Source organism: Paraburkholderia sp. WS6 (assembly GCF_030464835.1).
Classification (GTDB): Bacteria; Pseudomonadota; Gammaproteobacteria; order Burkholderiales; family Burkholderiaceae; genus Paraburkholderia; species Paraburkholderia madseniana.
The window spans coordinates 1-115,343 of record NZ_JALQCK010000008.1 but is presented as its reverse complement, the minus strand read 5'-3'; the positions used below and the strand labels follow the sequence as shown (position 1 = coordinate 115,343).

Annotated in this window: 91 protein-coding genes, 3 tRNA genes and 1 other RNA gene (1 of these 95 running past the window's edge); 35 read left to right on the top strand and 60 right to left on the bottom strand. The window is 62.7% G+C overall.

The features are described 5' to 3' along the window. Positions 1–1,285: the 5' portion of a PLP-dependent aminotransferase family protein gene (locus M0D64_RS12240; RefSeq protein ID WP_266257873.1), read on the bottom strand. 215 nt of this gene lie to the left of the window's left edge; only the first 1,285 of its 1,500 coding nucleotides appear in the window; its start codon is at positions 1,283–1,285; its stop codon lies beyond the left edge, outside the window. 178 nt (positions 1,286–1,463) lie between these two features. On the opposite strand from M0D64_RS12240, the gene M0D64_RS12235 reads away from it, so the two are divergent. Next, entirely contained in the window at positions 1,464–1,841 is a 378-nt protein-coding gene (locus tag M0D64_RS12235; RefSeq protein ID WP_266257872.1) for a hypothetical protein, read from the top strand. Between the two features lie 70 nt (positions 1,842–1,911). Beyond that, complete coding sequence (locus M0D64_RS12230; protein WP_154559328.1) at positions 1,912–2,430, top strand: LEA type 2 family protein; 519 nt, start codon at positions 1,912–1,914, stop codon at positions 2,428–2,430. 163 nt (positions 2,431–2,593) lie between these two features. Here the strand turns inward: M0D64_RS12230 and M0D64_RS12225 are convergent, their stop codons facing one another. From M0D64_RS12225 to M0D64_RS12215, 3 genes are all read right to left on the bottom strand, one after another. Further along, complete coding sequence (locus tag M0D64_RS12225; protein WP_154559249.1) at positions 2,594–3,772, bottom strand: acetyl-CoA C-acyltransferase; 1,179 nt, start codon at positions 3,770–3,772, stop codon at positions 2,594–2,596. A gap of 242 nt (positions 3,773–4,014) precedes the next feature. Further along, complete coding sequence (locus tag M0D64_RS12220) at positions 4,015–6,099, bottom strand: 3-hydroxyacyl-CoA dehydrogenase NAD-binding domain-containing protein (protein WP_266257871.1); 2,085 nt, start codon at positions 6,097–6,099, stop codon at positions 4,015–4,017. A gap of 142 nt (positions 6,100–6,241) precedes the next feature. Then, entirely contained in the window at positions 6,242–7,927 is a 1,686-nt protein-coding gene (locus tag M0D64_RS12215; protein ID WP_171925717.1) for a 3-(methylthio)propionyl-CoA ligase, read from the bottom strand. 259 nt (positions 7,928–8,186) lie between these two features. On the opposite strand from M0D64_RS12215, the gene M0D64_RS12210 reads away from it, so the two are divergent. The 5 genes from M0D64_RS12210 to M0D64_RS12190 all read left to right on the top strand — a co-directional run bounded on the left by M0D64_RS12210 (position 8,187) and on the right by M0D64_RS12190 (position 12,106). Continuing rightward, a complete protein-coding gene (locus M0D64_RS12210) occupies positions 8,187–9,743 on the top strand; it encodes a YdiU family protein (RefSeq protein WP_266257870.1) in 1,557 nt (518 codons plus the stop codon). Between the two features lie 38 nt (positions 9,744–9,781). Then, on the top strand, positions 9,782–10,204 hold the full coding sequence (msrB, locus tag M0D64_RS12205) for a peptide-methionine (R)-S-oxide reductase MsrB (protein WP_154559245.1): 423 nt from the start codon (positions 9,782–9,784) through the stop codon (positions 10,202–10,204). Positions 10,205–10,468: 264 nt separating this feature from the next. Beyond that, positions 10,469–10,999 (top strand): septation protein A, encoded by a 531-nt coding sequence (locus tag M0D64_RS12200; RefSeq protein WP_154559244.1) that lies wholly within the window; start codon positions 10,469–10,471, stop codon positions 10,997–10,999. Between the two features lies 1 nt (position 11,000). Further along, a complete protein-coding gene (locus M0D64_RS12195) occupies positions 11,001–11,315 on the top strand; it encodes a BolA family transcriptional regulator (RefSeq protein WP_054042675.1) in 315 nt (104 codons plus the stop codon). Positions 11,316–11,326: 11 nt separating this feature from the next. Further along, entirely contained in the window at positions 11,327–12,106 is a 780-nt protein-coding gene (locus M0D64_RS12190; RefSeq protein ID WP_266257869.1) for a peptidylprolyl isomerase, read from the top strand. Between the two features lie 68 nt (positions 12,107–12,174). Here M0D64_RS12190 and purL read toward each other — a convergent pair whose 3' ends face one another. Then, positions 12,175–16,254 carry a phosphoribosylformylglycinamidine synthase gene (gene purL, locus M0D64_RS12185; protein ID WP_266257868.1) on the bottom strand — a complete coding sequence of 1,360 codons (4,080 nt, stop codon included), beginning with the start codon at positions 16,252–16,254 and terminating at the stop codon, positions 12,175–12,177. Positions 16,255–16,534: 280 nt separating this feature from the next. On the opposite strand from purL, the gene M0D64_RS12180 reads away from it, so the two are divergent. From M0D64_RS12180 to pgi, 3 genes are all read left to right on the top strand, one after another. Then, a complete protein-coding gene (locus M0D64_RS12180) occupies positions 16,535–17,833 on the top strand; it encodes an FAD-dependent oxidoreductase (protein ID WP_266257867.1) in 1,299 nt (432 codons plus the stop codon). An 84-nt stretch (positions 17,834–17,917) separates the two neighbouring features. Continuing rightward, the gene (locus M0D64_RS12175) at positions 17,918–19,543 is read left to right on the top strand and encodes an NAD(P)H-hydrate dehydratase (RefSeq protein WP_266257866.1); all 1,626 of its coding nucleotides are present in this window, start codon (positions 17,918–17,920) and stop codon (positions 19,541–19,543) included. 328 nt (positions 19,544–19,871) lie between these two features. Then, entirely contained in the window at positions 19,872–21,494 is a 1,623-nt protein-coding gene (gene pgi / locus M0D64_RS12170; RefSeq protein WP_266257865.1) for a glucose-6-phosphate isomerase, read from the top strand. A gap of 158 nt (positions 21,495–21,652) precedes the next feature. Here pgi and M0D64_RS12165 read toward each other — a convergent pair whose 3' ends face one another. Next, the gene (locus M0D64_RS12165; RefSeq protein ID WP_266257864.1) at positions 21,653–22,339 is read right to left on the bottom strand and encodes an ABC transporter ATP-binding protein; all 687 of its coding nucleotides are present in this window, start codon (positions 22,337–22,339) and stop codon (positions 21,653–21,655) included. Here M0D64_RS12165 and M0D64_RS12160 point away from each other — a divergent pair. Both M0D64_RS12160 and M0D64_RS12155 read left to right on the top strand, forming a co-directional pair. Beyond that, positions 22,338–23,033 carry an arylesterase gene (locus M0D64_RS12160; RefSeq protein WP_154559237.1) on the top strand — a complete coding sequence of 232 codons (696 nt, stop codon included), beginning with the start codon at positions 22,338–22,340 and terminating at the stop codon, positions 23,031–23,033. The genes M0D64_RS12165 and M0D64_RS12160 overlap by 2 nt on opposite strands. A 116-nt stretch (positions 23,034–23,149) precedes the next feature. Then, the gene (locus M0D64_RS12155) at positions 23,150–23,491 is read left to right on the top strand and encodes a hypothetical protein (protein WP_168435613.1); all 342 of its coding nucleotides are present in this window, start codon (positions 23,150–23,152) and stop codon (positions 23,489–23,491) included. 136 nt (positions 23,492–23,627) lie between these two features. Here M0D64_RS12155 and M0D64_RS12150 read toward each other — a convergent pair whose 3' ends face one another. The 8 genes from M0D64_RS12150 to tig all read right to left on the bottom strand — a co-directional run bounded on the left by M0D64_RS12150 (position 23,628) and on the right by tig (position 32,915). Further along, positions 23,628–25,565: a SurA N-terminal domain-containing protein gene (locus tag M0D64_RS12150; RefSeq protein WP_266257863.1), complete on the bottom strand. Its 1,938-nt coding sequence runs from the start codon at positions 25,563–25,565 to the stop codon at positions 23,628–23,630. Between the two features lie 87 nt (positions 25,566–25,652). After that, a tRNA-Asp gene (locus M0D64_RS12145) sits at positions 25,653–25,729 on the bottom strand. 46 nt (positions 25,730–25,775) lie between these two features. Then, positions 25,776–25,851: transfer RNA gene (locus M0D64_RS12140), tRNA-Val, on the bottom strand. 144 nt (positions 25,852–25,995) lie between these two features. Then, positions 25,996–26,358 carry an HU family DNA-binding protein gene (locus tag M0D64_RS12135; RefSeq protein ID WP_266257862.1) on the bottom strand — a complete coding sequence of 121 codons (363 nt, stop codon included), beginning with the start codon at positions 26,356–26,358 and terminating at the stop codon, positions 25,996–25,998. A 252-nt stretch (positions 26,359–26,610) separates the two neighbouring features. Next, a complete protein-coding gene (gene lon, locus M0D64_RS12130) occupies positions 26,611–29,037 on the bottom strand; it encodes an endopeptidase La (protein ID WP_154563155.1) in 2,427 nt (808 codons plus the stop codon). A 202-nt stretch (positions 29,038–29,239) separates the two neighbouring features. Then, positions 29,240–30,511: an ATP-dependent Clp protease ATP-binding subunit ClpX gene (clpX, locus tag M0D64_RS12125; protein ID WP_007182009.1), complete on the bottom strand. Its 1,272-nt coding sequence runs from the start codon at positions 30,509–30,511 to the stop codon at positions 29,240–29,242. A 197-nt stretch (positions 30,512–30,708) separates the two neighbouring features. Beyond that, entirely contained in the window at positions 30,709–31,362 is a 654-nt protein-coding gene (gene clpP / locus M0D64_RS12120) for an ATP-dependent Clp endopeptidase proteolytic subunit ClpP (RefSeq protein WP_007182010.1), read from the bottom strand. A gap of 206 nt (positions 31,363–31,568) precedes the next feature. Then, positions 31,569–32,915, bottom strand: a complete 1,347-nt coding sequence (gene tig / locus M0D64_RS12115; RefSeq protein WP_266257861.1) for a trigger factor — start codon at positions 32,913–32,915, stop codon at positions 31,569–31,571. A gap of 566 nt (positions 32,916–33,481) precedes the next feature. On the opposite strand from tig, the gene M0D64_RS12110 reads away from it, so the two are divergent. Both M0D64_RS12110 and M0D64_RS12105 read left to right on the top strand, forming a co-directional pair. Then, a complete protein-coding gene (locus M0D64_RS12110; RefSeq protein ID WP_266257860.1) occupies positions 33,482–34,627 on the top strand; it encodes a glycerate kinase in 1,146 nt (381 codons plus the stop codon). A gap of 63 nt (positions 34,628–34,690) precedes the next feature. Continuing rightward, positions 34,691–35,143 (top strand): MarR family winged helix-turn-helix transcriptional regulator, encoded by a 453-nt coding sequence (locus M0D64_RS12105; protein WP_266257859.1) that lies wholly within the window; start codon positions 34,691–34,693, stop codon positions 35,141–35,143. Positions 35,144–35,305: 162 nt separating this feature from the next. Here M0D64_RS12105 and M0D64_RS12100 read toward each other — a convergent pair whose 3' ends face one another. Then, positions 35,306–36,829: a DUF3999 domain-containing protein gene (locus M0D64_RS12100; RefSeq protein WP_266257858.1), complete on the bottom strand. Its 1,524-nt coding sequence runs from the start codon at positions 36,827–36,829 to the stop codon at positions 35,306–35,308. Then, complete coding sequence (locus M0D64_RS12095; protein ID WP_266257857.1) at positions 36,826–40,263, bottom strand: DUF2339 domain-containing protein; 3,438 nt, start codon at positions 40,261–40,263, stop codon at positions 36,826–36,828. The genes M0D64_RS12100 and M0D64_RS12095 overlap by 4 nt, the downstream gene beginning before the upstream one ends. 514 nt (positions 40,264–40,777) lie before the next feature. Between M0D64_RS12095 and M0D64_RS12090 the strand changes: the two genes are divergently transcribed. Continuing rightward, positions 40,778–41,071: a hypothetical protein gene (locus tag M0D64_RS12090; protein ID WP_266257856.1), complete on the top strand. Its 294-nt coding sequence runs from the start codon at positions 40,778–40,780 to the stop codon at positions 41,069–41,071. Positions 41,072–41,183: 112 nt separating this feature from the next. On the opposite strand, the gene M0D64_RS12085 is transcribed toward M0D64_RS12090, so the two are convergent. Continuing rightward, a tRNA-Leu gene (locus M0D64_RS12085) sits at positions 41,184–41,270 on the bottom strand. Positions 41,271–41,489: 219 nt separating this feature from the next. Here M0D64_RS12085 and M0D64_RS12080 point away from each other — a divergent pair. Further along, positions 41,490–42,314: a squalene/phytoene synthase family protein gene (locus M0D64_RS12080; protein WP_266257977.1), complete on the top strand. Its 825-nt coding sequence runs from the start codon at positions 41,490–41,492 to the stop codon at positions 42,312–42,314. Between the two features lie 53 nt (positions 42,315–42,367). On the opposite strand, the gene M0D64_RS12075 is transcribed toward M0D64_RS12080, so the two are convergent. From M0D64_RS12075 to M0D64_RS12065, 3 genes are all read right to left on the bottom strand, one after another. Then, positions 42,368–43,585 (bottom strand): DUF1501 domain-containing protein, encoded by a 1,218-nt coding sequence (locus tag M0D64_RS12075; protein WP_266257855.1) that lies wholly within the window; start codon positions 43,583–43,585, stop codon positions 42,368–42,370. Between the two features lie 127 nt (positions 43,586–43,712). Further along, positions 43,713–45,347 carry a DUF1800 family protein gene (locus M0D64_RS12070; protein ID WP_266257854.1) on the bottom strand — a complete coding sequence of 545 codons (1,635 nt, stop codon included), beginning with the start codon at positions 45,345–45,347 and terminating at the stop codon, positions 43,713–43,715. A gap of 170 nt (positions 45,348–45,517) precedes the next feature. After that, positions 45,518–45,850 carry a hypothetical protein gene (locus M0D64_RS12065; RefSeq protein WP_266257853.1) on the bottom strand — a complete coding sequence of 111 codons (333 nt, stop codon included), beginning with the start codon at positions 45,848–45,850 and terminating at the stop codon, positions 45,518–45,520. A 238-nt stretch (positions 45,851–46,088) separates the two neighbouring features. Between M0D64_RS12065 and ompR the strand changes: the two genes are divergently transcribed. The 3 genes from ompR to M0D64_RS12050 all read left to right on the top strand — a co-directional run bounded on the left by ompR (position 46,089) and on the right by M0D64_RS12050 (position 49,095). Further along, on the top strand, positions 46,089–46,814 hold the full coding sequence (gene ompR, locus M0D64_RS12060) for a two-component system response regulator OmpR (RefSeq protein ID WP_033379433.1): 726 nt from the start codon (positions 46,089–46,091) through the stop codon (positions 46,812–46,814). A 193-nt stretch (positions 46,815–47,007) separates the two neighbouring features. After that, a complete protein-coding gene (locus M0D64_RS12055; RefSeq protein ID WP_054039512.1) occupies positions 47,008–48,357 on the top strand; it encodes an ATP-binding protein in 1,350 nt (449 codons plus the stop codon). Positions 48,358–48,546: 189 nt separating this feature from the next. Beyond that, positions 48,547–49,095 carry a peroxiredoxin gene (locus M0D64_RS12050; RefSeq protein WP_154563139.1) on the top strand — a complete coding sequence of 183 codons (549 nt, stop codon included), beginning with the start codon at positions 48,547–48,549 and terminating at the stop codon, positions 49,093–49,095. Positions 49,096–49,209: 114 nt separating this feature from the next. Here M0D64_RS12050 and ispF read toward each other — a convergent pair whose 3' ends face one another. Together ispF and ispD are read right to left on the bottom strand one after the other, a co-directional pair. Beyond that, the gene (gene ispF / locus M0D64_RS12045; RefSeq protein ID WP_074285992.1) at positions 49,210–49,689 is read right to left on the bottom strand and encodes a 2-C-methyl-D-erythritol 2,4-cyclodiphosphate synthase; all 480 of its coding nucleotides are present in this window, start codon (positions 49,687–49,689) and stop codon (positions 49,210–49,212) included. A 46-nt stretch (positions 49,690–49,735) separates the two neighbouring features. Beyond that, positions 49,736–50,452 carry a 2-C-methyl-D-erythritol 4-phosphate cytidylyltransferase gene (ispD, locus tag M0D64_RS12040; RefSeq protein WP_266257852.1) on the bottom strand — a complete coding sequence of 239 codons (717 nt, stop codon included), beginning with the start codon at positions 50,450–50,452 and terminating at the stop codon, positions 49,736–49,738. A gap of 121 nt (positions 50,453–50,573) precedes the next feature. Here ispD and mfd point away from each other — a divergent pair, with 121 nt between their 5' ends. The 4 genes from mfd to mscL all read left to right on the top strand — a co-directional run bounded on the left by mfd (position 50,574) and on the right by mscL (position 57,026). After that, positions 50,574–54,056, top strand: a complete 3,483-nt coding sequence (gene mfd / locus M0D64_RS12035; protein ID WP_154563135.1) for a transcription-repair coupling factor — start codon at positions 50,574–50,576, stop codon at positions 54,054–54,056. A gap of 92 nt (positions 54,057–54,148) precedes the next feature. Further along, complete coding sequence (argE, locus tag M0D64_RS12030; protein WP_266257851.1) at positions 54,149–55,399, top strand: acetylornithine deacetylase; 1,251 nt, start codon at positions 54,149–54,151, stop codon at positions 55,397–55,399. A 55-nt stretch (positions 55,400–55,454) separates the two neighbouring features. Continuing rightward, the gene (locus tag M0D64_RS12025) at positions 55,455–56,489 is read left to right on the top strand and encodes a pyridoxal-phosphate dependent enzyme (RefSeq protein ID WP_154563131.1); all 1,035 of its coding nucleotides are present in this window, start codon (positions 55,455–55,457) and stop codon (positions 56,487–56,489) included. An 87-nt stretch (positions 56,490–56,576) separates the two neighbouring features. Further along, complete coding sequence (gene mscL / locus M0D64_RS12020) at positions 56,577–57,026, top strand: large conductance mechanosensitive channel protein MscL (protein ID WP_266257850.1); 450 nt, start codon at positions 56,577–56,579, stop codon at positions 57,024–57,026. A 166-nt stretch (positions 57,027–57,192) separates the two neighbouring features. Here the strand turns inward: mscL and M0D64_RS12015 are convergent, their stop codons facing one another. From M0D64_RS12015 to M0D64_RS12005, 3 genes are all read right to left on the bottom strand, one after another. After that, positions 57,193–59,184 carry a response regulator gene (locus tag M0D64_RS12015; protein ID WP_266257849.1) on the bottom strand — a complete coding sequence of 664 codons (1,992 nt, stop codon included), beginning with the start codon at positions 59,182–59,184 and terminating at the stop codon, positions 57,193–57,195. Positions 59,185–59,263: 79 nt separating this feature from the next. Beyond that, positions 59,264–59,743 carry a response regulator gene (locus tag M0D64_RS12010; RefSeq protein WP_154563125.1) on the bottom strand — a complete coding sequence of 160 codons (480 nt, stop codon included), beginning with the start codon at positions 59,741–59,743 and terminating at the stop codon, positions 59,264–59,266. 78 nt (positions 59,744–59,821) lie between these two features. Continuing rightward, a complete protein-coding gene (locus M0D64_RS12005; RefSeq protein WP_266257848.1) occupies positions 59,822–61,432 on the bottom strand; it encodes an ATP-binding protein in 1,611 nt (536 codons plus the stop codon). A 396-nt stretch (positions 61,433–61,828) separates the two neighbouring features. Here M0D64_RS12005 and M0D64_RS12000 point away from each other — a divergent pair, with 396 nt between their 5' ends. After that, entirely contained in the window at positions 61,829–62,323 is a 495-nt protein-coding gene (locus M0D64_RS12000) for a hypothetical protein (RefSeq protein WP_028196609.1), read from the top strand. A gap of 109 nt (positions 62,324–62,432) precedes the next feature. Here the strand turns inward: M0D64_RS12000 and M0D64_RS11995 are convergent, their stop codons facing one another. Next, a complete protein-coding gene (locus M0D64_RS11995) occupies positions 62,433–64,904 on the bottom strand; it encodes an AsmA family protein (RefSeq protein ID WP_266257847.1) in 2,472 nt (823 codons plus the stop codon). Between the two features lie 186 nt (positions 64,905–65,090). On the opposite strand from M0D64_RS11995, the gene M0D64_RS11990 reads away from it, so the two are divergent. Both M0D64_RS11990 and fetB read left to right on the top strand, forming a co-directional pair. After that, entirely contained in the window at positions 65,091–65,801 is a 711-nt protein-coding gene (locus M0D64_RS11990) for an ATP-binding cassette domain-containing protein (RefSeq protein ID WP_266257846.1), read from the top strand. After that, the gene (fetB, locus tag M0D64_RS11985) at positions 65,798–66,604 is read left to right on the top strand and encodes an iron export ABC transporter permease subunit FetB (RefSeq protein WP_266257845.1); all 807 of its coding nucleotides are present in this window, start codon (positions 65,798–65,800) and stop codon (positions 66,602–66,604) included. The genes M0D64_RS11990 and fetB overlap by 4 nt, the downstream gene beginning before the upstream one ends. 113 nt (positions 66,605–66,717) lie before the next feature. Here the strand turns inward: fetB and M0D64_RS11980 are convergent, their stop codons facing one another. Together M0D64_RS11980 and M0D64_RS11975 are read right to left on the bottom strand one after the other, a co-directional pair. Then, positions 66,718–67,281: a DUF6013 family protein gene (locus M0D64_RS11980; RefSeq protein WP_154563117.1), complete on the bottom strand. Its 564-nt coding sequence runs from the start codon at positions 67,279–67,281 to the stop codon at positions 66,718–66,720. A gap of 299 nt (positions 67,282–67,580) precedes the next feature. Then, positions 67,581–68,597 carry a zinc-binding alcohol dehydrogenase family protein gene (locus M0D64_RS11975; protein WP_266257844.1) on the bottom strand — a complete coding sequence of 339 codons (1,017 nt, stop codon included), beginning with the start codon at positions 68,595–68,597 and terminating at the stop codon, positions 67,581–67,583. A gap of 162 nt (positions 68,598–68,759) precedes the next feature. Between M0D64_RS11975 and M0D64_RS11970 the strand changes: the two genes are divergently transcribed. Continuing rightward, on the top strand, positions 68,760–69,725 hold the full coding sequence (locus M0D64_RS11970) for a LysR family transcriptional regulator (RefSeq protein WP_266257843.1): 966 nt from the start codon (positions 68,760–68,762) through the stop codon (positions 69,723–69,725). 57 nt (positions 69,726–69,782) lie between these two features. Here the strand turns inward: M0D64_RS11970 and M0D64_RS11965 are convergent, their stop codons facing one another. The 4 genes from M0D64_RS11965 to M0D64_RS11950 form a co-directional block, all read right to left on the bottom strand. Then, positions 69,783–70,085 carry a hypothetical protein gene (locus M0D64_RS11965; protein WP_266257842.1) on the bottom strand — a complete coding sequence of 101 codons (303 nt, stop codon included), beginning with the start codon at positions 70,083–70,085 and terminating at the stop codon, positions 69,783–69,785. A 44-nt stretch (positions 70,086–70,129) separates the two neighbouring features. Beyond that, on the bottom strand, positions 70,130–73,120 hold the full coding sequence (gene ligD / locus M0D64_RS11960) for a DNA ligase D (RefSeq protein ID WP_266257841.1): 2,991 nt from the start codon (positions 73,118–73,120) through the stop codon (positions 70,130–70,132). 55 nt (positions 73,121–73,175) lie between these two features. Next, the gene (locus M0D64_RS11955) at positions 73,176–74,174 is read right to left on the bottom strand and encodes a Ku protein (RefSeq protein ID WP_266257840.1); all 999 of its coding nucleotides are present in this window, start codon (positions 74,172–74,174) and stop codon (positions 73,176–73,178) included. Positions 74,175–74,398: 224 nt separating this feature from the next. Further along, positions 74,399–75,655, bottom strand: a complete 1,257-nt coding sequence (locus M0D64_RS11950) for a cytochrome P450 (protein ID WP_266257839.1) — start codon at positions 75,653–75,655, stop codon at positions 74,399–74,401. A gap of 389 nt (positions 75,656–76,044) precedes the next feature. On the opposite strand from M0D64_RS11950, the gene serB reads away from it, so the two are divergent. Further along, complete coding sequence (serB, locus tag M0D64_RS11945) at positions 76,045–76,884, top strand: phosphoserine phosphatase SerB (RefSeq protein ID WP_266257838.1); 840 nt, start codon at positions 76,045–76,047, stop codon at positions 76,882–76,884. Positions 76,885–76,934: 50 nt separating this feature from the next. On the opposite strand, the gene M0D64_RS11940 is transcribed toward serB, so the two are convergent. From M0D64_RS11940 to M0D64_RS11875, 14 genes are all read right to left on the bottom strand, one after another. Next, complete coding sequence (locus M0D64_RS11940; protein ID WP_266238934.1) at positions 76,935–77,066, bottom strand: hypothetical protein; 132 nt, start codon at positions 77,064–77,066, stop codon at positions 76,935–76,937. Between the two features lie 50 nt (positions 77,067–77,116). Then, the gene (locus M0D64_RS11935; protein WP_266257837.1) at positions 77,117–77,566 is read right to left on the bottom strand and encodes a hypothetical protein; all 450 of its coding nucleotides are present in this window, start codon (positions 77,564–77,566) and stop codon (positions 77,117–77,119) included. A 184-nt stretch (positions 77,567–77,750) separates the two neighbouring features. After that, positions 77,751–78,935 carry a cystathionine beta-lyase gene (locus M0D64_RS11930; protein ID WP_266257836.1) on the bottom strand — a complete coding sequence of 395 codons (1,185 nt, stop codon included), beginning with the start codon at positions 78,933–78,935 and terminating at the stop codon, positions 77,751–77,753. 14 nt (positions 78,936–78,949) lie between these two features. Continuing rightward, entirely contained in the window at positions 78,950–79,624 is a 675-nt protein-coding gene (locus M0D64_RS11925) for a hypothetical protein (RefSeq protein ID WP_154563099.1), read from the bottom strand. A 109-nt stretch (positions 79,625–79,733) separates the two neighbouring features. Then, complete coding sequence (bktB, locus tag M0D64_RS11920; protein WP_175052260.1) at positions 79,734–80,918, bottom strand: beta-ketothiolase BktB; 1,185 nt, start codon at positions 80,916–80,918, stop codon at positions 79,734–79,736. Positions 80,919–80,993: 75 nt separating this feature from the next. Next, positions 80,994–81,989 carry a sugar kinase gene (locus M0D64_RS11915; RefSeq protein ID WP_266257835.1) on the bottom strand — a complete coding sequence of 332 codons (996 nt, stop codon included), beginning with the start codon at positions 81,987–81,989 and terminating at the stop codon, positions 80,994–80,996. Positions 81,990–81,992: 3 nt separating this feature from the next. Further along, positions 81,993–83,384: a 30S ribosomal protein S12 methylthiotransferase RimO gene (gene rimO / locus M0D64_RS11910; RefSeq protein ID WP_266257834.1), complete on the bottom strand. Its 1,392-nt coding sequence runs from the start codon at positions 83,382–83,384 to the stop codon at positions 81,993–81,995. A gap of 117 nt (positions 83,385–83,501) precedes the next feature. Continuing rightward, positions 83,502–84,560 (bottom strand): tRNA-dihydrouridine synthase, encoded by a 1,059-nt coding sequence (locus tag M0D64_RS11905; RefSeq protein WP_266257833.1) that lies wholly within the window; start codon positions 84,558–84,560, stop codon positions 83,502–83,504. 386 nt (positions 84,561–84,946) lie between these two features. Beyond that, positions 84,947–85,564 (bottom strand): polyhydroxyalkanoate synthesis repressor PhaR, encoded by a 618-nt coding sequence (phaR, locus tag M0D64_RS11900; protein ID WP_266257832.1) that lies wholly within the window; start codon positions 85,562–85,564, stop codon positions 84,947–84,949. Positions 85,565–85,697: 133 nt separating this feature from the next. Then, a complete protein-coding gene (locus M0D64_RS11895) occupies positions 85,698–86,438 on the bottom strand; it encodes a 3-ketoacyl-ACP reductase (RefSeq protein WP_054039485.1) in 741 nt (246 codons plus the stop codon). Between the two features lie 218 nt (positions 86,439–86,656). Continuing rightward, the gene (locus tag M0D64_RS11890; RefSeq protein ID WP_266257831.1) at positions 86,657–87,838 is read right to left on the bottom strand and encodes an acetyl-CoA C-acetyltransferase; all 1,182 of its coding nucleotides are present in this window, start codon (positions 87,836–87,838) and stop codon (positions 86,657–86,659) included. Positions 87,839–87,973: 135 nt separating this feature from the next. Then, complete coding sequence (phaC, locus tag M0D64_RS11885; protein ID WP_266257830.1) at positions 87,974–89,788, bottom strand: class I poly(R)-hydroxyalkanoic acid synthase; 1,815 nt, start codon at positions 89,786–89,788, stop codon at positions 87,974–87,976. A gap of 621 nt (positions 89,789–90,409) precedes the next feature. Beyond that, complete coding sequence (gene pgeF / locus M0D64_RS11880) at positions 90,410–91,258, bottom strand: peptidoglycan editing factor PgeF (protein ID WP_266257829.1); 849 nt, start codon at positions 91,256–91,258, stop codon at positions 90,410–90,412. After that, entirely contained in the window at positions 91,255–92,541 is a 1,287-nt protein-coding gene (locus M0D64_RS11875; RefSeq protein ID WP_266238932.1) for an RluA family pseudouridine synthase, read from the bottom strand. The genes pgeF and M0D64_RS11875 overlap by 4 nt, the downstream gene beginning before the upstream one ends. A 38-nt stretch (positions 92,542–92,579) precedes the next feature. Between M0D64_RS11875 and M0D64_RS11870 the strand changes: the two genes are divergently transcribed. Then, positions 92,580–93,440: an outer membrane protein assembly factor BamD gene (locus tag M0D64_RS11870; protein WP_154563081.1), complete on the top strand. Its 861-nt coding sequence runs from the start codon at positions 92,580–92,582 to the stop codon at positions 93,438–93,440. A gap of 105 nt (positions 93,441–93,545) precedes the next feature. On the opposite strand, the gene rlmD is transcribed toward M0D64_RS11870, so the two are convergent. The 6 genes from rlmD to surE all read right to left on the bottom strand — a co-directional run bounded on the left by rlmD (position 93,546) and on the right by surE (position 99,807). Next, positions 93,546–94,964, bottom strand: a complete 1,419-nt coding sequence (gene rlmD, locus M0D64_RS11865) for a 23S rRNA (uracil(1939)-C(5))-methyltransferase RlmD (RefSeq protein ID WP_266257828.1) — start codon at positions 94,962–94,964, stop codon at positions 93,546–93,548. A gap of 189 nt (positions 94,965–95,153) precedes the next feature. Beyond that, the gene (locus M0D64_RS11860; RefSeq protein ID WP_154563079.1) at positions 95,154–95,930 is read right to left on the bottom strand and encodes a 3'-5' exonuclease; all 777 of its coding nucleotides are present in this window, start codon (positions 95,928–95,930) and stop codon (positions 95,154–95,156) included. A gap of 4 nt (positions 95,931–95,934) precedes the next feature. Then, positions 95,935–97,005 carry an RNA polymerase sigma factor RpoS gene (gene rpoS, locus M0D64_RS11855; protein ID WP_054039479.1) on the bottom strand — a complete coding sequence of 357 codons (1,071 nt, stop codon included), beginning with the start codon at positions 97,003–97,005 and terminating at the stop codon, positions 95,935–95,937. 11 nt (positions 97,006–97,016) lie between these two features. Then, complete coding sequence (locus M0D64_RS11850; RefSeq protein ID WP_154563077.1) at positions 97,017–97,943, bottom strand: peptidoglycan DD-metalloendopeptidase family protein; 927 nt, start codon at positions 97,941–97,943, stop codon at positions 97,017–97,019. 5 nt (positions 97,944–97,948) lie between these two features. Beyond that, complete coding sequence (locus M0D64_RS11845; protein ID WP_171925733.1) at positions 97,949–99,052, bottom strand: protein-L-isoaspartate(D-aspartate) O-methyltransferase; 1,104 nt, start codon at positions 99,050–99,052, stop codon at positions 97,949–97,951. Continuing rightward, positions 99,049–99,807: a 5'/3'-nucleotidase SurE gene (gene surE, locus M0D64_RS11840; RefSeq protein WP_266238930.1), complete on the bottom strand. Its 759-nt coding sequence runs from the start codon at positions 99,805–99,807 to the stop codon at positions 99,049–99,051. Before surE ends, M0D64_RS11845 begins: the two co-directional genes overlap by 4 nt. A gap of 201 nt (positions 99,808–100,008) precedes the next feature. Between surE and M0D64_RS11835 the strand changes: the two genes are divergently transcribed. Further along, entirely contained in the window at positions 100,009–100,983 is a 975-nt protein-coding gene (locus M0D64_RS11835) for an NADPH:quinone oxidoreductase family protein (protein ID WP_154567868.1), read from the top strand. A 99-nt stretch (positions 100,984–101,082) separates the two neighbouring features. On the opposite strand, the gene M0D64_RS11830 is transcribed toward M0D64_RS11835, so the two are convergent. The 8 genes from M0D64_RS11830 to ffs form a co-directional block, all read right to left on the bottom strand. Beyond that, positions 101,083–101,907: an ABC transporter permease gene (locus tag M0D64_RS11830; RefSeq protein WP_093632649.1), complete on the bottom strand. Its 825-nt coding sequence runs from the start codon at positions 101,905–101,907 to the stop codon at positions 101,083–101,085. A 137-nt stretch (positions 101,908–102,044) separates the two neighbouring features. Further along, entirely contained in the window at positions 102,045–102,857 is an 813-nt protein-coding gene (locus M0D64_RS11825; protein WP_266257827.1) for an ABC transporter ATP-binding protein, read from the bottom strand. 105 nt (positions 102,858–102,962) lie between these two features. Continuing rightward, the gene (locus tag M0D64_RS11820) at positions 102,963–104,000 is read right to left on the bottom strand and encodes an ABC transporter substrate-binding protein (protein WP_266257826.1); all 1,038 of its coding nucleotides are present in this window, start codon (positions 103,998–104,000) and stop codon (positions 102,963–102,965) included. Between the two features lie 46 nt (positions 104,001–104,046). After that, a complete protein-coding gene (locus tag M0D64_RS11815) occupies positions 104,047–105,285 on the bottom strand; it encodes a CaiB/BaiF CoA-transferase family protein (RefSeq protein WP_266257825.1) in 1,239 nt (412 codons plus the stop codon). 122 nt (positions 105,286–105,407) lie between these two features. Continuing rightward, positions 105,408–106,004 carry a recombination mediator RecR gene (gene recR / locus M0D64_RS11810; RefSeq protein WP_172170184.1) on the bottom strand — a complete coding sequence of 199 codons (597 nt, stop codon included), beginning with the start codon at positions 106,002–106,004 and terminating at the stop codon, positions 105,408–105,410. Positions 106,005–106,238: 234 nt separating this feature from the next. Then, positions 106,239–106,565, bottom strand: coding sequence for a YbaB/EbfC family nucleoid-associated protein (locus M0D64_RS11805; protein ID WP_007182071.1), 327 nt, complete (start codon positions 106,563–106,565; stop codon positions 106,239–106,241). A 63-nt stretch (positions 106,566–106,628) separates the two neighbouring features. Next, the gene (gene dnaX, locus M0D64_RS11800; protein WP_266257824.1) at positions 106,629–109,421 is read right to left on the bottom strand and encodes a DNA polymerase III subunit gamma/tau; all 2,793 of its coding nucleotides are present in this window, start codon (positions 109,419–109,421) and stop codon (positions 106,629–106,631) included. 208 nt (positions 109,422–109,629) lie between these two features. Beyond that, positions 109,630–109,728, bottom strand: an RNA gene (ffs, locus tag M0D64_RS11795) — signal recognition particle sRNA small type. A 444-nt stretch (positions 109,729–110,172) separates the two neighbouring features. Between ffs and trxA the strand changes: the two genes are divergently transcribed. The 5 genes from trxA (at position 110,173) to M0D64_RS11770 (ending at position 115,165) form a co-directional block, all read left to right on the top strand. Next, entirely contained in the window at positions 110,173–110,499 is a 327-nt protein-coding gene (trxA, locus tag M0D64_RS11790; RefSeq protein ID WP_054039468.1) for a thioredoxin TrxA, read from the top strand. 236 nt (positions 110,500–110,735) lie between these two features. Next, entirely contained in the window at positions 110,736–112,004 is a 1,269-nt protein-coding gene (rho, locus tag M0D64_RS11785) for a transcription termination factor Rho (RefSeq protein ID WP_006048863.1), read from the top strand. Between the two features lie 207 nt (positions 112,005–112,211). Beyond that, positions 112,212–112,763, top strand: coding sequence for a MerR family transcriptional regulator (locus M0D64_RS11780; RefSeq protein WP_266257823.1), 552 nt, complete (start codon positions 112,212–112,214; stop codon positions 112,761–112,763). Further along, positions 112,760–114,316: an MFS transporter gene (locus tag M0D64_RS11775; RefSeq protein ID WP_266257822.1), complete on the top strand. Its 1,557-nt coding sequence runs from the start codon at positions 112,760–112,762 to the stop codon at positions 114,314–114,316. The genes M0D64_RS11780 and M0D64_RS11775 overlap by 4 nt, the downstream gene beginning before the upstream one ends. Before the next feature lie 15 nt (positions 114,317–114,331). Further along, positions 114,332–115,165 (top strand): zinc-dependent peptidase, encoded by an 834-nt coding sequence (locus M0D64_RS11770; RefSeq protein ID WP_266257821.1) that lies wholly within the window; start codon positions 114,332–114,334, stop codon positions 115,163–115,165. Positions 115,166–115,343: the final 178 nt, after the last annotated feature.

Below are 115,343 nucleotides of genomic sequence, written 5' to 3'. Positions count from 1 at the left end.
CGATCCAGAAAAACATACCCCCGCCCGGCGGCGTGAAGCGCGTGCCCTCGGGAAACGATGCGGCGATTGCTGCGGCCATCCGTTCGCGCTGAATCCGCAGACGGTCGCGCAAACGCCGCAGATGCCGTTCATACGCATTCGTTTCCAGAAATTCGGCGAGCACGACTTGCGACAACTGCTCGTTATGGCGCGATTGCGCGAACTTCAGCATGCCGATGCGCGGATGCCAGCGTCCGCCGTTGATCCAGCCGACCCGCATGCCCGGAGCGAGCGTTTTGTTGAACGACGTGCAATGGATCACCGTGCCGTCGGTATCCCAGGCCTTCAACGATCTGGGCGGCTGCCCGGTGTCGGCGAGTTCGCGGTAGGGATCGTCTTCGATCAGCGGAATGCCCGCTCGCGCGCAAAGTTCGACGAGCCGTGCTTTGTGCGCATCGGGCATCACGCTGCCGAGCGGGTTCTGCAGATTCGGCACGACCACGACCGCCTTGATGTCGGGATGCGTTTGCAGCGCGAACGCCAACGCTTCGATGGCAATGCCGGTGGTCGGACTGGCCGGAATTTCGAGCGCGCGCAGACCGAGGCTTTCAAGCACCTGCAGCAAGCCGAAGAAACACGGCGATTCCACCGCGACCGTGTCGCCCGGCTGCGTCACCGCGCGCAAGGCCAGGTTCACCGCCTCGATGCCGCCGTGGGTCATGATCACGTCGTCCGCGCCGATCTGGATGCCGGCGTCGAGCGCACGGCGCGCAATGATGGCGCGCAGTTCGGGATCGCCCTGATCGGGTCCGGCCGCGGTCAGCAAGGTCGGCCGTCGGCGCAAGGCGCGCAGCGCGGCCTTCTGCAAAGCGTCGGTGGGATAAAGATCGGGCGATGCGGTCGCGCCGCCGAGGTTCAGCGCGTCGGGATAGCGCTGGAATTTCGACACGATCGCCGAAATCGCCGAATGGATGCCGACGAACTGCGCGGCGCCGGGCACGACCGCAAGGTCGGGCTCGGTTGCCGCGGGCAGCGCCGCCGTTTGACGGGCGCGCACGAAATAACCGGCACGTGGCCGGGCGTCGATCAGCGCCGCGCGTTCCAGGGTTCGATAGCTCTCGGTCGCGGTTGCGAGGCTCACGCCGTGCCGCTGCATGAAGGCGCGCATCGACGGCATGCGATCGCCGGGACGCAGCGCACCGTTATCGATCGCGCGGCGGTATTGGTCGGCCAGTTGGCGGTAGAGGGGGCGGCCATCCGTGCACGTCGCCGCTTGTGCGTCGGGTATCGAGGTAGAAGTGCTCATGAGCCGATGGTGCGGATAGTTAGGGCGTAGGGACAGATACACATCCGCGAGATTCCAACCGATACAGCATGTTTAAACCCCGCCTTGTACCGGTTCACATTGTCCATTATTGCGTCTGTTTTCACTCGGACGGACTCAATAAGCTGTGTGGCATGAAAACGGTTTAAGGGAATCGGTCATGCCCATCACTCAACCTCGCACGGGTTTGCCTCACGATGCCGCCACCTCGCGCGTTGCCGCCGGTCAGATGGCCGTGCACGATTTGCGCGCACGAACCTCGATCGTGGCCGTCGAAGGCAATCTGCGACTCGACTTCCGCGATCATTCGCTGGCGTGGCTGGGAGACGCCGTTCCAGTCACGTCGATCACGCTGCATGAAGGCGAACGCTATATCACGCCACAGCGCGGCGTCGTGTCGATCAGCACAGCGCATGCGAAATCCGCCGCGTTCATCGTCGAGCCACGGCGCGCTGAAAACGAGCGGCACCGCTTCATCAGTCAAGCCGTGCGCAAGCTGACGAACCTCGTCAAAACGCAGCTGCAGCGCGTCACCTGAAACGTCTCTGCTGCCGCGGAACACCCCGCTACAATGCATGACCCAACCCGCTTCCTTCGAGGTGCCGGTCATGTTCTTCTTTCGCGTACTGCTGTCCCGCCGTCACGCCCGTCTGGCCGCGATCCTCGCCGTCATCACGCTGACGCTCAACGGCTGCGCCGGTCTGTTCGGCGGCGACCCTTTGCGCGTGAGCGTGGCCGGCATCGAACCGGTCGACGGTCAGGGCCTGGAGATGCGCTTCAATGTCAAACTGCGCGTACAGAATCCCAATGAATCCGCTGTCAACTTCGACGGCGTGTCGCTTGCTCTCGAACTGAACGGCAAGCCGTTCGCCAGCGGTGTCAGCGATCAGAGCGGCACCGTGCCGCGCTTCGGCGAAACGGTCGTCAATGTACCGCTGACGGTGCCCGCCTTCGCCGCGGTTCGCCAGGCGTTCGCCTTCGCAGGCGCCGTGCAAGCGGACTCCGCGCAGTCGGGACAGATTCCGTACATCCTGCGCGGCAAGCTCGCCGGCGGCTTGACAGGCACGACACGCTTCGTCGATCAAGGTACGTTAAGCCTGCCGACGCTCGGTACTGCTTTGCCCTGATGCGGCTCGGTCCGTGCCGCCAGTCGATGCCGGTGATTCTTGCCCGCGGCCGAGGCGAGCCAAACCCACCCGGATAAAAAAACGGGTGCCGTGGATTCAATGCCTGCACGTCACATCGCACCACACGACACCCGCTTTTAATCAAGCCCACTTTCGCGCCTGATCAAACCACTTCGAACAGGCCCGCCGCCCCCTGGCCGCCGCCGATGCACATCGTCACGACGACCAGCTTCGCACCGCGCCGCTTGCCTTCGATCAGCGCATGGCCGGTCAAACGCGCGCCCGACACACCATACGGGTGACCCACCGCAATCGCGCCACCGTTCACGTTCAGGCGGTCGTGCGGAATACCGAGCTTGTCGGCGCAATACAGCACCTGCACCGCGAACGCTTCGTTCAGCTCCCACAGGTCGATGTCTTCGACTTTCAGGCCTGCCTGCTTGAGCAGCTTCGGCACCGCGAACACCGGACCGATACCCATCTCGTCCGGCTCGCAACCGGCCACCGCAAAGCCGCGGAAAATGCCGAGCGGTTGCAGCCCTTCGCGCTCAGCGACCTTCGCGTTCATCACGACGCAAGCCGACGCGCCGTCCGAGAACTGGCTCGCATTGCCCGCGGTGATCACGCCGCCCGGCATCGCGGTACGAATCTTCGACACGCCTTCGAGCGTCGTGTCGGCACGAATGCCTTCGTCGGCGCTGACCGTGACTTCCTTCGTGAAGAGACGCCCGCTCGCTTTGTCGGCGACGCCGGCCAGCACCGTCAGCGGCACGATCTCGTCCTTGAACTTGCCGGCTTCGAGTGCGGCCGCGGCGCGCTGTTGCGAGCGCACGCCGTATTCGTCCTGACGTTCCTTCGAGATCGAGTAGCGCTTCGCGACGTTCTCGGCGGTCTGCAGCATCGACCAGTAGATTTCCGGCTTGTTCTTGCTGAGCCAGCCTTCGGTCAGCATGTGGTGGTTCATCTCGTTCTGCACGCACGAGATCGATTCCACGCCACCCGCGACGAACACATCGCCCTCACCGGCGATCACGCGTTGCGCGGCCAGTGCGATGGTTTGCAAACCCGACGAACAGAAGCGGTTCACCGTCATGCCCGGCACGCTAACCGGCAAACCGGCGCGCAGTGCGATCTGGCGCGCGATGTTCATGCCCGTCGCGCCCTCCGGATTCGCGCAGCCCATGATCACGTCTTCGATGCGCGCCGGGTCCAGCTTCGCGCGCTCGACAGCGGCCTGTGTCGCATGGCCGCCTAGCGTCGCGCCGTGCGTCATGTTGAAACCACCGCGCCATGATTTGGCGAGGCCCGTACGGGCGGTCGATACGATTACGGCGTCAGTCATATGTCTCTCCTATGTCGACCCGAGTTAGCGCTTTAGCGCTTACTCGGATCCCATGCAAAGCGGTCGCCCCGAGTTGGCGCTTTAGCTGTCGACCCGAGTTGGCGCTTTAGCGCTTACTCGGGTCCCACGCAAAGCTCTTACTCGGGTCCCATGCAAGTTGGCTGGTGATGGTGGGCGCGCTGGCGGATCGCTCAGTCGCCCTACTTCATTCATTTCACTCATTTCGCCTGAGCGGCGGCGCTTCAGCCGTTGAACCCACGGCCCTTTGCCGCGAGTTCCGCGATGCTCGGCGCCAATTGCCACGCGTCGCCATTCGGGCGCGACGCATAGCGGCGAATCGCGCGCTCGACGTTGTAGAGGCCGACCGTATCCGCGTACAGCATCGGACCACCGCGATAGAGCGGGAAGCCGTAGCCGGTCAGATAAACCATGTCGATGTCCGACGCCTTCGACGCAATGCCTTCCTCAAGAATCTTCGCGCCTTCGTTGACGAGCGCGAACACGAGACGCTCGACGATTTCTTCGTCGCTGATCTTGCGGCGCTCAGCGTTGGCTTCCTTCGAGAACGACGTGATCATCTCGTCGACCACTTTCGACGGATACGCAGTGCGGTCACCCGCCTTGTAGTCGTACCAGCCGCCACCGGTCTTCTGCCCGAAACGCCCCGTCTCGCACAGACGATCGGCGATCTTCGAGTAGTGCATATCAGGATGTTCCTGATAGCGGCGTTTGCGGATCGCCCAGCCGATGTCGTTACCCGCGAGGTCGCTCATGCGGAACGGGCCCATCGCGAAGCCGAACTTCTCGATCGCCTTGTCCACTTGCGCGGGCAGCGCACCTTCTTCGAGCATGAAGAGCGCCTGGCGGATGTACTGCTCGATCATCCGATTGCCAATGAAACCGTCGCACACGCCCGAGACCACCGCGGTCTTCTTGATCTTCTTCGCAAGCTTCATGACGGTGGCGAGCACGTCTTTCGCCGTGTCCTTGCCGCGCACCACTTCGAGCAGCTTCATGACGTTGGCCGGGCTGAAGAAGTGCATGCCGACCACGTCCTGTGGACGCTTCGTGAAAGCGGCGATCTTGTCGACATCCAGCGTCGACGTGTTCGAGGCCAGGATTGCGCCGGGCTTCGCCACTTCGTCGAGACGCTTGAACACCTGCTCCTTGACGCCGAGTTCCTCGAACACCGCTTCGACGATCAGGTCGGCGTTTTTCAGGTCGTCGTAGGAGAGCGTCGGCGTGATCAAGGCCATGCGCTGTTCCAGCGCTTCGGGCTTCAGCTTGCCTTTCTTGACGGTGGCTTCGTAATTCTTGCGGATCGTGGCGATGCCGCGGTCAAGCGCTTCCTGCTTCGTTTCCAGCAGCGTGACCGGAATGCCCGCGTTGATGAAGTTCATCGCGATGCCGCCGCCCATCGTGCCGGCGCCGATCACGGCCACCTGCTTGATGTCGCGCGCCGGCGTGTCTGACGGCACATCGGGAATCTTGCTCGCGGCGCGTTCGCCGAAGAACGCATGACGCAGCGCGTGGCTTTCCGGCGTCTGCACGAGCGCGATAAAGCATTCGCGTTCGAATGCAAGGCCCTTGTCGAAACCGCTCTGCACGCCCGCTTCCACGGCGTCGATGCACTTCAGCGGCGCCGGGAAATTCTTCGCCATCGCCGCGACCGTATTGCGTGTGAACTGGATGAAACCGGCGGCATTCGGATGCTCGATCTTGCGGTCGCGCACCTTCGGATGCGGGCCCGTTTTCGCGCCGACCTTGCGGGCGAACGCGAGCGCGGCTTCGGCCAGATCGCCTTCCACGACTTCGTCGAACAGACCCGAATCAGCGAGCTTCTCCGACAGCACCGGCGCACCGGAGACGATCATGTTGAGCGCGGCTTCAAGGCCGATTGCGCGCGGCAGACGCTGCGTGCCGCCCGCGCCCGGCAGGATGCCGAGCTTCACTTCCGGCAGCGCGATCTGCGCGCCGGGTGCGGCGATGCGATAGTGCGCACCGAGCGCCAGTTCCAGCCCGCCGCCCATCGCGACGCTATGAATCGCGGCGATAACCGGCTTGGCGCTGCCCTCGACGACCTTGATAACCGTATGGAGCGTCGGCTCCTGGGTCGCCTTCGGCGTGTTGAATTCGGTGATGTCGGCGCCGCCCGAGAAGGCTTTGCCGGCGCCCGTCAGCACGATCGCCTTGATGGCCGGATCGTTCTGCGCGCGCTCGATCCCTTCGACGATACCGGCTCGAGTCGAGAGGCCGAGACCGTTTACGGGGGGATTGTTCAGCGTGATGACGGCCACGCCGTCATGAGTTGTGTAGTCCACTGCCATCTGCCTGCCTCCGTGCGATGAGGCGGCGCATGACGCGCCGCCTGTCCGGTTGATCGAGTCGGCTCATTGTCCGACTTTAGCTCCGATTTCCCCGGGGTCAGCAGGCAGAATACACAAAAAAGCACGCTCGTTCAATTTATCGTTAGACGGGGTTTCCCCTGGCAAGCGGAGTCAGGGGGCAATCCTTCTCGTCTTCGAGCGCGGACGGCAGGATGTGGTCGCGGAAAATGTCGCGCAGTTTGAGTTTCTGCAGCTTGCCGGTGGCCGTATGCGGGAGTTCGTCGACGAAGACGACGTCGTCGGGAATCCACCATCTGGCCACCTTGCCGTCGTAGAACGCGAGCAGTTCCTCGCGCGTCACGTCGAAACCCGCCCGTTTGACGATCACCAGCAATGGCCGTTCGGTCCATTTCGGATGCGCGCAGGCGATGCACGCGGCTTCGGCCACCGCCGGGTGCGCGATCGCGACGTTCTCGATGTCGATCGAACTGATCCACTCGCCGCCCGACTTGATCACGTCTTTCGAGCGATCCGTGATGTGCAGGAAGCTGTCGCGGTCGATGGTGGCGACGTCGCCGGTCGGAAACCAGCCGTCCACCAGCGGCGAATCGTCCTTGCGGAAATACCGGTCGATCACCCAAGGGCCGCGCACGTGCAGATCGCCGAACGCCACACCGTCCCACGGCAGATCGCGCCCGTCTTCGCCGACGATCTTCATATCGACGCCGTACAGCACATGGCCTTGCTTTTCGAGCAATTTGCGCTGCTCCGCCAACGGCCGCTGACTCTGCTCCCACGTCAATTTCGACAAGGTGCCGAGCGGCGACATTTCCGTCATGCCCCATGCATGGATCACCTGTATGCCGTATTCATCTTCGAAAGCTCGCAGCATGGCCGGCGGACAAGCCGAGCCGCCAATCACCGTGCGATTCAGCGAAGAGAAACGCACCTTGGCTTCGCGCAGGTAGTTGAGCAAGCCGAGCCACACGGTCGGCACGCCGGCCGAATACGTGACGCGTTCGTTTTCCATCAATTCATACAGCGATTTGCCGTCGAGATCCTTGCCGGGAAAGACCAGCTTCGCCCCAGTCAGCGGCGCGGAATGCGGGATGCCCCAGGCGTTCACATGGAACATCGGCACGACCGGCAGCACGGAGTCGCGCGCGGACAGGCTCATCGCGTCGGGCAGCGCTGCACCGAACGCGTGCAGGACGGTCGAGCGGTGCGAGTACAGCGCGCCTTTCGGGTTGCCGGTGGTGCCGGACGTATAGCAAAGATAGGATGCCTGCCGTTCGTCGATGGCCGGCCAATCGTAATTCCCGTCCTGCGCTTCCACCAAGGTTTCGTAGCTCAGCACCGGCGTTTGCATTGCCGGCAGATGGTCTTCATCGGCCAGTGCGATCCAGCCGCGCACTTTGGGGCACTGCGGCGCCAGCGCATCGACGAGCGGTGCGAACGTGGTGTCGAAGAGCACGTAGGCGTCGTCGGCGTGGTTGACGATGTAGGCGATCTGATCGGGAAAGAGCCGCGGATTGATCGTATGGCACACGGCGCCGAAGCCCGTCGTGCCGTAATACGCTTCCAGATGCCGGTAGCCGTTCCAGGCCAGCGTGGCCACCCGCTCGCCGGGTTCGACGCCAAGCGCGATCAGCGCCTGCGCCAGCTGCTTCGCGCGCTTTTCGCAGTCGCGGTAGGTGTAGCGATGCACGTCGCCTTCGATGCGCCGCGACACGATTTCGGTGTCGCCGAAATGCCGCGCGGCATGCGCGAGCAACGAGGACACGGTGAGCGGCACGTCCATCATCTGGCCAAGCAGCGGCGTCGTCATAAAGAGAGGTCTCCTCGCCTTGTTTGCGTCATTGGGGTTGTAGCTCGGGGGCCGCGCGGCGCGCTCCGTTTGAGTCACGTTTGAATCGCACGAAACGCTGCGGCGAGTCCGCGCGGCGTGCGCTGAAACGGCGCCAGACGCGCTCCGGCAGAAGACGTCCGGCACGCAGGCGCGTGTCTGGCCAAACCTCGGACTAACAGCCCGCCAGCACCGCCGCGGGCGCGGACTTACAATATCGGTTAATCCAGAGGCGCTCAACATGTCGTTTTCCCCAAGCATTGCAGGGTTATCCGGGCCTTTATCGGCTCTTTCCGACGCACTGATCACCTCGCCCGAAAGCGCATTTGCGCGGCTCGGCAGCGTGTTTCTGACACGCCTGCCCGCGGCGCCGCTGAGTGCGCCCTACGTGGTTGGGTTCTCCGCAGAGACCGCCGCGTTGCTCGGTTTAGAGCCGGGGCTCCAGAATGATCCGGGGTTCGCCGAACTGTTCTCAGGCAACGCCACGCGTGAGTGGCCTTCCGAAGCGCTGCCGTATGCGTCGGTCTATTCGGGGCATCAGTTCGGCGTGTGGGCGGGCCAGCTCGGCGACGGCCGCGCGCTCGGTCTCGGCGAAGTCGAACACAATGGCCAGCGCTTCGAGCTGCAGCTCAAAGGCGCGGGCCGCACGCCCTATTCGCGTATGGGCGACGGCCGCGCCGTGCTGCGTTCGTCGATCCGCGAATATCTGTGTTCGGAAGCGATGCATCACCTCGGCATTCCGACCACCCGCGCGCTGTGCGTGATCGGCTCCGACCAGCCAGTGCGCCGCGAGGAAGTCGAAACCGCGGCGGTCGTCACGCGCGTGGCGCCGAGTTTCGTGCGCTTCGGGCACTTCGAGCATTTCTATTCGAACGATCGCGTCGATGCACTGCGCGCGCTCGCCGATCATGTGATCGAGCGCTTCTATCCGCATTGCCGCGAAGCCGACGATCCGTATCTCGCGCTGCTGAATGAAGCCGTGAATTCGACCGCCGATCTGATGGTCGAATGGCAAGCCGTGGGCTTCTGCCACGGCGTGATGAATACCGACAACATGTCGATCCTCGGTCTCACGATCGACTACGGCCCGTTCGGTTTCATGGACGGCTTCGACGCCGGCTACATCTGCAATCACTCGGACTCGCAAGGCCGCTACGCGTACAAGATGCAGCCGCAGATTGCGTACTGGAACCTCTTTTGCCTCGCACAGGGTCTGCTGCCGCTGTTGGGTGTCAAGCATGAGGAAAGCGTGCGTGGCGACAAGGCGATCGAAGACGCGCAGCGCGTGCTCGGCGGCTTCAAGGAGCGTTTCGCGCCGGCGCTGGAGAAACGCATGCGCGCCAAGCTCGGCCTCGAAAGCGAGCGCGACGGTGACGACACCTTGATCAACCGTCTATTCGAAGTAATGCACGCCAACCGTGCGGATTTCACGCTGACCTTCCGCAATCTGGCGCGCATTTCCAAACACGATGCGAGCGGCGACGCGCCGGTACGCGACCTGTTCCTCGACCGCGCCGCATTCGACGCATGGGTGAACGACTACCGCGCACGACTGTCCGAAGAAACACGCGACGACGCCGCGCGCGCCATTGCAATGAACCGTGTGAACCCCAAATTCGTACTTCGTAATCATCTGGCAGAAACGGCGATCCGCCGAGCGAAAGAGAAGGACTTCTCCGAAGTGGAACGCTTGGCAGCCGTCCTGCGCCGCCCGTTCGACGAGCAACCGGAAAACGAAGCGTATGCGGGGCTGCCGCCGGATTGGGCCAGCTCGCTGGAAGTGAGTTGCTCTTCGTAACGAGCCCCCAAAACAATCTTGAGACAGGAACCCCGACCATGAACAAGCCCGACGACCTCAACACCGGCGCCCCCGCCGTGCAGAAAGACGACGCCGAGTGGCGCGAACAGCTCTCCGACATCGAATACCAGGTGACACGCCACGCGGCCACCGAGCGCCCCTTCACCGGCCGCTATCACGACCACTGGGACCGCGGCATCTATGACTGCGTCTGCTGCGGCACGCCGCTGTTCGAATCGGACACCAAGTTCGACGCCGGCTGCGGCTGGCCGAGCTACTTCAAGCCGATCAACGGCGAAGTGATCGCCGAGAAAACCGACCGCACGCACGGCATGCTGCGCATCGAAGTGCAGTGCAAGAACTGCGGCGCGCATCTGGGCCACGTGTTCGAAGACGGACCGGCGCCGACCGGTCTGCGTTACTGCATCAATTCGGCTGCGTTACAATTCGAGCCCAAGTAACGCAGCGCGGAGTCCGGCGCCCGTTGAATGATGCGCGGCCGGCGTCTGTCATCAGGCGCGCGCCGGCCGCGACACCCTTCATCCGGCTTGCAAACCGGTCAACCCGGCGGTCGACCCGGCGCGGCAATCATGCTACGAACAGCGCAACGCGCCGTTCCCGGCTGCCGCGGCGGGTTTTAAGCAGCATCCCTGCCACCGGGCGCCCCGCGCCGCGTCCCCAATTCTCCGACTCTCCAACCCACTCTCCGAATTCCCGACCAGATAATGAAATTCCTGTTCGATCTGTTCCCGATCATCCTGTTCTTCGTCGCCTTCAAGATCTGGGGCATTTTCACGGCGACGGCAGTGGCGATCGTCGCCACGCTGGTGCAGATCGCGTGGGTGGCATTCCGCCACCGCAAGGTCGATCCGATGCTGTGGGTGAGCCTCGGCGTCGTCACCGTCTTCGGCGGCGCGACGCTCGTGCTGCACAACGACACGTTCATCAAATGGAAGCCAACCGTGCTGTACTGGGCGTTTTCGGTCGCGCTGATCATCTCGCAACTGGCCTTCAACAAGAACCTGATTGAAGCGATGATGGGCAAGCAGATCACGCTGCCGCACGCGATCTGGGGCAAGCTGAACATCGTCTGGGCGATTTTCTTCGTGCTGCTGGGGCTGGTGAACCTGTTCGTCGCGTACAACTACACGACCGACCAGTGGGTCAATTTCAAGCTGTTCGGCGCCACCGGGTGCCTGGTGGTATTCATCGTCGGACAGAGTTTGTGGTTGTCGAAGTATATGAAGGAAGAATGACATGACGAGCGATGTGTTCATGCACGCCACGACCGCCGAGCGCGCCGCGCTGATCGAGGCGCGCCTCACCGCGGCGCTCGCGCCGGTCGCCTCGATCCGGATCACGGATGACAGCGCGCAGCACGCGGGCCACGCGGGCGCCTCCGCCGGCGGTCATTTTTCTGTCACGATCGTGGCTGCCGCATTCGCCGGGAAAGCCCGCGTGGCGCGGCATCGCATGGTGTATGATGCGCTGGCCGATGCCATGCAGCGCGGCATTCACGCCCTTGCAATCACGGCGTATACGCCCGAAGAATTTGCTTTGTTGCCCCGCTAGGAAACCTTTCGATGACCTTGAAGAAAACCCGCCTTTGGGTATTGCTGGCTGCATTTGCGGCCGCACCTGCATTCGCACAGAACATCGCCGTCGTGAACGGCACGCCGATTCCGAAAGCACGCGCTGATGCGTTGATCGATCAACTGGTTCATCAAGGCCAGCAAAACACGCCGCAACTGCAAATGGCCGTGCGCGAAGAGCTGGTGAACCGCGAGATCCTGATGCAGGAAGCGCTGCGCCGCGGCCTGCCGAATCGTCCGGACATCAAGGCGCAAATCTCCGTCGCGCAACAAACCGTCGTGCTGCGCGCGCTGATCGAAGACTTCGTGAAGAACAACACGCCGACCGACGCCGAAGTCACCGCGCGTTACAACGCGCTGATCAAGGACGCGGGCGGCAAGGAATATCACCTGCACCACATCCTGGTCGACAACGAACAGCAAGCCAAGGATCTGATCGCCAAGATCAAGGCCGGCGCAAACTTCGAAGACCTTGCCAAGCAATTCTCGAAGGACCCGGGATCGGGCAAGAACGGCGGCGATCTGGACTGGTCGGATCCGAAGGCCTACGTGCCTGAATTCGCGGACGCGGCCACGCATCTGCAGAAAGGCCAGATGACGGACACGCCGGTGCATACGCAATTCGGCTGGCACATCATCCGTGTCGACGACGTGCGCAACATCGCGCCGCCGCCGCTCGAGCAAGTGCGTCCGCAGATCGTGCAGCAAATCCAGCAGGAAAAGCTGCAGGCGTTCGAAGAAGGCCTGCGTAAGAACGCGAAGATTCAGTAAGCGGTTTTTGGCTGCTGCTTCGGAATAAAAAAACCGCCCTCGGGCGGTTTTTTGTTTCTGCGTGCGCTTCAACCCAACCAGCGGCGTGCGTTCTGGAACACGCGCAGCCACGGGCTCGCGTCCGTGCTGCCCTCACCCCAACCTTCCGGATGCCAGCTCATCTGCACCGCGCGATGCACGCGCTCGGTGTGCGGCATCAGCACGCTGAAGCGGCCATCAAGCGTCGTAACCGACGTGATGCCATTTGGCGAACCGTTCGGGTTGAACGGATACTGCTCCGTTGCCTGCCCACGGTGATCGACGTAACGCATCGCCACCGCCACCTTCGACGCATCGCCTTGCTGCGAGAAGTCCGCATAACCTTCGCCGTGCGCAATCGCCACCGGAATGCGCGAGCCTTCCATGCCGGCGAAGAAGATCGACGGCGAAGCCTGCACTTCCACCAGCGAGAAGCGCGCTTCGAATTTCTCCGACTTGTTGCGCGTGAACTTCGGCCAGGCTTCAGCACCCGGGATCATCGACGCGAGGCTGCTCATCATCTGGCAGCCATTGCAGATACCCAGCGCAAACGTATCTTCGCGACCGAAGAACGCAGCGAACATGTCGGCCAGTTGCGAGTTGAAACGAATCGCCTTCGCCCAGCCTTCACCGGCGCCCAGCGTATCGCCGTACGAGAAGCCGCCGCACGCCACCGCACCGGCGAAATCCGCCAGGTTGGCGCGGCCGGCCAGCAGGTCGCTCATGTGCACGTCGTGCGCGTCGAAGCCGGCGCGGTCGAATGCATAAGCCGTTTCGAGGTGCGAGTTCACGCCCTGCTCACGCAGGATCGCGACACGCGGGCGTGCGCCCTTGCCGATGAACGGTGCGGCGACATCTTCCGAAGGATCGAACGTGAGAACCGGCGAGATGCCCGGATCGGCCGCATCGGAGAGCGCATCGTATTCAGCATCGGCACAAGCCGGGTTGTCGCGCAGACGCGAAATACGCCAGCTCACTTCGCTCCACGCGCGATGCAATTCGGTACGCGGTGCGTCGTAGATCTTCTTCGCGTCGCGATAGATTTCGATCGTATCGCGCTCGTTGGTCTTGCCGATCACGTGCGAGCATGCCGACAGACCGTGTTCGCGCAATGCGCCCAGCACCGCGTCGCGATCCGCTGCGCGCACCTGAATGACGGCGCCAAGTTCTTCGGTGAAGAGCGCGCGGATCGTGCGGTCTTCACGACGGCCACTGGTCTGCTTCGCCCAGTCTTTCGCGTCGCCGAAATCGGATTCGTGGTTCGGATCGAGTATCAGCATGTCGACGTTCAGCGACACGCCGACGTGGCCCGCAAACGCCATTTCGCAAACCGTCGCCCACAGGCCGCCGTCCGAGCGGTCGTGGTACGCGAGCAGCTTGCCGTCGCTATTGAGCGACTGGATCGCGGTGAAGAAACGCTTCAGATCTTCTGGATCGTCGACGTCCGGCACCGTGTCGCCGACCTGCTGCGTGACTTGCGCGAGAATACTGCCACCCAGACGATGCTTGGCGCGGCCAAGGTCGATCGCGATCAGCACGGAGTCGCCCACGTCGCCCGCGCTGCGCAGTTGCGGCGTGAGGTGCTTACGTACATCTTCGACCGGCGCGAATGCCGAGATGATCAGCGAGACCGGCGCGACGACTTCCTTCGCCACGCCACGATCTTCCCACTTGGTGCGCATGGACAGCGAATCCTTGCCCACCGGAATGCTGATGCCGAGCGCCGGGCACAACTCCATGCCAATGGCCTTGACCGTGTCGTACAGCGCGGCGTCTTCGCCCGCTGCGCCGCATGCGGCCATCCAGTTGGCCGACAGCTTGAGCTTATCGAGCGACGTGATCGGCGCCGCCGCGATGTTGGTGACCGCCTCACCGACCGCCATGCGACCCGACGCCGGCGCGTTGATCACGGCGAGCGGCGTACGCTCGGCCATGGTCATCGCTTCGCCGCGGAAGCCCGCGTAGTCCATCGTCGTGATGGCGACGTCGGCCACCGGCACTTGCCACGGGCCGACCATCTGGTCGCGCGCGGTCGTGCCGCCCACCGAGCGGTCGCCAATTGTGATCAGGAACGACTTGCTGGCAACCGTCGGGTGACGCAGCACGCTGACCGCCACTTCCGACAACGCGATGCCGGTGACATCCACCGGTTCGAGTTTCTGTTCGACGCGCTTCACGTCGCGATGCATGCGCGGCGCCTTGCCGAGCAGCACTTCCATCGGCATGTCGACCGGCTCGTGTGCGGCGTCCTCGTTCGATTCGGAATCGAGCACCTTCAACTGACGTTCAGCCGTAGCCGTGCCGACCACCGCGAACGGGCAACGCTCGCGCTCGCACATGGCTTCGAAGGCCGGCAGATCGGCCGGCGCAATCGCGAGCACGTAGCGCTCCTGCGCCTCGTTCGACCAGATTTCGCGCGGCGACAAACCGCTCTCTTCCAGCTGGATCTTGCGCAGATCGAAGATCGCGCCCTTGCTGGCGCCGTCCACGACTTCCGGGAACGCGTTCGACAGACCGCCCGCACCCACGTCGTGAATACTCAGAATCGGGTTCTTCTCGCCGAGCTGCCAGCACGCGTTAATCACTTCCTGCGCACGGCGCTCGATTTCCGGATTGCCACGCTGGACCGAGTCGAAGTCGAGTTCGGCCGTGTTGGTGCCCGTCGCCATCGAACTGGCGGCGCCGCCGCCCATGCCGATGCGCATACCCGGGCCGCCGATCTGGATCAGGAGCGACCCTTCCGGCAAATCGTGCTTGTGCGTGTGTTGATCCGAAATATTGCCGATGCCGCCGGCGATCATGATCGGCTTGTGATAACCGCGCACCAGACCCGCGACGTTCTGCTCGTAAGCGCGGAAATAGCCACCCAGATTCGGCCGGCCGAATTCGTTGTTGAACGCGGCGCCGCCGAGCGGGCCGTCGATCATGATTTGCAGCGGCGATGCGATGCGGTCAGGACGGCCATACGCCTCGTGCTTGTCGTCCGGGTTCCGGTGTGCCAGCGGCTGCGCGGCGTCACGGGCGTTTTCCCAGGCTTCGACGCCGTCCGGCAATTCCAGATTCGACACCGTGAAGCCCGCCAGACCCGCCTTCGGACGCGCGCCGCGGCCGGTCGCGCCTTCGTCGCGGATTTCGCCGCCCGCGCCGGTCGAAGCGCCCGGGAACGGCGAGATCGCGGTCGGGTGGTTGTGCGTTTCCACCTTCATCAAGGTGTGCGTCAGTTCGACGTTGCGGCGATAGTGCTCGGGCATCGCGCCGGGTTCAGCCGGCGTGCGCGGGAACCAGCGCTCAGCCACGCCGCCCGCCATGATCGCCGAGTTGTCCGAATAGGCAACGATGGTGCCTTGCGGGTTCAGCTTCTCCGTGTTGCGGATCATGTTGAACAGCGAGATGTCCTGCTTCTCGCCGTCGATCGTCCAGTCCGCATTGAAGATCTTGTGACGGCAGTGTTCGCTGTTGGCTTGCGCGAACATCATCAACTCGACGTCGGTCGGATTGCGGCCGAGTTTCGTGAAGGCGTCGACGAGGTAGTCGATTTCGTCGTCGGCGAGCGCGAGGCCCAGTTCCGTGTTCGCCGCTTCCAGCGCGCCACGACCGTTGCTCAACACGTCGACGGTTTGCAGCGGCTTGGCCGGCAGTTCGTCGAACAGATGCAGTGCGTGGTCACGCGAGGGCGACACGCTCTCCGTCATGCGGTCGTGCAACGCCGCGGCGACGGCCGCGCGGGCTTCGTCGGAGAGCGCCTTCTTGCCGCCCAGCAGACCGCTTTTCAGCGTGACCGTGTATTCGACACCGCGCTCGATACGGCGCACCTGCGTGAGACCGCAGAGGTGAGCAATATCGGTTGCCTTGCTGGCCCACGGCGACACCGTGCCGAAGCGCGGCACCACGAGGAAGGTTTCGGCCGCGCCGCGCTCTTTGGTTTCTTCGAGCGGATCGCCATAGTGCATCAGCGCTTCGATCTTCGCGTTGTCTTCCGCGGACAGCGGGGTTTGCGCGTTGACGAAGTGCAGATATTGCCCGCGCACGCCGGTGATGTTGGCGTCGATGCGCGTAAGCGTGTCGAGCAGGCGGGTTTGACGGAAATCGGAAAGGGCCGAAGCGCCGGGGAAACACGAGAAGTGGGCCATGGACTTGACGTTGCGTCGCTAATGATGCCGATGAGTCGCGCGTGAAGGCGACGTGAGGCGGAAAGGAAGTCCGAGATTATACCCCGGGAACGGCCTTCCAACGGGCGTCGCACCAGGGTTTTGGCGGGGTCTGCGTGGCCGGTCTGACGTTTTGACTGCTATCATTCGCCCTTTCACCAGATCGGCGCAGGCAGCCTGAGCAATCCCGGGCAGTGCGCCGCATGCCACGCTTAACGGGAACGCGGCGTTTCGGCGTCCCGCCGGCAAATCGAATCAGATCATGGATGTCATCGTCATTGGCGGCGGGATTGTGGGCGTCGCCACCGCTTATCAACTGCGCGCGGCCGGTCACCGGGTATGCGTCGTCGAGCGCCACGCAACGGTCGCGCAAGGCGCGACCTATGGGCACGGCGGCACCGTGCTGCCGACCCCGCTCGACGTCTGGTTCGGCCCGACTTTCATGGCGAGCCGTCAGGGCGCCAAAAACGGCGTGATCAGCAAGACCGGCTTCAACGGGCCGGCGCGCCAGTTCGTCAAGCAACTGGCCGCTTTGCAGGAGCCGGCGGCGTTCAGCCGCCAGTACGCGCGGCTGCGTCCGTTGATCGAAGCATCGCGCGAGGCGATGGCCGACGTCGAAGCGCGCTTCGGGCTGGAATTCGAGCAGGCGAGCGGCCTGCTCTATCTGGTGCGTTCCGAGCAGGAATGGCAGCAGACCCAGACCGCGCTCGAGCTGCTGCGCCAATACGAAGTCCCGCACCATGTGCTCACGCCGGCCGAATGCGCCGCGTTCGAGCATTCCGTGCGAACCGAGCCGGAATTCGCCGGCGGCGTGCTGTTCGACCACGAGCGCACGGCCAACTGCCCGCTTTTCGCGAAACTGATCAAGCAAACCCTCGATACCCAGGGCGGCGTGCAATTCATGCTGGGCTGCGAAGTCTCGGCGATTCGCCTCGAAGGTCAGCGTGCCGCGGTGGAACTGGCGCCACGGCCTGGCATGGCATCGCGTTCACGCGAAGTCGACGTGATCAACGCCGATGCGATTGTTGTCGCTGCAGGTTACGGCAGTCTGCCGCTGCTCGAACGGCTGGGGCTGCGGCTGCCGTTGCATCCGCTGCGCCTGCATAACCTGGTGGCGCCGATCGCGCATGAGGAATGCGCCCCGCACGTCGCGATTGTCGACGCGGTCAAGCGGATTACGGTCAGCCGCATGAATCATCGCCTGCGGGTTGCGGGCGGCGCGGTTTTGCAAAGTGCTGGGCAGATCGACAAGCCGCTCGGCGAAGCGTTGACTAAAGAAGCGCTGGCGCTGCTGGGCCAGGCGACTCACGACTGGATTCCGGGCGCTGCCCGGATCTCCGCGGCGTTGCCGTGGGAAGGCGTAAAACTGCTGTCGCCGGACGGAATGCCTGTGATCGGCAATGCGCTTCATCCGCGTCTGTTTGTGAACGCCGGCCACGGGCCGGCCGGTTGGGGTCTGGCATGCGGGGCGGGCAAGCTGATCGCCGACCTGATCTCGGACAAGACCCCCGACGTCCCCGCGGACACGCTGGCTGCACTGCGCGCGGATCGATTCCAGTAAATGGCGCGCCGGGAGCATATCGGCACTACCATAGTGGCTCCCAACGCTTCCTCACCTTGCTCAAGGTGAACTCCAAGCCTCGCCATGACAGTGCCCGAATCCACGCTCCCGACGTTAATCAGCCCGCACAACCGCGCGTTGCCGCTGCTCACGCTAACCGATCTGCGAATCCTTGAAACCCAGGCCGCGGCGGCACTGCCTCAGCACACCCTGATGTCTCGCGCCGGCAAAGCAGCCGCGAGCTACCTGCAAGAGCTGATCACCCGCGACACATCGATCGAAAAATCGAAGCACAAGGTATGGGTCGTAGCAGGCCCGGGCAACAACGGCGGCGACGCATTGATCGTGGCCGCGGAGCTACGCCGCGCAGGTATCGCCGTAGATCTTTGCATGCCGCTTGAAGTCAAGCCGGACGACGCCCGCTGGGCGCTCGACACCGCCCGGTCCGCAGGCGTAGCCATTACATCGACACCGCCGGCTTCGCTGGAAAGCTATACATGGCTGGTGGACGGCATGTTCGGCATCGGTCTGACCCGCCCTCTGGAAGGCGTCTTTGCTGCCATCGCCCGCCAGCTCTCACAACGCACGAAAGCAAAGTCCAGACGAGGCGGCGTCCTGGCGCTCGATACACCAAGCGGCCTCGACAGCGACACCGGCACGGTCGTCGGTGAAAAACAGGACCAAGGCGGGGGCCGAAGCGAAAACCAGAACGACGGCGCCGCAGTCCACGCCACCCACACGATCACCTTCATCGGTGCAAAGCCCGGCCTCTTCACGGCGCAGGGCCGCGATCTTGCCGGCACGGTAACGGTGGCGCCGATCGGCATTGACAGCACCGCCCGCACGGCCGTGCAACTCAACGCGCCGGCGCTGTTCGCCGACTTTCTTCCGCCGCGCGACTTTGCCACCAACAAGGGCACCTTCGGCAGCCTCGCCGTGGTCGGCGGCGACACCGGCATGTGCGGCGCGCCGATCCTCGCCTCGCGCGCGGCGCTCTACACCGGTGCGGGCAAAGTGCACGTTGCCTTGCTCGGCGACGGCGCCCCGCCCTACGATCCGCCGCATCCCGAACTGATGCTGCATGCGATCGACGATCTGCCGCTCGACAAAATGGACGCGCTCGCCGTCGGTTGCGGCATGGGTCTGCGCGACATCGCCACGCGTGTCATGCATGACGTGCTGACGCTTGACGTACCCAAACTGTTCGACGCCGACGCGCTCAATCTGATTTCGACGGACCCTTCGCTCGCGGCCGAAGTCACCGCGCGCGGCGTACAAGGTGATCCCTGCGTGCTCACGCCGCATCCGTTGGAAGCCGCGCGCCTGCTCGGCACGGATGCGCGAGGCGTGCAACGCGACCGCCTCGCCGCAGCGCGGGCACTGGCTGCGCGCTTTGCCGCGGTAGTCGTGCTGAAAGGCACGGGCACGGTCATCGCCGCGCCGGACGGCCGTGTCGCGATCAATCCGACCGGCAATGCCGCACTCGCGACAGGCGGCACCGGCGACGTGCTCGGCGGCATCATCGGCGCACTGCTTGCCCAGCATCTGCCGCGTTACGAAGCTGCGCTGGCAGGCGTCTACCTGCACGGCCTCGCCGCCGACACGCTCAGCGCGCAAGGCCACGGCCCAGCCGGTCTGACGGCGGGTGAACTCGCCCCGATGGTGCGAACTTTGCTCAACCGTATGTTCTATCCGGCAACGGGTGGATGAGTCAGTTGGTGAATGAAGCACCTCATGAAGCGCCTCGAACGGGGGGGCTGAACGTGACGCCTCATCCCACAGTTTGCATGGGACGCCCAAACCGCTGCCACCCGTCACACAACGCCGTTATACTGATTGACTGCGCCGCGCGTCGGGTTCATCGCGGGTTACGGCGAAATTTCGGTGGGCCGTTCGATCTCCGGGCGGACTCGCGAAGTTTCCCCGCAACCCACTACGAACCCCACCGCGCGGCATCGCTCTAACAGCATCGTTGCATCATCCTCGGCAGCGCTTCACGCGCGCGCCTTTCTTCGTGCCCCTTCGTTAGACGGACGCTATGACGCAGAACTCGCTCCCCTCCTGGTCCTCGCTGCAAACGCATTACGAGAAGATTCGCGATGCGCACATGCGCGACTGGTTCGCCCCCGAGAACGATCCCGCCCCTACCCGTGCTGAGCGCTTTGCGTTCGCGGGCGGCGGTCTCGCGGCCGATTTTTCGAAGAACCGCATCACCGACGAAACCCTGAAACTGCTGGCGGAACTCGCGCGCGAAGCCGGCGTCGAGAAGCGCCGCGACGCGATGTTCGCGGGCGAAGTCGTCAACCCGACCGAAGGCCGCGCCGCATTGCACACCGCGCTGCGCGCCACCGATCCGAAAGCACCGTTCCATGCGCAGATCCTGGCCGAACGCGCCAGGATGGCCGCGTTCGCCGACAAGGTCCGCAGCGGCGAGTGGACCGGCTATACCGGCAAGCGGATTCGCTACGTCGTGAACATCGGCATCGGCGGCTCGGACCTCGGGCCGAAGATGGTCGTGCACGCACTGCATCATCTGGCTACGCCGGAGATCACCACGCACTTCGTGTCGAACGTGGACGGCGCGGATCTGTACAACGTGATGCAAATGATCGATCCCGAAGAGACGCTTGCGATCATCGTCTCCAAGACCTTCACGACGCTCGAAACCATGACCAATGCGCGCTCGCTGCGCGACTGGTTCATCGAGAAAGGCTGCCCGGAAAGCGCGCTGGCGAAGCACTTCGTCGGCGTGTCGGCGAACCCGGCTGAGGTCGTCAAGTTCGGCATCGCGAAAGAGAATGTGTTCGAGATGTGGGACTGGGTCGGTGGGCGTTATTCGCTGTGGTCGGCAGTGGGTCTGTCGATCATGATCGCGATCGGGCCGAAACAGTTCGACGAACTGCTGGCCGGCGCCAACGAGATGGACCAGCATTTCCGCGACGCGCCGCTCGAGAAGAATCTGCCGGTGCTGCTCGGCATGATCGGCATCTGGTATCGCAACTTCTTCGGCTCGCAAAGCTATCTGGTCGCGCCATATTCGGAAGCGCTGCATTTCCTGCCGTCGTATCTGCAACAGCTCGAAATGGAGAGCAACGGCAAGTCGGCGCGTCTCGATGGCGCAATGGTCGACTATCCGACCGCCGCCGTGACCTGGGGCGAACCGGGCACGAACGGTCAGCATGCGTTTTTCCAGATGCTGCATCAGGGCCCGACGATCGTGCCGATCGATTTCATCGCCGTGTTGACGCCGGAGCATCCGCTCGTCAGTCATCATCCGAAGCTGCTGGCGAACTGTTTCGCGCAAAGCGAAGCACTGATGCTCGGCCGCACGCTCGAAGAAGCGAAGAAGGTTGCCGGTGCGGACAAGCCGGAACTGGCGCCGCATCTGGTGTTTCCGGGCAACCGTCCGACGAGCACATTGCTGGTCGATGCACTCACCGCGCGTTCGCTCGGCGCATTGATCGCGCTGTATGAGCATAAGGTGCTGGTGCAGGCATCGGTATGGGACATCAACCCGTTCGATCAATGGGGCGTCGAGTTGGGCAAGATCCTCGGCAAGGTCGTCGAGGCGGATCTGACGTCGGCAAGCGTCGATGAGAAGAAGCATGATTCGTCGACGTCGGCGTTGATTGCGCGGGCGCGTGCTGCCTTGAAGCGATGAGCGTGAGCGGCGCGCTTGCCCGTGCCGCATGCGCTGATTGCTCACGCGCGCGTGGTTAGCGGCGTTGCGTTATCGAGTTGCATGAGATGAAAAGCAAAGCGGGCCCTTGTGGCCCGCTTTGCTTTATACGACCGAGTGACGCGTGGCTGGCACGCTTCCTAGGCCAGACGTCCCGCTTCGATGGTCACCGTCGTATCGCAGCGGCGCGCCAGCTCGATGTCGTGCGTGACAAGGATCAACGTGGCGCCGTTCGCACGGTTCATCTCGAACATCAGATCGATCACCGCGTGACCGGTGGCGGCATCGAGACTGCCGGTCGGCTCGTCGGCGAACAGGATCGCCGGATGGGTGACAAAGGCCCGCGCGAGCGCGACCCGTTGCTGTTCGCCGCCCGACAGCAGCTTCGGATAGTGCCCGGTGCGCTTGGCGAGCCCCACCTGCTCCAGCAATCCGCGCGCACGCGCCGCGGCCTCGCGCGTACCGATGCCGCCTTGCAGTTCGAGCGGAAGGGTGACGTTTTCGAGCGCCGTCAAATGCGGCATCAGTTGAAACGACTGGAACACGAAACCGACCGAACCGCTGCGCAACGCAGCGCGCTCGTCTTCGTCCAGTTCGGTGAGTTCGCGGCCGAGCAGCCGAACCGAGCCCGAGCTCGCACTGTCCAATCCTGCGAGCAAGCCGAGCAGCGTAGACTTGCCCGACCCGGATGCACCGACGATCGCCACACTGCTGCCGGCATTGATAGCAAGATCGATGTCCTCGAGAATCGTCAGTTCGCCTGTTGCATCCTTAACCTTCTTGCACAAACCCCGCACTTCAATGACTGGATCAGTTTTGTTTAGCATGGTGAAGCGTAGGTTGAAAGTGCGCGCCGTAGCGACGGCGCTGACTACTGCATTCGGCCCGGCCGTGCTGGCCGCAACCCTGTTTTCATTGCCCTTCCCAGCCCATGCGGCCAACCCGCCCGAACAGGCCAAGCCGGTGATCGTCGTGCTCGGCGACAGCATCTCCGCCGAATACGGCTTGCCCCGCGACACTGGCTGGGTTGCCTTGATGCGCCAGCGCCTCACCGATGAGCGAATCGATTATAGCGTCGCCAATGCGAGCATCAGCGGCGACACCACGAGCGGTGGCCGGGCCCGCCTGCCGGCGCTCCTGCAACGGCTCAAGCCGAGTATCGTGATCGTCGAGCTCGGCGCCAACGATGCATTGCGCGGCGTGCCGCTCGCCACAACCGAAGACAACCTGCGCACGATCATCGAGCAGGCTCAACAAGGCCACGCGAAGGTCGTGCTGGTCGGCATGTATGTACCACCCAATTACGGCCCCGACTACACGCAAAAGTTCCACGGCCTGTACGGCGAACTCTCGAAGCAATTGCGCGTGCCGTTGGTGCCCTTCCTGCTGGCCGGCATCGCCGACAAACCGGAGATGTTTCAGGCGGATCAGATCCATCCCACGCAGCAGGCACAGCCGGTGCTACTCAACAACGTGTGGCCGGCTATCAAGCCACTCCTTCGCGCAAGTTCGCCGCACTGAAAAGCTCGCTAACAACTTGTTTCCGGTAATTGGGGAGCGCGGATCGGCAAGATCGCTCCGACTTTCGTAATCCCGCGCAACCCGGCTCGATTCTGAGCGACTTCTGAGGAGATAACGTGAAATATTTACCGTTAATCGCTTTGACCGTGGCAATTTCTGCATCCGCCGCTCAACCGCCTGTCGGCGTCCAATCCGTGGGCCAAAGCCAGCAGCCGCCAAAGGCCGTCGCTACGTGCATCGCGCACAAATGGGCCGATAGCTCGCAACAGCAAGTCGTGTCGCAAGACATCATGGCTAACGACCAGGCAATGGATGTCTATATGCCGGGTCAGCAGCCGCCTAACGGCGCAGCAGCCGTCGTGCGGCCCTCCTACACCGGCCCGGGTTCATGGGTCGGCTTCCGCGCCAATGGCGCTGCGGGCAGCGATGCCACCAGTTCGATCAGCGCTTGCCTCTAGGCGGCTGACGGCATAACAAGCGGCGCTCCCAAGCAGAACGTTTGACGCGCTTGCACTCGTCAAATAAAAATGCCCCGCAATTGCGGGGCATTTTTGTAGCTGCGCGCTTTACCTGTTTGCGCGCTCGCGCGAGTGCTTATTCGCCGCTCGCCTGCGCATTGCTGCTGTCGAGCGAGCCGTAGAACTTCACCTTCGAACGGGTACGCAGCGCCTCGACGTAAGCCTCGGCGTTGGATTGCGCATCGACTTGCGCAATCTGCTGCTGCGCAGCAGCCAGACGCTGCGGATCGATCGGGGCGCTTGCAACGACCGCGTTCACGCGATAGATCGCATAGCCGTCATCACCGAGGTCCACACCGACGTACGCAGGTAACTTTTGCGCGTCTGCTTTGTAGATTGCACTCAATGCAACCGGCGGCACGCCTTGCGCGTCGTTGCGCGAAACCTTCAGCGGCGACGAAAAGCCCGTTGTGGCCTTCGACTTGTCGAACTCCGCCAGCTTCGCGATGCCTTCCTTGTGAGCGGCCTCGTTCGACTGAACCGCGATCACTTTCTGACGCACTGCGTCCTTGACGGCATCGAGCGCCGGCACGGCTGCAGCCTTGTAATCGGTCACGTGCGCCGCGATCAGCGTGTTACCGCCAACGTCGATTGCTTGCGTGTTGTTACGCGCAGTGACCGCATCGCTCGCGAACACGGCAGCCAGGAACTTCGCGTTTTTCAGCGGGCTGTCAGGCGGCAGCTTCGGATCCGGCTGCGGCGTGACGGTGGCCGTTTGCAATTGCAGCTTGTACTTGTCAGCGGCGGGCTGCAGGCTCTTCGCCTTCTCGTAAACGATTGACGTGAAGCCTTCCGAGTCGTCGCCGAATGCCTTGCTGGCCAGTTGCGTTTTCAGGTCTTTCGCGATCTGATCTTTCACTTCGTCGAACGGCTTGGTGACGGCTGGCTTCACGTCCGTGACCTTGACGATGTGATAGCCGAAGTCGGTCTGCACGATGCCGCTAACTTCGTCTTTCTTGAGACCGAACACGGCGTCGTCGAACGCCTGGCCGCCAGCGATCATGCCGCGGCCGAAGTAACCCAGATCACCGCCCTTCGACGCCGAACCCGGATCCTGCGAATTCTGCTGCGCGATCTGCGCGAACTGGTCCGGATGTGCCTTGACCTGTGCGAGCACCTCGTCGGCCTTCTGCTTTGCCTTGGCCCTGTCAGCCGCGCTTGCATCTTTCGGCGCGGCGATCAGGATGTGGCTCGCGCGCACCTGACCGTCCGTGCGGTAATGCGCGATGTTGTCGTCGTAGTACTTTTTCAGATCAGCGTCGCTCGGCTGCACGGCAGCAGACAACGTTGCCGTCGACATCACAAGGTACTGGATCGTTGCCGTGGCGGGCGTGGCGAAATCGTTGCGATGCGCATCGTAATAGGCCTGCAGTTGCGCATCCGTGGGCTGCACCTTCGCTACATAGTCGCGCGGATGGAACGCAATACCCTGCACTTCGCGCTGCTGTTCGGCGAGCTCGGTGAGATGCTGTGCGAGAGTCTTCGACGTGAAGGCGCTGCCTTGAATGCTTGCCGGCAACTGCTGCGTAGCAATGCTGTAACGCACACGTTCGTCGTATTGATCGGGCGTCATGCCTTGCATCGCGAGCAACTGCTTGTAGCGGTCGACGTCGATCGAGCCGTCAGGATTCTTCAGCGACGAGATCACCGGATCGTTCAGCAGCACACGGCGCACGGCGTCGTCAGACGCGGTCAGATGCAGGCGCTGTGTTTCGTCAGCCAGCACGCGCTGCTCGATCAGACCGTCGAGCATTTCGCTACGGCGCGCAGGTGTATCGAACGACTTCATGTCGAACTGCGCACCGAGCATTTGACGGGCGCGGTCAAGCTGCTGACGCATCGCGTTGTCATACTCTGCGCGAGTAATCTTGTGGCCGTTGACGCTGGCGACGTTTGCACTTTCGTCAAAGAAGCCGCGGAAGCCTTGGATACCCACAAAACCCAACCCCGGCACAATGACGAGGATGAGCATGAACATCATCAGGCGTTTGTGATTGCGGAAAAAATCGAGCATGCGTGAAGGAGTGCCAAAAACAGAACGCCCGATCTTACAACAGCGGGCAATAAAAAAGGCGAACCGGAGTTCGCCTTTCGTGGATACTGGCGGAGTGGACGGGACTCGAACCCGCGACCCCCGGCGTGACAGGCCGGTATTCTAACCGACTGAACTACCACTCCTTATACTGCACTGCACTAAACAGAACCACTGAGCCGAATCTGAAACTGGTGGGTGCTGAGAGGCTCGAACTCCCGACCTACGCCTTGTAAGGGCGCCGCTCTACCAACTGAGCTAAGCACCCGTTTCGCGATTCAGCGTGCTCCTGCTTTTGCTGCCTGATTGATCAACTTGCGTATCAACTAGTGCGACGCAAAGTCACACTAGTCACACAGAATTCGTCGCACTTCTTTCTAACGAACCTGCAATTCCTCAAGCAGCAAGCCCATTAGTTTAGCGCATCCTTCAGAGCTTTGCCAGGCCTAAATTTAGGGACCTTCGCTGCCTTGATCTTGATGGCGGCGCCGGTGCGCGGATTGCGGCCCGTACGCGCGGTACGCTTGCCCACGGCAAAGGTACCGAAACCCACCAGCGTCACCGAACCACCTTTCTTCAACGTACCTTTGACCCCACCGATCACCGCGTCGAGTGCACGGCCTGCCGCGGCCTTCGAAATATCGGCTTGCTGCGCAATGTGATCGATCAATTCCGTTTTATTCATTCCAACCCCCGAGAATGTTTGTGGCAATCGTGACGGCGCTCTGTAGCGCCTGGCATCACGCGACCGGCGGGTAACGCCGGGCCGACTCATTAGAATTGGCCGAAACCCTTGTGTCAAGCGGGGTTGAGCCTGATTTAAGCGGTTCTGGAGGGCGCCCTCTGTCACCAAATCTTGCTATAGATGGATGCGCGCACAACCAGTCGGCGGCTGAGAGCATCCTTTACTCAAAAGGTGGGATTACGTGCGTTCCAGACGTAACTTCCGGCATCTCGCAGGCAATAAAAAACCCGCGACCGAGGCCGCGGGTTTTTATACAGCAAACAGCTTTCGTCGCCGACTAGCTTAGTGTTTCACGACTTCCGTTGCACCGGCGTCTTTGCCCGGCTCAGCCGCCGCGACAGGCGCAGCAGGCTTGGGCTCTTCGTCCGGCAACGCCTGCGGCACACGTTCGAGCGCCAGTTCGAGCACCCTGTCGATCCAACGGACCGGCATGATTTCGATGGCGTTCTTCACGTTGTCCGGAATCTCCGTCAAGTCCTTGACGTTTTCTTCCGGAACCAGCACCAGCTTGATACCGCCGCGATGCGCTGCCAGCAATTTTTCCTTCAGGCCGCCGATCGGCAGGACTTCGCCACGCAACGTGATTTCGCCCGTCATCGCGACATCGGCACGAACCGGAATACCGGTCAACACCGACACCAGCGCGGTCGTCATCGCGATACCGGCCGAAGGACCGTCCTTCGGCGTCGCGCCTTCCGGCACGTGAATGTGAATATCCTGCTTCTCGAACGCTTCGTCCTTGATACCCAGACGGCGCGAACGCGAGCGGACCACCGAGCGCGCAGCTTCGACTGATTCCTTCATCACGTCGCCGAGCGAACCCGTGCGAATCACATTGCCCTTACCCGGCATCACCGCGGCTTCGATGGTCAGCAGATCGCCGCCCACTTCCGTCCACGCAAGACCCGTGACCTGGCCAACCTGATTTTCCTTCGCGGCCAGACCGAAGTCGTACTTGCGCACGCCGAGGAAGGTGTCGATATTGCTGCCGTCGACCGTCACCGCGCCTTCCGCCTTCTTCAGCAGAAGCATCTTCACGACCTTGCGGCAGATCTTCGAAATTTCACGCTCGAGCGAACGCACGCCCGCTTCACGCGTGTAGTAACGAATGATGTCGCGGATCGCGGTTTCCGTCACATCGACCTCGCCATCCTTGAGGCCGTTGTTCTTCTTCTGCTTGGGCAAAAGATAACGTTGCGCGATGCTGACCTTCTCGTCTTCCGTATAACCCGACAGACGGATCACTTCCATCCGGTCGAGCAGCGGCGGCGGAATGTTCAGCGAGTTCGACGTTGCCACGAACATCACGTCCGACAGATCGAAGTCGACTTCGACGTAGTGATCGGCGAACGTATGGTTCTGTTCCGGATCGAGCACTTCCAGCAGAGCCGAGGACGGATCGCCGCGGAAATCCTGGCCCATCTTGTCGACTTCGTCGAGCAGGAAAAGCGGATTGCGCACGCCGACCTTGGTCAGGCTTTGCAGAATCTTGCCGGGCATCGAACCGATGTACGTACGACGGTGACCGCGAATCTCGGCTTCGTCGCGCACGCCGCCAAGCGCCATACGCACGAACTTGCGGTTCGTAGCGCGAGCGATCGACTGACCCAGCGACGTCTTACCGACACCCGGAGGCCCAACGAGGCACAGGATCGGCGCTTTCACCTTGTCGACACGTTGCTGGACCGCGAGATACTCGAGAATGCGTTCCTTCACTTTCTCGAGACCGAAGTGGTCTTCGTCGAGCACGCGTTCCGCATTCGAGAGGTCGTTGTTGACCTTGCTCTTCTTGCGCCACGGCAAGCCGATCAGCGTATCGATGTAGTTACGCACGACGGTCGCTTCAGCCGACATCGGCGACATCAGCTTGAGCTTCTTCAGCTCGGCGTCGGCCTTCTTCTTGGCTTCCTTCGGCATGCGCGCGGCCGTGATGCGCTTCTCGAGTTCCTCGAGATCCGCACCTTCTTCGCCTTCACCCAGTTCCTTCTGGATCGCCTTGACCTGTTCGTTCAGGTAGTACTCGCGCTGGCTCTTCTCCATCTGGCGCTTCACACGCCCACGGATGCGCTTTTCGACCTGCAGGATGTCGATCTCGGCTTCGAGTTGCGCGAGCAGATGCTCGAGGCGCTCGATGACCGGGAACATTTCGAGGATGTGCTGCTTCTGGTCGAGCTTGAGCGGCAGATGCGCCGCGATCGTGTCGGCCAGCCGGCCAGCCTCGTCGATGCCCGACAGCGACGTCAGGATCTCCGGCGGGATCTTCTTGTTCAGCTTTACATATTGGTCGAACTGCGACACGATCGCGCGGCGCAGCGCTTCAGTTTCAGCGCTGTCGGCGTGGTCGGGTTCGAGCGGCATGACTTCGCACGAGAACTGCGTTTCCTGTTCTTCGATGGAAAGCGTTTTCGCGCGCTGCAAGCCCTCGACGAGCACCTTAACGGTGCCATCGGGCAGCTTCAGCATTTGCAGGATGTTGGCGATACACCCTACTTCGTACATGTCCTTTTCGGTCGGCTCATCTTTCGCAGCCGTTTTCTGGGCGACGAGCATGATGTGCTTGCCGCCTTCCATCGCTGCTTCAAGAGCCTTGATCGACTTCGGGCGGCCTACGAAGAGCGGAATCACCATGTGCGGGAAGACGACTACGTCACGCAGCGGGAGCAGCGGGAGCGTAATGCGTTCCGGCGGAAGGAGTTGGGTTCCTGACATTTCATTTCCCCATGAGTGGAATCAGTTCGTTCGATAGGTGAGGCCAGCAGAAAAGATTGCAAGCCTCCGCGTGTGGGAAAAGTTCAGTGACTCCGAAGGTTCAGTGACTCCATAGTGAAAACAACCATCCTGACCACACGATAAACGAAAAAAGCCGTTCACGTTGCCATGAACGGCTTTTTTTGCAGAACCCGAAAGCCGATCAGTTCGAACCCGCCACTTTGGGCGCGTCTTCGTAGATCAGTAGGGGTTTACCGTCGCCGTCAATCACGTTGTCGTCGATGATGACCTTGCTAACACCTTTCATCTGCGGCAGGTCGTACATGACATCAAGCAACGCCTGTTCCAGGATGGAGCGCAGGCCGCGAGCGCCCGTCTTGCGACGGATCGCTTTACGTGCGACAGCCTGCAACGCAGCCGGGCGAATTTCGAGCTCGACGCGTTCCATATTGAACAGCTTGTGGTATTGCTTCACCAGAGCATTCTTCGGTTCGACGAGGATCTTCATCAACGCGACTTCGTCGAGTTTGCCGAGCGTAGCCACCACCGGCAGACGGCCGATCAGTTCAGGAATCAGGCCGAACTTGATCAGATCTTCCGGTTCCACTTCGCGCAGCACTTCGCCGGCATCGCGGTCCTGCTTGCTCTTCACGCTTGCGCCGAAGCCGATACCGGTTTTCTCGGTACGGTCGACGATGACTTTCTCGAGGCCGTCGAATGCGCCACCGCAAATGAACAGAATATTGGTGGTGTCGACCTGGATGAAGTCCTGATTCGGATGCTTACGGCCACCTTGCGGCGGCACCGACGCCATCGTGCCTTCAACCAGTTTCAGCAAAGCCTGTTGCACGCCTTCGCCCGACACATCGCGGGTGATCGACGGGTTGTCGGACTTGCGGCTGATCTTGTCGATTTCGTCGATGTAGACAATGCCGCGCTGGGCCTTGTCGACTTCGTAATTGCAATTCTGCAGCAGCTTCTGAATGATGTTCTCGACGTCTTCGCCGACGTAGCCGGCTTCCGTCAGCGTCGTTGCATCGGCAATGACGAACGGGACGTTCAGAAGGCGTGCGAGCGTCTGCGCGAGCAAGGTCTTGCCGGAACCGGTCGGGCCGATCAGCAGAATGTTGCTCTTGGACAGCTCGATCTCGTCCTTCTTGTCGAGGTGCTTGAGGCGCTTGTAGTGGTTGTACACCGCGACCGCGAGAATCTTCTTCGCGCGTTCCTGACCGATCACGTACTGGTCGAGGATTTCACGGATTTCCTGCGGACTCGGCAGATCGGACTTGGACAAGCCCGCCTCGATGCCCGCACCTGCAGCCTCATCGCGGATGATTTCGTTGCACAGGTCGATACATTCATCACAGATGAACACCGACGGGCCGGCAATCAGTTTTTTGACTTCATGCTGGCTCTTGCCACAGAACGAGCAATACAACAGCTTTTCGCTGTTAGAACCTTTCTTGTCCGCCATAGATGTGTGAGCCTCCGGACACTCGATTACATGATACGCCGTTTGCCCCGGCCTCGCAGTTTGGGCGCGGCAGGGCTTGAGCCAAGGTGACGGCGTTTGCCGCAGGCACTCGGACGAGTCTTGATTATTTCACAACCGATCCGACGACGGCCTCGCCCCGTTTTGGGGCAAGACCGCACCGGCGTTTCAAGGACACTTCAAGGACGCTTGTGCGCCACCTGGTCAACCAGACCGTAAGCTTGCGCGTCATCGCCGGACATGAAATTGTCGCGGTCGGTGTCGCGTGCAATACGCTCGACCGGCTGGCCGGTGTGGTGCGCGAGCAGATGATTCAGCCGTTCCTTCAGGTACAGGATTTCACGCGCCTGGATTTCTATGTCCGACGCCTGGCCGCGCGCCCCGCCCAGCGGTTGGTGAATCATCACACGTGAATTCGGCAGCGCAAAACGCTTGCCCTTCGCGCCGGCCGCCAGCAGGAACGCGCCCATACTGGCCGCGAGACCCATGCACAGCGTCGACACGTCCGGCTTGATGAACTGCATCGTGTCGTAGATCGCCATCCCGGCCGAAACCGAACCACCCGGGCTGTTGATGTAGAAGCTGATGTCCTTGTCCGGGTTTTCACTTTCAAGGAACAACATCTGCGCGACGACGAGGTTGGCCGTCTGGTCGTTCACTTCGCCCACCAGGAACACGATGCGTTCCTTCAGCAGACGCGAATAGATGTCATACGAGCGCTCGCCCCGGCCGCTCGTTTCCACGACGATCGGCACCAGTCCGAGCGCCTGCGCTTCGAGATCCCGGGACGACTGGGAGGTCAACGTGTCCAGCATTTGGGCGCGAAAGGTCATGCAATGGATCCTTGTCTGGAAATATTCTAAATATTAGATGCTAGACAGGTGTGGCCGACGAGCCCGTATTCAAGTGCGCGATCAGTGCGAGCGCGGCGTGCGACGCAGTGTGAAACGCGCCATGCAAAACGCACCGTACTTTCACAGCACAAAAAAACGGCGTGCGGGCCGTCGCTCCGACAGCCGGCACGCCGTTGCAGCGACGCTTACGCTTGCGCCGTTGCGCTTGCCAGTTCTTCGAAGCTTACTTCCTTGTCCGTCACCTTGGCCTTGCTGAGGACGAAATCGACGACGTTGGCTTCAACGACGTACGCTTCCATTTCTGCAAGACGTTGCTGATTGGAATAATACCAGCGGACGACTTCCTTCGGGTCTTCGTAGCTTTTCGCGAATTCGTCGACTTCGGCACGAATCTGCTCCGGCTTGGCTTGCAGTTCGTTGGCCTTGACCAGCTCGGCCAGCACGAGGCCCAGCTTGACGCGACGCTCAGCCTGTTCCTTGAACATTTCAGCCGGGATCGGTGCGTCAGCGGCGTTCGGCACGCCACGTTGCTCGAGGTCCTGACGGGCCATGCCGACGAGGCGCTCCTGATCTTGTGCGATCAAGGCGCTCGGCACGTCGAGTTCCGAAATCTTCAGCAACGCGTCCATCACCTGATTCTTGACGATGGCTTGCGTGCGGCGCTTCGCTTCGCGTTCGAGATTGTCTTTGATCTCAGCGCGCATCTTGACCAGATCGCCGTCTTCGATACCGAGCGACTTTGCGAATTCAGCGTCGATTTCCGGCAGATGCGGCCACTCGATCTTCTTCATCGTGATCGTGAATTGCGCGGTCTTACCGGCGACATCCTTGCCGTGATAGTCAGCCGGGAAAGCCAGGTCGAATTCCTTCGATGCGCCGACCGCGAGGCCCAGCGCTGCCTTTTCGAATTCCGGCAGCATGCGGCCTTCGCCCAGCACGAATGCGAAGTCTTCAGCGCTGCCGCCCTGGAACACTTCACCGTCGATCTTGCCGACGAAGTCGACCGTCACGCGGTCGCCGTCTTTAGCCGCCGTGTCCGCGCCGCCGTCGCCATGCTCGCCGGCTTCGCCACGAGCGTGGAAGTGCACGCGCTGCTTGCGCAGGATGTCCAGCGTGCGGTCGATTTCCGCTTCGCTGATGGTGGTCGTGGTGCGTTCGATTTCGGCCGTGGCGACGTCGCCCAGCTTCACTTCCGGATACACCTCGAACGTCGCGTCGAACGCGTAATCGCCTTCAGCAGCGTCGGCCTTCGGCGCGAAGCTCGGCTGACCGGCAACGCGCAGGTTTTCGGCGCGGCTGATATCGAAAAATTCCTTGCCGACCTTGTCGCTCAGCACTTCAGCTTCAACCTGGCCCGAATACTGTTGCGTCACCATCTTGAGCGGCACCTTGCCCGGGCGGAAACCAGGCATGCGCACGTTCTTTGCCAGTTGGCGGATACGCGAGTCCACTTCCTTCTGCACGGCGTCCTTCGGCAGGGAAATCGTTACGCGGCGTTCGAGCTTGCCGATGTTTTCAACAACGTTAGCCATGGCTTCAATCGTCCTAAAATTATTCGAGCGAATCAGTTATCTTCTCCGTGCCGCTTTTCGATGCCGCGTTCAAGTCGCTCAGCATCGATTGCGCGCCTGCGCCGCGGGCTTGCAGGCCGCCGGCAGCACGGTTGGGTCCAAAGAGCCAAATATTTTAGCAAACTATTTGCGCGCTTAGCCGGGATTCGATGATTGCGCGCGCTTTTATCGGTGTTCGGGCCGCTTTCCGCGCTGTTTTTCATCTGTTTGCGGGTTGTCTGGTGGCTGTTCGCTGCCTGCTTCACGCCCACCCACTATCAGTTTTCAGCCCGCTTGCGGCGGCTTGACGATCCCTTTCGCCTTCCACGCTTCCTCCGGAAGCGCCTGCGCGACCGATAGCGTCGCGCCTGCCGCCCGCGTTCGCACGGATGGATCCCGCACGCCCCTTCACGGACAATCCCGGCTATGCCATTCGACATATTCAGTCGGCGCGCCCATGCTGATAAGCTTACGGACGCGCTCGGGGCTGCGCCCGCATCTGTTCAATTCACCCGCCCTCGCAACGACTCCAACCATTCAGAGACATCATGCCGAATTTGCCGTCCTCGCCTGTCGTCGTCATTGCTCCCGATTCCTTCAAAGGTTCGCTCAGCGCGGAACAGGTCGCACAGGCGATTGCGTCCGGCATCCAGCGCTCCCGGCCGGACGCCAGCGTGCGCATCTGTCCGATGGCCGACGGCGGGGAAGGCACGCTCGACGCCATGCTCACGAGTGGCGGCGAACGCCGCAAGCTGAGCGTGCGCGGTGCGGCCGGTCCGGTGCGTGAAGCACTCACCGGCCTGCTTGCGGATGGCAGCGCGATCATCGAAACGGCGGAAATCGTCGGCATTACCGATCCGGTCGGCATGGGCGTACCGGTCGAGGCGCGCAGCACGCGCGGTATGGGCGAAGCGATTCGCGCGCTGCTCGATGCAGGCGTGCGGCGCTTTTTCGTCGCGCTCGGCGGCAGCAGCACGAACGACGGTGGCGCCGGCTTGCTGGCCGGCCTCGGGCTGAAACTTTTCGACGCACAGGACAAAGAACTCGACGCCACGCCCGAACAACTCGCGCGCGTGGCGCGCCTCGACGTGTCGCAACTTGACGCTCGCCTCGCGGACACGCAGTTCGTCGGCATGTCGGACGTGGATAACCCCCTGACCGGCGATCACGGCGCAACCGCGGTGTTCGGTCCGCAAAAGGGTGTGAAGCCGGAACAGGTTGCCCCGATCGACGCCGCCCTCGCCCGCTTCGCCGATCTGCTCGAGGCCGCGCTAGGGCGCACGGCACGCGACCAACCCGGCGCGGGTGCGGCCGGTGGCCTCGGCTTTGCGCTGCACATGCTCGGTGCGCAGTTCGAGCCGGGCGCGGAAACCGTCGCGCGCCAGATCGGCCTGGACGCAGCGCTTGAGGGCGCGAACTGGCTGATCACCGGCGAAGGGCGCTCGGACGTGCAAACGCTGCACGGTAAGGCGCCGTTCATTGCTTGCCGTCATGCGCAGGCGGCGGGCGTGCCGGCCACGCTGCTCTCCGGCGCGGTCGACTCAGCGGCGCTACCGCGCCTCGCCGAATACTTCAATGGCTGCTTCTCTCCGGCCCCGGGGCCGATCACGCTCGAGGTTGCGATTCGCGACGCGGCGCGTTTGCTGGCGGACGCGGCCGAACAGTTGACGCGCCTGAAATACGGCGCGCGTTGACCGACGGAACGGTTGCGGCAACAATCACAGCGCCACGACCGCGCCACTCATCACGGGAAGACAATGAAGGCCTCCGCCAGAACCGGACTCGAACAGTTGCTTACGTACCGTCTGCATGTCCTGAACAAACTCGCCGAGCGTGGCATCAGCGAGCGCTATCAGGACAAACTGGACGTGACATTGCCTGAAGCAAGGGTGGTTGCGTCGGTGGGCTCGTTCGGACCGTTTTCGATCATGGAACTGGCGCGGCACGCCAACCTCGACAAGAGTCAGGCGAGCCGTGCGGCTGAGGCGTTGATCAAACAAGGACTCGTCAAGCGCGAACCGAGCGCCGAAGACGGGCGCGTCGTGCTGGTGTCGCTAACCCCTGAAGGCCGCGCGCTCTATCGCAAGGTGATGCCGATCGCGCGTAAGTGGAACGGGGATATGTTCGACTGCCTCGACGAACAGGAAAAACTCGCGTTCGGCGGGGCGCTGGACAAGATCATCAACACGATGTCGGAGCGCGAGGAGTAAGTAACGGCGCGCCCAGCCGCGGCGTGCCCGCGCCGTGCAATCCTCTGGCGCCGCGCGATCGCTCTGTGCGGCGCGATTCCGCGACTGCAGTGCAGCCCCAGGGCACCTTCCAATTGCTCGGCTTCTTGCAATCCTCTACGCCGAAATACGCCCGCACCGAAGTCACTTCTTTTCGGTGCTTTGACCGTCAGCGCTGGCGGTGCCTGCGTCCTTGGCTGTAGCGCTCGCCGCGCCTGACTCGCCGAGCGCATCGCCTGCCAATCCGCCGGCGCCGGCCGCGCCACCCACTCCACCGCCGCCATCGGCCACTCCCCCAGCCTGAGCCCCGGCCTGCCCCTGAGCGCCACGCGCAAGCCGCCAGGCGATCGCGCCGAGCGAGCCGACGGCCAGCAACAAAGCGGCCCACAACATATAGCGCCGCATCGCATCGGGGTCTTTGCCCGATGACTGCGCGTCAGCCTCCTGCCCAACGGGCAGTTCCTCACCCAGCCGCGCCGCCACGGCAACCGACGAAGCGCCCATCAGCAGATCCACCCGGCTCACCGCCGACGACACCGCAGCCGCACTCCCCACCGCCAGCGTGAACGGCTCAGCGCCGCGCGCGACGAACGTGAGCGTCGCCGGACGCCAGCCCGCGGCGACGGTCAACGCGCCGCTTCCCAAACCGCCATTGCGGGTGTCGACCACCACGCGCCATTGGCGATCCGTGTCGGGCGCCATTTCAAGCGATGGATTGCTCTGCTCCACCGTGCCGTTATGCAAGCGGAACAGCGTCGCGCTCGATACCTCTCGCCACGCCGTCTCCAGACCCGAGCGCGAATAGACGACGGCCGGCGCCACGGTATTCGGCTGTGGGAGATTCAGGCGCAAACGATCGACGGGGTAAGGCCCGCCGGTCTCGAAGAAATACTCGCCGGTTTTCGGCCCCGGGCGGGCCACGATACCTTCGCGCCATTGCCGTTGCATATCCGCGCGCTGCGCCGCGCCGGCGCTGGCCACCTGCACCTGAGCGTCGATCGATTCGACATACGGCGCGCCGTCGAGCCAGTGCAAGCGCAGATAACGCGCGCGCATCCCGTTGAGTTCGATGCGATCCTGGCTCAGCGTGCTGCCGTTGTAGCTGACCTTGAGCAGTTGCGCCTCGCCCGCGGGTTGCCAGTTGCGCAGATCGTCACTCGACTCGACGCTGACGCGCCCCTGGTAATTGTCGTCACGCACATGCACGACCAATGCCTCGACCCGAGCTTCGCCCCGCGCCTCGCGCGTGACGTCGATCAGGTCGGTGTCATGTTGTGCGCGATCGGGCGGCGCTGACGTTGCCCGCAGCGATCCGTCGGCGGCGATCGTCACGCCGAGTGGCGCACCGGTGCTGCCCGAAGCGGCGGGCGGCAAGGGAAACCAGTGCACCGGCCGCAATGTGGCCGGTGCGCGGGCCGACTCACGTGGCGCGTCGAGCGAATAAGGCACAGGTTCGCCGGCGCCATTGAATACGCGCACGTCGCCGAGATCGTTGCGCTGGCTGGCAGCGTAGACGGTAGCCGGAAGCGTCACGCTGTAATAGGCGGCGCCGCTTTCGAGTTCGAGCGCAAAACGCTGCGCAAAACGATCGGCCGCAACGGCCGCCGTCGATACCCACACAGACGAGATCGCAAGACACCACCCCGCCGCTATCAAGACACGCTTCATTGCTCAGTTTCCAGAACTGCCGCTTTGGGCGGCAACGGCGAGAAGTAGCCGATCAGCAGCAGCATCAGGCCGATACCGATGAACGACACGATCCGTTCGATACCCGTCACGTGCGACAAATCGAACAGGAACAGCTTGACGACGGTCACCGCCAGCAGGCCACCGCCGATGAACCAGAATATCCGGCTGGCCCGGCGAGTTGCCCAGATCATCATAGCCAATGCGCAGACTGTCCAGAACACCGATATCGAAGCCTGCACGAGCATCGAGCGTGACATCTCGTCGAGCTGATACGGCACGCCGATCCAGTGATGCAGCGTGCGCAGCAGCATCGCGTTGAGCCAGATGAATCCGGTCACGCCGACCGCCACCTGCAACGGCACACGGTATTCGCCGACCGGCACACCCAGGCGGCTGATGCGCACGAGCCACAACGCCGCCAGCGCAAAAATCACCGCCTGCACCAGGTCGAGCGGATTGAGCAGCGGCAGCCGCGCCCACGCGCCGCCGTCCTGTGTCAGGTTCGCGTAGAACGTCCAGACCCACATCACCAGCACGAGCGGCGTCGACGCGATCGCGCACAAGCGCACGATGCTGTCGCGACGCGCGAGCCACAGCCCGGCAAATGCAAACGCGCTCCAGCCGACCAGAAACACCTGCTGAAAATTGAACGACGCCAGCACCGCATCGACATCGTACGCCGCATGGAAATGATGATGCAGCGTGCGCAGCAGCAATGCGTTGAACCATAGGAAGAGCGTGGCGAGCACCGCGTAGTCGAACGCTCGCGGATGCCAGTGCACACCGAGTGCGCGCAGCCGCCGCAGCCACACGGCGCAGGCGATCAACGAGAGGATCTGCGCCACATCCAGCGGATTGAGAATCGGTAGCCAGAAGAGCGGCGCGGCGCTGCCGTCGCTCGTCACACTCGCGATGCTCCACACCCACAGCAAGGCGGCGAGCGGCGTCGCTGCCCACACCTGATAGGCCGTTACGAAACGCGCGACCGGCCAGCGCAAACGATGCCCGACGCCCGCCACCAACAACAGCAGAATGCCGAAGCCATAAGCCCACGCACTCCAGCTCCATGCGCCTTCCGGCACGTAGGCGCGCAAGCCCCAATAGCCTTCGAGCGCGATGAGCGCGCCGGCTGTCCAGAACATCAGTGTATGAAGCGGCGCAAGCACACGATGACCGACGTCGCGCTGCTGACGCCACAGCAACAAGTAGGTAGACGCGGCGGCAACAGCGCACACCAGCCAACCGTAACCACTGACCGGCGCCATGCTCAACATGAACAGACTCAACATCAGCAGAGCGAGAACCGGTACGAGCGCCAGCGCCGGCAGTTCGGCGAGCGGCCAACGAAGCTTGCGGCGCGCGCCGTGCGCGAGCCACGCTGTCAGAACGGCGAACAGCGCGACGACGGCAGTCTCGAAACGATCGCGATCATATGCAAGATGCGCCTGCGCGTACGCGTCGATTTCGTGGAGACCGCCAGAGACCCACCACAACACCCCCCACACGCCAGCGACAAGGCCGATCTGCGGCATCCATGCGTGCCACGCGCCCGCCTCGCTGCGCCCATGCAACCGCCATCCCGTGAAGATGCCCGCGACCGCGATCAGCACGCTCGCGATGTACGCGCCGTTGAGCACCGGCCACGCATGCGCGGCATCGATCTGCGCGAGCGTGCCGACCACATACGCGCCCGCCGCGGCCAGTTGCATCAGCAAGCCGAAGCCAAACGCGATCAGGCGCCGCTGACGCACAGCAAGCCAGGTGATCGCGGCGCCTTCGATTGCCCAGGTCGCGCTCGTGGTCGGTCCGGTGAAAGCAAGCGGGACAGCGAGCGTGGCGAAGATCACGGCCAGCGCGAGCATGGCCTCGAACATCATGCCAAGGTGCGCGCGCCGCCGCGCCAGCCAGGCCGCAATCGCGAGGTAGAACGCGGCCAGCGCCACCGCGCTCCACGCGAGACCGAATTCGGTGCCTTTCATCATCGCCGCTTGCAGACCAATCGCGACGAGCGGCGTGCCGAACACCAGCGTGCCGTCGACGTAATGCTTGAGCGCGACCTCGCGGCGCACCGCGTAGAGCAACGCGATGCCGACATACATCAGGAAGAACAGGATCAGGAACGGTTCGGTGCTGGCAAGCAGCTCGGGCCGGTAAGCCGTCACGCCCCACGCGGCGCCGATCGAAAACGTGAACACGAAACCGAGCAGATTCAGGGGACGCCACGCCTTGAACCACGCGATCGCGAAAATGCCCGCGTTGAGCAGCGCGTAGTAGCTGAACAGCATCACGTGACTGCCGCCGCCCGTCGAGAGGAGCACCGGTGCGAGGAAACCGCCTGCACTGCCCATGAAGGCCAGCGACGACGCGTTCTGCCGTACCGCCAGAAGCGCGCTCAAGCCGCAGATCGCGATCATCAACGGCAAGGCTGCGCCTGCCGGCAGCAGATGGTAGAGCCTGGTTGCGGCGAACACGGTCAGATAGAGCACGCCGACGCCACCGCCCTGCAGGATCAGCCCGTAGGCGCCGCGGCGCTCGCCGATGCGCCAGCCGAGTCCGATCAGCACGGTTGCGGCAAGCGCGACGCCGGCGAGGCGGAATTCGATCGGCAGCAGGCTGTTGTCGGCCGCGTATTTGAGCAGGAACGCAATGCCGAAGAACAGCACGATGATGCCGACCCGCACAACCGTGTTGCCGCCGAATAGCCAGTCACGGCCACTTTTGAAGATGCGTTCGGCGAAACCGGGACCGCGCGGTGGTGCTGGCGGGGTTTGCGCTGGCAGAGGGTCGGTGGAAAGCGCTGGCCCGGCGGACGGCGGCAACGGCAGAGGCGATCCGGCGGACGGCGGCAACGCCATTGGGCTGAGTGACTCAGCATTCAGCGTGCTCGATGCGCTCGGCTCGCTTGACGCGGGCGTACCGGCCATCGCGGGCGGCGTAACCGCGCTGGCGCTCACCGTCGAGCGTACGGCTGCCGGCTGCGTAGGCGTTGCCTGAAACTCGCGATGCGGCTTCTGCCCCGCTGCGGGCGGCATCGCGTACGAACGCGGCACGACATTGGCCGGACGCAGTTTGAACGTCGCAGGCTCACCATCCGCGCTTTCAGTCGCCGATGCGCCGGTGACGCTGGCCCGCAATTCGTGGATCTCGCCGCGCAGAGCGACGATCTCGCGCTCAAGTTGCTCGACGCGCGCGGCCAGTTCGCCGGATGGGCTGCCAGGTGGGCTCAGGATATCGGCCGTAACAGGCTTGGACGCGGGTTCGTTCGCGATGTCCGGGCGCTTCTTTTGCAGCAGACGTGCGAGCGCAACCCCGGCCACTCCCCCCATCAACGCACCGAAGCCGATCGAGAAATCGTTCGAGACGGCGGCGATTATCCCGACCACCACGCCGATCACGGCAAATATCACGCTCATCGCATCCCTCTTTTATTGTCTTCTGTTGCGAGATCCATTTGTCGCCCGGATTAATCCGAGAATATCGCGTCAGCAATACGGCGAAAAGCGGCGCGCAGAATACCACGTAAAGCGCGCTTTCGAGCCATCGAGCGAGCGCAGTCGAATCGTCACGCTTATTTGCTGATGCATATCGGTTTTTTCCAACTTTGCGCGCTTGTTTCCCCAGATTAATCCGCCGGCGGGTAGGCACGAGCGTATAGCGTGCATTAACAATCTACGCAATATGGGTGACAACGGATAGCACCCGATCTCAGGCGCAACTCGATGGGCACACCGATTACATGGACAAATCCGGCAGCGGTGCCCAACTCCATATTGCTTAATAGCCTGACCGCGCTGAAAACCATCGTCACACTTCGAACACGGCAGACCCGGCGAGGCAGCCGCGTTCGCGGCAACCCGCCAAGCATGTCAAAATTCGGGATCGGCCACCAGGCCTTCAGTCACCCCCATTTCATCCAGGGAAGCTTCAGTGGACATCAACAAACAGGTAGCGGCCCTCACCGCCTCGGAACTTCAAACCGCCGGCGCGAGCCAGGCGACGGCGATCGCCGTCAGTGTGCTGCTGCGTCATCTGCGCTCGCCTGAGCTGGCAAAACTGTTGTCATCGTCGTTCGAAAACCACCAGGCGGTCATGCTGCAAACGCCGTGGCCCGATCAGATGCTGCAGGCGTTCGAATCGACCCGCCGCTTTCTCGAAGGCGCCGTGCAAGCCGAGTTGCCAGGCACGCAAGCCGAACCGCAACCGCCAGCACCGGACGCTTGAGCGCAGCCGGGCACGCAAGGCCTGGCGCGAAGTCACACGAAAAACAAAAAACCCCGCCAGTCCAAAGACTTAACGGGGTTCTCTGCTTAACGGGTTCTCTACTACACAGGGATGGTGCGAGGGAGGGGACTCGAACCCCTACACCCTTGCGGGCGTCAGGACCTAAACCTGGTGCGTCTACCAATTTCGCCACCCTCGCAGCCGGGCAAAGCGCTGTGCGTTCTACCCGATGTCCTGCATGCTCACGGCCGCGTTAAAACCCGCGCCCGAAAGCGTAAGCGCGAGATTCTAACCGATTGATTCGCACTTGTCTGCATTTGCTCGTGCATCGCCCCGCGGGGCGTCGATGCTACAATTTTTGGCTAAACGCACGCACACCGTGCCCCTGTTCGCCTGCCCTTCCCCACATTCCTATCCCGTGAATTTCGACGAATACTGCCACCAGAAAGCGGCGCCGCCCGGATCGAGCACTTACTATGCGCTTCGGCAGGCGCCCGCGGCGAGCCAACCGCTCCTGACCGCGCTGTTCGCGCTGCGTCGCGAGTTCGAGGAAACCGTTAAGGAAACCAGTGATCCGGCCATCGGCCGCACCAAACTCGCGTGGTGGCAAAACGAACTCGCTGCGCTGGCTTCGGGCTCACCGTCACATCCGGTTTCCAAGGCACTGGCGGCTTATCTGCCTAACGTAGAGGCCGAATATCCCGAGTTGCAGGCCTTGCTCGCCGGTTTCGAAATGGACCTCGACCAGTCGCGCTATCTCGACTACCCGAATCTGCGGCGCTATGTGCAAGGCGTCGGCGGCACCTTCGCGTCGCTGGTCGCGCGTGCTACGGCGAAAGACACCGCGCAGGCGTCGAACTGGTCCGCGCCGCTCGGCGAGGCACTGCAGCTTGCGCAGTTCGTCGCCGAAACCGGCAATGATGCGCGCCACGGCCGCATCTATATTCCGATCGATGAAATGCAGCGCTTTAACGTCACCGCTGCGGATCTGATCAATCGGAAATACTCCGATGCGTTTACCGAACTGATGCGCTTCGAGACCAAGCGGGCGCGCGACGCGTTGCAAGCAGCGCTCGCTGCCATGCCCGCGAATGAGCGCCGCTCGCAGCGCACGCTCGTGGCGCAGGCGGCACTTGCCCTGGCGCTGCTGGATGAAATCGAACGTGACGGCTATCACATGCTGCATCAGCGCATTGCGTTGACGCCGATCCGCAAACTCTGGATCGCGTGGCGCGCCAGGTAGGCGAGCGATACAACGGCCGCCACCTCATGCCGATGAGGCAACGCCGTCCGTCATCAGACGCGTAGCAACGGCAGCGGCTCGAACCGCTGCTGCAGGATCGCGGACGCGTCGAGCCCCCACCACGGCCCGAGCACGGTCGCGTAGAGTTGCTGAAAATCGACGCCGACCGGCAAGTTACCATTGCCGTCGAGCCGCGCGAGCACCGGCGGCACGCCGTACAAACCGCCCCGCACTCGCCCGCCCATGACGAAATGCGGCGCCACGGTGCCATGGTCGGTGCCGTTGCTCTGATTCTCACGCGGGCGCCGGCCAAACTCGGCATAGGTCATCACCAGCGTCTCGTTCCAGCGGCCGAGTTCCACCAGCGCCGACTTCATCGACGCAAACCCATCGGCCAGTTGCTTGAGCAACGCCGCCTGTTGACCCGGCTGGTTCTGGTGCGTATCGAAGCCGTTCAGCGTCAAACGGATCACCGCGACGCCCTGCCCGCTCTTCGGCTGACCTTGCGGGGTATTCCCAGCCGCGAGCACCTGCATCGCCGTCTTGATCGAACCGCCGAATGCGCCACCGGGAAACACCGTCTTCAATTGCGCCTGACCTTGTGTGGGGCGCAGACGATCGGCGGCTTTCACGATGTCGTTCTCGACGTCGAGAATGTGCGCCAACTCCGGATTGCGCTCGTGCAGCGACACCGGCGTGACGAGGCGCGAAGCCTTGACGAACTGCGCCGGATTGACCAGCGCGATCGCGCGTGCGCCGTTGGCGAGCGGTCCCATTTCGGCGCTGCCGATCACCACGCCGTCGGCGGCAAAACCGGCGGGCACCGGCGCCTGCGCGAACGCACGTGTGAGCCAGCCCTCGCGCAGATATTGATCCGAACGCGACGCGGTGTCCCAGATCTCGATCGAGCGGAAATGCGACAGATTCGGCTGCGCGTAGCTGACGCCCTGCACGATCGCCAGTTGCTGGCTCTGCCAAAGCGGCATCAGCGGCTGCAACGACGGATGCAGCGCGGTGCGCTCGTCGAGCTGGATCGCCTGCTCGCGTTTGATGCCGATGTTTTTACGCAGTTGATAGTAAGTGGGATCGGCAAACGGAATCACGGTATTCAAACCGTCGTTGCCGCCCTTCAGTTCGACGAGGATCAGCAGGTTGCCGTAACCTCGATTCGTTGAGCCGCCCACTTCTGCCGCCAGCGCACCGAACGCGTGTGGCAACCACAGCGTCGCGCCGGCGGCTGCGCCCATCGAGAGAAAGCTGCGTCGTTTCATCCTGCACCTCGTTCGATTGTCATGGCGCGTGTCGTGCCGCCGTCGACGGATCGTTTATTTGCGCTGCTCATCGGCGTTACACGGATGAGCAGCTCAATTCCGTCGCCGGTCCGCGCTGCTCACTTCCTCACTTCAATTGATAAGCCGGGTCCATCAGCAACGCCTCCAGATAAGCGCTGGCGGTCGAATCGGTTTCGATCGCGTCGACCGGTGTGAGCGGCAAGACCGCGTGCTGCAACTGAAGCTCCGCCGACAGCCCCGGCTTCGCCGTCGGCGCGGTGTTGTAATGCGCAAGCCACGTGTCGATGTCAAAGCGTACGCCACCCTGGCCGACCGGGCCGACACGCGCCATCGCGTGCTGCATCGGCGGACTCGCCTGCACATTGCCTGGTGCGCCACTCGCCGCGATCTTTGCGCCCACCGGATTGTTCATGTGCTGCGGACGGGCAGTCTCAGTCGCGCGAAACAGTTGCTCGACGAATTGCTTGCGCGCCAGCAGCGTCGAACTATTGATCCATATCGTACCTCCCGGCCATCCTTTGACGTTGGGTGGGTAGAACAGGTTCTCGCCGAGCGTACGGATCTGCGCGGCGAACGGTGCCGTGTTGTCGTAGCCGATGTCGAACGCACGCAATGTCCCAACCACGAACTCAACCGGCGATTTCACGAGGACGCCGCGATCGCCGTCGTCCCAGAACGCGTCGCTCATGAAAAGGCCGCGCAGCGCGACCTTGATATCGTAATGACTCGCGCGGAACTGCGCGGCGATCGGTGCGATGCGAGCGGGGTCCGGTGTATCGGAGACGAACTCGCGCCACAGCTTGGTCGTGACAAAAGTCGCGGTCTCCGGTCGCGCAAGCAGGATGTCGAGCACCTGATCGCCGTCGAACGGCCCGGTTTGACCGAGCACGGTCTTGTCGCCATCGTCGTGCTGGTTGGCGCGCCACACGTACGCCTGGGTGTCGGGATCGAGGCTCCACCCGGTGTAGGCACGCGCGGCTTCCGATACGTCGCGTTGTGTGTAGTGCCCTTCGCCCAGCGTGAACAGCTCCATCACTTCACGCGCGAAGTTTTCATTGGGCTTGCCCTTGCGATTGCTCGCGCCATCGAGGTATTGCAGCATCGCCGGATCTTTCGCGACGTCGTGCAACAGTTCGCCGAAGTTGCCGAGCGCGTCACGGCGCAACAGCATGTTTTGCTGCGCCATCTGCTGCGGATACTGGACCTTGTCCTGGCCGGACGTGAAGTGGTTGTGCCAGAAGAGCGTCATGCGCTCGGTCAGCGGCGACGGCGTGCTCAGCATCTCGCGCACCCACCACGCACGTAATAGTTCGTAACGCTGGCCGCGCAGGCGCTGCTCGTCGCGACGTTGATCGTCCGTCCATGTCTTGCGAATGTCGCGCGTTGGGATGGGTTCGAGCACCCAGTCCGGCAGCGGTGTGACAGCTTCGGTTCGGACTGTTGCGAGCACTTTGTCGACCGCCTGCTCGCGTGTGAGGCCAACGTACGGCGCGACCTCGCCACTATCGGGCGCAAAGCCGACGCGCGTCAGGAAGAAGCGCGCGTCGTCGGCGTCGAGAATATCCTGCTCGGCGGGAGAAACGGCCGATGCGGCAGCCGGCACGCGATGCGTGTTGCGGGGGGCATGGGTGGTGCCCTGCTGCGTGGCCGGCACGGGCGCACACCACGTCACGGCCGCGAGCGCAGTAGCCGTGACTGCCAGCCAGCGCCCACCTTTACCGCCTGTCAGCACTTTCATCATCGGTCATCCGGTTGCGAGGCGTCACGAAAAGGCATTCGCGCATGCGAAACGCGCTGTGCTCTGGCGGCTCAACGGCAGATGGAACGGGAAAGTTGACGGGGGAAGTGCAACGAAATCTTTCACGCGCGGAGAAAGCGCGACCGGCGTGCGTGGAGCAGGCACGGAAATAGCTACCTCTTATAGAGTTCGCGGACAGCGTCTTCGATGTGCTGCCGTAACAGACGCCGTTCGTCGGGCGTCATATGACCATCACGACGGCGTTGATCGAGATCGGGGGGAACTGCGGTGCGCAACATGACGTCTGACGCAGGGCGGTCGTTATTGACGTTGGGGTTGCGGCGACTCGCTTTGGGATTTGGCGGCCTGGGCGTGCGTTCGCTCGCAACTCTGTCCGCCGAAGGCTGGGCGTGGGCGAGCGTTGGTCCTAGTGTGCCTGTAAGCGTACCGGCAATCGCCAGTGCAATTACGCTCAGGCGCACATTCGGCCAAACCCCTCCCTTCATGTTGTTCCCTTCGTGGCGCGGCAACCGGCTACCTCAAATGCGTATACAAACCCCGGTAGCGAGCCGGGTGCGAGAGTTTTAGTCGAGTGAAGTATCCACCGAACAGCCGCATTCAGTAAAGGAGTCTACCTGCCCGTGCTTTACGTCGTGCCACAGTGCGGGTAAATTTTGTAACTGACTGTAACCCGATAAATGATGCAACCGCGCGCTACTTTCTAATCGCGCTAAGATGCCGACCATGGAAACCAAAAACCCTTCGAAAATCCTCGTCGTCGACGACGATCCGCGCCTGCGCGATCTGCTGCGCCGCTACCTCGGTGAACAGGGCTTCAATGTCTACGTTGCCGAGAACGCGCCGTCCATGAACAAGCTCTGGGTGCGTGAGCGCTTCGACTTGCTGGTGCTCGATCTGATGCTGCCCGGCGAGGACGGCCTGTCGATCTGCCGCCGCCTGCGCGGCAGCAACGACCGCACGCCGATCATCATGCTGACGGCCAAGGGTGAAGACGTCGACCGTATCGTCGGCCTCGAAATGGGCGCCGACGACTATCTGCCCAAGCCGTTCAACCCGCGCGAACTGGTCGCGCGGATTCACGCAGTACTGCGCCGGCAATCGCCGTCGGAGTTGCCAGGGGCGCCGTCCGAAACCACCGAGGTGTTCGAGTTCGGCGAGTTCGCGCTGAATCTGGCCACCCGCACGCTCACCAAGGCCGGCCAGGAAATCCCGCTGACCACGGGTGAGTTCTCGGTGCTAAAGGTATTTGCGCGTCACCCGCGTCAGCCGCTGTCGCGTGAAAAGCTGATGGAACTGGCGCGCGGCCGTGAATATGAAGTGTTCGACCGCAGTCTCGACGTGCAGATTTCGCGTCTGCGCAAGCTGATCGAACCGGATCCGGGCAGCCCGCGTTTCATTCAAACCGTCTGGGGCCTCGGCTACGTGTTCATTCCTGACGGTGCAGCCTGAGTTTGCTCTCGCCTGCCAGTGTCGACCAGAGTTGGCGCTTTAGCGCCTTATCTCTGGTCCCATGCAGAGCGGTCGACCAGAGTTGGCGCTTTAGCGCCTTAGCTCTGGTCCCATGCAAAGCAGTCGACCAGAGTTCGCGCTTCCGCGCGATTACTCCGGTCCCATACAAGATAGTTCCAGATAAGAAGGGCCCATGCGGATCGACCGGCGCCTCCTGACGCTCGCGTTCGGCGGCCTTTTCTGGCGGACCTTTCTGTTGATCGCACTGTTGATCGCAGTCAGTCTCGCCGCGTGGTTCCAGAGCTTTCGGGTGATCGAACGCGAGCCGCGCGCACAGCGCGTGGCGTTGCAACTGGTCGCCATCGTCAAGCTCACGCGCACCGCACTCCTCTATTCCGATCCCGATCTGCGGCGCGCCTTGCTGCAGGATCTGGAGAGCAATGAAGGGGTGCGCGTATACCCGCGCGAAACCACCGACAAGTACAAACTCCAGCCCGACGAGTCGCTGAACCGGCTGATCGAACACGACATTCGTGGCCGTCTCGGCGACGACACGGTCATTGCACAGAGCGTGAACGACATCCCCGGCGTCTGGATCAGCTTCAAGATCGACGACGACGATTACTGGGTGGCGCTCGACCGCGATCAACTGGACAACGCGACGGGCCTGCAATGGGCCGGCTGGGGCGTGTTTGCGCTGGCGCTGTCACTTTTCGGCGCGGCGTTCATCACCAGTCTCGTGAACCGCCCGTTCGCCCGGCTCGCCATGGCCGCGCGCAAGGTCGGCTCAGGCCAGTCGCCAGAGCCCTTGCCCGAGCGCGGCATGGGCGTGGCCGCCGAGACCAATCGCAGTTTCAACCAGATGGTGCAGGACCTCGAACAGCTCGAGGCCGACCGCGCGCTGATGCTTGCCGGTATCTCGCACGATCTGCGCACGCCGCTCGCGCGGCTGCGGCTCGAAACCGAAATGAGCCCGTCCGACCAGGCCACCAAAGATGCAATGGTCGACGACATCGAGCAGATGGACATGATCATCGGTCGGTTCCTCGATTACGCCCGTCCGGTGCAGCGGGTGCCGGAGCCGGTCGACCTGTCGGTGATCGCGGGCGAGCTTGCCGCGCGGATGCAAAGCGAGGACAGCATGCGGCTGATTACGCGCCTCGCGCCATCGGCGGTGATCGAGGCGGATGAGACCGACATGCGGCGCGTGGTCGGCAATCTGCTGGAGAACGCGCGCAAGTACGGTTTGAGCGACGGCGACGGCATACCGCACGTGATTCTGGAAACGCGGGTATCGCACTCGCGGGTCGAATTGTCCGTGGTCGACGAGGGGCCCGGAATTCCTGAAGACCAATTGGCGCTTGTCACGCGACCGTTCTATCGCGTGAATTCCGCGCGCACCCAGGCGAACGGCACGGGCCTCGGCATGGCCATCGTGCAGCGGCTGGTAGGCCGCTATCGCGGCGCGCTGCGTCTGCGCAATCGCACACCAGGCCCGGGCCTCGAGGTCACGATTGAGTTTCCGCTCGCAAAAGGCGCCTGAACCGGCAGGGGCGTTGCGTCGCCCGTGCACCCCCCGGCCGCGTTGAGTAACAACTCCCCCAAGGCGTTAGATGGATACTATTGAACGGATACCTTCATAGGGCCATACTCGCAAACGTGCAACGTAGTTGTTCCGACGAGCTGATAGCGTCAAACATGCTGTTTTTCCATCTCACGAAGGAGCCCCTGCATGAAAACCGTTGGCGATAAAGTCGAAGCGTTCACCGTCACTGCGGCCAAGCCGGGCTTCAACAACCATGAAGAAAACGGCGTGTCCGCGTTCGAAGAGATCACGGAGCAGTCGTTTCCGGACAAGTGGAAGATCATCTATTTCTATCCGAAGGACTTCACGTTCGTGTGCCCGACCGAAATCGTCGAGTTCGACAAGCTGGTCAAGGATTTCGACGAGCGCGACGCGGTGTTGCTCGGTGGCAGTGTGGACAACGAATTCGTCAAGCTGGCCTGGCGCCGCGAGCAAAAGGACCTGAGCAGGTTAAATCACTATTCGTTTGGTGACGTGAAGGGCGAGTTGATCGACCAGCTCGGCGTGCGCGACAAGGAAGCCGGCGTGGCGCTGCGCGCTACGTTCATCGTCGATCCGGACAATACGATTCAACACGTTTCGGTGAACAATCTGAACGTCGGCCGCAACCCGACAGAAGTGCTGCGTATTCTCGACGCTCTGCAAACGGACGAAGAGTGCCCTTGCAACCGCCCGATCGGCGGCGCAACGCTGTAATCCGCATATTGCTGCTGAAGGTGAACAGGTTTTTTTCGCGCGCAGCGGGATTAAGATTTTTTCGCTGCGCGTTCATGGTTTTTGTGAAAGAACCGCAAACACCAAAACCCAGCATCAATTCTTGATCAACAAAACCGCTGCCTGCGCTTCAATGCCCTCGCCTCGCCCGAGGTAGCCCAGCTTCTCATTAGTCTTGGCTTTAACATTAACCCGTTCAACCGGCAGGTTAAGATCCGCAGCGATATTAGCCCGCATCCCTTCGATATGCGGCGCCAGCTTGGGCGCCTGAGCCACCACGCTGCTATCCACGTTAGCGATAGAAAACCCCGCCGCTGTCACGCGAGCAAAACACTCCCGCAATAAAACCCGGCTATCCGCGCCAGCGAACTTCGCATCCGTATCGGAGAAATGCCGCCCAATATCGCCCATCGCGGCCGCGCCGAAAATAGCATCGGTAATCGCATGCAACAGCACATCAGCATCCGAATGTCCGAGTAGCCCGCGCTCATAGGGAATCGTCACGCCGCCGATAATCAACGGACGTCCCGGCACCAGCGCATGCACGTCATAGCCCTGCCCAATTCTGAAATCCATATGCGTCAAGTCCTCAAGCCCATTGATTAAAATCTGATTTATCCATTCAGGAAGCCGAAGACGGCCGGCACAAAATCGCCTCGGCCAGATCGAAGTCTTCCGGATAAGTGACCTTGAAGTTACGCAAACTCCCCTGCACCAGCCTGGGTGCGTGTCCCAGCCACTCGATCGCGCTCGCTTCGTCGGTCAAATCGTGGCCGTCCGCCTGCGCGCGCAAAATCGCCTCGCGCAACATGCCGATGCGGAACATCTGCGGCGTCTGCGCTTGCCACAGACCATCTCGTGCCTCCGTGCGGGCAATCCGCCCGTCAGACGAACCCGGGTCGATCCGCTTCAAGGTATCCGCCACCGGCAAGGCCATGATGCCGCCCACCGCGTCGTCCTTCAGCGCGCCGATCAGCGTGCGGATCAAGCCAGGCGTAATGCCCGGCCGCGCGGCGTCGTGCACCAGCACCCAGTCGTCGTCGTGCGCGCCGAACTCGACCAGCGCGTGCAGCCCGTTCAGCACCGACGCCTGGCGCGACGCCCCGCCGGCGCGGCGCACGGCGAAACGCAGGCCGCTGAAGCGGCGGGCGTCGAAATGCTGGTCGTCGGGGGCAATCACGACAAGGGTTTGCACAAACTCGCTGCAGGCGTCGAAAGCCGCCAGCGAGTAATGCAACATGTCGCGACCGGCGACAGTGCGATATTGTTTGGGCATCGCGGCGCCGGAACGGCTGCCGGTGCCAGCGCACGGAATCAGGGCAAATAGACGGGAAGTCACGAGTGCGGATGCCGCGAGGTCAAAGTAAAGGACGGATTTTATAATAGGTCCTTCGCATCTACGCCCCGACACGCGTAAACTTGCCGATCACGTGTGAGCCCGAGGCCGCTTTTTCTCTTCTATGCCAGACATCGCCGCATCATCGCAGTACTCCCCGCCCGTCGCGCTCGTCAAGGCCGGCCAGCGTTTCGCCTTCGACGGCACGCACGGCTCGTCCGACGCGCTGCTGATCGCCCGCTACCATCTCGCCTACCGCGAGAAGGTGCCGCTGCTGGCGGTCGTCTGCGAAAGCGCCGTCGACGCGCAGCGGCTGGCGCAGGAAATCAGCTTTTTCGCGCCCGAGGCACGCGTGCGTTTGCTGCCCGACTGGGAGACGCTGCCTTACGATACCTTTTCGCCCCACCAGGATCTGGTCTCCGAGCGCCTCGCCACGCTGCACGATCTGGGCGAAGGCCGCTGCGACATCCTGCTGGTGCCGGCCACCACCGCTTTGTACCGGATGCCGCCCGCCTCGTTCATGGCGGGCTACACCTTCTCCTTCTCGCAAGGTGAACGCCTCGACGAGGCCAAGCTTAAAGCGCAGTTGACGCTCGCCGGCTACGAGCACGTGAGCCAGGTGGTGCGTCCCGGCGAATACTGCGTGCGCGGCTCGCTGCTCGACCTCTACCCGATGGGCTCGCCGCTGCCCTACCGGATCGACCTGTTCGACGACCAGGTCGACTCGATCCGTGCATTCGACCCGGACACCCAGCGCAGCCTCTATCCGGTGAAGGACGTGCGTCTGCTGCCTGGCCGCGAATTCCCCTTCGACGAAGCGGCGCGCACGGCTTTCCGCAGCCGCTGGCGCGAGACCTTCGAGGGCGATCCAAGCCGCGCGTCGATTTACAAGGACATCGGCAACGGCGTGCCGTCGGCGGGCATCGAATACTATTTGCCGCTCTTTTTCGAAGAAACGGCGACGCTGTTCCATTACCTGCCCGAAGGCGCGCAACTGGCGTTCGTCGGCGATCTGGACGCGGCGATCCGGCGCTTCACCAACGACACCAAACAGCGCTACAACTTCCTGTCGCACGATCGCGACCGGCCGATTCTGGAGCCGCAGCGTCTGTTCCTCTCGGACGAGGATTTCTTTGCGTTCGCCAAGCCGTTCGCGCGGCTCGCCTTGCCCGCCAACGCGGGCGGCGGCTGGTCAACCCCGCTGCCGGATCTTGCGATCGACCGTCACGCGGAAGATCCGGTCTCGGCTTTGCGTACCTATCTCGAGACCACGCCGAACCGCGTGCTGTTCGCCACGGAATCGGCGGGCCGTCGTGAAACGCTGTTGCAACTGCTGGCCGATAATCACCTCCGGCCTGTATCGAGCGACAGCTTCCAGGACTGGCTCACGAGCGACGAACGTTTTTCGCTAGGCGTCGCGCCTTTGGCGAACGGCTTTGCGGTGCCCGTCGACGGCATCGCGATCATCACAGAAACCGAGCTTTACGGCCCACTCGCGCGCCGCACGGGACGGCGCCGCCAGGAGCAGGCGAGCAACGTCGATTCGATGGTGCGGGATCTGTCCGAGCTGAAGCTCGGCGATCCGGTCGTGCATTCGCAGCACGGCATCGGCCGCTATATGGGCCTCGTCACGATGGATCTCGGCGAAGGCGAAACCGAGTTCCTGCACCTCGAATACGCGGGCGACAGCAAGCTTTACGTGCCGGTCGCGCAATTGCACGTGATCTCGCGTTACAGCGGTGCGGATCCGGAAAGCGCGCCATTGCATTCGCTCGGCTCGGGCCAATGGGAAAAGGCCAAGCGCAGAGCCGCGCAGCAGATCCGCGACACCGCGGCCGAGTTGCTGAACCTGTACGCCCGGCGCGCCCTGCGCGAAGGCCATGCATTCGCGCTCGAACCGAGAGACTATGTGAAGTTCGCCGAGAGCTTCGGCTTCGAAGAAACACCGGACCAGGCCGCGGCGATTGCGGCCGTAATCGGCGACATGACGAGCGGAAAACCGATGGATCGCCTCGTGTGCGGCGACGTCGGCTTCGGCAAGACCGAGGTGGCCTTGCGCGCGGCATTCATCGCGGTGATGGGCGGCAAGCAGGTTGCGCTGCTCTCGCCCACCACGCTGCTCGCCGAACAGCACACGCAAACCTTTAGCGATCGATTCTCCGACTGGCCGGTGCGCATCGCCGAATTGTCGCGCTTCAAGTCGACCAAGGAAGTCAACGCGGCGATCCAGCAGATCAACGAAGGCACGGTCGATATCGTGATCGGCACGCACAAGCTGCTGTCGTCGGACGTGCAGTTCAAGCGGCTGGGACTCGTGATCATCGACGAGGAACACCGTTTCGGCGTACGTCAGAAAGAGGCATTGAAAGCGTTACGCGCCGAAGTCGATGTGCTCACGCTCACTGCGACGCCGATCCCCCGTACGCTCGGCATGGCGCTCGAAGGCCTGCGCGATTTCTCCGTGATTGCCACCGCGCCGCAAAAGCGCCTCGCGATCAAAACCTTCGTGCGTCGCGAAGAAGACAGCGTGATTCGCGAAGCAATGTTGCGCGAGTTGAAACGTGGCGGCCAGGTGTACTTCCTGCATAACGAAGTCGAAACGATCGAGAATCGCCGGCAGATGCTGGAAGCACTGGTGCCCGAAGCACGTATCGCCGTCGCGCATGGACAGATGCATGAGCGCGAACTCGAACGCGTGATGCGCGACTTCGTTGCCCAACGCGCAAACGTTCTGCTGTGCACGACGATCATCGAAACCGGTATCGACGTGCCGAGTGCCAACACGATTCTGATTCACCGCTCCGACAAGTTCGGCCTCGCGCAATTGCATCAGTTGCGTGGCCGCGTAGGCCGTTCGCATCACCAGGCGTATTCGTATCTGCTGGTGCATGACCCGCAAGGTCTGACCAAGCAGGCGCAGCGCCGCCTCGAAGCGATCCAGCAGATGGAGGAACTCGGCTCGGGCTTCTATCTCGCGATGCACGACCTCGAAATCCGCGGTACGGGTGAAGTGCTCGGCGACAAGCAATCGGGCGAGATTCAGGAGATCGGATTCCAGCTTTACACCGACATGCTGAACGACGCCGTGAAGGCGCTCAAGGAAGGCAAGGAGCCGGACCTCACCGCACCGCTCGCGGCGACCACCGAGATCAATCTGCACGCACCCGCGATTCTGCCGGCGGACTATTGCGGCGACGTGCAGGAACGCCTGTCGCTCTACAAGCGCCTCGCTAATTGCGAACACAACGATTCGATCGACAGCATTCAGGAAGAGTTGATCGACCGCTTCGGCAAGTTGCCGCCGCAAGCGCATGCGCTTGTCGAGACGCATCGTCTGCGGCTGGCGGCGAAGCCCTTGGGCATTTCGAAGATCGATGCAGGCGAAACGGTGATCGGCTTGCAGTTCATCCCCAATCCGCCAATCGACGCGATGCGGATCATCGAGATGGTGCAGAAACACAAGCACATCAAGCTCGCGGGCCAGGACAAGCTGCGCATTGAAACGCGCAGCCCGGATCTGGCCGTGCGTGTGGCGACGGTGAAAGAGACCTTGCGCGCACTCGGTACACCCAGCCGCGGCACGGCTGCCGCGGCTGCCGCGCGCTAACGCCGTATGTTGCGGTGCGCAAACGCGCGCCGCAGCATACGGGTGCGTTTTTTTTGGGTATGATCGAAAGACTCAAATGCCGGAGTCTTGTCATGTCTCACGTCGCTGAAACAGCGCAGTCCTCGCAAAGCCCCGCCTCTGAATCGAATTCTTCTTCGCCTGCCTCGCTGCCAGCCTCGCTTCCGTGGGTGACCCGTCTCGTGTCGATGGACACGGTAAGCCGCAATCCGAATCTCGGTCTGATCGAGATCGTACGCGACGAATTGCGCGCAGTCGGCATCGAAGCCACACTCACCCACGACGAAAGCGGCAAATGGGCGAATCTCTTCGCAACGATTCCCGCACACGACGGTGAGACAAATGGCGGCGTGGTGCTGTCGGGCCATACGGATGTCGTGCCCGTAGACGGTCAGCAATGGGACAGCGATCCGTTCAAGCCGGAAATTCGCGGCGACAAGCTGTACGGCCGCGGCACCTGCGACATGAAAGGCTTCATTGGCGCGGCGCTTGCACTCGTGCCCGAGATGCAGCGCACCAGACTCGCGAGGCCAATTCACTTCGCGTTGTCGTTCGACGAGGAGGTGGGGTGTGCCGGCGCACCGCTCCTGATTGCCGATCTGATGAAGCGTGGTGTGAAGCCGGACGGCTGCATCGTCGGCGAGCCGACCAGCATGCGCCCGATCGTGGCACACAAAGGCATCAACGCATATCAGTGCTGCGTGCGCGGCCAGGCGGCGCATTCGTCGCTCACATCGAAGGGCTTGAATGCGATCGAATACGCCGCGCGCCTGATCTGCTACATCCGCGATATGGCCGATCAATTCCGCGCGCAAGGCCCGTTCGACGAACTGTACGACGTGCCCTTCACCACGGCGCAAACCAGCACGATCATCGGCGGCAACGCGATCAATACCGTGCCCGCCGAATGCAAGTTCCAGTTCGAATTCCGCAATCTGCCCACACTCGATCCCGAACCGATCTTCGAGCGCATCGATCAATATGCGCGCGAAACGCTGCTGCCGAAAATGTTGCGCGAGCATCCATCTGCCGCCATCGAGATCACGAAGATCGCCGCGGCGCCCGGCCTCGATTCGTCTGAACAAGCCGCAATCACGCAACTCGTGCGTGCGCTGACCGCGGACCAGGACAAGCGTAAGGTCGCGTACGGCACTGAAGCGGGGCTGTTCTCGCTGGCGGGCATCCCGAGCATTGTGTGCGGTCCCGGCGACATCCAGCAGGCGCACAAAGCCAACGAATTCGTCGCGCTGGATCAACTCGTGGCATGCGAGCGCTTCCTGCAAAAATTCATCCACAGCATGTCGGTCGAGGCGCACGCGCACTGAAACTGAGCGCGGTAAAAACGGTCTTAGCCATATCGAGGAAAAACACGCCCACGCCATGTCAACCGCCACACCGCAGCACACCGACCATACGATCAACGGCGAGCCGATCCCCACTCTCGACGACATCGCCACGCAGCACTTTGCGTTGACGCCATGGGTCACGCGAACGCCGGTGTTCGACCGGCTCGACTTTCCGTCGCTGGAAGGCACGGTGGTGAACTTCAAGTTCGAGTTGCTGCAAGCGGGTGGCAGCTTCAAGGCGCGCGGCGCGTTCACTAACCTGCTCGCGCTCGACGAAGCGCAACGCAGCGCAGGCGTCACCTGTGTGTCGGGCGGCAATCATGCGGTGGCGGTCGCGTACGCCGCCATGCGTCTTGGCGTCAGTGCGAAGGTCGTGCTGTTTCGCGCGGCCAATCCGGCACGCGTCGCCTTGTGCCGGCAATATCACGCCGACATCGTCTTCGCGGAAAACCTTGCCGAAGCCTTCGAGCTCGTGCGCCGTATCGAGGCGGAGGAAGGCCGTTATTTCGTGCATCCGTTCAACGGCTATCGCACCGTGCTCGGCTCAGCCACGCTCGGCTATGAATGGGCTACGCAAACGCCCGACCTCGAAGCGGTGATTGTGCCGGTCGGCGGCGGCGGTCTCGCTGCCGGTGTGGCCACCGCCATGCGGCTCGCGAATCCGCGGGTGCACATGTACGGCGTCGAACCGGAAGGATCGGATGTGATGGGCAAAAGCTTTGCCGCCAATCACACGGTCAAGATGGGTCATATGCACACCATCGCCGATTCATTGGCATCGCCGCATACCGAGGAATACAGCTACGAGTTGTGCCGTCGCCATATCGACCAGCTCGTCACGGTATCCGACGACCAGTTGCGCGCCGCCATGCTGACCTTGTTCGGACAACTGAAGCTAGCTGTCGAACCGGCCTGCGCCGCCGCTACGGCAGCCCTGCTCGGACCGCTGCGCGAAACGCTGCAAGGCAAACGCGTGGGCGTGCTGCTGTGCGGCACCAATACCGATCCGGTCAGTTTCGCCGCGCATATCGAACGGGCGCGCCATAGCCAGTCACAGTTTCCAGAATAAACCCAATCCTTCCTTTCCGTGCCAAAAGACTAGCCTATCCTTCTCAGATTGGTATGATTCGATAATCGACTTCTGGGAGGAACGTATATGAGCATGATCAAGGAGTTCAAGGAATTTGCCCTCAAAGGCAACGTAATGGATCTCGCCGTCGGGGTGATTATCGGCGGCGCATTTTCCACCATCGTCAATTCAATTGTTAAAGACCTGATCATGCCGGTTGTTGGCGTTGCCACCGGCGGCCTCGATTTCTCCAACAAGTTCGTTCGCCTCGGCGATATTCCCGCCAGCTTCAAAGGCAGTCCTGAGTCGTATAAAGACTTGCAAACAGCAGGCGTGGCAGTGTTCGGTTATGGCTCGTTTATCACCGTGGCCATCAACTTCGTGATCCTCGCGTTCATCATTTTCCTGATGGTCAAGTTCATCAATAATCTGCGCAAGCCGGCTGATGCCGCGGCGGCAGAACCGCCGCCAACGCCCGAAGAAGTCGTGCTGCTGCGTGAAATCCGCGATTCGCTGAAGAGCTCGCCGCAGCGCTGAGCCGCCTGGGTTAAGTCACCCGGGTTTGGTCAACCTGAATCGCGTTAAACATTCGCGTCGGTACATTAACCGGTGCAAATAAATAAGGCCTGTCGCGAGAAAATCGCCACAGGCCTTTTTCATTCCGCGTGCAGATTGCGTCGTCCGAGTCGACGTGGCGAACACACTAAGCGTTCTTTTCGTCCCCTTCGTCCTTCTCCGCCTTCTGATTCACCGCGCTTTCGATCATCGTCTCGAGCTGTCCGAAATTGACAGGCTTGGTCAGATGCGAAGTAAAGCCGGCGCTCAGGCAACGGCGCACATCATCATCGGTACCGAAGCCGGTCAACGCGACCGCCGGTGCATCCGAACGCTCGCGGAACGCTTTGACGAAATCGAGGCCTGTGCCATCGGGCAAGCCCACGTCGCTGATCACCAGATCGAACGTCTGTGCCTGGGTGGCGGCGAGAGCATCGTCCACACGGCCCACCATGGTCACGTCGTGACCCAGGCTGCGAATCAACTGCGCCATCACCTCGGCGGTATCCACATGGTCTTCGATCAGCAGAATGGTCAGCAGGCCGTGATGACGAACCTCATCAGGCGCTGCAACGGGTGTTAGCTCCTCCGGCGCGGCGGCGGTCGGCAGCGTGATCGTGAAAGTCGCGCCGCAGTGCGCGCCCGGGCTCTGTGCGACCACCGTGCCGCCGTGCACATCGGTCAGGGCCTTCGTGATCGCGAGACCCAGGCCCAGGCCGCCGAATTGCCGCGTCATGTTCTGGTTGCCTTGCTCGAACGCGTTGAACAGTTTGCCGATCTGTTCGGGCTCGATGCCGATGCCCGTATCCTCGACCGATATCTGCACATGCATGCGTTCGTCGTGCGTGCGCACGTAGATATGGCCGCCGTCCGGCGTGAACTTGGCGGCGTTGCGAATCAGGTTCCACAGCATCTGTTGCAGCCGTGCACGGTCGGCGAGCACGTAATGGTGCTGCGCATTCGTGCAGACGTGCACGTCCTGCTGCTTGACCTGGATCTCACTGCGAAAGAGTTCGAGCACGCTGTCTATCACCTCGTGCACGTCGACGGTTTCGAGCGACAAACGCAGCTTGCCGTTCGCCACGCGCGTGAGATCGAGCAGGTCGTCGATCAGGCGCGCTTCGAGCTCGACGTTGCGGCGAATCATGCGCACGCTCGCACGCGCCTGATCGGGCAGCCCCGGGATCATCTCCAGCACGCTAGCCCCCGCCAGAACGGGCGTGAGCGGCGTGCGCAATTCGTGCGACAGCATGGCGAGGAAGCGGTCTTTCGCGCGATTGGCTTCTTCAGCGATCTGGCGGGCAGCCTGCTCCGAGGCGAGCAGCCGTTCGCGCTCCTCGATCGCCTCGCGCTGCGGATGAATGTCCGTGCAACTGCCGAACCATTTGCTGACGTTGCCTTCGGCGTCGCGCATGGCGACCGCGCGGATGTCGAACCAGCGATAGGCGCCATCGTGGCGGCGAATTCGCAGTTCGTGCCGGTAGTCACCGGCGCCGCCCGTCACTGCCTTGAGCCAGGTACGGCGAATCTCTTCGCGATCGTCGGGATGCACCGCTTCGAGCCACGCGAGACCGTACGAACTGCTTTCCGCCAACCCGGTGTAGTCGAACCACTGCTTCGAGAGGAAATCGCAATCGCCCGCGGCGTTGCAGGTCAGCACGAGGTGCGGCAACGCCTCTGACAAGGTGCGGTAATGCTGTTCGCGATCGCGCAGCAGCAAGGCTTCGTCCGAGGCCTTCTGCAAACGCACCTGGGAGAGCACCCGCTCCACCGCCTCGGGCAGGTAATCGAGGTAGTCGCCGGATTTCGGCACCACGTCGGATACGCCCGCGCGCAAGGCTTCGATCACACGGGATTCGTCAGTAAAACCGGTCACGAGGATGGCGGGAATCCGCACGCCTTCCGCGCGCAAGCGGCGAAAGAAGTCGAGGCCGGTCTCCGGCCCGCTGAGCTGGTAATCGAGCACAAGCAGGTCGGGTGCGCCCGCGGCGAGGCGCGCGCGGGCCGCTTCGACCTGCGAGCAGATTGCAACCCGGCAGCCGGCGCGTTCGAGCGACTTGCGCGCGAGCCGCAGGATGCCTTCGTCGTCATCGACGACCAGCACATACGCGGCAGGCTGCGTGGACACGTCTTCGGTCATGCGGAGTCTTCTCTGGCTAGGTCCGGTGTGACTATCTTGTCATGGGGCGCTTGCGGAGCGCCTTCATATAAACCTTCCGTCACGGCGCGGCCAGCCGGTGGCCCGACGGCAGTTTGACCACCTGCAGGAAGAAGCCGAGGCGGCGCACCGCTTCGATGAACGCGTCGTACTCGACTGGCTTGGTGATGTAGACGTTGCAGCCGAGTTCGTAACAGCGCGCAATTTCGCGCGGATCGTCCGTCGTGGTCAGCACGATCACGGGCACCGCGGCTGTCTGCGGCGAATCCTTCAGACGCCGCAGCACCTCGAAGCCATCCACGCGCGGCATTTTCAGATCGAGCAGCACGACGAAATTCGTCAGATCTTCGCGAGGTGGGTAAGGACTGGCAGCGGCGTCCGCCGGCGCCGGGCCGAAGAAATAATCGAGGGCCTGCTGGCCGTCGCGAAAGCGCACGAAACCGTTCGAAATACCGGCGCGGCGCAGATTGCGCTCGACCAGCGTAGCGTGGCCGTCGTCATCTTCGATCAGCACGATACTGACCGTTTCCCCGTGACTCATATGCCCTCCGTACCGACAATCCACTTTTGCATGGTGCTTTTAACTATCCCCACCGTTTCCTCTGGTGCCTGTCGCGGTTCAATAGCGCGCAGGCTGTTCTGGTAACACGACAAAAAAGGTCGATCCCGCGCCTTCCGCCGACTCGACCCAAACGCGGCCGCCATGCCGTTCTACCATACGCCGCACCACCGCGAGACCGATGCCGTCTCCGTTCGCGACGTCGCCGTGCAGGCGCTGAAACGCCCGGAACACCTTCGACATATACGCCGCCGGAATCCCGAACCCGTTGTCGCGCACATAATAGGTGCGCGTGCGCAACGCGCGCGGCTCCGTTTCGTCGACCGGTTCCGGCTCCAGCGCGCCGATCTCGATGCGCCCGTTGCGCGCCGGGTCGAGATAATTGAGCGCGTTACCGATCAGGTTGCCGAAAATCTGCTCGATCGCACCCGGGTCGCCCCATGCAGGCGGCAACTCGCGCACGGTCACCACCGTCCCGCACTGGCTGATGGTGCCTTGCAGCGCATCGACCACCTTGCCCACCACCCGCCCGACGCTCACCCGCTGCCACTGATATTCGAGCCGCCCGGCGCGTGAAATCCGCAACAGCGCGTCGATGATCGCCGCCGCCCGCGTCACCGCGGTGCGTAGATATTGCAGAGACTCGCGCACGTCGCCGTCAAGAATATGCGCCATACGCCGATGTTCGGCCTCCGGCAGTTTCGCCGCCTCGACGAGGCTGTCCAGTTCGTCGCACGACACCTGCAATTCTTTCGAAAAGCCTTGCAGATTCACCAGCGGCGAGCGCAGATCGTGCGACACGCTGTAGATGAACATTTCGTTGTCTTGCGTCTCCTGGCGCAGCTCCTCGTTGACACCAGCCAGTTCCCGCGCGCGCGCTTCGAGCCGTACTTTCAGCCTGGCTTGCTCGCCTTCGGCCTCGCTTAGGCGTTCGCCCGTCTGATGCAGCACCGCGTCGAGCGCGGCAATTTCGTCGTTGCCGGACAGCGGCGCCGCAAGCTGCCGCCCGCTGCCGAGGCGCTCGGCATTGCCGGTCAACACCTCCAACCGCCGGCCGATGCTGCGCGCAAACACGACTGCAGTGGCCGCCCAGATCAGCATCGAGCCCAACACCGCGGCGATCAGCGCGTATTGCTGGCGTTCGCGGCGCCGTGCCAGGGCCGCGCCGCGCTCGGCGTCGAGCCGCGAGGCCTCATTGCTGAACTCGGTGAGCTGATCGCGAAACAGTGCGATCTGCTGGGGAAGCGCGCCCGTGTCCAGCGCGGCAAACGAATTCAGGTTGCGTCCTGCGCGCAGCGCCTGCGAGATCGCGGCGGCCTGCACGCGATAGGTGTCGATCGCCTGTTGCATCTTGCGCACGCGCACCACCTGCTGCGGCGTATCGGCCACCAACGTTTCCAGATTCGAAAGCCGGTCGCCGAGATCGACCCATACGGTGTGGCGGTCGACAAACGACGGATCGCCGACGACCATGCCCGTGCGGACCCGCACTGCCTGACGCAGCAGCGGATCGACAATGGCCGACGACTGATAGAGGATCTGCTTGCTGTTGCTGACCCACCGCGCGGCCTGCGCTGTTTGCTCCTGGGTATCGAAGACGACGCCCAGAAGCGCCAGCTCGACCACGCTCGGCACTGCAATCAGCAGCAGACCCTTGGTGAATAGTTTCATGTTCGCCCGAAGGGTCGTTCAAGCCGCGGCGGTGCGCACGGACCATGCGCCTCGCCTCGGCATGCGGGCGGGCCGTTGCGGTGCAGGACTGGCCAGCACGCCGCGGTGCAGCCGGACGGGCCATTATCGACGTGAATGTGAGATATTTCAACGTAGCGGCAAGATGCGCTCACCCACATAAAAATGACTTTTTTATTGATACGAGTTGTTTTTTCGGCGGCGCGGGCGTCTATGATGGAGACAGATGTGCTGGGAAGCGAAAGCGCGCGGCGAGGCGGTTCGGCATGATTCGTGCGGGAGGCGGTGGGACGGCGTAGATGCCGAATCATCGTGAATCCGGCCTTGTCGTATGCTATAAAAGATCGACGTGCGGCGCGCGAAGCCGGGAGTTGTCGCATGAGGACGCTGCGTTTCTTGCAATTCTTTTTCAGGCGAATTTTTATGTCCTTCCCGAAAAAGCGTAGACGCGCGAAGGTGGACGGCGATGAGTCGTTCCTCGCGGTACTACGGCATTTCAAGCCGTTCGGTCAGCTCGACACCAAAATTGCGCGCGCCCGCGCGCAGGACGAGCCGGTACTCTATGCACATGTGCTGCCCGGGCTCGACGTTCTTCTGTGCAGCGTGCGCGGCGCCCAGCCGCCCTATCCCGCGCCAGCCGAATTGCGGCGGCGTTGTATCGAATCCATTACCAATGCATTGGAACAGCCGCTCGATGGACTCGAGAACGGCGGGTATTGGTATGAAGCCGACGGGTTTGGGTTTCTGGTCTTTGCCAGCCGGGCCAGAGGCAAGATCCTGACGGAGTTTGGCGCCACTCGCGTTGGCGGCGCCCGGCGAGGGGTTCGCAGGCAGGATGCGGCGGGGGATGCCGCTCCGCGCTCGCTAAGGTAGTTATTTCCTTTTCTTTATCGGCGCCGATGACTTCGAGCACGCGGCGCCGATTGCCGTTTTTTCTTTCGCCCGCGCGGCGCCTGTTGGTCTGCAGACAAAGCAGAAAACATTAACTCCCCTTATATTCGGCCCCCGTGGCCGGCGCCGTGACCGCAGGCTTCCTGTCGGCCGCACCCGGTGAGGCAGCGCCAGAGGAAGACTTGTTCACTGGCGCGCCGTCGAGGGAAATGGCCGGCTTGGGCTGTTGCTTCATACCCGGCGGCGGCGCGGTCGGCGCCTGACGAACCTGCGACAGCAACTGCCCGCACGGCAGCGGTTGGTTATTGCTAGGCGCAAGCAGCGGAATCAGCGCCGCAAACGGATTGATCAATCCGAGCCCGATAACAGCCCCCCCTCGCAGCGCCAGCGCGGTCGCGTTCACCCCAACGTGCGGATCCTTGAACGTCCCCTTCACATACAGCGGCGAGCGCAGCGAAAACACCCGGAAGCCCTTGGTATGCGGATGCACGCCAAGATCCATCGATTCGTCACGCAGATTCACGTTGCCGTCGATGTTGATGACCGCGTCGTCCGTGTCGAGCGCGAACACACGCGAATCCAGCACACCGTTCGTCGCGACAAAATCCGCGGCCGCGCAGTTGATCTTCACGTCGCGATTGCCGAACAGCTTTTCATAGACCACGTTCGCCACATTCAGGCCCGCGGCTTCCATCAGCAGGCGGCTTACCGTCCCGTCGGTGATCAATGCCTTCACCTCTCCGTTCGACGTCGCTGCAAGCGCTGCCGGCGAGTTGCCGGTTGCGGTCAGCGCGGCGTCACCGTTGATTTCGCCGAGCGCATTCTGCATCGTCTTGAAGTTCGGAAACAACTGCTTGAGCTTCAGATGCCGCGCCGACATCGCGAAGCGGCCCTTCAGCGGCGTCGCGCTGCCGTCCAGATGAATATCCGATGACAACGAGCCGCCTGCCACGCCGAACTTCAGCGGCTCGAACGACAGTACGCCGTCGGTCATCACGACGTGCGTGTACAGGTCCGTGATCGGCAGATTGGCGTCCTTGACGATGCGGCGCCCCGTGAACTTCACGTCGGCGTCGATCGCCTTCCAGCGGTCGGTGCGGAATTCTTCGACCGGCAGAACCTTGTTGCCCGGCTGCACCGTCGCGTCGCCCCGTTTGGCCTTGCTGGCGTTCGAGTCCGCGCCGATGACCGGTGCCAGATCGGCGAATTGCAGCAAATGCGACACCAGCTCGCCCTGCAACAGCGGACGCGGCTCACGCGCCGTGTAGGTCAGCGAGCCATTCAGATCGCTGCCGCCCACCCGGCCTGTAAAATTTTCATAACTGAAGACGTTGCCGCCGGACTTGAACTGGCCGACCAGACGCCCCTCGGTCGCATACGGGGGTGTGTCGGGCAAGGTCACGCCCGTCAGCGAATACAGTCGCGCCAGACTGTTGCCTTGCAGCCAAAGTCGCAGATCGACCGCGGCAAGATGCGCCGGATCGGTGATCGTGCCCACGAGGCCGACGCGCAGATCGCCGGCCTTCACATCGGCCTGCACCGGGAACGGCCGGTTCGCGTCCTGCAACGCCAGCACGCCGCCCACCTTGCCGCTGCCGGATACCGGCGTCTTATTGTAGGTACCCTTGACGGTCCAACCGATCGCGTACGGCGGGATCGCCGGCTTTGCGCCGTTCGCCGTGCCTGCCTCGCTGGCGTTCGACGCCGAGGCTACTGCGGCGCCGCTTGCACCCTCGCTTGCACCGTTCACCCCGCTGGCAACCAGCGCACCCGAAGCGCCATTCGCCGCCGTCGCGCCCGACGCGGCGATATCCGTCGACGAGGCGCCGGAAGCCGCCGCCGCGGACGCCGCCGCTTCCGATGCAGCCTGCGCGTTGGCCTGTGCCGTCAGCTTGCTCGCCCCCGCTTTACCGACCGCCTCCGCCGATGCGCTGCGCGATGCCGTCTCCTGCTGTTTCATCACCTCGCCGAGCGGAATCGGCTGGCCGAGCGTATCGATGGCCATCTGCATCTCGACCTTCTTCTGCTGATCCGACAGCCCGATATTGCCTTTGGCAAACGCGATGTCGTGCAGATCGAGCTTCCATTCGGAAGGCCCGCTGGAAGACGCCAGTTTGAAGGTCCAGTTGTCGCGCCCGTCGAGCAGTCGTTCGAGGTCGACCGAAGGATTCACGAGGTTGATCGCGGGAATCACGATGTCGTGCGCGAGCAGCGGCAGCACCTTGACCTGGAAGTCGATTTCGTCCAGCGTCGCGAAGTGCGGCTGTTTGGCCCAGTCGGGATTACCTACCGTGATACTGGCCGCCGAAAACCGCGGCCAGGGCACCCAGCCACGCCAGCCGGTTTCGCCGACCGGATGCTGCCAGCCTACTTTCAGATCGCCGTTGATCGCGAACGGCCGGCCGATCGCCTGCGTAACCTTGTCGTCGATGTAGGGACGGGCCCGGTTCCAGTCAAAGGTCAGAATGAAGATGGTCAGGGCGACAATCAGAATGACGATGATCGCCAGCAACCATGCGATGATTTTTCCTATCCGTCTTCCAGTCGTGCTCGACACTGCCATTGAGAAGCTCCGCCTTTGTTCTTCGTTGTGCATGAGGGACAGCACGTATCGTGCCTGGTGTTATTGTCTAATAGGGGTCGTTTTATCATGCCGCACAGTTCGGGCACAGGTTTCCCTGCCACGGAAACGTAAGGAAATGTCATGGCGGCCTCCGAATCCACGCAAAAATCCACCACGTCCTAACTCATGACAAATGTTCCCTTCGTCCTTGCGGACGGCATCGCGCGGCGCGATGCATTGCGCGGGCAAACGCTGCTGCAGCCGACGACCTTCGCCCTCTGCGCGGGCGACCGCGTCGCGGTCACCGGGCCGTCGGGCTCGGGCAAGAGCGTGTTTCTGCGCGCCCTCGCCCTGCTCGATCCGCTCGATGCCGGACGCATCATGTGGCACGGCGCGGCGGTCGAGCGCGCCGCCATTCCACGTTACCGGCGCAACGTCGCGTATATCCGGCAGCGGCCCGCGCTGCTCGACGGCAGCGTCGAGGACAACCTGCGTTACCCGTTCGAATTGCGGACCTACCGCGACGTGCGCTTCGATCGCGCACGCGCGGCAAGCCTCGCCGCTCAGGCCGGCCGCGGCGACGATTTTCTCGACAAGCGCGCGAGCGAATTGTCCGGTGGAGAAGCGCAGATCACCGCGCTGATTCGCGTTCTGCAACTCGCGCCCGAAGTGCTGCTGCTGGATGAACCCACCGCGTCGCTCGACCCGGAGTCGTCGCGCGCGATCGAGGCTTTGGTGCACGCGTGGTTCGCGGCTGAACCCGGCCGGCATGCGTCGATGTGGGTGTCGCACGATCCGGCGCAAGCCGCGCGCATGAGCGAGCGGCACCTCACGATGCGCGCCGGCGTGCTCGACGAATCCTCGGTGACGCCCGCGCATCAGGAGCTCGATCAATGACATTGCAAAACCTGAGTCTCTGGGACGTCGCGATCGCCGCGTTGCTGATCGCGGTGAATGGCGTGGTGTCGGTGGCGCTCAAGCTCGACCTCGAACGCAAGCTCGCGTGGGCGGCGGTACGCACCGTCGTGCAATTGCTGGCGATCGGCTATGTGCTCGGCTGGGTGTTTCGCTATGACCACTGGTTCGTGGTGCTGCCCTTGATGATCGTGATGACGCTGATCGCCGGCTTCGCGGGGGCGCAGCGCGGCAGCCGCACGTACGCCGGGCAGCGTGCGGACAGTGTGCTGTCGATCTGGGTCAGTTCGTGGCTGGTGGCCGCGGTCGGACTCTTCGTCGTGATCCGCATTCACCCATGGTACGAGCCGCAGTACGCGATTCCGATTCTCGGCATGATCCTCGGCAATACGCTCACCGGCGTGTCGCTCGGCATCGAACGGATGACCGAGGAACTGACCGCGCGGCGCGATCGTGTGGATATGGCGCTCGCGCTCGGCGCGACCCGTTGGGAAGCGGCGCAGGCGCCGGCGCGCCAGGCGGTGCGCGCGGGCATGATGCCCACATTGAATCAGATGGCCGTGGTCGGTGTGGTGAGTTTGCCCGGCATGATGACCGGGCAGGTGCTGGCCGGTCAGTCGCCGTTGCAGGCGGTGCGTTACCAGATCGTGATCATGTTCCTGATCGCGGCGGCCTCAGCCCTGGGGACGGTGGGCGCGGTGCTGCTCACGTATCGGCGGCTCTTCTCGGCGGAGCACCGGTTCCTGTCGGCGCGGCTGGTGGAGCGGGCCGCGGCGCAGCGTTGATGGGGCAAACAGCATACGCTGGGCGACGCGGCCGGCGTCGCCCTTTCGCGGTTTGTCTCATCGGCCGCGCGCCGTGGGCGCGGCACTCATCGCGCAGGCTTCACGCGTAACCGTCAGCGTTTCGCGGTGACCGCCACTTCGGTGCCGTCATTGAGCGTCAGCGTTTTTGTGGTGCCGTTGGTCGGCATCGTAAAACGCAGAATCTGGCTGACTGCCACGCTGTTCGGACACTTGAGCGTTTTGCCGCCGCTCGTCACCGTCTTGACGCCATGCGGCGTCTGCGCCTGGAAGCTCAATTGCACTGACGCGGTGCCGTCACTGCCGACGACCGGCGCAAAACGGATCTGCGTCTGGCGAATCATCGCGCCGTTGGTATCGGTTGGCAGCGACGAGTAATTCGGGCAGCTATCCGTCGCGGGCACGGGGCCGCCTGGCGGCACCGTCTTCCACGTGAAGTCGTCTGATTCGCCGGAGCGGATCGTACGCGTTTCCTGTGAATTGCCGAACTGTTTCGACGTGACACGGACCGTATAGCGGATCGGACCGTCGAGGGCGGACTGCGACGTCACCGTGATCGGCGTGGCTGCGTGAGCTGCCGTCACGAGCATGCCGGACGCGAGCGCGCATGCGAGAGAAGCAACAACTGAAACGGCGGAGAGTTTGAAGCTGGAGCTCATACTGTCACCTCGTTGTTGTGCCGCTGCGCGCCCGCTCGAGCGCTACTGCCAATGCACCGCCTGACTGGAGCCTGATTCACACCTGGTGAATACCTGGTTAGCACCTGGTAGCACCTGGTTAAACCCGGCTGAGGCCCTGCCAGACGAGCTGCGAGACGCGCAACTGTTTTAGCATGATGCCCCACCAGTCTACCGCCAAGCGGCGCCGCGCGCGCTTCATACGAATCGGGTGTTACCCCGCTTGCGTTGAGGCGTTTTCTGCGCGTGCGACGTGACAGGAATGCCAACCCCAGCTCTGGCTAGAAGCCCGTCAGCACCAGCTTGCCGATCGCGCGCCCCTCTTCGAGCAGTCGATGCGCACGGCGCAGATTGTCGGCGTTGATCGTGCCGAGATTCTGGCCGACCGTCGTGCGCAACGTGCCTGCATCGACGAGACGCGCCACCTCGGTGAGCAGCTTGTGCTGCTCGATCATGTCCGGCGTCCCGAACATCGAACGCGTGAACATGAACTCCCAGTGGAACGCGGCGCTTTTCGCCTTTAACAGTTCGACAGGCACCGGCTGGCTGTTTTCGACGATCGTGCAGATGCCGCCCTGCGGCTTGACCACCTCAGCGGCTGCCGGGAAATTATTGTCGGTATCGTTGAAAATCAGCACGTAATCGACCTGATCGATGCCAAGCTTTTTCAACTGCGCGGGCATATGGTCGAAGTGATCGACGATATGATCCGCGCCCAACTCCGTCGCCCACTTCGCCGATTCAGGGCGCGAGGCGGTCGCGATGACTTTGAGTTTCGCGAGTTGCTTGGCCAACTGAATGCCGATCGAACCCACCCCACCCGCCCCGCCGATGATCAGCACCGTGCGGCCTTCATCCGCGCCTTGCGGCGACACGCCGAGGCGGTCGAAGAGTGCTTCCCAGGCGGTGATCGCGGTCAACGGCAAAGCGGCCGCGTGCGTGAAATCGAGCGATGCCGGCTTGCGCCCGGCAATGCGTTCGTCGACCAGATGGAACTCGCTATTCGCGCCCGGCCGGGTAATGCTGCCCGCATAGAAAACCGGGTCGCCGACCTTGAACAGCGTGACGTCGGGGCCAACCGCCACCACCGTGCCGGCGGCGTCCCAGCCGAGCACCCGCGGCGCTTTCTCGACGGTGTCTTTCGGGGCGCGCACCTTGGTGTCGACCGGATTGACGGAGATGGCTTCGACCTTCACCAGCAGGTCGCGGCCGGCGGCTTCGGGTTTTGCAATCTCGACGTCGACTAGGGACTCGGCTTGATCGATCGGCAAATAACGATAGAGACCTACAGCTTTCATCACAGCTCCTATTCTTTCAGATGAGGTTAAGAAACCGGCGATCGATGCCCACGGCGCCTGGCGCCACGCAGGGTAATCGATCGCATTGACGTCATCGTAAAGCGGTTCTTATTCTCATAAAAGCATCATAATGACTGAAACATCTTTTTGAATTTCAGAATAATGGACGAGCCTGCCGACCCTGTGGAACCCGCCGCAAAGCCCTCGTCCGGCGAGCGGGAACGACTCGATCTACTCGACGTCGCCCTGTTCGTGCGGGCCGCCCTGCTCGCCAACGTGTCGGCGGCCGGCCGCGAATTCGGCCTGTCGGCGGCGGTGGCGAGTTCGCGCATCGCACAGCTCGAAAGGCTCCTTGGCGCGCGACTGCTGCATCGGACCACCCGTCGCATCAGTCTCACGCAGGACGGCGAAGTGTTCATGACACGCGCCCAGTCCTTGCTCGACGCAGCCGATGCCGCACGCGCCTCGGTCGGCCGCGCGCAGGCCGAGCCGCAGGGGCGCCTACGGGTGTCGATGCCGTCGTCGTTCGGGCGGCAGCACATATCGCCGGTGATCAGCGAATTTCTGCGCCGCTATCCCGGCGTGAGCGTCGACCTGCGTCTGACGGATCAGATGGTCGATCTGGTCGATGCGGGTATCGACGTGGCGATCCGGGTCGGCGTGCTCAAGGATTCGTCGTTGGTGGCGCGGCGCCTCGCCGTCAACCGCCGTGTGCTATGCGCCGCGCCCGCTTATCTCGCCGCGCGTGGGGCGCCGCACCATCCTTCGGACCTCGCACAGCACGAATGCATCATCCTGTCAGACCAACGCGACTGGGCATTCGTGACGCCCGCCGGACCGCTTACGGTGCGCGTGAGCGGACGCCTCGTCGTCGACAACGGCGAAGTCATTCGCGACGCCTTGCTGGCCGGTTTCGGTATCGCGCTAAAGTCGACCTGGGACGTGGCGCCGTATCTGCGCAGCGGCGAACTGGTCAGCGTGCTCGACACCTATCCGCTCGCGGAGCAAGTGGCGATCTGGGCGGTCTATCCCAGCCGTGCGTTCGTGCCGCCGAGGACGCTCGCGTTTATCGAGTTCCTTGCCGCGCATTTCGGCGATCCGCCTTATTGGGATGTGGAGCCGGTGTGAGCCGAACGCCGGATCGGCACGACGCGACGTTTTCCGCGGATCAGCGCACAGGCAGCATCAGCGCTTGCTGGGCCTGCCAACACCTGCTTTGCCATCGGAGTTGATGTCCGTGTGCGCATCGTTCTGCGTCTTTTGCTGATACTCGTCACCACCGCGGCGGTCCGTGTCCTTCAGTCCGCGCTCGATGTCGCGATGCGCCTGCTTGCCGACGCGACGCGGAGCGTCTTCGTGTTGCGATTCCGGGTCCTGATCGGTTTCATGCGGCAGCGGCGCCGATGCCTCCTCGCGTGAACGCGGAGACTTCTTTGCATGCGGGTCGGCCTGTTTCTCGCCGTCGGACGATTGCGCTGAGGTCTTCATGGTTTGCTCCTTGTTCAGGTTGAATCAGGCTGGCTGGATCGCGATCACTCCGCTTCATCCAGACGTTTTCTCATGGCTGCGGTGATGCGCTGACGTGTCTTCGCGTAGTCTGCCCACGGGTCGCGCTTGAGGTCTGCGAGACGCTCGTGCACGTTTTCGACGGTCCATTGATCGCCGCTCGTGGTGGTGGCGACTTCGTCCCACGAGAGCGGCACCGAAACGCCCAGTCCCGGCCTGGCGCGCGCTGAGAATGCGGCCACCGTACTCGAGCCGCGGTTGTTGCGCAGGTAATCGACAAAGATTTTCTGCTTGCGATTCTGGGCCCCCATCTTCGCGCTGAAGTACTTCGGCAACGTCGTCGCCATGTGCTGCGCGACGGCTTGCGAAAACGCCTTCACTTCGTCCCAGCCGGCATGCTTCGCAAGCGGCACCACCACATGGAAGCCCTTGCCACCGCTCGTCTTGCAGAACGAGGTCAGACCGAGTTCTTCGAGCAGCGAGCGCGTCAGTTGCGCGGCCTCGATCATCCGCTTCCAACCGAGCGATGCGTCCGGGTCGAGATCGAACACCATGCGGTCGGGTTTTTCGATGTTCGACACCACGGCATTCCACGTGTGAAATTCGATCGTGCCCATCTGGGCGGCGCCGACCAGCGCTTTGCGCGTATCGACGGTTATCAGCGGTGGATGACCGGGGTCGAGTCCGGGATGCTGCATGACGTTGGGGATCGACAGCTTCTGGCTGTGCTTCTGGAAAAACAGCTCGCCGCCGATGTCCTCGGGCGCGCGCACCAGCGACACCGGCCGGTCTTGCAGATGCGGCAGCATCCAGTCGGCGACCGATTCGTAGTAGCGCACGAGATCGATTTTGCGGGTGCCGGTGCTTTTGTCGATGACGCGGTCGGGATGGGATACGCGAACGCCGGCGACTTCGGCTGGCGTTGTAGCGGGTTTTGATTTCGCCGCCGTGGTTTTTGTTGCGGGCGTTCTGGTTGTTGTTGCTTTCGCTGATGGTGTGCTTTTGGCCTGCGTCTTCGCTGCGGTGGCTTTGGTCCCAGACGTCTTCGCTGCGCCTTTTTTAACGGGCTTGGGTGCGGCACTCGCAGCGCTCGTTTTCGTCGTGCGTTTCTTCGCCACGGTGTCGGATGCGGTATCGGTTTGCTCCTGCACATCGGCTCCTTTACGGGATGCTTCCCTGACGATCTGCCGCGCCGGTTTGTCATTGCGCAGACTCACGAACGACGCCTGCCGCACGATGCCTTCGCTCGTCCATTCAGCGAAATTGCATTCGCAGACAAGCACCGGTTCGACCCAATGCACCGGCGTGCGGCTGCGCTCGCGCGGCGTGCTGGCGAACGGCATGCGGCTGGTTGCGTGCGCCTCGAGTTCCTTCTTGAGCGAGCGCAGCAACGCAGCGTTGAAACCCGTGCCGACACGGCCGGCGTATTGCAGTTTGCCTTTGCCGTCGTAGACGCCAAGCAACAACGCCCCGAACGCCGCACGGCTACCCGCCGGCTCCGAATAGCCGCCGATCACGAACTCCTGGCGGCGTCGGCATTTCAATTTGATCCATCCGGACGAACGCCCCGAGGTGTAGCCGCTGTCGCGCCGTTTGCCGATGATGCCTTCGAGCGCCATGTCGCACGCGCTCTTCAGCAGATCGTCGGGGCTGAACGCGAAGTCGTTCGAGAAGCGCAGTACGCTGTCATCGTGCCCATCTACCCCTTCCAATAACGCACGCAGAATCGCGCGGCGTTGTTCGAGTGGCACGTCTCGCAAGTCGTAGCCGTTCAGGAATGGCACGTCGAACAGATAGATGACGATGTCCTGCGGGCGGTCCGCATCGAACGCGTTTTGCAGCGCCTGAAAACTCGGTACGCCGTTGTCATCGAGCACCACCGCTTCGCCGTCGAGCCACGCGCTTTCGATGTCGAGTTGTTCGAATGCCTCCACCTGCTTGCCGAACTTCGCGGTCCAATCATTGCCCGCGCGCGTGAACACCTTGACCGCACGCGTCTTTGCGTTTCGATCGATGCGGGCTAGCACGCGATAGCCGTCGAACTTGATTTCGTATGTCCATTCATCGCCGGGTGGCGCGGCGTCGACGAGCGTCGCCAGTTGCGGCTTGAAGGTGGCGGGCAACGCGGCCTTGACCGCGCCTTCAATCGAGGGCGATGCGGCAAGCTCGCGCAGTGACTGCGTGCTGCGGGTCGACACGATGTCGGTTTTTTTCGGGTCCGCACGGCTTAATGAAGTGGCTTTTGCACCGTTACTGCCGGTGGTGTTCGATCTCGATGCTGTCTCTTTGGCCCTGGCGGCGTTTGCAGTCCTGGCGGCCTTGATTGCAGTCTTCGCTCCGGTGCTGCTTGCGCTCTGGCGTGCGGACTCGTTTGCGGCCGTTTTTGTCGCGGTCCTCGTGGACTTTGCGCGCTTGCCCACCGATGCACTACCCTCCAGTACGCTGCCAGGGCACTGCTTCAGAACGTCGTAGTCGCTTTGATCGCGTGCTTCCTCGTCGCGCTCCTTGATCAGCAGCCACTGCTCCTTGTCGCCACTGCCGCGCATATGACTGCGCACCAGCGTCCAGCCACCGTGCAGCTTTTCGCCAAAGAGCCGGAACTTGAGCTTGCCCGCCTTATACGATCTGGCAGCCTCCGCCGCGCCGCCGACCGGCTCCCACGTCCCGCGATCCCACACGATCACGGTCCCCGCGCCATAGTTGCCAGGCGGGATCTCGCCTTCGAAAGAACCATACTCGACAGGGTGATCTTCGACATGCACCGCGAGCCGTTTCACCGACGGGTCGAGGCTCGGCCCCTTTGGCACCGCCCACGACAGTAACGTGCCGTTCAGTTCGAGGCGGAAGTCGTAATGCAAGCGCCGCGCGTCGTGCTCCTGAATCACATACGACAGCGCCTCGTTCAATACGCGCGCAGCGCTCTTGCGACCGGCTTTCTTCCGCGCAGCCGTGCCCGATGGCTCCGGCGTTTCGTCGAAGCGGCGCTTGCGGCTGTAGAGATCGAGCCTGTCGTTCATGGAGATGAACTCGTCGTGGATCGAGCTGGTGCGGTGCTATAGATCAAGCGAGCGATCAGGCGGCCGCACGCCGTTTGCGAGCAGCCGGGGCCGACTTGGCGCTGCCGCCACTGCTCTTGCCGCCATTGCGACTCGTACCCGCCGAGCGCGCCGCACGCGGCTTCTTGCGGGCTGGCGCAGCTGCTTCGGCTTCGGCATTGTCGCCCTCCTCATCATCGTCCACGGCATGCTTGCGCGCGCCCGTCGCCGGCTTGCCTTTGCCGCGGCCGAGGCTGCGCTTGAGCAGGTCGGACAGATCGAGGATGTCGGCGGATTGGCGCGATTCGCGCGGCGCCTCGACCTCGGTGATTTCCTTGGTCTTGCCCGCGCGAATCTTTCGATCGACCAGCGCCATGATGTCGTCGTGGAACGTGTCGTGATACTGCGATGGATCCCACTTGTCGCTCATGTCGTTGATCAGTTTTTTCGCCATGTCGAGTTCACGCGTCGTCACGCCGGCCGCTTTCATCCCTTCCGGCGGCAGTTTGAATTCGTCGAAGTCGCGTACCTCGGCGGCCCAGCGCAAGGTGTTCAACGCCAGCATCGGCCCAACTGGAATCAGCGCCGCGAGATGTTGCTTATTGTGCAGCACGACACTCGCCACGCCGATCTTGCTCGACGCTTTCATCGCTTCGCGCAGCAGCGCGTACACCTTTTCCCCCTTGCGGTCAGGTGTCAGAAAGTACGGCGTGTCGAGATAAAGAAACGAGATGTCGGGTGCGTCAATGAAGGCAAGGATATCGACCGTCTGCGTCGACTCAGGATTGGCCGCGCGAATCTCGTCGTCCGAGAGAACGACGTACTTGTCCTTTTCGTACTCGAAGCCGCGCACGATGTTCTCGCGCGCCACCTCCTTGCCCGTGCGCTTGTTGATCTGCTTGTAGCCGATCGGATCGATCGTGCGCTTGTCCAGCAGATTGAAGCCGACTTTCTCCGACTGCGTCGCCGGATACAACTGCACCGGAACGTGGACGAGGCCAAAGCTGATTGCGCCCTTCCAGATCATGTGTGCCATCGTGCGCTCCCCAAGGCCTGAGACCTTCGGTGAAGCAGCAAGCGTGCCACGGTTTTGCGCGCTATTCCCGGTTCGGCACGGCGGTGGCTGCCACGGTTTTGGCCATTATTGCCGCCGTGGCGCCGGGCCGGTTGCCACAGGCATCGGCTGTAAGTCTTGCGCCATGTCGGCAAAAGATACGGCGCTTGTTGGCTCGTCCAATGGTGTTCGGCAAGCGCCTATCTTCACCCGCCGCTCGCCGGTTCGAGTTCGATCGGCACCGCGGCGAAGCCGCGAAACCGCACCCGTCCGCCGCGCGTTGGCTCGCCGTCGAGCCGATACGCCGGAAAGCGCTGCACGAAGCGTCCGATGGCGATACGCGCCTCGAGTCGCGCGAGCGACAACCCCGCGCATTGATGAATGCCGAAGCCGAACGCCAGATGCCGGTTCGGATCGCGGCAGATGTCGAAGCGGTCCGGCTCCGCGAACTGCTCGGGGTCGCGATTGGCCGCGCCGATGCACAGCGTGACCGGCGTACCGCGCGCCACCGCGACGCCGCCGATCTCCGCGTCGACCGTGGCCATCCGGTTGCCCAGCTGATTCGAACTCTCGAACCGCAAACACTCTTCGACCGCCGACTCGATCAGCGACGGTTCGCTCAGCAACGCGGCGCGCTGTTCCGGCCAGGCAGTGAGCGTAACGAGACCGTTGCCGATCAGATTCGTGGTGGTCTCATGACCGGCGTTCAGGATGAAGATGCAGTTTTGCAGCAGTTCCGCTTCCGACAATTGCTCGCCGCCCTGTTCGCCTTGTTCGCCCTGGATAAGGCGCGTCAGCACGTCGTGTTGCGGATCGCCAGGCTCGCGCCGGCGCCGTGCCACCAGATCGCGTAAATAGTCGACAAACTCGTTGACCGCGCGGTTGCCCCGTTCGAGCTGCGCCTCGTTCAGCGACGGCTCCAGCGCGCCGAGGATCGCCAGCGACCAGTCGCGCAACGGCTCGCGCTCAGCGTGCGGCACGTCCAGCAGATTGCCGATGATCTCGACCGGAATCGCCGATGCGAACCCTCCAATCAGATCGATCCGGCCACGCGCAGCGGCAGCATCGAGCAAACCATCGACGAGGCGGATCAGCCCCGGTTCCATGGCCGCGATCGCGCGCGCCGTCAGCGCGCCGGCGATCAGTTTGCGCACCCGCGTGTGACGCGGCGGATCGTTGAAGACGAGACTGGTGGTGTGGTGGGTGTAGAGCGGCGAGTCGCCGTACTTCGGTTTGAATTCGACGGTCTTGTCGGAGCTGAAAGTTTTCGGGTCGCGGTAAACCGCCTGTACGTCGCGAAAACGCGTCAGAAACAGCGAGCCGTCCGGCATGCGTTTGACCGGTTCATGGGCGCGCAGCGCGTGGTAGACCGGATACGGGTCGGCATAGAACGCGGGGCTCAGTTGGCGCAGATCGAAATCGCGTGCGAGGGTGGACGCGTCGCTGGCTGTCGCAGGGGGCATTGTTTGTCTCCGTAGTGGTGCGCCTCGTCATGGGTGCCGATACCTTGCCGATGCGTGCCACGTGCGGTGTGCTGCGCGCCTTTTGGAGGCGACGGGCTTGGCGGGTTCGACAGGCTGCGGGGCGTCGTTCGAAGCGCCAGTATGACGCGGGCGCCTGATAAGTGCACCGTGGACTGCCTGGTGTTCTGGCCGGATGGTTACGCGATGGCTTTCCTGGCGGGTCGCTTGTTGTCTATTAGCCGATTGTCGCCCGACCGCTTGACTGCCACCCGGTTACCTGTTGCCCGTTCTCCGCTGCCCCTGCGGGCCGCACACCGCCGAACCGTTACAATGACGGGATTTTCCGCGCGCGTTGCGCGCCCGCCCTTTTCCGCGTCAATGCGTCGCCCATGAACCTCGTCATCCAAAGCACCGCGCCCCTTTCCGCCGACCACCACAAAACGCTTGTCGCGCTCGCGCGCGGCTCACGCGCCGCTGTCATCGACGCAAACGCGATTCGCATCGCCGACGCGAACGTTGCGCAGCGCGCCGACCTCGAGGTCTATTGCAGCACGCATCAGCTGGACTACGCGTTTGTCGAACCCTGCCGCCAGTTGCGTGACTTCGGCCTCGTCGCGATGGACATGGATTCGACGCTGATCACGATCGAATGCATCGACGAAATCGCCGACTTCTGCGGCTTGAAAGCAGAAGTCGCCGCGATTACCGAAGCGTCGATGCGTGGCGAAATCAAGGACTTCAACGAGAGCCTGACGCGCCGCGTGGCACTGCTCAAGGGGCTCGACGCCGGCGCGCTCGAACGCGTTTATGAAGAGCGGCTGCAACTTTCGCCGGGCGCCGAACGAATGCTGGCCGGCGCGAAGGCGGCGGGATTGAAAACGCTGTTGGTGTCCGGCGGATTCACGTTCTTCACCGAAAAACTGAAAGCCCGGCTCGGCCTCGATTTCACGCACGCGAACACGCTCGAAATCGTGGATGGAAAGTTGACCGGCAACGTAATCGGCGAGATCGTCAACGCCGACGTGAAGGCCCGCACGCTGCGCGAGACATGCGCCCAACTGGGCATCGAACCGACGCGCGCGATTGCGATGGGCGATGGGTCGAACGATCTGAAAATGATGGCGACGGCGGGACTTTCTGTGGCGTTCCGTGCGAAGCCGGTGGTGCGCGAAGCAGCCAGTGTGGCATTCAACCACGTTGGGCTGGATGGCTTGCTGCGCCTGTTCTGAAACCTGGTTTGCGCTGGCCGATGCAATGGCGGCCAGCGCCGGTGCGAGAATTATTTGTTGAGATGGGCGATCAGGAACATGCCCAACATGGAGATCCCAGTGACTCCGATCACGACGCCATGCCACTTCAGAACAAGGGCGTAGTTTTCGTCAGATTCCAGAAACGTGAATAGTTTATGCATGAGTGCCTCCTAAAAGGAGATCAGTATAAGAGCTGCGTTATCTAAAAAATCTAAATCATATGCACGTGTAGGATTGCAAACAGAGTAGCTGCAAGAGATGTTGCAAGAATCGAAATCGCAATGGGCACACGCGACAAGGCCCCCGTAGCAAACCGTTTCTGCCCGTCACGAATGCATGTAGCCGTCTGATCACGGCGTGTATTGACCAAAGACAACATCACGATATTCGAACAGACGAATGCCAGGATGCAGAATCCAGCAATGGCGCCCTCCAGCACAGGCACCGCGCCACGCCCAAGCTCCAGCGCAGTCACCGCCTCATAGACCGCCGGCGCGCACAGACCGATCGCACACCAGAACAGTTGGCCGTCTTTCACTGATGCGGCGATCAACGCCTTCGCGACGCGCCAGCCGTGCGTGGGTGCGACGAGCGCTAGCGTAAAGATCGGGCCGACAATCGGCACGCCAAGATTCAGTAACATCCAGAAAAATAGATTCACAGGAACTCACCATAGTGCGGCAACCGTTAGTAAAGTGCGCACCATCGTAGCGTCGAGATCCGGCGTCGACCATTCGGCCGAATGGCTAGGTTTACTGGCTACCTTGACAAACAAAAAGCCCATCGTGAACGCGTCACAATGGGCTTTCTCAACCTTCAGAAATCGGCAATCAGCGCTCGGACGCTTAACCCAGCGCCACCAGACACTGTTCGATATCCGCGCGCAAATCGGCCTCTTCTTCCAGGCCGATATAGAACCGAACCAGCGTGCCGCGATACGGCCATTGACCTTCCGTGCGCATCGAGGCGACGTCGTACGGCATCGCGAGACTGTGCGCTCCGCCCCAGCTCCAGCCGAGCGAAAACAGATCGAGCGACTCGCAGAACGTGTCGATTTGCGCCGCGCTGTAACGTGCGTCGAACACCACTGAGAACAGTCCGCCCGCGCCCGTAAAGTCGCGCTTGAAAAACTCATGCCCTGGACAGTCGGACAACGCCGGGTGCAGGACCGCGGCAATTTCCGGACGCGTCTTCAGCCAGGTGGCGAGGCCGAGCGCTGCACGGTCATGCTGTTCGAAACGCAAGCGCATGCTCGGCAGACTGCGCAGAATCAGCGAACAGTCATCCACCGACACACCGATACCCGTGCGCATGCGCGCTGCCTTCAGCTTCAGATGCAACTCGCGATCGACGGTGATCGTCGCGCCCATCAACACGTCGCCGCCGCCCGACTGGTACTTGGTCAACGCCTGCACCGAGATATCGACACCGTGATCGAACGGCCGGAAACCGAGCCCCGCCGACCAGGTATTGTCGATCGCCGTAACGACGTTGCGCGCACGCGCCACCGCGGTAATGGCGGGCACGTCGGGCACTTCCATCGTGACCGAACCGGGCGCTTCGAGCCAGATCAAACGCGTATTCGGCTGGATCAGATCCGCGATGCCCGCGCCGATCATCGGATCGTAGTAGCGTGCGGTGATGCCGAAATCGCGCGCCAGCCAGTCGCCGTGATCGCGGTTCGGCGAGTAGACGTTATCGGGAATCAGCACGTCGTCGCCGGCCTTCACGAGGCCGAAGTACACGTTCGAAATCGACGACAAGCCCGACGGCTGCAGCAACGCGTGATTACCGCCTTCGATGGTGGCAAGCCGCTGCGCCAGCGCGAGCGAAGTCGGCGTGGCGTGCAGGCCATAGCGCCATTGCGCGTCGTTTTTCCAGTCGAGCGCGCGCATCGTCGCGAGATCAGGGAAAACGACAGTCGAGGCGCGCGTCACCGGCATCGAGAAAGATTCGAAACCCGGCGTGAGTTGGTCTTCGGCGCGCACGACGCGGGTTTGCAGACCGCGTTTGAGTTTGGATTGGGTCATGGTGTAGGTAGACTTTATTCGCCGGTTTGCAGGTTGCTCACCCCGCCAACGGCGTGACCACCGCCTGTCGCCGAGGCGGGCGCTGCTGCGCTGCCGGCGGACGGCTGCGGCGCCACCGCAGTCTTGTTAGCGGCCTGACCGGCACTCGCTGATGCAGCCGGCACAGCCTGCCCCGCTGCCAGTGGTTTCAGATCGAACGGCTGCGGGCTGGAATCGTCGACGTTCATCCGGTCGCCCGCCACCGAACCGTCGGCGGCAAACTTGCCCACCCAGTTGCCGGTGATATGCGTGCCGTCGTTCGATTCCTCGACTTCGAGCGTATCGCCGTCGCGGTCACCCGCGATCAGGATCACCTCGCCGGTGTCTGTGTACTGATACTCGCCGTGCACGCCGGCCGGATCGTCGGTTTTCGCGCCAAGTCGCAGCACGATCTGCCGCGAGCCCAGCATGCCGGCGTAACGCGGAAACTTCGCGAATTCGGGGCTCGGCTTGAGCGGCAACTGAATCGGCGGGGGCGCCGCCAGCTCCTTCACCGCGTCGCTTTCCGCCCATGCCTGCGCGGGCAGCACAGCCCCGGCGCCGGCACACAGCAATGCGGCCGCGCTCACTACGCCCCGAAGGACGTGCCTCTGGAGGACTGCCCAAGCGCGCCGACGCGTCGCACCCTTCATCGCTTTGGATTCCTGCATCCGTTCTTTCCTTGTTGCCTGATACTGCTCGATACTGGTTTGCTACCCGGCTTCGTTCGACGGGGACAACGTGACGCCTCGCGTGGCGTCACGTTGTCCCGCCTCGGCTTCAGATCCGTTCGAAGATCGCCGCGATGCCCTGCCCGCCACCGATACACATCGTCACCAGCGCATAGCGGCCGCCAACCCGCTGCAACTCATACAAGGCCTTGACCGTGATCAGTGCGCCGGTTGCGCCGATCGGGTGGCCGAGCGAAATGCCCGAACCGTTCGGATTGACCTTGGCCGGATCAAGACCGAGTTCCTTGCTGACCGCGCACGCCTGAGCGGCAAACGCTTCGTTCGCTTCGATCACATCCAGATCGGCGACCGTCAGACCGGCGCGTTCGAGCGCCTTGCGGGTTGCCGGCACCGGGCCGATACCCATGTAGGCCGGATCGACGCCTGCATGCGCGTACGAAACCAGCCGTGCCAACGGCTTGATCCCGCGCTTTTCAGCGACGCTGCGTTCCATCAGCACGACCGCCGCGGCGGCGTCATTGATGCCCGAGGCGTTGCCGGCCGTCACCGTGCCGTTTTCCTTTGCGAACACCGGCTTCAACTTGGAGAAGTCTTCGGCCGTCGCATTCATGCGCGTGTGCTCATCCGTATCGAATACGACATCGCCCTTCTTCGACGGGATCGTGATCGGCAGGATCTGGTCCTTGAAGTAGCCGCTCGTAATCGCATTGGCCGCGCGGCGATGCGATTCGAGCGCGAGTGCATCCTGCGTCTCGCGCGAGATGTCGTACTTGCGGGCGACGTTCTCAGCGGTCACGCCCATATGGATAGACTGGAACGGGTCGTTCAGCGCGCCGACCATCATGTCGACGAGGCGCGCATCGCCCATGCGCTGGCCGAAGCGCGCAGCCGGCATGGAATACGGCGCGCGGCTCATGTTTTCCGCGCCGCCGCCGATCGCGATGTCGGCGTCGCCGAGCAGCACGCTTTGCGCGGCCGAGACAATGGCCTGCAAGCCCGAGCCGCACAGACGGTTGACGGTCAACGCAGGCGCATGTTGCGCGACGCCGCCGTTGATCGCGGCCACCCGGGCCAGATACATGTCTTTCGGTTCGGTATGCACGACGTTGCCGAACACCACGTGACCGACTTCGTCGCCCGACACGTTCGCGCGCGCCAGCGCTTCACGCACGACGCGTGCGCCCAGATCGGTCGGCGGAAAATCCTTCAGACTGCCCCCAAAACCGCCGATTGCCGTACGTACACCGCTTACCACCACTACGTCTCGTTGCATCGCTCGCTCCTGTTTAGTGTCTCAAGATGATCTTGTCCTGACCGGCTGCGGGGCGCGCCTCGCAGCGCGTTACTGTCAGCCGGCCAGGATGTGTTCGACCGTCGCGCGCGAAGGGATCGGCGCGACCGCGCCGTAACCTTGCGTGGACAGTGCCGCGGCGACGTTCGCATAACGCGCCGCTTGAAACGGATCGTCACCCGCCACGATGCGCGCGATGAACGCGCCGCCGAAGCAGTCCCCCGCGCCGGTCGCATCGACCGCGTTGACGACGTGGCCCGGCACGACGCGCCGCTCATCCGGCGTGGCGATATACGAACCTTCCTTGCCAAGCTTGAGCGCCACGACACGCGGACCATGCGACAGCAGAAAGTCGACGATCTCGTCGCGGCCAGTCAAGCCGGTCAGTTCGGTGACGTCGTCCCAGCTCGGTAGGCAAATGTCGGTGTGACGAATGGCTTCGAGCATCACCGCACGCGCTCTTGCGAGCGGCCACAGCTTCAAACGAAGATTGGTGTCGAAACTCACGCGCACACCGTTCGCTCGTGCATGCTCGATCGCCGCCAACGCTGCGTCGCAGGCGCTCAGACTGATCGCGAGACTGATGCCGGACAGGTGGATGACTTTGGCCGCGGCGATCGCATCGAGCGGCAAATCGTGCGGCGCGTAGCGGCTCGCGGCCGAACCCGCGCGCAGATAGTCGAACGCGTGACCTGCGGGACCGTGCGAGACGAAATAGACGCCGGTGGGCGCGTGCGGATCGACGCGCACGAGTGACGTCTCGACCTGTTCGCGTTCCCACAGATCGATCAGCAGACGCCCGAAATGGTCGCTGCCCACGGCCGACACGAAACCCGTCTTCGCGCCCTGCCGTGCTGCCGCAATGCAGAAGTTCGACGTATCGCCGCCGAAGCCTTGCAGATAGTTCGGCTGATCTTTAGCCGACTGGTTGAACTCGATCATCGCCTCGCCGAGCGCGAGGATCTCCGGAGGCCGGCTCTCCGGGTGCTGGGCTGCCGGGGACCAGGTTGCCGGGGTCCGGCCTTCCGGCGTGCCGGCTGTGCTCACCGTCATCGCTTAGACCTCGCCCCACAGATCGTGACCGTCGGCGCCGGTGATCTTCACCGAGACAAAATCGCCGACCTTATAACGCTTCGACGCCTTGGTGGCCGGCGCGATATACACGACGCCGTCGATCTCGGGCGCATCCGCCGCGGTGCGGCCGATGCCGCCGTCGGCATTGATCTCGTCGACCAGCACTTTCAGCGTTTTGCCGACCTTCTTCGCAATCCGTTTGGCCGACACTTCTTCGGCCACTTCCATGAAACGCGCACGGCGCTCTTCACGCACTTCGTCGGGCAACGCACCGTCGAGTTCATTGGCGCTCGCGCCTTCGACCGGCGAATAAGCAAAGCAGCCGACCCGATCCAGTTCCGCCTCGCGAATGAAATCAAGCAGCGTCTGGAATTGCTCTTCAGTCTCGCCCGGGAAACCGGCGATGAACGTGCTGCGGATCGTCAGATCGGGGCAGATTTCGCGCCACGCCTTCACGCGCTCCATCACTTTCTCGGCATTGGCCGGACGCTTCATACGCTTCAGTACTTCAGGATGCGCATGCTGGAACGGCACATCCAGATACGGCAGCACGTGGCCCTTGAACGGACCTTCTGCCATCATCGGGATGACCTCGTCGACGCTCGGATACGGATACACGTAATGCAAACGTACCCATGCGCCGTATTGCGCCGCGAGTTCGCCAAGCGCGCCGACCAGATCGGTCATGCGCGTCTTGATCGGCTTGCCGTTCCAGAAACCGGTGCGGTATTTCACGTCGACGCCGTATGCGCTCGTGTCCTGCGAAATCACGAGCAGTTCTTTCACGCCGGACTTGAACAGGTTCTCCGCCTCGAGCATCACGTCGGCGACCGGACGCGACACGAGGTCGCCGCGCATTGACGGGATGATGCAGAACGTGCAGCGGTGGTTGCAGCCTTCGGAAATCTTGAGGTAAGCGTAGTGACGCGGCGTGAGCTTCACGCCGGCAGCCGGCACCAGATCGACGAACGGATCGTGCGGCTTCGGCAGATGATTGTGCACCGCCTGCATCACTTCGCCCAGCGCGTGCGGGCCGGTCACGGCCAGCACCTTCGGATGCACTTCTTCGATCAGATTCGAACCGCTCGCGCTCTGCTTGGCACCGAGGCAGCCCGTGACGATCACCTTGCCGTTTTCGCTGAGCGCTTCGCCGATCGCGTCGAGGCTTTCCTGCACCGCTTCGTCGATGAAGCCGCACGTGTTGACGACGACGAGGTCCGCGCCGTCGTACGTGCCGGAGATCTCGTAACCCTCGGCGCGCAACTGCGTGATGATCTGCTCGGAATCGACAAGCGCTTTAGGACAGCCGAGGCTGACGAAACCGACCTTCGGAGTCGAAGGGGTCGGCACGGCGGGGGAAATGGTCTGCGACATAGGATGGGTCCGGCGTATAGCGGTGACGATGGCGACAAATGGGGACGGTGCGGCAAGGCCAAGGGTCCGATGGTCAGACAGACCACAGCCCGGACAACGTTCCGCGCACGCAACCCTTTATTGTACCGCGCCGGCGACCGTACAGTCGGCCAGGTAGCGGGGCGTTGCCGGATCGGCCAGGCCAAGGGCCGCGTGTTGATGTGCCGGCATCGGGATCAAGCCACCGAGTGCCTGGGCGCGCTCGATCACGTCAAGAATGTCACGCGAATCATGGAGGCGCCGGATGGCTGCATACAGCTCGGCAGCCTGCGGCCACGTCCGTTTCAGATAACTGAGCCACATTTTGACGCGTCCGTGCTCATGGCGGGCAGCGACACGGGCTTGCAATTTTCTCAGGTAGTCGGCGAGCAAACCGAGCACGGCCGGCCATTCCTCGCCGGAAGACGTCCGCTCCATCAGACCGCGTATGCGCAATGCCAGAAAAGGATCCGACACGGCGCCCCGCCCGATCATTACGTCCGCGCAGCCGCTAACCGCCCGGCACCGTTCCCAGTCGGCCACCGTCCAGACTTCTCCGTTGGCCGTGACCGGCACGTCCACGGCGTCGTCGATACGCGCGATCCAGTCCCAGTGGGCCGGCGGCCGGTAGCCATGGTCGCGCGTTCTGGCATGCACGACGAGCGAGGCTGCGCCGCCCTCCGCCAATGCCGTGGCACAGTCGATCGCAAGCGATGTATCGGACACGCCGAGCCGCATTTTTGCTGTCACAGCGATGCCGGCAGGCACCGCGGCGCGAACGGAAGAAACAATCCGGTTCAGTTGTTCAGGGTGCGCGAGCAGCATCGCGCCGCCACCGTGCCGGTTGACGACTTTGGCAGGACAGCCGAAGTTCAGATCGAGTCCATGCGGCGACAAACTGGCCGCCTGGGCCGCATTCAGCGCCATCCATTCAGGATCGCTACCCAGAAGTTGGATCACCATCGGCGTGCCGCCGGGTGTGCGTCCTCCGTGGAGGACTTCGGGTGTATCCCTCTCGTAGACACGCTCGGGAAGCACGGAGCCCGTCACCCGGACGAATTCGGACACGCACCCGTCGAATCCGCCCGTGCTGGTCAGCACGTCGCGCAACACGTAGTCCGCGAGCCCTTCCATGGGCGCAAGAAACAGCCGGTTCATGTGGGAACGGCGCCTAAGCTGCTTCTGCGAATCTTACGGTCAGCCAAAGCTGACAAATCCGGCCTTCGGATTCGAAAGCGTGGGGGCGGTAGGGAAACGGGTCTGCGACATAGGTGGGGCTGGGATACAGCGGTGGCGACGGCGACAAATGGGACGCTGCGACGCGGCCTGGGGGGGTAACGGGATCAAAAGGATCGCGAGGACCACACCCCGCAACAGCGCCGGCGCACGCAACCCGTGATTGTACCGCGCCCATCCGCCTGCGCCCGGCGCGCAGGCCGCCGTGGTTCACCCGCCGCTCCATCACGCGACGGGCACACCACTCCTGCGCCGTTTGGCCATGGGGCCGACGCGTAAAGACGCGCCCACCGCGCAGCGTCGCGCCGTTACTTCTTCTCCGGCTCCGGATTGGTTTGCGGAGTAGCCGGCGTGACCGGTCCTCCGGCCGCATTCACCGGACCACCTGGCGTGAACGGGAAGGTGGCGAACATCGATTTCGCCTGGTTCTGCATCTGCTCCTGCATCTGCACGAACATGTTCTTCGACTGTTCGATGTAGCTGGTCATCATGCCCTGCATCATGGGCGCCTGCATGTTCATGAATTGCGACCAGACTTCGGGGTTCATCGCCTTGCCTTCGTACAGATTCTTCGACTGGTCGGCGAGCTTCGCCTGAATGTCGATGAAGGCCTGGATGTTCTTCTCCAGATACGTTCCCATCATGCCCTGCATGGCATGGCCGTAGAAACGGATGATCTGCGACAGCATCGACGACGAGAACATCGGCAAGCCGCCGCTCTCCTCTTCGAGAATGATCTGCAACAGGATGGCGCGCGTCAGGTCCTCGTTGCTCTTCGCATCGATGACCTTGAAATCCTCCTGATCCAGCACGAGCTGCTTAACGTCCGTCAGCGTGATGTACGTGCTTGTCTCGGTATCGTAGAGCCGGCGATTCGGATACTTCTTGATCAATCGTTCGGCTGTTTTCTTTGTAGTAGTGGTCATGTAACGCCTTTGAGCGCGAGTTGAGCGCGGAAACGGCGTCATGCCGGCGCACAATCGGGCAATTGTGCAGCCGGGACGCCGCCGGAACCATCTGAGCCGAAGCACGCTGCCTTGTGAGCGGCGCGCCGGTGACTCAGCCCATATGCAAACCACCGTTCAGCGAAAAATCCGCGCCCGTGGAGAAACCCGATTCGTCCGAGGCGAGCCATGCCACGATCGAGCCGATTTCCTGCGGCTGACCGAGACGGCGCACCGGGATCGTCGCAACGATCTTTTCCAGCACGTCCGGGCGGATCGACTTGACCATATCGGTGCCGATGTAGCCAGGCGACACGGTGTTGACCGTCACGCCCTTGGTGGCCACTTCCTGCGCCAGCGACATCGTGAAGCCGTGAATACCGGCCTTCGCGGTCGAATAGTTGGTCTGGCCGAACTGCCCCTTCTGGCCGTTCACCGACGAAATGTTGATGACCCGCCCGAAGCCGCGCTCGACCATCCCGTCGATCACCTGCTTGGTGACGTTGAAGAGGCTGGTCAGGTTGGTGTCGATCACCGCCGTCCAGTCTTCGTGCGTCATCTTGCGGAACACGACGTCGCGCGTAATACCGGCGTTGTTCACCAGCACGTCGATCTCGCCGACTTCGGCCTTGACCTTGTCGAACGCCGCCTTGGTCGATTCCCAATCGCCGACATTGCCTTCGGACGCGATGAAATCGTAGCCGAGTGCCTTCTGCTCTTCGAGCCACTTCACGCGGCGCGGCGAGTTCGGGCCACAGCCGGCGACTACCTTGAAGCCCTCTTTGTGCAGACGCTGGCAAATGCTTGTGCCGATGCCACCCATCCCGCCCGTTACGTACGCAATTCGCTGTGTCATAAACTACACTCCGTTTTTCGTTTTCGAGGTGCCGACCGGCTACCTCTTCCCTCGCCTGTGCTTCATCTCCACTGCCGCCGGGCGACCGGCCGACGAGGCCATTGCTCACCGCGCGCTACCTGCTGCAATGTGGCGCGCGGCAACCCTGCTTACCGCCTGCTAAAACCTGTCTGAGCCTGCTTGAGCCAACAACCTGAGGCCCCAGGACCTGAGGTCCATCAAGCGCGTTCGAGCGCCAGCGCCACGCCCATGCCGCCGCCGATACACAGCGACGCCAGACCCTTCTTCGCATCGCGCTTCTGCATTTCATGGATCAGCGTGACGAGAATCCGGGCGCCGGACGCACCGATCGGATGGCCGATCGCAATCGCGCCGCCGTTCACGTTGATCTTCGACGTGTCCCAGCCCATTTGCTGATTCACGGCGCACGCCTGTGCGGCAAACGCTTCGTTGATTTCCATCAAGTCCAGATCGGCCGGCGTCCAGCCCGCGCGTTCGAGACAACGGCGCGATGCGGGCACCGGACCCATGCCCATCACCTTCGGGTCCAGACCCGAGGTGGCGTACGCCTTGATGCGCGCGAGCGGCGTGAGGCCGAGCGCTTCAGCCTTCTTCGCCGACATCACCAGCACCGCCGCCGCGCCGTCGTTCAGACCCGACGCATTGGCCGCCGTCACCGAGCCTTCCTTCGAGAATGCCGGCTTCAGACCCGCCAGCGATTCAGCCGTCACGCCGTGACGCACGAACTCGTCCGTTGCGAAACGCAGCGGCTCACCCTTACGTTGCGGAATTTCGACCGGCACGATTTCGTCGTTAAAACGGCCCGACTTCTGCGCGGCTTCCGCCTTGTTCTGCGACAGCGCCGCGAACGCATCCTGCTGCTCGCGCGTGATGCCGTATTCCTTGGCGACGTTTTCTGCCGTCACGCCCATGTGGTACTGGTTGTAGACGTCCCACAGGCCGTCGACGATCATCGAGTCGATCAGCTTTGCGTCACCCATGCGGAAACCGTCGCGCGAGCCCGGCAGCACGTGCGGCGCGGCGCTCATGTTTTCCTGGCCGCCGGCGATCACGATGTCCGCGTCACCCGCGATAATCGCGTTGGCTGCCAGCATCACGGCCTTCAGGCCCGAGCCACATACCACGTTGATCGTCATGCCGGGCACCGCCGTGGGCAACCCCGCCTTGATCAGCGACTGACGCGCCGGGTTCTGACCCGAGCCTGCCGTCAGCACCTGCCCCAGAATGACTTCGCTGACCTGCTCAGGCTTCAGACCAGACCGTTCGAGCACGGCGCGAATCACGGTAGCGCCGAGTTCAGGCGCAGCGATCTTCGCCAGCGACCCACCGAATTTGCCAACTGCCGTACGGGCGGCCGATACGATCACAACATCAGTCATTTCCATATCCTCCGGGACATCGGCTAAATACGCCGCTGCCCGTCAAGTTAAAAATCTTGTTGCCAATGCGCCCTTGCATATATCAGGACGCGCACTCATACCGCCACACCACCGCGCCCTCAGGCGCGCTGAAGCCTACTCCCGTTGCCGCACATATCGCCCTGGCGCCGGTTCGATCACCGGGAATTCGTCGGAGCCGGCCGTGGCGCGTGGCTTCACTTTCTTGCCGCCATACTGGTCAAGCCACGTGGTCCATTCCGGCCACCAACTACCGGGCACTTCGGTCGCCTGGTCGAGCCATTCGTCCGGGCTTTCCGGCAGCGTCTTGACGTCGCCTTCCAGCGCCCAGTAGTTACGCTTTTTCTTTGCCGGCGGATTGATCACGCCAGCGATATGACCCGACGCGCCGAGCACGAACTTCAACGGTCCGGAGAGCAGCGGCACCGACGCATAGGCGGTTTGCCACGGCACGATATGGTCTTCGCGTGAACCGTAGATAAAGGTGGGCACGTCGATCTTCGAGAGGTCGACCGGCTCGCCGCAGGTGGTCACCGCGCCCGGCTCGCGCAGACGATTCTCGAGATACGTGTTGCGCAGATACCAGACATACATCGGCCCCGGCAGACTCGTCGAATCGCTGTTCCAGTACAGCAGATCGAACGGTACCGGCGTGCGCCCTTTGAGGTAATTGTCGACGACGTAGTTCCACACCAGATCGTTCGGCCGCAGGAACGAGAAGGTGTTGGCGAATTCGATGCCGCGCATCAATCCGGGCTTGCCGCCGTTCTTTCCGCCGATGGTCTGCTCGCGCATCTGCACATGCGCCTCATCGACGAATACGTCGAGCACGCCCGTGTCCGAGAAATCGAGCATCGCGGTGAGCAAGGTCATCGACGCAGCCGGATGCTCGCCGCGCGCGGCCGCCACCGCCAGCGCCGTGGCGAGCATGGTGCCGCCCACGCAGAAACCCAGCGTGTTGATTTGCTCGCGGCCGCTGATCTTGCTAACCGTTTCGATCGCCTTGAGCACGCCTTCGCTGACGTAGTCGTCCCACGTCTTGCCTGCGATCGATGCGTCCGCGTTGCGCCACGAAATCAGAAACACCTGATGACCCGAATCGAGTCCGTGCGCGACCAGCGAATTCTCCGGCTGCAGATCGAGAATGTAGAACTTGTTGATGCAAGGCGGCACGATCAGCAACGGCCGCTCACGCACGGTGGCCGTGCGCGGCTTGTACTGGATCAACTGAATGAGGTCGTTCTCGAACACCACTGAGCCTTCGGTGTTCGCGAGATTTTCGCCGACCACGAAACGCGATTCGTCCGTCTGCGAAATCTTGCCGCGCTGCATGTCGCCCAGCAGATTCATCACGCCCTGGCGCAAGCTCTCGCCCTTGCTATCGAGCAAGGTCTTTTGCGCTTCCGGATTCAACGCGAAGAAATTGCTCGGCGATGCGGCTGCGGTCCATTGCTGAACCGCGAACCGAACGCGCTCGCGCATCTTCGGTTCCGTTTCGAGCGCGTCGACCATTTCCTGCAGATAGCGCGCGTTCAACAAATACCACGCAGCGGTAAATGCATAGGCCGGGGTCGCGCTCCACGCGTCGGAACTGAAACGGCGGTCCTTGAGTTCGGGGGCTTTCGTCGTGGAGGTGGTTGCCTGCTGGATCAGTTCCATCGCCTCGCGCGAATAATCGGCTTGCAGCTTTTGCAGGCGCTCCGATGGAATCGCGGCGCTCGGAATGTTGAGTCCGGCGAATGACGGCATTGACGGCAGGGATCCCGCAGCCAGTTTGCTGAAGTCAGGCATACCGGGGAACGACGGCATCTGCGGCAAGCCCATTTGCGGCATCTGGGGCACTTGCGGCATCTGGAAAGGCATGTCACTGCCGCCGGGCGGCGTGCCCAGCGACCGCCATGCGTTCATCCAGGCGTCCAATAACTGCTGCATGCCTGCGGCTGGTGATGCGCCGCTCGTACCGGCCTGCTGCGTGTGCGCCGTCGAGGAGTCCGTGCTGGGAGAAGCTGAGGAATGTGATGCTGCCATACCTGCTTTTGACCGGTAAGTCCTTGCGGACGGGTTGAGAGGCAGGTTCATGCGCACGTGGGCGATTGCTCGCGACCTCGTCACGCCCTGTCCCATGTACGAGGAGCTGTGAGGAACATTCTTGCTCCCCATCGCAAGGCATGTCAATGCTTGTTCCCGATTTTGCCGCAGTGCGATAGTTTTTTAATTATCGTTTTCCCTGTATAGCAGATCGCGCTTTTGGAACATGGGTTGATAAGTGCCCGCATAAGCAAAAAAAGCTCCCGTATTGCATGGGCTTATGTGTATTTACGCGCATTTATCCGTTCACCCGCGGGCACTTTTAGCGGCAGATTAACTCATGCGCGGCAAAATCCGGCAGCGCAGCAAAAACACGCAACGCGCCTCCGAATAAACCCTCATACGGATGCTCGCAGGAAGACGTCGCGCCGGTCGAGGCAACGGCGAGAAGCGCCACGGCCGCATGATTGCGCTGACAAAACAAAGCGCCATCATGCGGCCGTGCGTGGATGATTGAGTGCCGGACTAATGCGTAGCCTGATCGTCCAGCCAGATCAGCGCGGCCATGCGCCCTGTCTCGCGATCACGGCGATAGGAATAGAAACGATCACGTTGCGTGACCGTACACAGATCGCCGCCAATAACGCGCGTCACGCCGAGCCGTTGCAAGCGCAAACGCGCCAGCGCCGTGAGATCGGCGAGATATTTGCCGGGGTTTTGCGGATGCGTAATGAATGCATTCGCGGTGGCGTCGCGTTGTACGCCGTCCACGCCGTTCATGAAGGCGTCACGCACATCTGCACCCACCTCGAATGCGTCCGGTCCGATCGCCGGACCCAGGTAGGCATGCAACGATGCGGCCTCCACGCCGGCGAGAGCGGCGACGCGCTGCGCGGTCTGCTCGACGATACCCGCGGCCAAACCACGCCAGCCGGCATGGGCCGCGCCGACCGCGCGTCCCGCTTCGTCGCACAACAGCACCGGCATGCAATCGGCGATCATCACGACACACACCGTGCCGGGCCGATCGGTGACGCTAGCGTCCGCTCGGGTCGGCGTACCGCTTGCATGAGTCTGCGCGATCGCATCTTCCGCGCGCACGATGCCCGCGCCGTGAATCTGTTCGAGCCACGCGGCCTCGCCTACGCCTGCCAGACTCAGCAAACGTGCGCGATTGGTTGCGACCGCGGCGGGATCGTCACCGCTTTTCATCCCCAGATTCAGGCCGCCAGGCTGGTCAGCGCCATCCTGCCAACGGCCGAACGGCGGCTCGCTCACGCCCCCGTTGCGCGTGGTGACGAGCGCGCGCACACGCGGCGACACGTTCCATGCGGGTTGCACAACATCGGCAAAGCTCAGCGCGGGCAAGCTCATGCGTGACCGTCCTCGTCGTGTTCGTCGTCGTGATCCTGGTCTTCGTCGTGATCGTCGTCGCTGTGTGCGCCGTCTTCATCGATGTCGTCGTCCAGCGAAGCGTCGTAGTCGTCTTCCTCGTAGTACGTCTCGTCGAACTCGCCTGCATCGTCACGCCCCAAGCCAAGCGCCGCCGACAGCACCTGCATGTCTTCCGGTGCATCGGCGCGCCATTGCATGGTCCGGCCGGTTTTCGGGTGGATCAGACCGAGGCGCCATGCATGCAACGCCTGACGCGCGAAACCGTCCGGCAACGGCGTCACCGAGCGCTTGCCGCGCGCGCGCCCATAAATCGGATCGCCGAGCAGCGGATGGCCGATATGCGCACAATGCACGCGAATCTGATGGGTGCGACCGGTTTCCAGATCGCAATGAATCGCGGTGACTGGCTGACGCTGCCAGATCGCCGTGTCCACGCGCCGGAAATGCGTGCGTGCCGCTTTGCCCGATGCGCTCGTCACCACCGCCATGCGCGTGCGTTCGCGCGGATCGCGGCCAATCGGCGCGTCGATCGTGCCTTCTTCGGGCATGTTGCCCCACACCAGCGCGAGATAACGGCGCTTCACCGTGCGTGCCTGGAGCTGGCGCACCAGATCCGTCTGCGCCTCGAGCGTGCGCGCCACCACCATCAGTCCGGACGTTTCCTTGTCGAGCCGATGCACGATACCGGCGCGCGGCAGGCCTGCCGCGGCGTCGCCGTAGCGGTACAGCAGGCCGTTAAGAACGGTGCCGCTCCAGTTGCCGGCCGCCGGATGCACAACCATGCCGGCCGGCTTGTTGATGACCACCAGCGTGTCGTCCTCGTAGACGATCTCGAGCGGCACCGGCTCGGGCGTGAACGCGAGTTGCTCAGGCAGCAGATCGGGCACGAGCTCGATTGTGGCCCCAAGCGGCACCGGCTGACGGATTTTGGCCGGTTTGCCGTCGATGCGCACCCGCTCCGATTCGATCCAGCTTTGCAGCCGGTTACGTGAAAACTCAGGAAAGATTCGGGCGAGCACCTTGTCGAGGCGTTCGCCGGCCAGTTCGTCGGGCACGACGACGCTGCGCGGCGACTCGTCCGCCACAGGGCTCGCCACCGTCGGCACCCTGCTTTGCGGGCCGGCAGCGGCAAGCGCGTCGCTGCCGAGATCGTCGTCGAGTGAATCGACGCCCAACGCGTCGGAGGGGTCAGCGCTTACGCTATAATCTTTGTTGCTATTCCCGGCACCGGTTGCGGCGCCTGGAGTATTTGAGCGGGTCATTGAGTCTGGGTCACCTGGACGTAAAGCTAGACTGGAAAATGCGAGCCTTGAACACCATCACTAAAGCGGCGATCAATTTGGCGGTCATCAAGAAGATGGCCCGGAAAGTGGCCGGATACATTGCGTGCGCCGCAGCCGTCGCCGTTGTTGCGGCTTGCCACGGCCTGCCGGAAAAGACCGACGAGACGGCTACGTGGAACAACAACAAATTATATACGGAGGCGAACGACGCTCTGACCGGTGGTGATTTCGGCAAGTGCGCCAAGTATTTCGAGATGCTCGAAGGCCGCGATCCGTTCGGCCACTTTGCCCAGCAAGCGCAGATCAACGTCGCGTATTGCAACTGGAAAGATAACGAAAACGCCGCCGCCGACCAGGCGATCGACCGCTTCATCCAGCTACACCCGGATCACCCGGACATCGCGTACGCGTACTACCTGAAGGGCATGATCCACTTCAACGACGACCTCGGTCTGTTCGGCCGCTTCTCCGGTCAGGACATGAGCGAGCGCGATCCGAAGTCGCTGCGCGAGTCGTATGACGCGTTCAAGATCGTGGTCGACAAGTACCCGAACAGCAAGTATGCGCCGGACGCCGCGCAACGCATGCGCTATATCGTGAACGCGCTGGCGTCGCACGAAGTCCACGCGGCGGATTATTACTACCGCCGTGGCGCGTATGTCGCCGCGATCAACCGCGCGCAACTGGCGCTGAAGGAATACAAGAACGCGCCGGCTATCGAAGACGCACTGCACATCATGATGCTGTCGTATGAGAAGCTGAACCAGCCGCAAATGGCCGACGACACGAAGCGCATTCTGGCCGGCACCTTCCCCGACAGCCCGTACATCACGGGCCATGCAAGGCCGGGTAAGGAAAAGTCGTGGTGGCAGTTCTAAGCCTCGACTAGCTGCCTGAAACAGAAACGCCACGACTTCGGTCGTGGCGTTTCTGTTTGTGCAGCGCCGTCAGCCTATGCAGCACCAGCCGGCAACCGGGCGCCCTCAGTCCCGTTCGAACAACGCAATCGACTCCACGTGCGAGGTGTGCGGGAACATGTTCACCACGCCGGCGCCCACCAGCCGGTAGCCGGCCTCATGCACCAGCAGGCCCGCATCGCGAGCGAGCGTGGCTGGCGCGCACGACACGTAGACGATACGCTTGGGCAACGGCCCATTGCCGCTCTGCGCAATCTCCGCGAGCGCCTTGGCGACAGCCAGCGCACCTTCGCGCGGCGGGTCGATAAGGAATTTGTCGAAATGGCCGAGCGCGCGCATATCGTCGGCGGTGACTTCGAACAGGTTGCGGCAAGCGAATGAGGTATGCCCCGCCACACCGTTCAGCTCGGCATTGGCAAGCGCGCGCGAAGTCAGCACGTCACTGCCTTCGATACCCACCACTTCCTTTGAAATCCGCGCGAGCGGCAGCGTGAAGTTGCCGATTCCACAAAACAGGTCGAGTACCCGGTCCGTGCTGGCCGGGGCCAGCAGACGCAATGCGCGGCTCACCAGTACGCGATTGATAGCGTGATTCACCTGGGTGAAGTCGGTCGGCTTGAACGGCATCCGGATGTTGTATTCCGGCAGCGTGTAGTCGAGTTGCATGTCGAGCGGATAGAACGGCGTCACCGTGTCAGGACCGCCCGGCTGCAACCACCACTGAATCTTGTGTTCGTCGGCGAAATCGCGCAGCACCTGCTCGTCGGCGGAGGTGATCGGCGCGAGATTGCGCAGCACCAGCGCTGTGACGGATGAGCCGACCGCCAGCTCGATCTGCGGCATACGATCGTAAATCGACAGCTTGCGGACCATGAAGCGCAGCGGCATCAGCATCGCCGACACATGCGGCGGCAGTATCTCGCAGGTCTTCATGTCGGCGATATAGCTGCTCTTCTTCTCGTAGAAGCCGATGCGCATGCCGCCCTTTTCCGGCAGATAGCGCACCGCCAGACGCGCGCGGTAGCGGTATCCCCAGGCCGGCCCGTGAATCGGCCGGAACACGGTCTCCGGACGCAACTTCGCCAGATGCTGGAAATTGTCTTCGAGCACACGCTGCTTGACGGCAATCTGGGCGCGGATGTCGAGATGCTGCATCGAACAGCCGCCGCAGATATCGAAGTACGTGCACTTCGGCTTGGTGCGAAGCACGCTTTCGCGGAATACCTGGACGACCTCAGCCTGCTCGAATTTCGGCTTGCTGCGATGCGTCGAGTAGCTGACACGCTCGCCGGGCAACGCGCCGTCGACAAAAATCACCTTGCCGGGCGTGCCGTCTTCGCTCTCGATGCGGCCCACGCCGCGCGCTTCCATGTCGAGCGACACGATTTCGATGATCGGCTCAGTGCCGGTAATGACGTGCGCTTTCGCCGGAGCGGGCGCCTTCTGGCGCTTCGGCGAGCGACGTTGCGGGGCAGTTCGGGACACCTGCGACTTCCTGACAAACTTGGGGGAAAGGCGAGATTGTAGACGAAGCGCCGCGTCCACCGATCGCTTCGATCACGATTAGCATAAGGCGAACCCTGGCGCTTGCGCACGACTTCGCACTACGGCGGCTGCCGTCAAGCACGTTAGTGTGCGGCGAACGACTTCGTTACAACAAGACTGATAAACCGCTTACTGATCGAATGCGGCCAGATACTCGGCCCATTGCGGCGCCGCTTCCAGCGCCAGCGCATTTTTGACCAGGTTGATCTCGTCAGCATACTCTTCGGCCGAAAACGCGCCGCGGATGAGCTGGAAGCGGCAATACAGCAGGTACGTATTGACGACGTCGGTCTCGCAATAATTGCGGATTTCCTCGATACGGCCTTCCTGGTAAGCGTGCCACACCTGGCTGCCGTCCATCCCCATCTTGCCTGGGAAGCCGCACATCTTCGCGAGCGCGTCGAGCGGCGCATTGGCGCGCGCCTGATACATCGCCAGCACGTCCATCAGATCGGTGTGACGCGAGTGATAGCGGCTGATGTAGTTGTTCCACTTGAACTCGCGGTCGTCCTCGCCGAGATCCCAGAAACGGGAGGCCGGAATGCCGTTGACCAGCGCGCGGTAGTTCAGCACCGGCAGGTCGAACCCGCCGCCGTTCCACGACACGAGTTGCGGCGTGTACTTTTCGATCACACGATAAAACGACTGCACGAGCGCCGCCTCGCCGTCTTCCAGTGTGCCGAGCGAGCGGACACGGAAACCGTTGTTGTCGCGGAACACGCAGGAAATAGCCGCGATCCGTTGCAGGTGGTGCGGAAGGAAATCGCTCCCAGTCTTTTCGCGGCGCGCCGCAAAAGCATGCTCGGCGACTTCGGCGTCGCTCAGCGTGGCGGGCAGATCTTCGAGGCGGCGAATGCCGGCGACATCGGGAATCGTCTCGATGTCGAAAACAAGAATCGGTGTCATCAGGTTATAGAACGGCGTCTTTCCGAACACCGTTGGAGGCAAAGAAGCGCTTCAGCCGCACCAGCGCTTCCTGTTGGATCTGGCGCACACGCTCGCGCGTGAGGCCCATTTCGTCGGCCAGCTCTTCGAGCGTGGCGGGCTCGATATGGTTCAGCCCAAAGCGGCGCTCGATTACATGACGATGCTTGTCCGACAGGCGCGCGAGCCACGCGCGTGTAAGCGTTTCCAGCTCGCGATGCTGCACTTCGGCGTCCGGCGACTGGCTTTGGTCGTCGGACAGCAGATCGAGCAGGCTGCTCGCCGGGTCGAGATCGAGCGGCGCATCGAGCGATGCGGTGTGTTCGTTCAGCGCGAGAATGTCGGTGACTTCGTCGGTGGTCTTGCCGGTCAGATACGCGATGTCGTCGATACTGGCGTCGCGGCGCTCGGCTGCTTCGCCGGAATTCATCGAATTCTTTTCCAGATGGCGCTTCGCGCGCAGCACCTGGTTGAGCTCACGGATCACGTGCACCGGCAAACGCACCGTGCGCGCCTGGTTCATGATCGCGCGCTCGATGCTTTGGCGAATCCACCAGGTGGCATACGTCGAGAAACGGAAGCCGCGCGTCGGATCGAATTTCTCGATGGCGTGCATGAGGCCGAGATTGCCCTCTTCGATCAGATCGAGCAGCGGCACACCGCGATTCAGGTAACCCTTTGCGATGCTGACGACGAGCCGCAGATTGCGCTCGATCATCACTTGCCGCGCTTCGAACTCGCCCGCCTTCGCCAGACGCGAATACTTCTGCTCTTCCTCGACAGTCAGGAGCGGCTTGACGCTGATGCGGTTCAGGTAGTGCTGAATCGTGTCGGCCGTCAGCTCGGCTTGCAGAAGCGCGCGGAAGTCGTCTGCGTCGGCAGGAACTTCGCGGGCCTCGCTGGGTTCTTCCGCGCCACCCTGACGTTCGTCGAGATCGCGCTCCTCTGCGATCTCTTCTTCAACTTCCGAAGCGCCGCTTTCCTCCACCGAAGCGGGCGTGACGCGGCTAATCGTCTCAGACTCGGCTTGCGGCAGGCGGCGCTTCGATTTCGGCATGGTCGTATCGCTTATTGCGGCGGCAAATACTTCAGTGGGTCGACAGGTTTACCCTGACGGCGAACTTCGAAATGCAACATCACGCGGTCGGAATCGCTATTGCCCATCTCGGCGATCTTCTGCCCTTTGGTCACCGCATCTCCCTCTTTTACCATCAAAGCGCGGTTGTGTGCATACGCCGTGAGATAAGTTGCATCATGCTTGATGATAATGAGATTGCCGTAACCACGCAGCCCATTTCCGGCATAAACCACGCGCCCATCCGCAGAAGCCTTAACCGGATCGCCAGCCGCGCCGCCGATATTAATACCCTTGTTGGTCGAATCGTTGAACGTGCCGAGCATCGGTCCACGCACAGGCCATGAGAACGCGACGTTGCCGGATGCGCCGGCGCTCGAATCGCTCGCAGCACCCGGGTTGGCCGGCGGCGTTAGCGAGGCGTTGTTCGCACCCGAACCATAGATCGGCGGCGCCGCGACGCCCGCTGCGGCACCCGTGCTGCCAAGCGGCGCGCTCTGCACCGTGCCACCGTTGCCGATCGGCGCCGTCGACACGCCCGGCGTCAGCGCGGCGGTGTTCGCGCCTGGCGGCACGACGCGCAGCAACTGATCGACTTCGATCTGATTCGGGTTAGTGAGATTGTTCCACGTCGAAATATCGCGGTAGTTCTGGCCGTTCTCCAACGCGATCCGATACAGCGTATCGCCCGGCTTCACGCGGTAGTAGCCCGGCGGCGGCGGTCCGAGCGGCACGGCCGGCTGCTGCGCGGCCTGCGTGCCGAGCGCACCGCTGCCGGAACGGTCGACGACCGGCGCCTGATCGAGGCGGGTCGCACAGGCCGACATCAACAGGGACAAGGCGAGCACGCACACGCTACGCTGGGTTACGGTCATGGGGGTAGTCAGTCTGGTTCTTTGCATCGCGCGCAACATACTCATCGGTGTCAAATCACTCCGGATTTTAAGGGTACAAAGAAAACGCGATCAAGCCGCGACTCGCGCCACTGCGCGGGTCCGAGGCGTTCGACCAGAGTCAGCACCTGGTTCTGGCCTTCCTGCGAGCCGACCGGCGCGACCAGACGGCCGCCGATCGCGAGTTGTTCAAGTAATGCTTGCGGTACGTCGAGCCCGGCTGCGGCGATCACGATCGCGTCGAACGGCGCCGCCGACGGCAACCCCAGGCGGCCATCGCCGTAGTGCAGCCGGATGTTCGGAATGCGCAGCGGACGCAAGTTTGTCTTCGCGCGTTCGGACAGCGGTTTAATGCGTTCGATCGAGTAAACATCGCGTGCGACCTGGCTCAGCACTGCCGCCTGATAGCCGCAACCGGTGCCGATTTCGAGCACGTTGTTCAACGCGCGGCCGGCGGCCGCCAGTTCGATCATCCGCGCGACCACGGAGGGCTTGGAGATCGTCTGGTGATGGCCGATCGGTAACGCGGCATCTTCGTAGGCCTGGGCTGCGAGGCCCGGGTCGACGAACATGTGGCGCGGCACCACCGACATCGCGTTCAACACGCGCTGATCGGTTACGCCGTTCGCACGCAGGCGTTCGACCATCCGTTCGCGAACCCGTTCCGAAGTCAGTGCCAAAGCGCCGTTCAACGCGACATTCGGCACAGCGGCGCGCTCGTTGAGTTTGGCGGCGGGCTTGTTCACCGGCGCCGGTTTTGGCGCGGCGCGCGCAGCCGAACCTTGCCCGACGGTTGTTGCGTGTGGTTTGGCCTGCAGTTTGGCTTGCGGCTTGGCCTGAGCGCTGACAGGCGAGTTCAGCGTCGAGTTCACCGGCGCCTTGATCGGCGCCTTCGCCTGCGGCTTTGCTTGCGATGTCGCTTGCGGTTGGGCCTGTGCCCTCGCCGGCGACTTCGCCTGGGTCTTCCCCGCAGAGCCGAGCGGCGAGTTCTTCGCCGGTTGCTGGCGTGCGTTCAGCGCCGCGCTCGCGGCAAGTGCCGCCGCGCGCACTTCGCCCGGACGCCCTTCGGGTCGGCGCGGCTCGCGCACCAGGTCCTCGAGGCCGAGCGGAAAGCGCTTTGCGCGCTCGCTCGTCATGAAGCGCCGCTGCCGGCGCGCGCCCAGTCGCGCGCTGCAGGCAGCATTTGCGTGTGGGTCAGGTCGAGTTGCAACGGCGTGATCGACACCTGACCGTTGGCGACAGCATGGAAATCGGTGCCTTCGCTCGCGTCACGCGCGCTGCCCGACGGGCCGATCCAGTAGATCGGCTCGCCGCGCGGGTTGGTCTGGCGGATCACCGGCTGCGATGGATGCCGCTTGCCGAGACGCGTGATATGCCAACCGCCGAGTTGCTCATACGGCAGGTTCGGTATATTGACGTTCAGGAGCGGATACCCCGGCAACGGCTGCTTGAGGTAGTGCGCGACGATCTCGGCGGCAACACGCGCAGCATCTTCGAGATGCACCCAGTCTTTGTCGACCAGCGAGAAAGCGATGGCCGGCACGCCGAACATGATGCCTTCGGTAGCGGCGGCGACGGTGCCCGAATAGAGCGTGTCCTCGCCCATGTTCTGGCCGTTGTTGATGCCCGACACAACAAGGTCTGGCGTGTGGTCCAGCATGCCCGTCAGTGCGATGTGCACCGAGTCGGTTGGCGTGCCGTTGACGTAGTAGAAACCGTTCGCCGAGCGCAGCACTGAAAGCGGACGCGACAGCGTCAAGGAATTGGACGCGCCGCTGCAGTTCTGCTCGGGGGCCATCACGGTGACGTCCGCGATCGGCTTGAGCGCTTCGTAAAGCGCGGCAAGGCCGGGCGCCAGATAACCGTCGTCATTGCTGAGTAGGATTCGCATGCGGCGATTGTAACCGAGGAAAGAAGGCACGCGAACGACACGGCAGGCCGTGCGTGCATCCCATGCAAAGCGCACGCGCCGAGCCCCGCGCCGATGAGTATCGACCGCTCACGAACTGGCTTCGAACAATAAAAACGCACGGTCGTGCGGATTGTTTTACACTCAGAATGGTTGCGAACCCCTGATCGATATGGAGACACGATGCGCGCGATTCGCTGTAATCAATATGGACCGCCGGAAAGCCTGGTCGTCGAAAATCTGCCTGACCTCGAGCCGCCGCCCGGCCATGTCGTGATCGACGTCAAGGCCGCGGCCGTCAACTTTCCCGATGTGCTGATCATCGAGAACAAATACCAGTTCAAACCGCCCCTGCCCTTTACGCCCGGCTCGGAAGTCGCGGGCGTCGTGCGTGCGGTCGGCGCCGGTGTGACGCAGTTCAAGCCCGGCTCTCGGGTGGTCGCGTTTACCGGCTCGGGTGGCTTTGCCGAGCAGGCGCTGGCGCCGGTCACGGCGTGCGTGCCGCTGGCGGACGGCGTCGACTTCGAACTGGCCGCCGCGTTTACGCTCGCCTATGGCACATCGCATCATGCGGTGGTCGATCGCGGCCAGTTGAAGGCCGGCGAGACGATGCTGGTGTTGGGCGCGGCGGGCGGCGTCGGACTCGCCGCGGTCGAAATCGGCAAGGCGCTCGGGGCACGCGTGATCGCGGCGGCGTCGACCGACGAAAAGCTCGCCACCTGCGTGAAGCACGGCGCGGACGCTACCATCAACTACAGCACCGAAGACCTGCGCGAACGCATCAAGGCGTTGACCGACGGCAAGGGTCCGGACGTGATCTACGATCCGGTCGGCGGTGTGTATGCGGAACCGGCGTTTCGCAGCATCGGCTGGCGCGGGCGTTATCTGGTGGTCGGCTTTGCGAACGGCGAGATCCCGAAGTTGCCGCTCAACCTGACGCTGCTCAAAGGCGCGAGTCTGGTCGGCGTGTTCTGGGGCGACTTTGCAAAACGCGAGCCGCAACACAATCACGCCGCGTTCGAGCAGATGACCGGCTGGATCGGTGAGGGCAAGCTCAAGCCCTATGTGTCGGAACGTTATTCGCTCGAAGACACCGGCCGCGCGTTGCGCGATATGGCGGAGCGCCGAGTGATCGGGAAGGTGGTGATTACGCCTTAAGCGCAATGCGCTGGCGCTCCTTTGAGCGGCAAGAAAACCAAAAACGGCGTGCGGTTTAAAACCGCACGCCGTTTTTGTTGAGCCTTCAGGAATGTGGGGCTACAGCTTTTCCGTATCACCCGACTTCGGCTGCCACTTCATCAGCCGCCGCTCGCCAATCCCGACAATGGCATCGAGAATCAGCGCGAACGCCGTTAACACCAGAATCCCGGCAAACACTGTGTTGATATCGAAGGTGCCTTCGGCTTGCAGAATCAGATAGCCGACGCCGCGCGCCGAGCCGAGATATTCCCCCACCACCGAGCCGACGAACGCCAGGCCCACCGACGTGTGCAGGCTCGAAAACACCCAGCTCATCGCACTTGGCAGGTAGACAAAGCGCAGCAACTGCTTGCGATTCGCGCCGAGCATGCGCGCGTTGGCAAGCACGACCGGGCTCACTTCCTTCACACCCTGGTAGACGTTGAAGAACACGATAAAGAACACCAGCGTGACGCCCAGCGCCACCTTCGACCAGATGCCGAGGCCAAACCACACGCCGAAGATCGGAGCGAGAATCACGCGCGGCATCGAGTTGGCGGCTTTGATGTACGGATCGAACAGCGCGCTCGCGAGCGGCGACAGTGCAAGCCACAGACCGACGCCGAGCCCGAGCGCGGTGCCGAGCACGAACGCTAGTACCGTTTCGACCAGCGTGATCCACAGGTGGAGGTAGATTTCGCCGCCCGTGAACCACTCCCAGATGCGCTGCAGCACCTTCTGCGGCTCGCCGAAGAAGAACGCGGCCTTGTTCGGGTCGTCGAAATAGAACGCCGGCAGCAGTGTCGGACTGGTCAGCACGTACCAGAGTACGAAGCACAGCACGAGCAGCAGCCACTGCCATATCACCAGGTTCGCCCGGTTCGGGCGCAACGTCTTCCACATGACTCGGTTTGCCTTAGACGATTGATCGACGCCAATACAGGACGCAACAAACAGGACTTAACTACGGGACGCATCACAGGACCTAACTACGGATATCCGTACGTGCCGCCACGCCACTAAGCAACTGCGCGCCCCGCTTAAACGGCCGTGAGTTGCTGCTGATAACCCTTGAGTACCTCATCACGCAGCACGCTCCAGATCTGTGCATGCAACTCGACGAAACGCGGATGCGCGCGAATTTCGGCGACGTCGCGCGGACGCGGCAGATCGATTGTGAATTCGCCGATCGGATGCGTGCCCGGCCCCGCCGACAGCACCACCACGCGGTCGGACATCGAGATCGCTTCGTCGAGATCGTGCGTGATGAACAGCACCGCTTTGCGTTTCGCGGCCCACAGGTCGAGCAACTCGTTTTCCATCAACTGACGCGTCTGGATATCGAGCGCGGAAAACGGCTCGTCCATCAGGATGATGTCGGGATCGAGGATCAGCGTCTGCGCCATCGCGACGCGCTTGCGCATGCCGCCCGACAGTTGATGCGGATAACGGTCGCCGAAACCGCCGAGGCCCACGCGCTTCAACCACTCGTCAGCTTTGCTGCGCGCTTCGGCCGGCGGCACGCCGTGAAATGCGAGCCCGGCCAGCACGTTGTCGATAGCCGAGCGCCACGGCATCAGCGCGTCGGCCTGGAACATATAGCCGGCGCGCCGGTTGATGCCCTTGAGCGGTTCGCCGAACACACTGATCGTTCCCGACGACGGTTCCAGCAACCCCGCGCCGACGTTCAACAAAGTGGATTTGCCGCAACCGGTCGGGCCGACCACCGAGACGAATTCGCCCGGCGCGATGCGCAAGGTCGTGTCCTTGACCGCTGTATAGCGCTGCGCGCGGTTGTCCCGCGCTGCGAAGGTGCAGGTGATGTTGTCGAGCGCCAGGGCGGCAACGGTCATCGTTCGACTCGCTTCGAAGATCGATTTCGGTTTGTCATGTCGTCATGACAACGGTGGTCGAGGCGAATGCGGCACGTGCCGTCCTTCGCCCCCTGCTGACGGTACTCAGGCCTTGACCGTGGCCAGTGCTTTCTTGACGAAGTCGTTGGTCCACGTCTTCGACAAATCGATTGGCTTGCCCTGCACGTTCGGGTCGAACGCCTGCAGGGTTTTCAGCGACGTGGCCGGGCCGTCGGCGGGCATCAGACCGTCCGGCGACATGGCCTCCTTCACGTGCTGCCACGCGTCCAGATACACCGCGCGGTCGCCGAGCAGATAGCCTTCCGGCACGGTATTGATCAGCTCGCTGCCGGTTGCCGTTTGCAGCCACTTGAGTGCGCGCACCATCGCATTGGTCAGCGCCTGAGTGGTGTTCGGATTCTTCGTGATGAAGCTCTGCGACGCGTACAGACACCCCGCCGGCATGTCGCCGCCGAACACACTGCGCGTATCGGCCAACGTACGCGTGTCCGACACGACGCGAATCTCGCCGGTGCGTTCGAGCTTGGTCATCACCGGGTCGAGATTGGCGATGGCGTCGATCTGCCCCGACTGCAGCGCCGCGATGGCACCCGCCCCTGCGCCCACCCCGATGAACGAGACATCTTTCGCGGTCAGTCCGGCTTTCGCCAGCACGAAACTCGCCATGATCGAGGTCGACGAACCCGGCGCGGTCACGCCGATTTTCTTGCCTTTCAGATCGGCGATCGACTTGTAGTTCGGTATCGCTTTCTTCGATATCGCGAGCACGATCTGTGGCGCGCGCCCTTGCAGCACGAATTCGCGGAACGACTGCTTTTGCGCCTGCAACAGCAAGGTGTGTTCAAACGCGCCGGAGACCACATCCGCACTGCCGCCCACGGCTGCCTTCAGCGCTTGCGAACCGCCGGCGAAATCCGAGATTTCGACCTCGAGCCCTTCGTCCTTGAAATAATTGCGGCGCTCGGCAATCGTGAGCGGCAAGTAATAGAACAGGTTCTTGCCGCCGACGGCGATCGCCACCTTGGTGGTTTCGGGCTTGCCCTGTGCGAAAGCGAACGGCGTGGCGGCGAACGTGGCGCCCGCGAGCGCCGCGCTACCGGCGAGGAAGGTTCTGCGTTGCATGCTCTCTAGTCTCCGAACTTTTGTTGTCTTTTTGCCGCGCGCTCACTTACACAATCTGTTGCGCATGCAACCTTGCAATGTGGTCAGAATCATAACCCAGTGATTGAAGGACTTCATCGGTATGTTCACCCAGTTCCGGGCCTAGCCAGCGCGTCTCGCCGGGCGTTTCCGAGAGTTTCGGCGTCACCGACGGCAGCGTGATCTCCTGACCGTCCTGCCATTTGAAGCGCTGGATCATCTGGCGCGCCATGTATTGCGGATCGGTGAACATGTCCGCGACGCTGTAAATCCGGCCGACCGGCACGTCGGCGGCGTTCAGCACGGCGAGCGCTTCGTCGATGGTGCGCGTGGCGAGCCATGCGGCGATCGCGCCGTCGATTTCCTGGGTACGCGGCACGCGGCCGTCGTTGTGCGCGAGCGCTGGATCGTTCGCCAGATCTTCGCGTTCGATAGCGATCATGAGGCGCTTGAAGATCGGGTCGCTATTGCCGCCGATGACGATGCTGCCATCGCGGCACGGATAGGTGTTCGACGGTACGATCCCCGGCAGCGACGCGCCGGTGCGCTCGCGCACCATCCCGTACACGCCGTACTCCGGCACCACGCTCTCCATCATGTTGAAAACCGCTTCGTACAGCGCGACGTCGACGACCTGCCCTTTACCGCCATTCACCTGCTTGTGATGCAGCGCCATCAACGCCCCGATCACGCCGTGCAGCGCAGCAATCGAATCGCCGATCGAAATGCCGATGCGCGGCGGCGGCAAATCCGGATAGCCGGTGATGTGGCGCAAGCCGCCCATCGATTCGGCGATCGCGCCGAATCCAGGCCGGTCGCGATACGGCCCGGTCTGGCCGTAGCCGGACAGACGCACCATCACGAGCCCGGGGTTCTCCGCCGACAGGACGTCATAACCGAGCCCGAGCTTCTCCAGCAAGCCCGGCCGGAAATTCTCGACGACGATGTCAGCTTCTTTCGCCAGACGCCGCACGATCTCCTTACCCTCTTCGGCTTTCAGATTGATCGTGACGGATTTCTTGTTGCGCGCCTGAACGGCCCACCAAAGCGACGTGCCGCCGACCTCCGGATAAAGCTTGCGCCATTTGCGCAACGGGTCGCCGCCTTTGGGATCTTCGATCTTGATGACATCGGCGCCGAACTCGCCGAGAAAGCGCGCGGCGAACGGGCCGGCGATCAGCGTGCCGAGCTCGAGCACCTTGACGCCGGCGAGCGGGCCTTTCGGCGTGGCGGTGGCGTTGGCGCTGTGATCGGGATTGACGCTCATGTGTCTCCTCTGTGTTCTGTGCTTGCCTCGGCGCGGCGCGGCTGGACGTGTTGCGGAGCGGTCCTGCCCGGCGCGCTCGGGTATTGCAGGCGCCGCGACATGGCGCTGCCGGTTACGTCGCGCTACATCGAGCGCCGGTCGAGCATTGCGCGGGCGATCGTGCCGGCGTCGACATACTCGAGTTCGCCGCCCACCGGTACGCCGCGCGCGAGGCGCGTCACGGCAAGACCGCGCGCCTTGAGCGTCTGCCCGAGGTAATGTGCGGTGGCCTCGCCTTCGTTCGTGAAATTGGTTGCGAGCACGACTTCCTTGACGATGCCATCCGACGCACGCTTGACCAGGCGGTCGAAATGAATCTCCTTCGGGCCGATGCCGTCGAGCGGACTGAGCCGCCCCATCAGCACGAAATAGAGGCCGCGATAGGTCATCGTCTGTTCGAGCATGATCTGGTCGGCAGGCGTCTCGACGACGCACAACAACGTGGGATCGCGCTCCTCATCGAGGCAGACCTCGCAGATCTGCGCTTCGGTAAAGGTGTTGCACTTCTCGCAGTGCTGCAGATGTTCAGTCGCGAACAGTAACGAACGGCCGAGTTTCTCGGCGCCGTCGCGATCGTGCTGCATCAGGTGGTACGCCATGCGTTGCGCGGATTTAGGCCCGACACCGGGGAGCACACGCAGCGCTTCGACGAGCGCCGACAAGGCGGAAGGTTGTTTCATGCGGATCGGCGGTGTCGAAGTGGGTGTTGCCCGGTATGGCCCGGTATGCGGGTGGCGATGCGGTTGTTTCTGGTTGTTGCTATCAGCTCGACGACAGAACTGAACTGCCCCGATGCAAACTTGCGCGCACCGGGAACTGCGAACTGAGCAGGTATTTGAACGAGCCCGGCTCGCGTACTCAACTCATGCCGCGGTCAAAGCCGCGGCATGAGCCCCTTCCTGCAGCGACGTCGCTCAGAACGGCAGCTTGAAGCCCGGCGGCAGCGGCAGACCCGAGGTCATACCGCCCATCTTTTCCTGAGCGGTGGCTTCGGCCTTGCGCACGGCGTCGTTGAACGCAGCGGCGACCAGGTCTTCCAGCATGTCCTTGTCGTCGGCGAGCAGGCTCGGATCGATCGATACGCGGCGCACGTCGTTCTTGCAGGTCATCGTCACCTTGACGAGACCGGCGCCCGACTGTCCTTCGACTTCGATCAATGCAAGCTGCTCCTGCATCTTCTTCATGTTTTCCTGCATCTGCTGGGCCTGCTTCATCAGCCCGGCGAGTTGGCCTTTCATCATGGACATGCTCCTTCTTGATAGCGTGAAATCCGGAAAATCGGGGGCGCCGCAAGGCGCGGCGAATCAGTGAGCGGACGGCGCGCCGTTCGGGCCGGCGTCCTGCGTAATCGGGCGGATCGAACCGGGCACGATGCTCGCGCCGAACTCGCGGATCAGCGACTGCACAAACGGATCGGCGCCGATTTCGCGCTCCGCTTCCTGCTGGCGCTGAGCGCGCATGGCGGCGTCGTGCGCGGCCGCCGTGCGGCGCGCCGGGCCGACTTCGACCAGGACGTCGACGTTCTGGCCGAGCTTTTCCGCGAGCGCGGCTTTCAGTTTAGCGACCTGCGAGGCTTCCGCGTACTGCGGCACCGGCACGTTCAGCTTCAGCGTGTTGCCTTCGAGTGCCATCAGTTCGCTGTTGAACGCGAGCTGATACGAAATGCCCTTGAGCGGCAGGTCGACTGCGAGCGCGGGCCAGTCGCCCTGGAAACCCAGCGGATCGAGCGACACGGCGGGCGGCAACGGCCGCTTGTCGACTACGGGTGCGGGGGTCGACGCAGGCGTGGCATTCACGCGGACGTCGTCGGGTCCGCTGTCGAACACCGGCATGTAGTTGTCGTCCGGCAGGCCGTAATAGCCTTCGTCCGCTGCCGTGAGCGGCATGTATTCGTCGGGCGGCATGTCGTCCCACGGCGCGCTCGACGAGCCGTTCTGCTCCGAGGCTTGCGGCGACGGTGCACGTGCCGCCGGAGCGGCGTCCTGTTGCGGCGCGCGGCGCGGGGCGCCCGGTGTCGGCACATTGACGACCACGCGGGGGGCGGCGGGCTTCGGCGTGGCTGGGGCTGCAGCGGGCTTGGCGGCGGAGGCTGCCGCCGTAGCGCGGCCACGGTCCGACGACACTTTCAGGCCAGCGCTGCGCAATACGTTGAGCGCGTCGCTCGCGCCGCCTGCGCGGCGCGGCGGGATGTCGGCTGCAGGAGGCGATTCTTGCGATGCTCTCGCGGGTGCGGCCTCTTCTGCCCGTGCGGACGCGGCTGGGGCTGGAGCAGCGAGCGGAGACGCGGGAGAAGATTCCTGAGGCGCGGCGGGAGTGGGTGCTTCGTTCCAGGCTGGCTCGGTGGGCGCATCGTCCCACGGTGCCAAGGCCGGTGCAGACGCTATTTTCGTTGCTGCGGTCGATTCGGACGCTTCGGTCGCGGACGCCGGCACAGCCGCTACTTTTGCTGCTGCGATCGATTCGTTCGCTTCGGTCGCCGGCGCCGGGGCCGGCACAGTCGTTACTTTTGTTGCTTCGGCCGCTTCGGTCGCCAGCGCCGGCGACGTTGCTTCGGGCATCGGAGCCGCCTGGGGCGCGCTCGTGTCCGTAGGTGCAGACGCCGGATCGCTCAGAACCGGTTTGGCGGACGCTTCTTCCTGCCACGGCGCTAAAGCCGGTGCGGCAATGACGTCAGGCGCCGTGTGCGCAGGCGCCGCGCTCGCTTCGCCGGAAGCGGGCGAAGATGCAGACGCAGACTTGGAAACAATCGACCCTTCACCAATAGCTGGCTTCGGCGCGTCCGCATTTCCAGCAGGTTCCGACGACGCCACGTGCTGCGAATCCGGGATCGTCGTCTTCGCTTCTACCACGTGATTTGCGGAGCGCACCGGCACGGCAGCGGCTGCTTCAACAGCACGCGACGACGCCACCGCCTGTTGCGCAGCGACCGCCGGCGAGCCGGCGCGTTTAGCTCCACCCGCCCCCGCCGGCCCTGCCGCTCGCGCCGCAGCCGCGCCGCCACCACCTCCGGTGGGCGCCGGCTCGAACGCCAGCATGCGCAACAGCGTCATCGTGAAACCAGCGTATTCGTCAGGCGCGAGACCCAGTTCGCTTCGGCCGATAGTCGCAATCTGATAGAACAACTGCACCTGCTCGGCGCTCAACGCTTCAGCAAAACGACGTAGATCACCCGCTTCCGGCCACTCGTCCAACACCGACGACGGCGCGAACTGCGCCCACGCGATTCGGTGCAACAGACTCGCCAGATCCTGCAACGCCGTCGAAAACGACAGGCTGCGCAGCGCCATCTCGTCCGCGACCGACAGCACGGCGGCGCCGTCACCATCGGCAAGCGCGTCGAGCAGGCGAATCAGATAGCTTTGATCGAGCGCGCCGAGCATGCCGCGCACCGCTTCTTCATTCACCTGATTGGCCGAATAGGCGATCGCCTGATCGGTCAGCGAGAGCGCGTCGCGCATCGAACCGTCGGCCGCGCGCGCGAGCAGGCGCAATGCCTGGGCGTCGAACGGCACCTTCTCTTCGCCGAGAATGTGCTCGAGATGCGACACGATATGCCCGGCCGGCATCTGCTTCAGATTGAACTGCAGACAGCGCGACAGCACCGTGACCGGAATCTTCTGCGGATCGGTGGTAGCAAGAATGAATTTGACGTGCGAAGGCGGCTCTTCCAGCGTCTTCAACATCGCGTTGAAAGCGTGGTTGGTCAGCATGTGCACTTCGTCGATCATGTAGACCTTGAAGCGCGCATCGACCGGCGCGTAAACCGCACGCTCCAGCAGCGCCGCCATTTCGTCGACACCGCGGTTACTCGCCGCGTCCATCTCGACATAATCGACAAAGCGGCCTTCATCGATCTCGCGGCACGCGCGGCACACGCCACACGGCGTGGAGGTCACACCGGTTTCGCAATTCAGCGCCTTGGCGAAGATGCGCGACAGCGTGGTTTTGCCGACGCCGCGGGTGCCCGTAAACAGATAGGCATGATGCAGACGGCCACCGTCGAGCGCGTGCGTGAGCGCGCGCACCACGTGCTCCTGTCCGACGAGCGAAGCGAAATCCTTCGGCCGCCATTTGCGTGCGAGAACTTGATAGGTCATCCGGAAATTGTATCAGTAACGATGGCGCGCAAAACCGAATCGAGACGGCGCGCGAACGCGTGTTGCCGCTTCATTGAAACAGGCTAACGGACCGATAGAAAAAAATAGATGAAGCGCGCAAGAAATGCCACTGCGGCGTCTGTGTGACAGCGCTTGGGGTAAACAGGAGATGGGACGTACGGCAGAGGAAAAACAGAAAAAAAAGGAAGGTGACGAGCCTGACCCTCGGCACTGGTGGAAAACGGCTGTGGCTGCTTCGTTCCCGACCTGACCAGGTTGACCATCCCTCCATGCGAGGAGGCCCGTCACGAAACATTCTATCACCGCTTGGCCCGTCGCGCGACTGTTAATACGACCAAACTGACATCGACGCGCCGAATCAGGCGCTTCGTACCATATAGACAATCCCCTCGAATGACGCGTCCGGGTCACTTGAGTTTGCGCTGCCTGCCACCAGATAAGCTGCGTCGCGGTTACCAGAACGTAGCGGTACCTCACCGGCAGCCGTTGGCCCCACTGCCCTTGATGAGTACTATCACCACCGGCAACGCATAGCGAATTAAGCTAAACTGCCGTACGGATGACCCGCAGACGCGAGCTTTCCGCGCATTCCGGAATGGGTCTTTCGACCATTTCAAGCGTGCGCAGGTAAGGCTCCGATTGCGGCAAAGCGAACGGAAGTTTCCCTAGATTTTGACGTATCGTGGCGAGCAATTCAGGCGGGCCTCGAACCGATAGAGGTATTCATACAATGAGCGAATCAATCAAGCATATTAGCGACGCATCGTTCGAACAGGACGTCGTGAAATCCGATAAACCCGTGCTGCTCGATTTCTGGGCTGAATGGTGCGGTCCGTGCAAGATGATCGCGCCGATCCTCGACGAAGTCGCGAAGGATTACGCCGATCGCCTGCAAATCGCCAAGATCAACGTCGACGAACATCAATCGACGCCGGTCAAGTTCGGCGTGCGTGGCATCCCCACTCTGATCCTCTTCAAGAACGGCGCTGTCGCCGCGCAGAAGGTCGGCGCATTGTCGAAGTCGCAACTCACCGCGTTCCTCGACGGCAACCTGTAAAACGGTCGCATCGGCGCGCTCCAGATCCTCAGGACCTTCAGGCGCGCTGCGATAGGCGTGTTGTCCGGCGACAACACGCTTAATAAGAAAGATGCCATGCCGCCGCACTGGCGGAAATTGGCGTGTGCTATGCTAGAATCCGCAAAACGTCGAAAAGACGTGTAAGTCCTTGAGCGGTTCCGCTCACTCTCCTCCCAGATTTCATTTCGTCGCACCTTCTCCTGCGGGTTCTCCGTATGCATTTATCCGAGCTTAAGACTCTGCACGTGTCCGAATTGATCGAGATGGCCAATGGCCTCGAGATCGAAAGTGCAAACCGCCTGCGCAAGCAGGAATTGATGTTTGCCATTCTAAAAAAACGAGCCAAAACGGGCGACACGATCTTCGGCGACGGCACGCTCGAAGTGCTGCCGGACGGCTTCGGCTTCCTGCGCTCGCCGGAAACCTCGTACCTCGCCAGCACGGACGATATTTACATCAGCCCGTCGCAAATCCGCCGCTTCAACCTGCACACGGGCGACACGATCGAAGGCGAAGTGCGCACGCCGAAAGACGGCGAACGCTATTTCGCGCTGGTCAAGGTGGACAAGGTCAACGGCCAGCCGCCGGAGGCCTCGAAGCACAAGATCATGTTCGAAAACCTGACGCCGCTGCACCCGAACAAGGTGCTGCTGCTCGAACGTGAGATGCGCGGCGAAGAAAACGTCACGGGCCGCATCATCGACATGATCGCGCCGATCGGTAAGGGCCAGCGCGGCCTGCTGGTTGCGTCGCCGAAGTCCGGTAAGACCGTGATGCTGCAGCACATCGCGCACGCCATCAAGCAGAACCACCCGGATGTCGTGCTGTTCGTGCTGCTGATCGACGAACGCCCGGAAGAAGTGACCGAAATGCAGCGTTCGGTGGCCGGCGAAGTGATCGCCTCCACGTTCGACGAACCGGCTGCGCGTCACGTGCAGGTCGCCGAAATGGTGATCGAAAAAGCCAAGCGCCTCGTCGAAATGAAGAACGACGTGGTGATTCTGCTCGACTCGATCACACGTCTCGCGCGTGCGTACAACACCGTCGTACCGGCCTCGGGCAAGGTGCTGACGGGTGGTGTCGACGCGAACGCGCTGCAACGTCCGAAGCGCTTCTTCGGCGCGGCGCGCAATATCGAGGAAGGCGGCTCGCTGACCATCATCGGTACCGCGCTGATCGAAACCGGCAGCCGCATGGACGACGTGATCTACGAAGAGTTCAAGGGCACCGGCAACATGGAAGTGCACCTGGAGCGTCGCCTTGCTGAAAAGCGCGTCTATCCGTCGATCAACCTGAACAAGTCCGGCACGCGCCGTGAAGAACTGCTGATCAAACCCGAAGTCCTGCAAAAGATCTGGGTGCTGCGCAAGTTCATTCACGACATGGACGAAGTCGAGTCGATGGAATTCCTGCTCGACAAGATTCGCCAGACGAAGAGCAACTCCGAGTTCTTCGACATGATGCGTCGTGGCGGCGGCAGCTAAGGCTTAAGCCGCCAGGCTGCGCCAGAAGTAACCAACCGCTCCGCATAAGAAAACCGCTCGCTGCAAACGAGCGGTTTTTTTTCGCCCGCGGCATCTGCAACCATACACGGGCACCGCGCTCATCCAAATGCAGACGATTCCGCCAACCTGAACGTGAACGTACACGTTGCACTATAATGCGTTAGTCCATCCAGCCCGCAAACTCTTATGTCAAAGGACTCGCCCACGCTGCTGACCGTGCGAGACGCCGCCGAGCGCCTCGGCGTCACACCGCGCACACTGAAATACTACGAGGAGCGAGGCCTTGTCTCGCCTGGCCGCAGCGAAGGCCGCTACCGGCTGTACGACGAAGAAGACCTCAAGCGCTTCGGCCGCATTCTGCGTTTGCGCTCACTCGGTTTCTCGCTGCATGGCGTCACCGAGATGCTCAAACGCCCGCTCGAAGCCGTCGACGGCGGCCATCGTTACTCGCAGGAATCGCTGCAGCAGATTCGTGACGCCCTCGCGCAACAGGTCAACGCCCTCGACACGCGCATCGAGGCGATGCGCCGCGAACTCAAGGAAGCACAGAAGCTGCGGACCGAGTTGGCGCCCGACCTCGACTATCTCGAGCGCCGCCTCGCGGGAGAAAACGCCGACGTTCTGCTCGAGCAACGGCGCAACGCGCGCGCCGCGGCGGCGGCGGGTCCGTCCGCGAAACGCCGGAAGACACCGGATGAAGCAACGCCCGGTGCCTCAGAGCCAGACAAATCCGCATGAACGCCACGTCCTCTCGCGTACCGTTGTTTAGTGCCGCAAAACTGCGCGGAGATTTCTTCCCGTGGGTACTGGCCGTCGTCACCGGCCTCGACTATTTCGACAACGCGATCTTTTCGTTTTTCACCAGCTACATCGCGGGCGGCATCAACGCGTCGCCGGATGAACTGGTATGGGCGTCGAGCGCATATGCGGTGGCGGCCGTGCTCGGCATCCTGCAGCAGCAATGGTGGGTCGAGCGCTTCGGCTACCGGCGTTACGTCGCCGGCTGCATGCTGCTCTATTCAGTGGGCGCGATCGCCGCCACATTGTGCGAGTCATCGATCGAACTCGCATTCGCCCGCGGCTTTCAGGGCTACTTCATTGGCCCGATGATGGGCACCTGCCGCATCCTGATCCAGATGAGCTTTACGCCGCGCCAGCGACCCTCGGCAACCCGCGCTTTTCTGGTGCTGATCGTGTTGAGCAGTGCGCTTGCGCCGCTGGTCGGCGGTCAACTGGTCGCGCATTTCGACTGGCGTGCGCTGTTCGCCTGCACCGCGCCGGTGGGTGTACTGTTTGCCATCCTTGCCCTGCTCGCACTGCCCGACACCGGCAACCGTCTGCCGGAAGAGCGCGGCGCGGCACACTTCTGGCCTTACCTGATCTTCGCGTTCGCGCAAGGCGCGCTGCAAATCGTCATGCAACAAGTGCGGTTCCAACTGTTCAGCGCCTCGCCGGGACTGATTCTGCTGACGGTCGCGGGCATCGTCGCGCTTGGCTGGTTCGCGTATCAGCAATGGCATCATCCGGCGCCGCTGATGCGCCTGCACGCGCTGCGCGAAAAGGTGTTTCAGGTCGGGCTCGTGCTGTACATGTTCTACTACTACATCTCGACGGTGTTCAGCTATCTGACGTCGCGCTTTCTCGAGAGCGGCCTCGGCTATCCGGTCGAGAATGCCGGGCGACTGGTCGGCGTGACGTCGCTGATTTCGACGAGCGCGCTGTTCGTCTACCTGCGCTACGCGAAGCTCCTGCCCCGCAAGAAGTGGATCATCGTGCCGGGCTTCGCGGTGGCCGCATTCGCCGCGGCATGGATGACGCGCATGTCGCCAGGCGTGGGCGAAGCCGCGCTGATCGTGCCGATGCTGCTGCGCGGCTTGCTGTTATTGTTCATCGTGCTGCCGGTCGCGAATCTGACGTTTAGAATCTTCGCCATTGAAGAATTCACGCACGGCTACCGGCTGAAAAACATCGTGCGGCAACTGACGATCTCGTTCGCGACGGCCTCCGTGATCATCGTCGAACAACATCGGCAGGCGCTACACCAAGCTCGCCTCGCGGAGTTCGTGAATCCGTACAATCCGTTGTTCCAGAACTCGCTCGCTGCGCTGACCAGCGGCTTCAGTGCCACCGGTCGCTCGCCGTCCGAGGCGCATTCGCTTGCGATAGTGGAAATCAGCCGGACGGTTGCGCAGCAGGCGAGTTTTCTGGCGTCGCTGGACGGCTTCTACTTCCTGATTGGTATTGCGATATGCGGCGGCCTGTTCGCCGCGTGGCAAAAACAGATCGACTAAGGGTTTCATCAGGCCATGCTCTCGAAACTCACCCAATGGTTCGGCACGCGCCGCCGCGACCGCGCGCTGCGCAACTACGCGATCGAAGACGCGCTTTGGCAGGCCACGCTCGACGACCTGCCGTTCCTCGCTCACCTCGAGGCGCCGGATCGCGTGCGTCTGCGCCAGCTGACCAGCCTGTTCATCGCGCAAAAAGAATTTTCGACCGCGCACGAACTCGAACTGACCGACGCCATGACCGTGGCGATCGCCGCGCAAGCGTGTTTGCCGGTGCTGAACCTGAGCCTCGATCTGTATCGTGGATGGGTCGGCGTGATCGTCTATCCGGGCGAGTTCGTGATCCGCAAGACGGTCGAGGACGAAGACGGCGTGGTGCACGAGGTCGAGCAGGACGCGAGCGGCGAAGCGTGGGAAGGCGGCCCCGTCATCCTCTCGTGGGAAGACGCGCAGATGACGGACGGCTCGGACGCCTACAACGTCGTGATTCACGAATTCGCGCACAAGATCGATATGCTGACCGGCGAGGCGGACGGCCATCCACCGCTCATGCGCCGCTGGCATGCACCGCTCGACTCGCAGGCGTGGGCCGACGTTTTCGATCATGCTTACGACCACTTCTGCGCCAAAGTCGACGCCGTGCCGGAGCGCCGCTGGGCACGTTTCGAGCGCGATTCGCTGATCGATCCGTATGCGGCAGACCATCCATCGGAATTTTTTGCCGTTTGCAGCGAGGCGCTGTTCGTCCAGCCGCAGGCCTTCGAGGCGGAGTATCCCGAGCTATACCGCTTGCTGGCGCGGTATTACCGGCAGGATCCGGCGCGGGTCGGACTGACATTTGCTCCGGCTTGACGCCCGCCGCCGCGCAAGCGCCCGCCAGACAAGGGCTTCCGCCCCGCCTGCCCACCCGATACGAATCGGCGCGGCGACGACAAAAACGTGGTGAAAACGAGGCAAACGGCTGCCAAAAAGCCGCAGGGCTGTTAAGTTCTCCCTCCGGCAATAGTGACGGCGCAGTCGAAGTTGAGTG

Coding starts and splice junctions, on each gene's coding strand:
- M0D64_RS12000 (WP_028196609.1), top strand. CDS start 61,829: ATGAGGACGCTGCGTTTCTTGCAATTCTTTTTCAGGCGAATTTTTATG.
- M0D64_RS12015 (WP_266257849.1), bottom strand. CDS start 59,184: ATGACCGAAGACGTGTCCACGCAGCCTGCCGCGTATGTGCTGGTCGTC.
- M0D64_RS11970 (WP_266257843.1), top strand. CDS start 68,760: ATGGACGAGCCTGCCGACCCTGTGGAACCCGCCGCAAAGCCCTCGTCC.
- trxA (WP_054039468.1), top strand. CDS start 110,173: ATGAGCGAATCAATCAAGCATATTAGCGACGCATCGTTCGAACAGGAC.
- pgeF (WP_266257829.1), bottom strand. CDS start 91,258: ATGAGCTTGCCCGCGCTGAGCTTTGCCGATGTTGTGCAACCCGCATGG.
- serB (WP_266257838.1), top strand. CDS start 76,045: ATGAACCTCGTCATCCAAAGCACCGCGCCCCTTTCCGCCGACCACCAC.
- M0D64_RS11990 (WP_266257846.1), top strand. CDS start 65,091: ATGACAAATGTTCCCTTCGTCCTTGCGGACGGCATCGCGCGGCGCGAT.
- M0D64_RS12065 (WP_266257853.1), bottom strand. CDS start 45,850: ATGAAGGGAGGGGTTTGGCCGAATGTGCGCCTGAGCGTAATTGCACTG.
- mfd (WP_154563135.1), top strand. CDS start 50,574: ATGCCAGACATCGCCGCATCATCGCAGTACTCCCCGCCCGTCGCGCTC.
- M0D64_RS11975 (WP_266257844.1), bottom strand. CDS start 68,597: ATGAAAGCTGTAGGTCTCTATCGTTATTTGCCGATCGATCAAGCCGAG.
- M0D64_RS12075 (WP_266257855.1), bottom strand. CDS start 43,585: ATGAAACGACGCAGCTTTCTCTCGATGGGCGCAGCCGCCGGCGCGACG.
- M0D64_RS11780 (WP_266257823.1), top strand. CDS start 112,212: ATGTCAAAGGACTCGCCCACGCTGCTGACCGTGCGAGACGCCGCCGAG.
- M0D64_RS12055 (WP_054039512.1), top strand. CDS start 47,008: ATGCGGATCGACCGGCGCCTCCTGACGCTCGCGTTCGGCGGCCTTTTC.
- M0D64_RS12220 (WP_266257871.1), bottom strand. CDS start 6,099: ATGGCAGTGGACTACACAACTCATGACGGCGTGGCCGTCATCACGCTG.
- M0D64_RS11850 (WP_154563077.1), bottom strand. CDS start 97,943: ATGAGTATGTTGCGCGCGATGCAAAGAACCAGACTGACTACCCCCATG.
- ispF (WP_074285992.1), bottom strand. CDS start 49,689: ATGGATTTCAGAATTGGGCAGGGCTATGACGTGCATGCGCTGGTGCCG.
- M0D64_RS12105 (WP_266257859.1), top strand. CDS start 34,691: ATGAAGGCCTCCGCCAGAACCGGACTCGAACAGTTGCTTACGTACCGT.
- M0D64_RS11995 (WP_266257847.1), bottom strand. CDS start 64,904: ATGGCAGTGTCGAGCACGACTGGAAGACGGATAGGAAAAATCATCGCA.
- M0D64_RS12180 (WP_266257867.1), top strand. CDS start 16,535: ATGGATGTCATCGTCATTGGCGGCGGGATTGTGGGCGTCGCCACCGCT.
- M0D64_RS12165 (WP_266257864.1), bottom strand. CDS start 22,339: ATGCTAAACAAAACTGATCCAGTCATTGAAGTGCGGGGTTTGTGCAAG.
- M0D64_RS11825 (WP_266257827.1), bottom strand. CDS start 102,857: ATGACCGTTGCCGCCCTGGCGCTCGACAACATCACCTGCACCTTCGCA.
- M0D64_RS12230 (WP_154559328.1), top strand. CDS start 1,912: ATGTTCTTCTTTCGCGTACTGCTGTCCCGCCGTCACGCCCGTCTGGCC.
- fetB (WP_266257845.1), top strand. CDS start 65,798: ATGACATTGCAAAACCTGAGTCTCTGGGACGTCGCGATCGCCGCGTTG.
- M0D64_RS11845 (WP_171925733.1), bottom strand. CDS start 99,052: ATGACGAGCGAGCGCGCAAAGCGCTTTCCGCTCGGCCTCGAGGACCTG.
- bktB (WP_175052260.1), bottom strand. CDS start 80,918: ATGCAACGAGACGTAGTGGTGGTAAGCGGTGTACGTACGGCAATCGGC.
- M0D64_RS11925 (WP_154563099.1), bottom strand. CDS start 79,624: ATGCAGGAATCCAAAGCGATGAAGGGTGCGACGCGTCGGCGCGCTTGG.
- mscL (WP_266257850.1), top strand. CDS start 56,577: ATGAGCATGATCAAGGAGTTCAAGGAATTTGCCCTCAAAGGCAACGTA.
- M0D64_RS11940 (WP_266238934.1), bottom strand. CDS start 77,066: ATGCATAAACTATTCACGTTTCTGGAATCTGACGAAAACTACGCCCTT.
- M0D64_RS12195 (WP_054042675.1), top strand. CDS start 11,001: ATGACGAGCGATGTGTTCATGCACGCCACGACCGCCGAGCGCGCCGCG.
- M0D64_RS12200 (WP_154559244.1), top strand. CDS start 10,469: ATGAAATTCCTGTTCGATCTGTTCCCGATCATCCTGTTCTTCGTCGCC.
- M0D64_RS12175 (WP_266257866.1), top strand. CDS start 17,918: ATGACAGTGCCCGAATCCACGCTCCCGACGTTAATCAGCCCGCACAAC.
- pgi (WP_266257865.1), top strand. CDS start 19,872: ATGACGCAGAACTCGCTCCCCTCCTGGTCCTCGCTGCAAACGCATTAC.
- M0D64_RS11905 (WP_266257833.1), bottom strand. CDS start 84,560: ATGAACCGGCTGTTTCTTGCGCCCATGGAAGGGCTCGCGGACTACGTG.
- M0D64_RS11820 (WP_266257826.1), bottom strand. CDS start 104,000: ATGCAACGCAGAACCTTCCTCGCCGGTAGCGCGGCGCTCGCGGGCGCC.
- M0D64_RS12150 (WP_266257863.1), bottom strand. CDS start 25,565: ATGCTCGATTTTTTCCGCAATCACAAACGCCTGATGATGTTCATGCTC.
- argE (WP_266257851.1), top strand. CDS start 54,149: ATGTCTCACGTCGCTGAAACAGCGCAGTCCTCGCAAAGCCCCGCCTCT.
- M0D64_RS11775 (WP_266257822.1), top strand. CDS start 112,760: ATGAACGCCACGTCCTCTCGCGTACCGTTGTTTAGTGCCGCAAAACTG.
- M0D64_RS12135 (WP_266257862.1), bottom strand. CDS start 26,358: ATGAGTCGGCCCGGCGTTACCCGCCGGTCGCGTGATGCCAGGCGCTAC.
- M0D64_RS11950 (WP_266257839.1), bottom strand. CDS start 75,655: ATGCCCCCTGCGACAGCCAGCGACGCGTCCACCCTCGCACGCGATTTC.
- M0D64_RS12215 (WP_171925717.1), bottom strand. CDS start 7,927: ATGACGACGCCGCTGCTTGGCCAGATGATGGACGTGCCGCTCACCGTG.
- M0D64_RS12010 (WP_154563125.1), bottom strand. CDS start 59,743: ATGAGTCACGGGGAAACGGTCAGTATCGTGCTGATCGAAGATGACGAC.
- M0D64_RS11835 (WP_154567868.1), top strand. CDS start 100,009: ATGCGCGCGATTCGCTGTAATCAATATGGACCGCCGGAAAGCCTGGTC.
- phaC (WP_266257830.1), bottom strand. CDS start 89,788: ATGCAGCAGTTATTGGACGCCTGGATGAACGCATGGCGGTCGCTGGGC.
- M0D64_RS11770 (WP_266257821.1), top strand. CDS start 114,332: ATGCTCTCGAAACTCACCCAATGGTTCGGCACGCGCCGCCGCGACCGC.
- rho (WP_006048863.1), top strand. CDS start 110,736: ATGCATTTATCCGAGCTTAAGACTCTGCACGTGTCCGAATTGATCGAG.
- M0D64_RS12160 (WP_154559237.1), top strand. CDS start 22,338: ATGGTGAAGCGTAGGTTGAAAGTGCGCGCCGTAGCGACGGCGCTGACT.
- M0D64_RS11895 (WP_054039485.1), bottom strand. CDS start 86,438: ATGACACAGCGAATTGCGTACGTAACGGGCGGGATGGGTGGCATCGGC.
- rpoS (WP_054039479.1), bottom strand. CDS start 97,005: ATGCCGAAATCGAAGCGCCGCCTGCCGCAAGCCGAGTCTGAGACGATT.
- M0D64_RS12210 (WP_266257870.1), top strand. CDS start 8,187: ATGTCGTTTTCCCCAAGCATTGCAGGGTTATCCGGGCCTTTATCGGCT.
- M0D64_RS12225 (WP_154559249.1), bottom strand. CDS start 3,772: ATGACTGACGCCGTAATCGTATCGACCGCCCGTACGGGCCTCGCCAAA.
- M0D64_RS12070 (WP_266257854.1), bottom strand. CDS start 45,347: ATGATGAAAGTGCTGACAGGCGGTAAAGGTGGGCGCTGGCTGGCAGTC.
- M0D64_RS11860 (WP_154563079.1), bottom strand. CDS start 95,930: ATGACACCGATTCTTGTTTTCGACATCGAGACGATTCCCGATGTCGCC.
- M0D64_RS12190 (WP_266257869.1), top strand. CDS start 11,327: ATGACCTTGAAGAAAACCCGCCTTTGGGTATTGCTGGCTGCATTTGCG.
- M0D64_RS11870 (WP_154563081.1), top strand. CDS start 92,580: ATGCGAGCCTTGAACACCATCACTAAAGCGGCGATCAATTTGGCGGTC.
- msrB (WP_154559245.1), top strand. CDS start 9,782: ATGAACAAGCCCGACGACCTCAACACCGGCGCCCCCGCCGTGCAGAAA.
- M0D64_RS11965 (WP_266257842.1), bottom strand. CDS start 70,085: ATGAAGACCTCAGCGCAATCGTCCGACGGCGAGAAACAGGCCGACCCG.
- ligD (WP_266257841.1), bottom strand. CDS start 73,120: ATGAACGACAGGCTCGATCTCTACAGCCGCAAGCGCCGCTTCGACGAA.
- dnaX (WP_266257824.1), bottom strand. CDS start 109,421: ATGACCTATCAAGTTCTCGCACGCAAATGGCGGCCGAAGGATTTCGCT.
- rimO (WP_266257834.1), bottom strand. CDS start 83,384: ATGTCGCAGACCATTTCCCCCGCCGTGCCGACCCCTTCGACTCCGAAG.
- M0D64_RS12100 (WP_266257858.1), bottom strand. CDS start 36,829: ATGAAGCGTGTCTTGATAGCGGCGGGGTGGTGTCTTGCGATCTCGTCT.
- tig (WP_266257861.1), bottom strand. CDS start 32,915: ATGGCTAACGTTGTTGAAAACATCGGCAAGCTCGAACGCCGCGTAACG.
- M0D64_RS12110 (WP_266257860.1), top strand. CDS start 33,482: ATGCCGAATTTGCCGTCCTCGCCTGTCGTCGTCATTGCTCCCGATTCC.
- M0D64_RS11875 (WP_266238932.1), bottom strand. CDS start 92,541: ATGACCCGCTCAAATACTCCAGGCGCCGCAACCGGTGCCGGGAATAGC.
- M0D64_RS11955 (WP_266257840.1), bottom strand. CDS start 74,174: ATGGCACACATGATCTGGAAGGGCGCAATCAGCTTTGGCCTCGTCCAC.
- M0D64_RS11915 (WP_266257835.1), bottom strand. CDS start 81,989: ATGACGGTGAGCACAGCCGGCACGCCGGAAGGCCGGACCCCGGCAACC.
- surE (WP_266238930.1), bottom strand. CDS start 99,807: ATGCGAATCCTACTCAGCAATGACGACGGTTATCTGGCGCCCGGCCTT.
- lon (WP_154563155.1), bottom strand. CDS start 29,037: ATGTCAGGAACCCAACTCCTTCCGCCGGAACGCATTACGCTCCCGCTG.
- clpX (WP_007182009.1), bottom strand. CDS start 30,511: ATGGCGGACAAGAAAGGTTCTAACAGCGAAAAGCTGTTGTATTGCTCG.
- M0D64_RS11980 (WP_154563117.1), bottom strand. CDS start 67,281: ATGAGCTCCAGCTTCAAACTCTCCGCCGTTTCAGTTGTTGCTTCTCTC.
- clpP (WP_007182010.1), bottom strand. CDS start 31,362: ATGACCTTTCGCGCCCAAATGCTGGACACGTTGACCTCCCAGTCGTCC.
- M0D64_RS11830 (WP_093632649.1), bottom strand. CDS start 101,907: ATGTGGAAGACGTTGCGCCCGAACCGGGCGAACCTGGTGATATGGCAG.
- M0D64_RS12050 (WP_154563139.1), top strand. CDS start 48,547: ATGAAAACCGTTGGCGATAAAGTCGAAGCGTTCACCGTCACTGCGGCC.
- M0D64_RS12235 (WP_266257872.1), top strand. CDS start 1,464: ATGCCCATCACTCAACCTCGCACGGGTTTGCCTCACGATGCCGCCACC.
- purL (WP_266257868.1), bottom strand. CDS start 16,254: ATGGCCCACTTCTCGTGTTTCCCCGGCGCTTCGGCCCTTTCCGATTTC.
- phaR (WP_266257832.1), bottom strand. CDS start 85,564: ATGACCACTACTACAAAGAAAACAGCCGAACGATTGATCAAGAAGTAT.
- M0D64_RS11815 (WP_266257825.1), bottom strand. CDS start 105,285: ATGAGCGTCAATCCCGATCACAGCGCCAACGCCACCGCCACGCCGAAA.
- M0D64_RS12025 (WP_154563131.1), top strand. CDS start 55,455: ATGTCAACCGCCACACCGCAGCACACCGACCATACGATCAACGGCGAG.
- M0D64_RS11890 (WP_266257831.1), bottom strand. CDS start 87,838: ATGACTGATGTTGTGATCGTATCGGCCGCCCGTACGGCAGTTGGCAAA.
- M0D64_RS12095 (WP_266257857.1), bottom strand. CDS start 40,263: ATGAGCGTGATATTTGCCGTGATCGGCGTGGTGGTCGGGATAATCGCC.
- M0D64_RS11930 (WP_266257836.1), bottom strand. CDS start 78,935: ATGACCCAATCCAAACTCAAACGCGGTCTGCAAACCCGCGTCGTGCGC.
- ompR (WP_033379433.1), top strand. CDS start 46,089: ATGGAAACCAAAAACCCTTCGAAAATCCTCGTCGTCGACGACGATCCG.
- recR (WP_172170184.1), bottom strand. CDS start 106,004: ATGAAACAACCTTCCGCCTTGTCGGCGCTCGTCGAAGCGCTGCGTGTG.
- M0D64_RS11805 (WP_007182071.1), bottom strand. CDS start 106,565: ATGATGAAAGGCCAACTCGCCGGGCTGATGAAGCAGGCCCAGCAGATG.
- M0D64_RS12005 (WP_266257848.1), bottom strand. CDS start 61,432: ATGAAACTATTCACCAAGGGTCTGCTGCTGATTGCAGTGCCGAGCGTG.